This window comes from Allobosea sp. FG18 (genome assembly GCF_057809495.1).
Window position 1 is genome coordinate 111,583 of sequence record NZ_JBMDKB010000009.1, and the last position, 92,417, is coordinate 203,999.

The 92,417-nt window shown below is 67.0% G+C and carries 85 protein-coding genes, 1 tRNA gene, 1 other RNA gene and 1 pseudogene (1 of these 88 running past the window's edge); 40 read left to right on the top strand and 48 right to left on the bottom strand.

Features of this window, described 5'->3' with window-relative positions:
* The 4 genes from recR to ffs form a co-directional block, all read right to left on the bottom strand.
* Positions 1-228, bottom strand: the 5' portion of a protein-coding gene (recR, locus tag ACODTJ_RS12235) for a recombination mediator RecR (RefSeq protein WP_454654253.1). 378 nt of this gene lie to the left of the window's left edge; 228 of the gene's 606 nt are visible here — the first part of the coding sequence; its start codon is at positions 226-228; the stop codon falls past the left edge of the window.
* A 162-nt stretch (positions 229-390) separates the two neighbouring features.
* Entirely contained in the window at positions 391-711 is a 321-nt protein-coding gene (locus ACODTJ_RS12240; RefSeq protein ID WP_454654255.1) for a YbaB/EbfC family nucleoid-associated protein, read from the bottom strand.
* Between the two features lie 21 nt (positions 712-732).
* A complete protein-coding gene (locus ACODTJ_RS12245) occupies positions 733-2,607 on the bottom strand; it encodes a DNA polymerase III subunit gamma/tau (protein ID WP_488848933.1) in 1,875 nt (624 codons plus the stop codon).
* Between the two features lie 87 nt (positions 2,608-2,694).
* An RNA gene (gene ffs / locus ACODTJ_RS12250) (signal recognition particle sRNA small type) lies at positions 2,695-2,791 on the bottom strand.
* Between the two features lie 243 nt (positions 2,792-3,034).
* Here ffs and rpmH point away from each other — a divergent pair.
* The 20 genes from rpmH (at position 3,035) to ACODTJ_RS12350 (ending at position 18,656) form a co-directional block, all read left to right on the top strand.
* A complete protein-coding gene (gene rpmH, locus ACODTJ_RS12255) occupies positions 3,035-3,169 on the top strand; it encodes a 50S ribosomal protein L34 (RefSeq protein ID WP_038364779.1) in 135 nt (44 codons plus the stop codon).
* Between the two features lie 54 nt (positions 3,170-3,223).
* Positions 3,224-3,640: a ribonuclease P protein component gene (gene rnpA, locus ACODTJ_RS12260; RefSeq protein WP_454654256.1), complete on the top strand. Its 417-nt coding sequence runs from the start codon at positions 3,224-3,226 to the stop codon at positions 3,638-3,640.
* Between the two features lie 51 nt (positions 3,641-3,691).
* Complete coding sequence (yidC, locus tag ACODTJ_RS12265) at positions 3,692-5,551, top strand: membrane protein insertase YidC (protein ID WP_454658904.1); 1,860 nt, start codon at positions 3,692-3,694, stop codon at positions 5,549-5,551.
* Positions 5,552-5,603: 52 nt separating this feature from the next.
* On the top strand, positions 5,604-6,236 hold the full coding sequence (locus ACODTJ_RS12270) for a CatB-related O-acetyltransferase (RefSeq protein ID WP_454654257.1): 633 nt from the start codon (positions 5,604-5,606) through the stop codon (positions 6,234-6,236).
* A 149-nt stretch (positions 6,237-6,385) separates the two neighbouring features.
* The gene (locus ACODTJ_RS12275) at positions 6,386-7,120 is read left to right on the top strand and encodes a GTP-binding protein (RefSeq protein ID WP_454654259.1); all 735 of its coding nucleotides are present in this window, start codon (positions 6,386-6,388) and stop codon (positions 7,118-7,120) included.
* 6 nt (positions 7,121-7,126) lie between these two features.
* Positions 7,127-7,498: a DUF423 domain-containing protein gene (locus ACODTJ_RS12280; RefSeq protein ID WP_454654260.1), complete on the top strand. Its 372-nt coding sequence runs from the start codon at positions 7,127-7,129 to the stop codon at positions 7,496-7,498.
* Between the two features lie 85 nt (positions 7,499-7,583).
* A complete protein-coding gene (argB, locus tag ACODTJ_RS12285; protein ID WP_454654262.1) occupies positions 7,584-8,480 on the top strand; it encodes an acetylglutamate kinase in 897 nt (298 codons plus the stop codon).
* Positions 8,481-8,684: 204 nt separating this feature from the next.
* Positions 8,685-9,419: a pyrimidine 5'-nucleotidase gene (locus ACODTJ_RS12290; protein ID WP_454654264.1), complete on the top strand. Its 735-nt coding sequence runs from the start codon at positions 8,685-8,687 to the stop codon at positions 9,417-9,419.
* A 122-nt stretch (positions 9,420-9,541) separates the two neighbouring features.
* Positions 9,542-10,738, top strand: coding sequence for an O-succinylhomoserine sulfhydrylase (gene metZ / locus ACODTJ_RS12295; RefSeq protein ID WP_454654265.1), 1,197 nt, complete (start codon positions 9,542-9,544; stop codon positions 10,736-10,738).
* 229 nt (positions 10,739-10,967) lie between these two features.
* On the top strand, positions 10,968-11,555 hold the full coding sequence (gene hisB / locus ACODTJ_RS12300; RefSeq protein ID WP_454654266.1) for an imidazoleglycerol-phosphate dehydratase HisB: 588 nt from the start codon (positions 10,968-10,970) through the stop codon (positions 11,553-11,555).
* 9 nt (positions 11,556-11,564) lie between these two features.
* Positions 11,565-12,050: a DUF2628 domain-containing protein gene (locus ACODTJ_RS12305; RefSeq protein ID WP_454654267.1), complete on the top strand. Its 486-nt coding sequence runs from the start codon at positions 11,565-11,567 to the stop codon at positions 12,048-12,050.
* A complete protein-coding gene (hisH, locus tag ACODTJ_RS12310) occupies positions 12,047-12,703 on the top strand; it encodes an imidazole glycerol phosphate synthase subunit HisH (RefSeq protein WP_454654268.1) in 657 nt (218 codons plus the stop codon). The genes ACODTJ_RS12305 and hisH overlap by 4 nt, the downstream gene beginning before the upstream one ends.
* Positions 12,700-13,446: a 1-(5-phosphoribosyl)-5-[(5-phosphoribosylamino)methylideneamino]imidazole-4-carboxamide isomerase gene (gene hisA, locus ACODTJ_RS12315; protein ID WP_454654270.1), complete on the top strand. Its 747-nt coding sequence runs from the start codon at positions 12,700-12,702 to the stop codon at positions 13,444-13,446. The genes hisH and hisA overlap by 4 nt, the downstream gene beginning before the upstream one ends.
* The gene (hisF, locus tag ACODTJ_RS12320) at positions 13,443-14,207 is read left to right on the top strand and encodes an imidazole glycerol phosphate synthase subunit HisF (RefSeq protein ID WP_454654272.1); all 765 of its coding nucleotides are present in this window, start codon (positions 13,443-13,445) and stop codon (positions 14,205-14,207) included. Before hisA ends, hisF begins: the two co-directional genes overlap by 4 nt.
* Positions 14,208-14,371: 164 nt before the next feature.
* A complete protein-coding gene (locus tag ACODTJ_RS12325; RefSeq protein ID WP_454654274.1) occupies positions 14,372-14,689 on the top strand; it encodes a phosphoribosyl-ATP diphosphatase in 318 nt (105 codons plus the stop codon).
* Between the two features lie 69 nt (positions 14,690-14,758).
* Complete coding sequence (gene coaA / locus ACODTJ_RS12330; RefSeq protein WP_454658905.1) at positions 14,759-15,733, top strand: type I pantothenate kinase; 975 nt, start codon at positions 14,759-14,761, stop codon at positions 15,731-15,733.
* A 19-nt stretch (positions 15,734-15,752) separates the two neighbouring features.
* Positions 15,753-16,280: a DUF1697 domain-containing protein gene (locus ACODTJ_RS12335; RefSeq protein ID WP_454654275.1), complete on the top strand. Its 528-nt coding sequence runs from the start codon at positions 15,753-15,755 to the stop codon at positions 16,278-16,280.
* Complete coding sequence (locus ACODTJ_RS12340; RefSeq protein WP_454654277.1) at positions 16,280-16,726, top strand: YqaA family protein; 447 nt, start codon at positions 16,280-16,282, stop codon at positions 16,724-16,726. Before ACODTJ_RS12335 ends, ACODTJ_RS12340 begins: the two co-directional genes overlap by 1 nt.
* Before the next feature lie 117 nt (positions 16,727-16,843).
* On the top strand, positions 16,844-17,194 hold the full coding sequence (locus tag ACODTJ_RS12345; RefSeq protein ID WP_454654278.1) for a RidA family protein: 351 nt from the start codon (positions 16,844-16,846) through the stop codon (positions 17,192-17,194).
* Positions 17,195-17,333: 139 nt separating this feature from the next.
* A complete protein-coding gene (locus tag ACODTJ_RS12350) occupies positions 17,334-18,656 on the top strand; it encodes a hypothetical protein (protein ID WP_454654279.1) in 1,323 nt (440 codons plus the stop codon).
* A gap of 10 nt (positions 18,657-18,666) precedes the next feature.
* Here ACODTJ_RS12350 and ACODTJ_RS12355 read toward each other — a convergent pair whose 3' ends face one another.
* Positions 18,667-19,815, bottom strand: a complete 1,149-nt coding sequence (locus ACODTJ_RS12355; RefSeq protein WP_454654280.1) for an aminotransferase — start codon at positions 19,813-19,815, stop codon at positions 18,667-18,669.
* 350 nt (positions 19,816-20,165) lie between these two features.
* Between ACODTJ_RS12355 and ACODTJ_RS12360 the strand changes: the two genes are divergently transcribed.
* The 3 genes from ACODTJ_RS12360 to ACODTJ_RS12370 all read left to right on the top strand — a co-directional run bounded on the left by ACODTJ_RS12360 (position 20,166) and on the right by ACODTJ_RS12370 (position 24,467).
* Positions 20,166-21,650 (top strand): cobyric acid synthase, encoded by a 1,485-nt coding sequence (locus tag ACODTJ_RS12360; RefSeq protein WP_454654281.1) that lies wholly within the window; start codon positions 20,166-20,168, stop codon positions 21,648-21,650.
* 174 nt (positions 21,651-21,824) lie between these two features.
* Positions 21,825-22,421 (top strand): TetR/AcrR family transcriptional regulator, encoded by a 597-nt coding sequence (locus ACODTJ_RS12365; RefSeq protein ID WP_454654282.1) that lies wholly within the window; start codon positions 21,825-21,827, stop codon positions 22,419-22,421.
* A 90-nt stretch (positions 22,422-22,511) separates the two neighbouring features.
* Positions 22,512-24,467 carry an SDR family NAD(P)-dependent oxidoreductase gene (locus tag ACODTJ_RS12370; protein ID WP_454658906.1) on the top strand — a complete coding sequence of 652 codons (1,956 nt, stop codon included), beginning with the start codon at positions 22,512-22,514 and terminating at the stop codon, positions 24,465-24,467.
* Here the strand turns inward: ACODTJ_RS12370 and ACODTJ_RS12375 are convergent.
* The 4 genes from ACODTJ_RS12375 to ACODTJ_RS12390 all read right to left on the bottom strand — a co-directional run bounded on the left by ACODTJ_RS12375 (position 24,391) and on the right by ACODTJ_RS12390 (position 28,357).
* Complete coding sequence (locus ACODTJ_RS12375) at positions 24,391-25,320, bottom strand: NAD-dependent epimerase/dehydratase family protein (RefSeq protein WP_454654284.1); 930 nt, start codon at positions 25,318-25,320, stop codon at positions 24,391-24,393. The genes ACODTJ_RS12370 and ACODTJ_RS12375 overlap by 77 nt on opposite strands.
* Positions 25,313-26,311, bottom strand: a complete 999-nt coding sequence (locus ACODTJ_RS12380; RefSeq protein ID WP_454658907.1) for an MraY family glycosyltransferase — start codon at positions 26,309-26,311, stop codon at positions 25,313-25,315. The genes ACODTJ_RS12375 and ACODTJ_RS12380 overlap by 8 nt, the downstream gene beginning before the upstream one ends.
* 100 nt (positions 26,312-26,411) lie before the next feature.
* Positions 26,412-26,861, bottom strand: a complete 450-nt coding sequence (locus tag ACODTJ_RS12385) for a hypothetical protein (RefSeq protein ID WP_454654286.1) — start codon at positions 26,859-26,861, stop codon at positions 26,412-26,414.
* A 137-nt stretch (positions 26,862-26,998) separates the two neighbouring features.
* Positions 26,999-28,357, bottom strand: coding sequence for a GGDEF domain-containing protein (locus ACODTJ_RS12390; protein WP_488848943.1), 1,359 nt, complete (start codon positions 28,355-28,357; stop codon positions 26,999-27,001).
* Between the two features lie 322 nt (positions 28,358-28,679).
* Here ACODTJ_RS12390 and ACODTJ_RS12395 point away from each other — a divergent pair, with 322 nt between their 5' ends.
* From ACODTJ_RS12395 to ACODTJ_RS12415, 5 genes are all read left to right on the top strand, one after another.
* A complete protein-coding gene (locus ACODTJ_RS12395) occupies positions 28,680-30,494 on the top strand; it encodes a methyl-accepting chemotaxis protein (RefSeq protein ID WP_488848945.1) in 1,815 nt (604 codons plus the stop codon).
* 96 nt (positions 30,495-30,590) lie between these two features.
* Positions 30,591-30,866, top strand: coding sequence for a hypothetical protein (locus ACODTJ_RS12400; protein WP_488848947.1), 276 nt, complete (start codon positions 30,591-30,593; stop codon positions 30,864-30,866).
* Between the two features lie 371 nt (positions 30,867-31,237).
* Positions 31,238-31,396, top strand: coding sequence for a hypothetical protein (locus ACODTJ_RS12405; protein WP_488848949.1), 159 nt, complete (start codon positions 31,238-31,240; stop codon positions 31,394-31,396).
* 10 nt (positions 31,397-31,406) lie between these two features.
* The gene (locus tag ACODTJ_RS12410) at positions 31,407-31,628 is read left to right on the top strand and encodes a DUF4167 domain-containing protein (protein WP_454654292.1); all 222 of its coding nucleotides are present in this window, start codon (positions 31,407-31,409) and stop codon (positions 31,626-31,628) included.
* Positions 31,629-31,917: 289 nt separating this feature from the next.
* A complete protein-coding gene (locus ACODTJ_RS12415) occupies positions 31,918-33,120 on the top strand; it encodes a BaiN/RdsA family NAD(P)/FAD-dependent oxidoreductase (RefSeq protein ID WP_454658908.1) in 1,203 nt (400 codons plus the stop codon).
* 246 nt (positions 33,121-33,366) lie between these two features.
* Here ACODTJ_RS12415 and ACODTJ_RS12420 read toward each other — a convergent pair whose 3' ends face one another.
* Positions 33,367-36,123, bottom strand: coding sequence for an autotransporter outer membrane beta-barrel domain-containing protein (locus ACODTJ_RS12420; RefSeq protein ID WP_488848951.1), 2,757 nt, complete (start codon positions 36,121-36,123; stop codon positions 33,367-33,369).
* Positions 36,124-37,258: 1,135 nt separating this feature from the next.
* Here ACODTJ_RS12420 and ACODTJ_RS12425 point away from each other — a divergent pair.
* Positions 37,259-37,542: pseudogene (locus tag ACODTJ_RS12425) on the top strand (helix-turn-helix domain-containing protein).
* Between the two features lie 76 nt (positions 37,543-37,618).
* On the opposite strand, the gene ACODTJ_RS12430 reads toward ACODTJ_RS12425, so the two are convergent.
* Both ACODTJ_RS12430 and ACODTJ_RS12435 read right to left on the bottom strand, forming a co-directional pair.
* Positions 37,619-37,693, bottom strand: a tRNA-Gly gene (locus ACODTJ_RS12430).
* A 115-nt stretch (positions 37,694-37,808) separates the two neighbouring features.
* Positions 37,809-38,897, bottom strand: a complete 1,089-nt coding sequence (locus ACODTJ_RS12435) for a 2'-deoxycytidine 5'-triphosphate deaminase (RefSeq protein WP_454654294.1) — start codon at positions 38,895-38,897, stop codon at positions 37,809-37,811.
* 194 nt (positions 38,898-39,091) lie between these two features.
* Here ACODTJ_RS12435 and apaG point away from each other — a divergent pair, with 194 nt between their 5' ends.
* Together apaG and argE are read left to right on the top strand one after the other, a co-directional pair.
* Positions 39,092-39,484 carry a Co2+/Mg2+ efflux protein ApaG gene (apaG, locus tag ACODTJ_RS12440; RefSeq protein WP_454654295.1) on the top strand — a complete coding sequence of 131 codons (393 nt, stop codon included), beginning with the start codon at positions 39,092-39,094 and terminating at the stop codon, positions 39,482-39,484.
* A complete protein-coding gene (argE, locus tag ACODTJ_RS12445; protein ID WP_454654296.1) occupies positions 39,481-40,659 on the top strand; it encodes an acetylornithine deacetylase in 1,179 nt (392 codons plus the stop codon). Before apaG ends, argE begins: the two co-directional genes overlap by 4 nt.
* Before the next feature lie 139 nt (positions 40,660-40,798).
* Here the strand turns inward: argE and ACODTJ_RS12450 are convergent, their stop codons facing one another.
* From ACODTJ_RS12450 to ACODTJ_RS12460, 3 genes are read right to left on the bottom strand one after another with little or no spacing between them, the layout of a single operon-like run.
* Positions 40,799-41,803, bottom strand: coding sequence for an Hsp33 family molecular chaperone (locus tag ACODTJ_RS12450; RefSeq protein ID WP_454654297.1), 1,005 nt, complete (start codon positions 41,801-41,803; stop codon positions 40,799-40,801).
* On the bottom strand, positions 41,803-42,726 hold the full coding sequence (argF, locus tag ACODTJ_RS12455) for an ornithine carbamoyltransferase (RefSeq protein WP_454654298.1): 924 nt from the start codon (positions 42,724-42,726) through the stop codon (positions 41,803-41,805). Before argF ends, ACODTJ_RS12450 begins: the two co-directional genes overlap by 1 nt.
* Positions 42,727-42,770: 44 nt before the next feature.
* Complete coding sequence (locus ACODTJ_RS12460; protein ID WP_454654300.1) at positions 42,771-43,991, bottom strand: aspartate aminotransferase family protein; 1,221 nt, start codon at positions 43,989-43,991, stop codon at positions 42,771-42,773.
* Between the two features lie 545 nt (positions 43,992-44,536).
* Here ACODTJ_RS12460 and ACODTJ_RS12465 point away from each other — a divergent pair.
* Positions 44,537-45,079: a GcrA family cell cycle regulator gene (locus tag ACODTJ_RS12465; protein ID WP_454654301.1), complete on the top strand. Its 543-nt coding sequence runs from the start codon at positions 44,537-44,539 to the stop codon at positions 45,077-45,079.
* Between the two features lie 208 nt (positions 45,080-45,287).
* Here the strand turns inward: ACODTJ_RS12465 and ACODTJ_RS12470 are convergent, their stop codons facing one another.
* The 5 genes from ACODTJ_RS12470 to ACODTJ_RS12490 all read right to left on the bottom strand — a co-directional run bounded on the left by ACODTJ_RS12470 (position 45,288) and on the right by ACODTJ_RS12490 (position 51,022).
* Positions 45,288-46,331: an amino acid ABC transporter permease gene (locus ACODTJ_RS12470; protein ID WP_454654303.1), complete on the bottom strand. Its 1,044-nt coding sequence runs from the start codon at positions 46,329-46,331 to the stop codon at positions 45,288-45,290.
* Positions 46,328-47,488, bottom strand: coding sequence for an amino acid ABC transporter permease (locus tag ACODTJ_RS12475; protein ID WP_454654304.1), 1,161 nt, complete (start codon positions 47,486-47,488; stop codon positions 46,328-46,330). Before ACODTJ_RS12475 ends, ACODTJ_RS12470 begins: the two co-directional genes overlap by 4 nt.
* Before the next feature lie 167 nt (positions 47,489-47,655).
* Positions 47,656-48,687, bottom strand: a complete 1,032-nt coding sequence (locus tag ACODTJ_RS12480) for an amino acid ABC transporter substrate-binding protein (protein ID WP_454654305.1) — start codon at positions 48,685-48,687, stop codon at positions 47,656-47,658.
* A 97-nt stretch (positions 48,688-48,784) separates the two neighbouring features.
* Positions 48,785-49,828: a GMP reductase gene (locus tag ACODTJ_RS12485; RefSeq protein WP_454654306.1), complete on the bottom strand. Its 1,044-nt coding sequence runs from the start codon at positions 49,826-49,828 to the stop codon at positions 48,785-48,787.
* A 111-nt stretch (positions 49,829-49,939) separates the two neighbouring features.
* Entirely contained in the window at positions 49,940-51,022 is a 1,083-nt protein-coding gene (locus tag ACODTJ_RS12490; RefSeq protein WP_488848956.1) for a DMT family transporter, read from the bottom strand.
* A gap of 286 nt (positions 51,023-51,308) precedes the next feature.
* Between ACODTJ_RS12490 and ACODTJ_RS12495 the strand changes: the two genes are divergently transcribed.
* On the top strand, positions 51,309-52,418 hold the full coding sequence (locus ACODTJ_RS12495; RefSeq protein ID WP_454654309.1) for an AbrB family transcriptional regulator: 1,110 nt from the start codon (positions 51,309-51,311) through the stop codon (positions 52,416-52,418).
* Between the two features lie 6 nt (positions 52,419-52,424).
* Here the strand turns inward: ACODTJ_RS12495 and ACODTJ_RS12500 are convergent, their stop codons facing one another.
* A complete protein-coding gene (locus ACODTJ_RS12500; protein WP_454654310.1) occupies positions 52,425-53,594 on the bottom strand; it encodes a glycosyltransferase in 1,170 nt (389 codons plus the stop codon).
* Positions 53,595-53,762: 168 nt separating this feature from the next.
* On the opposite strand from ACODTJ_RS12500, the gene ACODTJ_RS12505 reads away from it, so the two are divergent.
* The gene (locus ACODTJ_RS12505) at positions 53,763-54,812 is read left to right on the top strand and encodes a glycosyltransferase family 2 protein (RefSeq protein ID WP_454654311.1); all 1,050 of its coding nucleotides are present in this window, start codon (positions 53,763-53,765) and stop codon (positions 54,810-54,812) included.
* A 25-nt stretch (positions 54,813-54,837) separates the two neighbouring features.
* Here the strand turns inward: ACODTJ_RS12505 and ACODTJ_RS12510 are convergent, their stop codons facing one another.
* Entirely contained in the window at positions 54,838-57,294 is a 2,457-nt protein-coding gene (locus ACODTJ_RS12510) for an exopolysaccharide transport family protein (protein WP_454654312.1), read from the bottom strand.
* 24 nt (positions 57,295-57,318) lie between these two features.
* The gene (locus ACODTJ_RS12515; protein ID WP_488848959.1) at positions 57,319-58,413 is read right to left on the bottom strand and encodes an endo-1,4-beta-xylanase; all 1,095 of its coding nucleotides are present in this window, start codon (positions 58,411-58,413) and stop codon (positions 57,319-57,321) included.
* 110 nt (positions 58,414-58,523) lie between these two features.
* Here ACODTJ_RS12515 and ACODTJ_RS12520 point away from each other — a divergent pair, with 110 nt between their 5' ends.
* A complete protein-coding gene (locus ACODTJ_RS12520; RefSeq protein WP_454654314.1) occupies positions 58,524-59,762 on the top strand; it encodes a lipopolysaccharide biosynthesis protein in 1,239 nt (412 codons plus the stop codon).
* Here the strand turns inward: ACODTJ_RS12520 and ACODTJ_RS12525 are convergent.
* Together ACODTJ_RS12525 and ACODTJ_RS12530 are read right to left on the bottom strand one after the other, a co-directional pair.
* Positions 59,754-60,671, bottom strand: a complete 918-nt coding sequence (locus tag ACODTJ_RS12525) for a DUF6492 family protein (protein WP_454654315.1) — start codon at positions 60,669-60,671, stop codon at positions 59,754-59,756. The two genes, ACODTJ_RS12520 and ACODTJ_RS12525, sit on opposite strands and share 9 nt — an antisense overlap.
* Entirely contained in the window at positions 60,668-61,471 is an 804-nt protein-coding gene (locus ACODTJ_RS12530) for a WecB/TagA/CpsF family glycosyltransferase (RefSeq protein WP_488848962.1), read from the bottom strand. Before ACODTJ_RS12530 ends, ACODTJ_RS12525 begins: the two co-directional genes overlap by 4 nt.
* A 411-nt stretch (positions 61,472-61,882) precedes the next feature.
* On the opposite strand from ACODTJ_RS12530, the gene ACODTJ_RS12535 reads away from it, so the two are divergent.
* From ACODTJ_RS12535 to hemA, 3 genes are all read left to right on the top strand, one after another.
* A complete protein-coding gene (locus ACODTJ_RS12535) occupies positions 61,883-62,629 on the top strand; it encodes an SDR family NAD(P)-dependent oxidoreductase (protein WP_454654317.1) in 747 nt (248 codons plus the stop codon).
* 96 nt (positions 62,630-62,725) lie between these two features.
* On the top strand, positions 62,726-63,985 hold the full coding sequence (locus ACODTJ_RS12540) for an allantoate amidohydrolase (RefSeq protein WP_454654318.1): 1,260 nt from the start codon (positions 62,726-62,728) through the stop codon (positions 63,983-63,985).
* An 80-nt stretch (positions 63,986-64,065) separates the two neighbouring features.
* On the top strand, positions 64,066-65,277 hold the full coding sequence (gene hemA, locus ACODTJ_RS12545; RefSeq protein WP_454654319.1) for a 5-aminolevulinate synthase: 1,212 nt from the start codon (positions 64,066-64,068) through the stop codon (positions 65,275-65,277).
* A gap of 215 nt (positions 65,278-65,492) precedes the next feature.
* On the opposite strand, the gene truB is transcribed toward hemA, so the two are convergent.
* From truB to rimP, 6 genes are all read right to left on the bottom strand, one after another.
* Positions 65,493-66,434: a tRNA pseudouridine(55) synthase TruB gene (gene truB / locus ACODTJ_RS12550; RefSeq protein ID WP_454654320.1), complete on the bottom strand. Its 942-nt coding sequence runs from the start codon at positions 66,432-66,434 to the stop codon at positions 65,493-65,495.
* Positions 66,424-66,879 (bottom strand): 30S ribosome-binding factor RbfA, encoded by a 456-nt coding sequence (rbfA, locus tag ACODTJ_RS12555; RefSeq protein WP_454654321.1) that lies wholly within the window; start codon positions 66,877-66,879, stop codon positions 66,424-66,426. Before rbfA ends, truB begins: the two co-directional genes overlap by 11 nt.
* A 151-nt stretch (positions 66,880-67,030) precedes the next feature.
* The gene (infB, locus tag ACODTJ_RS12560) at positions 67,031-69,856 is read right to left on the bottom strand and encodes a translation initiation factor IF-2 (RefSeq protein WP_454654323.1); all 2,826 of its coding nucleotides are present in this window, start codon (positions 69,854-69,856) and stop codon (positions 67,031-67,033) included.
* Positions 69,853-70,542 (bottom strand): RNA-binding protein, encoded by a 690-nt coding sequence (locus ACODTJ_RS12565; protein ID WP_454654324.1) that lies wholly within the window; start codon positions 70,540-70,542, stop codon positions 69,853-69,855. The genes infB and ACODTJ_RS12565 overlap by 4 nt, the downstream gene beginning before the upstream one ends.
* A gap of 14 nt (positions 70,543-70,556) precedes the next feature.
* Entirely contained in the window at positions 70,557-72,149 is a 1,593-nt protein-coding gene (nusA, locus tag ACODTJ_RS12570) for a transcription termination factor NusA (RefSeq protein ID WP_488848965.1), read from the bottom strand.
* Between the two features lie 5 nt (positions 72,150-72,154).
* The gene (gene rimP, locus ACODTJ_RS12575) at positions 72,155-72,847 is read right to left on the bottom strand and encodes a ribosome maturation factor RimP (protein WP_454654327.1); all 693 of its coding nucleotides are present in this window, start codon (positions 72,845-72,847) and stop codon (positions 72,155-72,157) included.
* Positions 72,848-73,066: 219 nt separating this feature from the next.
* On the opposite strand from rimP, the gene ACODTJ_RS12580 reads away from it, so the two are divergent.
* Entirely contained in the window at positions 73,067-74,155 is a 1,089-nt protein-coding gene (locus ACODTJ_RS12580; protein WP_454654328.1) for a DUF2336 domain-containing protein, read from the top strand.
* On the opposite strand, the gene trmB is transcribed toward ACODTJ_RS12580, so the two are convergent.
* The 17 genes from trmB to hslV form a co-directional block, all read right to left on the bottom strand.
* Positions 74,130-74,825, bottom strand: coding sequence for a tRNA (guanine(46)-N(7))-methyltransferase TrmB (trmB, locus tag ACODTJ_RS12585; protein WP_454654329.1), 696 nt, complete (start codon positions 74,823-74,825; stop codon positions 74,130-74,132). The genes ACODTJ_RS12580 and trmB overlap by 26 nt on opposite strands.
* A gap of 220 nt (positions 74,826-75,045) precedes the next feature.
* Complete coding sequence (metK, locus tag ACODTJ_RS12590) at positions 75,046-76,278, bottom strand: methionine adenosyltransferase (RefSeq protein ID WP_454654331.1); 1,233 nt, start codon at positions 76,276-76,278, stop codon at positions 75,046-75,048.
* A gap of 129 nt (positions 76,279-76,407) precedes the next feature.
* On the bottom strand, positions 76,408-76,821 hold the full coding sequence (locus ACODTJ_RS12595) for a helix-turn-helix domain-containing protein (protein WP_454654332.1): 414 nt from the start codon (positions 76,819-76,821) through the stop codon (positions 76,408-76,410).
* A 127-nt stretch (positions 76,822-76,948) separates the two neighbouring features.
* Complete coding sequence (gene lnt / locus ACODTJ_RS12600; RefSeq protein WP_454654334.1) at positions 76,949-78,544, bottom strand: apolipoprotein N-acyltransferase; 1,596 nt, start codon at positions 78,542-78,544, stop codon at positions 76,949-76,951.
* Positions 78,544-79,533: a hemolysin family protein gene (locus tag ACODTJ_RS12605; RefSeq protein WP_454654335.1), complete on the bottom strand. Its 990-nt coding sequence runs from the start codon at positions 79,531-79,533 to the stop codon at positions 78,544-78,546. The genes lnt and ACODTJ_RS12605 overlap by 1 nt, the downstream gene beginning before the upstream one ends.
* Positions 79,534-79,545: 12 nt before the next feature.
* A complete protein-coding gene (gene ybeY, locus ACODTJ_RS12610; protein WP_454654337.1) occupies positions 79,546-80,118 on the bottom strand; it encodes an rRNA maturation RNase YbeY in 573 nt (190 codons plus the stop codon).
* Positions 80,115-81,221: a PhoH family protein gene (locus ACODTJ_RS12615; RefSeq protein WP_454658909.1), complete on the bottom strand. Its 1,107-nt coding sequence runs from the start codon at positions 81,219-81,221 to the stop codon at positions 80,115-80,117. Before ACODTJ_RS12615 ends, ybeY begins: the two co-directional genes overlap by 4 nt.
* Positions 81,222-81,470: 249 nt before the next feature.
* Positions 81,471-82,841, bottom strand: coding sequence for a tRNA (N6-isopentenyl adenosine(37)-C2)-methylthiotransferase MiaB (gene miaB, locus ACODTJ_RS12620; protein WP_454654339.1), 1,371 nt, complete (start codon positions 82,839-82,841; stop codon positions 81,471-81,473).
* 106 nt (positions 82,842-82,947) lie between these two features.
* On the bottom strand, positions 82,948-83,748 hold the full coding sequence (locus tag ACODTJ_RS12625; RefSeq protein WP_454654341.1) for a lysophospholipid acyltransferase family protein: 801 nt from the start codon (positions 83,746-83,748) through the stop codon (positions 82,948-82,950).
* 83 nt (positions 83,749-83,831) lie between these two features.
* Positions 83,832-84,311, bottom strand: coding sequence for a GNAT family N-acetyltransferase (locus ACODTJ_RS12630; protein WP_488848970.1), 480 nt, complete (start codon positions 84,309-84,311; stop codon positions 83,832-83,834).
* A gap of 71 nt (positions 84,312-84,382) precedes the next feature.
* Complete coding sequence (gene tsaB / locus ACODTJ_RS12635; RefSeq protein WP_454654343.1) at positions 84,383-85,069, bottom strand: tRNA (adenosine(37)-N6)-threonylcarbamoyltransferase complex dimerization subunit type 1 TsaB; 687 nt, start codon at positions 85,067-85,069, stop codon at positions 84,383-84,385.
* Positions 85,070-85,124: 55 nt separating this feature from the next.
* Positions 85,125-85,685 (bottom strand): NifU family protein, encoded by a 561-nt coding sequence (locus ACODTJ_RS12640; RefSeq protein WP_454654344.1) that lies wholly within the window; start codon positions 85,683-85,685, stop codon positions 85,125-85,127.
* A gap of 102 nt (positions 85,686-85,787) precedes the next feature.
* On the bottom strand, positions 85,788-86,282 hold the full coding sequence (locus ACODTJ_RS12645) for a universal stress protein (RefSeq protein WP_454654345.1): 495 nt from the start codon (positions 86,280-86,282) through the stop codon (positions 85,788-85,790).
* Between the two features lie 74 nt (positions 86,283-86,356).
* Positions 86,357-87,406, bottom strand: a complete 1,050-nt coding sequence (gene trpS, locus ACODTJ_RS12650) for a tryptophan--tRNA ligase (protein WP_454654347.1) — start codon at positions 87,404-87,406, stop codon at positions 86,357-86,359.
* A gap of 46 nt (positions 87,407-87,452) precedes the next feature.
* Complete coding sequence (gene murJ / locus ACODTJ_RS12655) at positions 87,453-89,024, bottom strand: murein biosynthesis integral membrane protein MurJ (protein ID WP_454654348.1); 1,572 nt, start codon at positions 89,022-89,024, stop codon at positions 87,453-87,455.
* A complete protein-coding gene (gene hslU, locus ACODTJ_RS12660) occupies positions 89,024-90,334 on the bottom strand; it encodes an ATP-dependent protease ATPase subunit HslU (RefSeq protein ID WP_454654349.1) in 1,311 nt (436 codons plus the stop codon). The genes murJ and hslU overlap by 1 nt, the downstream gene beginning before the upstream one ends.
* Before the next feature lie 38 nt (positions 90,335-90,372).
* Positions 90,373-90,942 carry an ATP-dependent protease subunit HslV gene (gene hslV, locus ACODTJ_RS12665; protein WP_291656294.1) on the bottom strand — a complete coding sequence of 190 codons (570 nt, stop codon included), beginning with the start codon at positions 90,940-90,942 and terminating at the stop codon, positions 90,373-90,375.
* 361 nt (positions 90,943-91,303) lie between these two features.
* Between hslV and ACODTJ_RS12670 the strand changes: the two genes are divergently transcribed.
* Positions 91,304-92,417: HAMP domain-containing protein (locus tag ACODTJ_RS12670; RefSeq protein ID WP_488848973.1), on the top strand; the 1,114-nt coding region annotated here is incomplete at its 3' end.

Consider the following 92,417-nt stretch of genomic DNA (forward strand, 5'->3'; position numbering starts at 1 on the left):
GGTACAGAGGCCGCAGGGGTCGCTGGTATCGACATTGCCGCAACGGGAGCAGACGACGATGCGCTCGCGCGCCACCGCCATCGCCTCGGAGAGCGGGCCTAGCAATTGCTCGCGCTTCTTGACGAGATGCAAGGCGGCACGCCGGGCCGAGCGCGGCCCGAGCCCCGGCAGCTTGGCCAGGAGCTGGATCAGCCTTTCGATCTCGGGACCGGCAATGGCGCGGGACATGGTCCTACCTTGTCATTCCGGGGCGGCCGCAGGCCGAACCCGGAATCCACGACCGGGTGAGCCCGGCAGGGTGCGTCGTAACGATCGGGCCCGCCCAGTCGTGGGTTCCGGGCTCTTCGCTTCGCGAAGCCCCGGAATGACAACGGGCGGCGCCTATCGCAATCAAAACAGCTTCATGCCCGGCGGGATCGGCAGGCCCTTGGTGATCTCGGCCATGCGCTCCTGCATGACGCGCTCGCCGCGGGTGCGGGCATCGTTGGCGGCGGCGACGATCAGGTCCTCGAGGATCTCGCGCTCGTCCGGCACCATCAGGCTCGGGTCGATCTTCACGCCCTTGAGCGCCCCCTTGGCCGTCATCGTCACCGTGACCATGCCGCCGCCGGCCCCGCCCTCGACCTCGATCGCGTCGAGCTCGGCCTGCATGTCGGCCATTTTCTGCTGCATCTGCTGCGCCTGCTTCATCAGGCCCATCATGTCACGCATCGGAAATCCTCCTCGAAATCGTCAGAAATCGATGCCGTCGAAATCCGGTTCGGAATCGTCGAACAGGGGCTCGGCATCGGGCAGGTATTCGTCTTCGGTCGGCGCGGACGCCGCCATTTCGGCCGCGGCGATGGCGCGGGGATCGCGGACATCGACGATGCGCGCGCCGGGGAAGCGCTCCAGCACCGCCTTGACGGAAGGGTGAGCCGCCGCATCGCTCTCGCGCTGGTCTTTTGCCGCCGCGGCCTGCTCGCGCATGGTGGCGCCGCCCTCGTCATTGACGACGGCAACCATCCAGGTCTGGCCGGTCCATTCCTTGAGGCGGCGGGAGAGGTCCTGCGCCAGCGTCCGCGAGGCGCCTTCGGCCAGCGAGAACTCGATGCGGCCGGGCTCGAAGCGCACGGGCCGGATATCGCGCTCCAGCGCGATCTTCAGGGTGATATCGCGATGCTGCGAAGCGAGCGCGACGACATCCTCCAGCGTGGCGACGATTGCCATCGGCGCAGCGACGGCGCGCGCGACCGGGGTGGGCGCGGGATTGGCACTGGCGAGGATCGGGCGGGCGGCGAGCGCAGTGTTGCCGCCACCGGAAGGCGGGCGCGACATCCCCATCCCGTTGCCGCCACCGCCGTTGCCGGCCGGGACGGAGCCCATGCCGTCGCGCAGCATCTTCAACGCCTCGTCCGGCGTCGGCAGATCGGCCGCATGGGCAAGACGAACCAGAACCATCTCGGCCGCCATCACCGGCCGGTCGGCCTGCTTCACCTCGGCAATGCCCTTGAGCAGCATCTGCCAGGTGCGGGCGAGGATGCGGACCGAGAGGCGCTGGGCGAAATCGCCGCCGCGCACACGCTCGGCCTGGGCGAGGCTGTTATCCTTCACCGCCTCGGGCACGAGCTTGAGGCGGGTGACGAGATGGGTGAATTCGGCGAGGTCGTTCAGCACCACGACCGGATCGGCGCCGGCATCGTATTGCGCGCGCAATTCGCCGAGCGCCGCGGCGATATCGCCCTTCATCACCGCTTCGAAGAGATCGATGACGCGGGCCCTGTCGGCGAGGCCGAGCATCGAGCGGATATCGTCGAGCGTGATGCGGCCGGCCGCATGCGCGATGGCCTGGTCGAGGATCGAGAGAGAATCGCGCACCGACCCCTCGGCGGCGCGGGCGATCGCCGCGAGCGCCTCCTGCTCGGCATCGACGCTCTCGGCCCGGCAGATATTGGCGAGATGGTCGACCAACATATCGGCTTCGACGCGGCGCAGGTCGAAGCGCTGGCAGCGCGACAGCACCGTGATCGGCACCTTGCGGATTTCCGTCGTCGCGAAGATGAACTTCGCATGCGGCGGCGGCTCCTCCAGCGTCTTCAGGAAGGCGTTGAAGGCGCCGGTCGAGAGCATGTGCACCTCGTCGACGATATAGACCTTGTAGCGCGCGGAAACGGGCGCATAGCGCACGGCGTCGTTGATCTGGCGGATGTTGTCGACGCTGTTGTTCGAGGCGGCGTCGATCTCCATCACGTCGATATGGCGGCCCTCGATGATCTCGCGGCAATGGATGCCGAAATCGCGCAAGTCCGTGGTCGGGCTGCCCTGGCCGTCCGGCGTCTGGAAATTGAGCGCGCGCGCCAGGATGCGGGCGGTCGTGGTCTTTCCGACGCCGCGGACGCCGGTCAGCATCCAGGCTTGCGGGATGCGGCCGGCCGCGAAGGCGTTGGTGAGCGTGCGCACCATCGCTTCCTGGCCGATCAGGTCGCCGAAATGCGCCGGGCGGTATTTTCGCGCGAGCACGCGATAGGGCGCGGGCGCCCCATTCGCGGAGGCTTGCGGCGCAGGCACCGGATCGAACCCGGCGAATCCCGGTTCGTCAGCAGAGGCGGCGTCGATCTGGTCGGTCATGCGGACTGGTTTCGCCAATCGGGAGGCGAGGGTCAATGGCGCCGCGCCGGCTCCGTGCTTCAGTCCGGCGCTTTGATCGGCGCATGAGGTGGGAGGCTGGACGAAGACCCGTTCGGTCTCGTTAGGGCTGCTTCCTTCCGGACCTGACCCGGTTGGCGAGTGAGACGTCCCTCGCCAACCTCCCGCCCGCTATATCGGGGATGTCTCGGAGAATCGCAAGCCGGCATCGCGGAGTCCGCGAAGCTTCGTCGCACTCAGGCGCGAAGCCGCCAGTTTGGCGTTGACTTGGTGTCGTCCATCCGTCATAAGCCCGCGACCTGCGCAGCCGAAAGGCAGCGCCGACCCTTATCGCATGACAGGCTCGGTTGGCCATGCTTTCCCCGGAAAGCCGCGGCCGTCGTGCTCATAAAGGCCCCGGAGACGGACCGTGAAGAGAACCTATCAACCCAGCAAGCTGGTTCGCAAGCGCCGCCACGGCTATCGCGCCCGCATGGCGACCAAGGGTGGCCGCAAGGTCATCGCCGCTCGCCGCGCCCACGGCCGCAAGCGCCTGTCGGCCTGACGACCCCTGGCGCGTCACGATAGCGCGCCGGTTCCGGAAGACAGGCCAATCGCCATGCGCCTCGCCCGTCTGACGCAACGCAAAGAATTCCTGGCGGCGGCCGAACACGGCCGCCGTTTTCGTTCGTCCGCCTTCATGGCGCAGGTGCGCGACGCCGCGCCGGACGAAGCCCGCAAGGGCGGCGAACCCGTTGGCTTGCGGCTCGGCCTCACCGCCTCGCGCAAGACCGGCAACGCGGTGAAGCGCAACCGCATCCGCCGACGCCTGCGCGAAGCGGCCAAGCAGGCACTCGCCAGCCAGACCGAGCGCCCCTGCGACATCGTGATCGTCGCGCGCTCCGACGTGCTGACCGCGCGATTTAAGGCGCTCGTCGCCGATCTTTCGATTGCCATCGACCGGGCAAAGCCTCACAAGCCGCATGCTGATCGGCGCCGCCCGCATCCCAAGCGAAGCACGCCGGCGCAAGCCTGACCCTGCCGCGCCCGCCCCTGCCGGACCAAGCGAGATCCGTTTCCGACCATGATGAAAGAAGACAACCGCAATCTGCTTCTGGCGATCGTCATGTCCGTGGTCGTGCTGCTCGGCTGGCAGTTCTTCTACGGCGTGCCGCAGATGGAAAAGCAGAAGCAGGCCGCGCAGCAGGCCCAGAGCCAGCAGGCGCCCGCCGCTTCCGGCTCCACCCCGGTGCCGGGTACGCCCGGCCAGCCCGCAGGCTCGGCTGTGCCCGGCACCGCTGCCCTGCAGCAGATCGGCACCCGCGAGCAGGCGTTGGCCGCGAGCGCCCGCGTCAAGATCGATACGCCCAAGATCGCCGGCTCGCTCTCGCTGACCGGCGCGCGCATCGACGACGTCTCGCTCAAGGCCTATCGCGAGACCGTCGACCCGAAGAGCGCGAACATCGTCCTGCTCTCGCCGATCGGCGGGCCGAACGCCTATTATTCCGATTTCGGCTGGGTCGCGGCGCCCGGCACGACTGTCGCGCTGCCGAACGCGACGACGGTCTGGACCGCCGACAATCAGACGCTCACTCCCGCCAAGCCGGTGACGCTGAGCTGGGACAACGGCCAGGGCCTGATCTTCAAGCGCGCCATCAGCGTCGACGACAACGCGATGTTCACGATCCGCGACGAGGTCGAGAACAAGGGCGGCGCCGCCGTCACCCTGTTCCCCTATGGTCAGATCGTTCGCCAGGGCAAGCCGACTACGCTCGGCTATTACGTGCTGCACGAGGGCCTCGTCGGCAATCTCGGCGAGCAGGGTCTGCAGGAATACACCTACGACAAGCTCGACAAGGAGCCGCTGCTCTCGCCGGGCACGACCGGCAAGTCCTGGAAGGACGCGGTCGGCGGCTTCGTGGGGATCACCGACAAGTACTGGGCCGCCGCGGTCATCCCCGACCAGCAGCGCAAGTACGAGGGCCGCTATTCCGCGGTCCAGACCGCCACCGGCCACACCTACCAGGCCGATTTCCTCGGCGAGGGCGTCGCCGTCGCGCCGGGCGCCACGGCCTCCTCGAACGCCCGGCTCTTCGCCGGCGCCAAGGAAGTCGCGGCCATCGACGGCTATGAGAAGAACCTCGGCATCAAGCGCTTCGAGCTGCTGATCGACTGGGGCTGGTTCTATTTCATCACCAAGCCGCTCTTCTTCGTGCTCGACTGGATCTACAAGCATGTCGGCAATTTCGGCGTCGCGATCCTGCTGGTCACGGTGCTCCTGAAGTTCCTGTTCTTCCCGCTGGCCAACAAGTCCTACGCCTCGATGGCGAAGATGAAGGCGCTGCAGCCGGAAATGACGGCGATCCGCGAGCGCCATGCCGACGACAAGATGAAGCAGCAGCAGGCGCTGATGGAGCTGTACAAGACGCAGAAGATCAATCCGGTCGCCGGCTGCTGGCCGGTGCTGCTGCAGATCCCGGTGTTCTTCGCGCTCTACAAGATCCTGTTCATCACCATCGAGATGCGGCACGCGCCGTTCTTCGGCTGGATCCACGATCTCGCGGCGCCGGACCCGACCAACCTGTTCAACCTGTTCGGCGCGCTGCCCTTTACCCCGCCGGCCATGCTGCATCTGGGCCTGTGGCCGATCATCATGGGCGTCACGATGTTCATCCAGATGAAGATGAACCCGGAGCCGCCGGACCCGGTGCAGAAGATGATGTTCACCTGGATGCCGGTGTTCTTCACCTTCCTGCTCGGCTCGTTCCCGGCCGGCCTGGTGATCTACTGGAGCTGGAACAACCTGCTCTCGGTGATCCAGCAGGGCTACATCATGCGCAAGCATGGGGTGAAGATCGAACTCTTCGACAACCTCAAGGGCATGTTCGGCAAGAAGCCGGCAGCCGCAGGCGGCGCGCCAAACCCTGCCAACAGCAACAAGAAGTGAGTGATCGAAGGGCGGGGTTTCCCGCCCTTCGCTTTTGAAGGCCTCCGCCCCGATGCCATTGCCCGATCCCAGCACGCGCCATCCGATTCCCGGCTGGAAGGGCACGGCCTTCCTGAAGGCGGTGGTCGACCATCCGCTGATCGAGATCGGCGACTACAGCTACTACGACGACTCGCGCGGGCCGGAGCATTTCGTCGCCCGCTGCGTGCGCTATCATTTCGACTTCATCGGCGACCGCCTGATCATCGGGAAATTCGTCGCGATCGCGCAGGCGGCGCAGTTCATCATGAACGGCGCCAACCACCCGATCGGCGGCTTCTCGACCTTTCCGTTTCAGATGTTCGGCCTCGGCGATCCCTCGGATTTGAAGCGCCCCGGCCCGAACAATCGCGGCGACATGGTGATCGGCAACGATGTCTGGATCGGGCGCGAGGCGGTGATCATGCCGGGCGTCACGATCGGCGACGGCGCGATCATCGGCACGCGGGCACAGGTGACGAAGGACGTGCCGGCCTATGCGGTGGTTGCCGGCAATCCCGGCCGCGTCGTGAAGATGCGCTTTCCGCCCGAGATCGTCGCGGAACTGCTGGCGATCCGCTGGTGGGATTGGGACGCCGACAGGATCGCGCGCCATATCGACGCGATTCAGGGCGCCAATATCGACGCGCTGCGCGCAGCCGTGTAGAGCTTTGCCCCATCCTCAGCCCTCATCCTGAGGAGCAGCCTTCAGGCTGCGTCTCGAAGGATGTTCCAGTGCGCGCTGGAGCATCCTTCGAGACGCCGCTTGCGCGGCTCCTCAGGATGAGGGCTTCTGATTTCGAAAGAGCGGAAGCCATGACCACATCCACGACAAAACCCTATGACGCCGAGGAGATCGAGGCCGCCCGCAAGCTCTTCGAGGGGCCGTGGGATTTCGTCTGGGCCTCGACCACAATCGACGACCTGCCGCCAATGGTCGGGCAGGAGATCGCCTTCGCCGGGCGTTCCAATGTCGGCAAGTCGAGCCTGATCAACGCGCTGACGCGGCGCAACGCGCTGGCGCGGACCTCGCATACCCCTGGCCGGACGCAGCAACTCAACTTCTTCCGCCAGGTCGCGCACGAGGAGCCCGTCGGGGCGGGATCTCAAGGCGGCAAGCGCTCCCGCGAAAAGCCGGTTCCGGTTTATTCGCCCCATGCGCCGACCATCGTCGACATGCCCGGCTACGGCTATGCCGCCGTCGGCAAGGAGAAGGTCGCGGCCTGGACACGGCTGATCCACGACTATCTGCGCGGCCGCGCCAACCTGATGCGCGTCTATGTGCTGATCGACGCCCGCCATGGCATCAAGGATGTCGACGGTGCCGTGCTGGAGACGCTCGACAAGGCCGCCGTGTCCTACCAGGTCGTGCTGACCAAGGGCGACGCGCTGAAGCCGGCCGACCAGAAATTCATGACCGAGGCCACGTTCGACGAGATCAAGCGCCGCCCGGCGGCTTTCCCCGAGGTGCTGCTGACCTCCAGCGAGACGGGCGCCGGCATGCCGGAATTCCGCGCCGCGATCGGCCGCGTGCTGGCCGAGCACGGCTGAGCCCCAATGACCGCGACGCGCCTTCATCTGGTCCTTGCCGCGCTGATGGGCTTCGCCGGCGTCGCCCTGCTGGCGGCGGCGGCTCATGTCGCCGTCGATCCCGGTCATGTCCAGACCGCCGGCCAGATGCTGCTGTTCCATGCCTCCGTCGTCATCGGCGCCACCGCGGCGCGCAAGGGCGGGCATCTGCATGATCTCCTGGCCCGAATCGCGCTCTCCGCGATCATCGTCGGCGCGTGCCTGTTCGCGGCCGATCTCGCCCGGCGCGGTTTTGGCGGGGCGGCGCTGTTTCCGCGCGCGGCTCCGACCGGCGGCTGGTTCATGCTCGGTGGCTGGCTCGGGCTTGCGGTCGCCGCCGTGACCGCGAAGCGCAGCTGACCGCCGCGCGGCGTTCTTCCGCCGCCGCGCAAGTTCGGGTAGAAGCGCGGCCGCACCTTTCCTGCGGATGCGCGGAGCCTCCCGAATGACCGACCTGCCTCAGCTGACGCCGTCGCAATCCGCCGACCTGCTCGTTCAGGCGCTGCCGCATATGCAGCGCTACGACCAGGAGATCATCGTCATCAAGTATGGCGGCAACGCCATGGGTGACGCGGCCACCGCCGAGGATTTCGCCGAAGATATCGTGCTGCTCGAGCAGTCCGGCCTGAAGCCGGTGGTCTGCCATGGCGGCGGCCCGCAGATCGCGGCGATGCTGAAGAAGCTCGGCATCCAGTCCGAGTTCAAGCAGGGCCTGCGCGTCACCGACGAAGCCACCGTCGAGGTCGTCGAGATGGTTCTGGCCGGCTCGGTCAACAAGGAGATCGTCGGCTATATCAGCCGCGAGGGCGGGCGCGCCATCGGGCTCTGCGGCAAGGACGGCAACATGGTCACCGCCCGCAAGGTGACGCGCACCATCGTCGACCCCGATTCCAAGATCGAGGAGGTGCTCGACCTCGGCTTCGTCGGCGAGCCGGAGACGGTCAACACCACCGTGCTCGACGCCGTTCTGAAGGCCGAGCTGATCCCCGTGCTGGCGCCGGTCTGCGCCGCCGCCGACGGCCAGACCTACAATGTCAACGCCGACACCTTCGCCGGCGCCATCGCCGGGGCGCTCAACGCCAAGCGCCTGCTGCTGCTGACCGACGTGCCGGGCGTGCTGAACAAGGACAAGCAGCTCATCTCCGAGCTGACGATCGAGGAGTGCCGCCACCTGATCGCCGACGGCACGATCTCGGGCGGCATGATCCCGAAGATCGAGACCTGCATCTACGCGCTGGAAAAGGGCGTCGAGGCGGTCGTCATCCTCGACGGCAAGGTGCCGCATGCGGCGCTGATCGAGCTCTTCACCGATACCGGCGCCGGCACGATCATCCGGCGTTGAGGGAACCTCTCACGCGGTCATCCCGGGCGTAGCGAAGCGCAGACCCGGGATCCATTCCGGAACAGTTCGGGCATGGATCCCGGATCGGCGCCGCTACCGCGGCTTGTCCGGGATGACGGTGTGGAGGATTTAAAGAGCCGCCCCGATTAAGCTCCCGCCAAGGACTTGCGGCGCAGACTCCGGCTCGCCACATCACGGAGTCCAATGAAAACACTCGCAGACACCCCTGCCGCGCCCCCGCCCCTGACGGCGGAAGGCTTCGCGCATGTCGACCACTGGATCTTCGATCTCGACAACACCCTCTATTCGCATGAGAGCCGTGTCTGGCCGCAGGTCAACGAGCGCATCACGCTGTTCCTGCAGGAATTGTTCGGGCTCGACGGCCTGTCCTCGCATGCGCTGCGGCAATATTACTATCACCGCTACGGCACGACGCTGAAGGGGCTGATGGAGGAGCACCGGATCGATCCGGACCAGTTCCTCGACTTTGCCCATGATATCGACCTGACGCTGCTCGAACCGAATCCCGCGCTCGGCGCGGCGCTCGCGGCTTTGCCCGGACGCAAGCTGATCCTGACCAACGGCTCGGTCGGCCACGCCAAGAACGTCGCCGGCAAGCTCGGCATCCTCGACCAATTCGAGGATATCTTCGACATCGTCCATGCCGGCTTCCTGCCGAAGCCCGAGCGCGCGACCTACGAGAATTTCCTCGCCAAGCATTCGGTCGATCCCGGCCGCGCCGCGATGTTCGAGGATATCGAGAAGAACCTGATCGTGCCGAGCGATCTCGGCATGAAGACCGTGCTGATCATCCCACAGACGCCCGATCCCTTCCGCGAGGCCTGGGAACAGTCCGCGATCGATGCCGGCCATGTCCACCACGTCACGGCCGATCTCACCGGCTTCCTGAGGCCGCTCGGACGTTCCGGCGAACAATAGGGTTGAACGGGAGGCGTTTCCTCCCGCTCAGGTTCCTTGCAAAGGAAATTCCGTTCTTCTTTACGAACTCCTTGGGAGCTGATACTGCTCCTGTCCGTTATAAAGAACGGATCGAGAGTTCCATGCCGTCACCGGACAAAGCCGCAGCCAAGCTGCATCCCGAGACCCGCCTCGTCCATGACGGCATCCAGCGTTCGCAGTTCGGCGAGACCTCGGAAGCCCTGTATCTGACGCAGGGCCATGTCTACGACAACGCCGCGCAGGCCGAAGGCCGCTTCCTGAACACCGATCCCGGCTTCCAGTACGGCCGGCTCGGCAATCCGACGACGGCGATGCTGGAAGCCCGCATGGCCTCCTTCGAGGGCGCCGAGACCTGCCGCGCGACCGCGACCGGCATGGCGGCGGTCACCGCGGCGATGATGGCGCCGGTACGGGCGGGCGACCATGTCGTCGCCGCGAGCGCACTCTTCGGCTCCTGTCGCTACATCATCGAAGACCATCTGCCGCGCTACGGCGTCGAGACGACGCTGGTCGAGGGCACCGATCTCGACGCCTGGCGCAAGGCGGTGCGCCCCAACACCAAGCTGTTCTTCCTGGAATCGCCGTCGAACCCGACGCTGGAAGTGCTCGACATCGCCGCGATCGCCAAGGTGGCGAAGGAGGCCGGCGCCAAGCTCGTCGTCGACAATGTCTTCGCCACGCCGCTCTACCAGCGCCCGCTGGAGCTCGGCGCCGATATCGTCGTCTATTCCGCGACCAAGCATATCGACGGCCAGGGCCGTTGCCTCGGCGGGCTGATCCTCGGCTCGAAGGAGCTGATCGAGGCCGATATCCAGAACTACCTGCGCCAGACCGGCCCAATCCTCTCGCCCTTCAACGCCTGGGTGATGCTGAAAGCGCTGGAGACGCTGCCTTTGCGCGTCGCCAGGCAGGCACAGAACGCCACGGCCGTCGCCGACTGGCTGGCGGCGCAGAGCAAGCCGACCAAGGTGATCTTCCCCGGCCACAAGAACCATCCGCAGGCCGAGATCATCAAGCGCCAGATGAGCGGCCCCTCGACGATGATCGCCTTCGAGGTCCCTGGCGGCAAGGAAGGCGCCTATCGCCTGCTCGACGCCTGCAAGCTGATCCGCATCTCGAACAATCTCGGCGACGCCAAGAGCCTGATCGTCCATCCCGCGACGACGACGCATCAGCGCTTCACGCCGGAAGTGCGCGCCGCGATGGGCGTCAGCGACGGGCTCGTCCGCCTCTCGATCGGGCTCGAGCACCATGACGACCTGATCGCCGACCTGGAGCAGGCGCTGGCGAAGGTCTGAGGCTTTTCGCGCAAGAACCTCCGCCGTCATCCCGGGCGAAGCGAAGCGTAGACCCGGGATCCATGCCGGAGCGCTTCCAATAAAGGTTCCGGCATGGCTCCCGGATCGCCGCCGCTTCGCGGCTTGTCCGGGATGACGCGCAGGTTGGGAAGGCGATTGCGCCAGTGGCCATCACCGCCCACCCCTGCTAAAGCGGGGCCGTTTCCCGCTAAAGGCTTGAGAGGCCAGCATGCGTTCGGGCGAAGTGAAGCGCCGCACCAACGAGACCGATATCGCGGTCTCGCTCCTGATCGACGGCACCGGCAAGGCCGAGATCGCCACCGGCGTCGGCTTCTTCGACCATATGCTCGATCTCTTCGCCCGCCATTCGCTGATCGACCTTACGGTCAAGGTGAAAGGCGACACGCATATCGACGATCACCACTCCGTCGAGGATGCCGGCATCGCCATGGGCGAGGCTCTTAAAGCAGCGCTCGGCACCAAGAAGGGCATCCGCCGCTATGCCGACGTGCACATGCCGATGGACGAGACCCTGACTCGCGTCGCCGTTGATGTCTCCGGCCGGCCGTTCCTGGTGTTCCGCACCGAGTTCAAGGCGCAGAAGATCGGCAATTTCGACACCGAGCTCGTGCGCGAGTTCTTCCAGGCCTTCGCGATCAATGCCGGCATCACGCTGCATGTCGAAACGCTCTACGGCGACAACGCCCACCACATCGCCGAAAGCTGCTTCAAGGGGCTGGCGCGGGCGCTGCGGCAGGCGCTCGACGTCGATCCGCGCGAGGGCGACCGCATCCCCTCGACCAAGGGCGCTTTGTAGGAGGTCTCGATGGCATTCTACACCGTCATGACGCCGCCGCCGGAAGGCGACCGGCGCGAGGAGATCGAACAGGCGTGCCTCATTCCCGAGAGCTTCGCCACGGCAGCCTTCCTGCTCACGGGCCTCTGGCTGCTCGGCAAGCGGCTCTGGCTGGCGACGCTGCTCTTCGTGCTGTTCTGGGGCGTGCTGATCTGGCTGAACAGCCGCTTCGGCCTGCATGCCAGCGCGCTCTCGCTGATCTACTGGGCGGTCGCGCTGTTCCTGGGCATCGAGGGCAACAACCTCGTCATCCGCAAGCTCACCCGCCAGGGCTGGCGCGTGTCCGACGTCGTCGAGGCCCGCACGCTGGCCGAGGCGGAGCGCCGCTATTTCGAGCGGGCGCTGGCCGGCGAATCCATGCCGCCGCGCGTGGAAGCGGCGCCGGCGACTGTCGCGGCCCGGCCAAGCGGACCGCTGCCGATCATCGGCCTGTTTCCGGAGGCTCGGGGACGATGAGCCAGAACGTCGCGATCATCGATTACGGCTCGGGCAACCTGCACTCGGCCGCGAAAGCCTTCGAGCGGGCGGCGCTTGAGGCCGGCATCCCCTCGACCATCCATGTCACCAGCGACACCGACATCGTGCGCGCGGCCGATCGCATCGTGCTGCCGGGCGTCGGCGCCTTCGCCGATTGCCGGCGCGGGCTCGATGCCGTGCCGGGCATGGTCGAGACGCTGGAAGAGGTCGTGCGGGGCAAGGGTCGCCCCTTCCTCGGCATCTGCGTCGGCATGCAGCTGCTCGCCTCGCGCGGACTGGAATACACGGTCACGCAGGGCCTCGGCTGGATTCCCGGCGACGTCACGCTGATCAGGCCGAATGACGACGCCCTCAAGATCCCGCATATGGGCTGGAACATCCTGCACAAGCAGGACGAGCACCCGCTGCTCGACGGCATCGAGACCGGCCCGCAGGGGCTGCACGCCTATTTCGTGCATTCCTATGCGCTGGCGGCGCAGCGCCCGCAGGACGTGCTGGCGCTCACCGAGCATGGCGGGCCGGTGACGGCGATGGTCGCGCATGGCAACGTCGCCGGCACGCAGTTCCACCCCGAGAAGAGCCAGAAGCTGGGGCTGAAGCTCATCACGAATTTCCTGAGCTGGGCACCATGATCCTCTTTCCCGCGATCGACCTGAAGGAAGGCCGCTGCGTCCGCCTCAAGCAGGGCGACATGGCGCAGGCCACCATCTTCAACGACGATCCCGCCGCGCAGGCCGCCGATTTCGAGGGCCAAGGGTTCCAGTGGCTGCATGTCGTCGATCTCGACGGTGCCTTCGCCGGCAAGCCGATGAACGCGGCGGCGGTCGAGGCGATCCTGAAGCGCGTGGCGTTTCCGGTGCAGCTCGGCGGCGGCATCCGCGACATGAATACGGTGGCCGGCTGGCTCGAGAAGGGCATCCGACGCGTCATCATCGGCACGGCGGCGGTGCGCGATCCCGGCTTCGTGCGCGAGGCGGCGAAGGCTTTTCCGGGGCAGGTCGCGGTCGGCATCGATGCCCGCGACGGCTTCGTGGCCGTGGAAGGTTGGGCCGAGACCTCCTCGCTGGCGGCAGCCGATCTCGGCAAGCGCTTCGAGGATGCCGGCGTCGCCGCGATCATCTACACCGACATCGCCCGCGACGGCATGCTGCAGGGTATCAACTGGGAGGGCACGATCGCGCTGGCGCAGGCCGTCTCGATCCCGGTGATCGCTTCGGGGGGCCTGGCCTCGATGGCCGATATCGAGCGCCTTTGCGCCCCCGACGCCGCGATCCTCGAAGGCGCGATCACGGGCCGCGCGCTCTATGACGGGCGCATTGACCCCGCCGCAGCGCTGAAGCGCCTCGCGGCGGCCGGCACGGGAGCCGCGGCATGACGCTCAAGACCCGCATCATCCCCTGCCTCGACGTCAAGGACGGCCGCGTCGTCAAGGGCGTGAAGTTCGTCGACCTCGTCGATGCCGGCGATCCCGTCGAGGCCGCCAAGGCCTATGACGCTGCCGGCGCCGACGAGCTCTGTTTCCTCGACATCACGGCGAGCCATGAGGATCGCGGCATCCTGTTCGACGTGGTGACGCGCACGGCCGAGGCCTGCTTCATGCCGCTCACCGTCGGCGGTGGCGTGCGCAAGGTCGAGGATATCCGGGCGCTGCTGCTCGCCGGGGCCGACAAGGTCTCTATCAACACCGCGGCCGTTACCAACCGCCAGTTCGTCAGGGAAGCGGCCGAGAAATTCGGCGCGCAGTGCATCACCGTCGCGATCGACGCCAAGCAGGTCACGCCCGGCCGCTGGGAGATCTTCACCCATGGCGGTCGCAATGCCACCGGCATCGAGGCGGTCGCCTTCGCGCGCGAGGTCGTCTCGCTAGGTGCGGGCGAATTGCTGGTGACCTCGATGGACCGCGACGGCACCAAGGTCGGCTACGATCTCGGCCTGACGCGGACGATCGCCGATGCCGTCTCCGTTCCGGTCATCGCCTCGGGCGGTGTCGGCGATCTCGACGATCTCGTTGCCGGCGTCGCGCAAGGCCATGCCTCGGCCGTGCTCGCCGCCTCGATCTTCCATTTCGGCACCTACACGATCGGCCAGGCCAAGGCGCATATGGCGGAAGCTGGACTCAGGATGAGGCTGGACTGAGACGTGGCAGGGCTCCTTTCCCTTGTCATTCCGGGGCGCGCCACAGGCGCGAACCCGGAACCCACGACCGGGCTCGCCGCTCGCAACTGGGCATCGGCTGTATCACCCGGTCGTGGGTTCCGGGTTCTTCGCTCCGCGAAGCCCCGGAATGACAGAGGTTCAGCATGACCTTCACCCTCTCCGATCTCGAAGCCCGCATCGCCGAGCGCGCCGCCGCCTCGCCCGAGGAATCCTGGACGGCGAAGCTGCTGGCCGCCGGGCCGGAGCGGGCCGCCAAGAAGTTCGGCGAGGAGGCTGTCGAGGCCGTGATCGCCGCCGTGAAGGGCGACCGGGCCGAGCTGATCGCCGAGAGCGCCGACGTGCTCTATCATCTTTTGGTTGTGCTTCGGGCGCGCGATATTGCATTGCAGGACGTCTTGAGCCAGCTTGAGGCCCGCACCGCCCGCTCCGGACTGGCGGAAAAGGCGGCCAGACCCCGTTGAGTTGCGTGAGGATGGACCGGCCAGGATGACCCACCCTTGAACCTCGAAGCCTGGATTGCGGGTCGCGTCATGGACCAGCGCCTGATCACAACGCCACCGGAACGCGACCTCGTCTCGCCCTACCGTGCCTTCTCGCGGGACGAGTGGGCGCACTTGCGCGCCGATGCGCCCCTGACGCTCTCGGTCGACGACCTCACCAAGCTGCAATCGCTCAACGATCCGATCTCGCTCGACGAGATCGTCGCGATCTACCTACCGCTGTCGCGCCTGCTCTCGCTCTATGTCGCGGCAACGCAAGGGCTGTTCAAGGCGACGCAGCGCTTCCTGATGGCCGAGTCCGAGGTCAAGGTGCCCTATGTCATCGGGGTCGCGGGTTCGGTCGCGGTCGGCAAGTCGACCACGGCGCGCGTGCTCAAGGCTCTGCTCTCGCGCTGGCCGAACACGCCGAAGGTCGAGCTCGTCACCACCGACGGCTTCCTCCTGCCCAATGCCGAGCTGGAACGGCGTGGCCTGATGGGGCGCAAGGGCTTTCCGGAAAGCTACGATGGGGCGGCGATCCTGCGCTTCCTCTCCGACGTCAAGGCCGGCAAGCCGCAGGTGACGGCCCCGGTCTATTCGCATCTCGTCTACGACGTGGTGCCCGGCGAGACCGTGACCGTCGAACGGCCGGACATCCTGATCCTCGAAGGTCTCAACGTCCTGCAGCCGAGCCGGATGCCAAGGGACGGCACGGCCATCCCCTTCGTCTCCGACTATTTCGACTTCTCGGTCTATCTCGATGCCGACGAGAACGATCTGCATCGCTGGTACGTCAACCGCTTCATGACGCTGCGCCAGACGGCCTTCCGCGATCCGCGCTCATTCTTCCGCAAATATGCCGAGATCGGCGAGGAAGAGGCGCTCGCCATCGCCGAGAAGCTCTGGACCGGGATCAACCTGCCGAACCTGCAGGAAAACATCCTGCCGACCCGCCAGCGCGCGAGCCTGATCCTGACCAAGGGCGCGAGCCACCGCATCCAGCAGGTCGCGCTGCGGCGGCTGTAGCGCGGGTTCCGAGACCGCGATGACGACCTATGTCGCCCTGCTGCACTCGATCGTGCTCGGCCCCGGCAAGCGCCTGGTCATGACGGACCTGAAGGCCATGGCGTCGGAGCTCGGCTTCGCCAATCCACGGACCTGGGTCGCCACCGGCAACCTGATCTTCGAGGGCGAGGATGCGCCGCTCGCCGAGGTCGAAAGCCGGCTGGAGGCGGCGTTCCGTGATCGCTTCGGCAAGCCCGTCGACATCATCCTGCGCACTGCGCCGGGCTGGCTGCGGCTCGCCGCGCAGAATCCCTTCTCGGAGGGCAGCGGCGCCCATGTCGGTATCCGCGTCATGCGAAAGCCGCTCGGCCCGGACACCCTCACCAGGCTGGAGGCCATCGCGACGCCCGATATGCGCCTCGCACTCAGGGATGGCGATCTCTGGATCGATTTCGCGGGCGCGCCGAGCGAGGCAAAGCTGCTCTCGCATCTGACGACCAAGAAGCTCGGCATCGGCACCTTGCGCAACGCGAATACGGTCAAGGCACTGGCGGCCATGCTCGCGTGATGGCCGGCCTGTCCTCCCTCGGCGGAATGGCGCTCGCGGCCTTCGTCGCCGCGACGCTGCTGCCGGCACAGTCGGAAGCCGTCTTCGTCGGGCTGCTCGCCGCGAAGAGCGTCGATCCGCTGGCGCTGTTCCTGACCGCGAGCATCGCGAACACCGCCGGCTCGATCCTCAACTGGTGGCTCGGCCTGATGATCGCGCGTCACGGCGTCGACAGGCTGCCGGCGCGCCTGCGGCCCGACCCGAAGCGCTTCGCCCAGGCGCAAGGCTTCTTCGCCCGTTTCGGCTGGCCATCCCTGCTGCTGGCCTGGGTTCCAATCGTCGGCGATCCCCTGACTTTCGCCGCGGGCACGTTGAACTACCCGTTCTGGCGCTTCACCGTTCTCGTCCTGATCGGCAAGGCAGGGCGCTATGCGGCGCTCTGGGCGGGCTGGGCAAGTTTCGCCTGAGCCTCTGCGAATCGCGGATGATTTTCGGCGATATCTTCCCTTAGGGTAGCCGCATATCGTTTGCGAAACCGGCCGGGCCGGGCTACCAGCGAAGCGTCCGTTCAAGGAGATCAGATTATGAGCATTCAGCGTATCGGCGTCGGCCCGCGCATGTCCAAGGCCGTCGTGCACGGCAACACCGTCTATCTGGCCGGCCAGGTCGCGGACAAGGCTGCCGGCAAGAGCGTCGGCGAGCAGACTGCCGACATCCTCGGCATTATCGACGGCCTCCTGGCCGAAGCCGGCACCGACAAGTCGAAGCTGCTGATGGTCAACATCTGGCTCACCGACATCTCGACCTTCGCCGAAATGAACGCCGTCTGGGACAAGTGGGTCGTCGCCGGCGCCACCCCGGGCCGCGCCACGGTCGAGGCCAAGCTGGCCGCGCCGCAGTTCACCGTCGAGATCGCGGTCATCGCCGCGAAGTAAATCGCCCCGGATCGCCGCGTGTCCAAACGGGCGCGCGGCAATCCCTGTCACCGGACCGGAGCGGGAGGCAGCCATCAGCCAGACCGACCAGATCGCTCCGCTCCTGGCGCGCATCGCCGGACGCCGCGGCATATCGCCGATGGCGATGGCCGCGATGATGGCGGACTGGCTGCGGCGTGCGGGCTCGCCCCTGCCCAGCGAGCACCTGCTCGACCGCAAGGCCAGCGACTTCCTCGCGCTGTCTACCCGCCTCGCCACGCCTCTCGGCGATGCCGAGATCAAGCGCCTGCGCGGAGAAGCCGCCACTGCCATCGCAGAGGGCCGTTTCGCCGAAGCCGACAAGAGCCTCGCCCAGGCCGAGCTGCACGCCATCGGCGGCTCCACCGACCTTTCCGCGCTCCCGCTCGAACGCCGGCTGCTGATCGGCGAGAACCGCGCCGACCGCGCGGCCATCAGCTTCCTGCGCACGACCTCCGAGGCCTATCGCGAAGCCGCCGCCCGCTATGGCGAAGCCTCCGCCCTGATCGGCCTCGCAAATGTGGACCGCAGCCGGGAGGCCGCTCTCGAGCAGGCGAAGGTGCTGGCACGGCTCAGCGAAGATTTCGGCGGCCGCGAAGGTTATGACGGCTCGATCGCCGCCCTGCGCCGTTTGCTCGAAGGGCTCGACAGCCTCGCTGACACCATCGCCTTCGCCGGAGCGCAGGAAGCGCTGGCCTCGGCGCTCGACAAGCTGGCCGCATTGACCGGCGACGCCAAGCTGCTCGACGAGGCCCTCATCCATTGCCGGGCCGGGCTCGAAGACCTGCGCCATGACGAGGCGCCCGCGCTCTGGCGTGCCCTGAAGCTGCGGCTGGGCCGGCTTGCGGTCAATCTCGGCGTCTCGCAGAAGGACGACAATCTGCTGGAGGAAGCGGTGGCGACCTATGCCACGGCACTTGCCGTCTGGAAGCGCAGCGACGACGAGGTCCGCTGGCTCGAAGCCGAGCACATGATCTCCCGCGCGCGTGCCACGCTCGGCCGGCGCCGCAGCGACCTCTCTTTGCTCGAACGCGCCTTCAACGGTCTCAACCGCGTCTCGCAGGCGACCGACCGCAGCCGCACCCCCATGCGCTGGGCCGAGCTTCAGGACCAGATGGGCGGCGTCCTCGCGGCCATGGGCGAGCGCTACAGCGAACCGGTCGTGATCGAGGAGGCGATCGCCGCCTTCGCCGCCGCGCTGGAAGAATATCGCCAGGAGCGCGCACCGCTGCTCTGGGCGCAGACGCGGGCCAATCAGGCCGAGGCCATGCTCCAGCTCGCCCGCCGCAACAAGGACAAGGCGCTGGCGCAGCAGGCGCTCGCCCAGTTGATGGCGGCAACCGAAACCGCCAAGCAGGCGCCGAATAGTGGCGGCGTCGCCGCCGATCTGCAGAAGCGCCTCGGAGCCGCCGGCGCGACCGCCGCCAAGCTGATCGCCGGCTGAGCCCGGAGCCTCAGCGCGGGCGGCGCGCGGCCAACCGCTCCAGCGCGGCATCCAGCGTCGCATCGCGCTTGGCGAAGCAGAAGCGGACGACGTTCCTGACAGCGCCCTCGGCATAGAAGGCGCTGACCGGAATCGCGGCGACACCATTCTCGGTCACCAGCCGGCGGCAGAAATCGACATCGTCGCTCTCGCCGAGCGGCGCGATATCGACATTGAGGAAATAGGTCCCGGCGCTCGGCAGCACGGCGAAGCCGAGATCGCGCAGGCCGGCCGCGAAACGGTCGCGCGAGCGCTGGAAATCGGCGCGCATGCCCTCGTAATAGCCGTCATCCTTGCCCAGGCCATAGGCCACCGCGGCCTGCAGGTTCGGCGGCGTGGTGAAGGTGAGAAACTGGTGCGCCTTGGACAGCACGCGCATGATCGCGGGCGCGGCCATGACGAGCCCGACCTTCCAGCCCGTCAGCGAGAAGATCTTGCCGGCCGAGGAAATCTTGACGGTGCGCTCGCGCATGTCCGGGCGTCCGAGCACCGAGGCATGACGGTGCCCGTCGAACACGACATGCTCCCAAACCTCGTCGCAGATCGCGATCGCGTCGTGGCGGACGCAGAAATCCGCGAGCAGGTCGAGATCGGCCTTGCCGAAGATCGTCGCGGTCGGGTTGAGCGGATTGTTGAACAGCACGACCTTCGTCTTCGGCGAGAAGGCTTTTGCCAGCGCCGCCTCGGTCAGGCCGAAATGCGGCGGGGTCAGCGTCACGAATTTCGGGATGCCGCCAGCGCGCCGCACCAGCGGCAGATAGGCGTCGTACATCGGCTCGAACAGCACGACCTCGTCGCCGGGCGTGATCAAGGCCATCAGCGCGCCGGCAATGGCCTCGGTCGCGCCAGAGGTCACCATGATTTCCGTCGTGGGGTCGAGGTCGAGCCCCTGCCAATGCTTGTAGTGCTTGGCAGCCGCCTCGCGCAGCTCGGGCAGCCCCATCATCGGCGGATACTGGTTCCAGCCATCGACCACCGCCTCGGCCGCCTTCCGGCGGACATCGAGCGGGCCGGGATCATCCGGGAAGCCCTGCCCGAGATTCACGGCCCCGGTCTCGCGGGCAAGCTGCGACATCACCTCGAAGACGGTGGTGGGGAGGGCGGAGAGGATCGGATTCATCGCGGTCGGATCGGCTCGGCAAAGGCGGGAACCGTGGCTTTAGCATGCCGGACCGGCCGGCGCATCCGATGGGAAATGATCCGACGGAGGTGAGAGAAATAGCGAGTGATGAATGTTGACATTCGTCATCAATCAGTGTCTATTGATTCTCAGCCGGCCTTCGGCGGACGCCCGTTGCGACTTCGCCCCTTTGGCGCAGCAGGATGCCGCAGAAGGCCGGCGAACCTTGTCAGGATGGTGCAAGCGCCACCCGACGCGCGAAGTCAGCGCCGAACTCTCCCATCCTCCTTGCGTGAAGATTGCCGCTGCGGCTGGTTTCCGCGCATATCGAAACCACGCTAAGCAGGCATATGGCCCGCTCCCCCGTTCCCGCGATCATGATCCTCGGCACCGGCTCCAATGTCGGGAAGTCGCTGATCGTCGCCGGGCTGTGCCGGCTGTTCGCGAATCGCGGCCTGAAAGTACGGCCGTTCAAACCGCAGAACATGTCGAACAATGCCGCGGCGACCGCTGCCGGCGAGATCGGCCGGGCGCAGGCGTTGCAGGCCCGCGCCGCCCGTGTTGCTGCTCACCCCGACATGAACCCCGTGCTGCTGAAGCCTGAGGGCGAGCAAGGCAGCCAGATCATCCTGCAGGGCCGCGTTGCCGGCCGCCTCGCCTCGCGCGACTTCGCCCGGCGCGGGGATTTCATGCCGCAGGTCCTCGACAGCTTCACGCGCCTGAGCGAAGGCGCCGATCTCGTCATCGTCGAGGGCGCGGGGTCGCCGGCCGAGACGAACCTGCGCGCCCGCGACATCGCCAATCTCGGCTTCGCGCGGGCCGCCAACGTCCCGGCCGTGCTGATCGGCGATATCGACCGCGGCGGCGTGATCGCGAGCCTGGTTGGCACGCACGCGGTTCTCGATGCGGAAGACAGGGCGATGATCCGCGCCTTCGCGATCAACCGCTTCCGGGGCGCCGTCGAACTGTTTGCGCCCGGCGTCGCCACGATCGCGGAGGCCACGGGGTGGCCCAGTCTCGGCGTCGTGCCCTGGTTCGCCGATGCGGTCAGGCTGCCGGCCGAGGACGGGCTCGACATCCGCTCGGGGCGTAAATCCGGGGCTCGGATCAGGATCGCCGTGCCGGTCTTGCCGGGCATCGCCAATTTCGACGATCTCGACCCGCTAAAGCTGGAGCAGGATGTCGACCTCGCCATGATCGGGCCGGGGCAGCCGCTGCCGGGGGATACCGACCTCGTCATTCTGCCCGGCTCCAAGACGACGCTGCGCGACCTTGCGGCGCTGCGCCGGGAGGGCTGGGACATCGACATTCTCGCCCATCGCCGCAGGGGCGGGCGCGTCCTCGGGCTCTGCGGCGGCTACCAGATGCTCGGACGCGTGGTGCGCGACCCGCTGGGACTGGAAGGGCCGCCGGGTGAAGCGCCCGGCCTTGGCCTGCTCGATGTCGAGACGACCCTCGACGCCGACAAGACCGTCCGCGAGGTTGATTTCGTCGATATCGGCAGCACGGCGTCGGGCCGGGCCTATGAAATCCATCTCGGCCGAACGGACGGCGCCGATACGGTCCGCGCTCCGTTCCGCGTCGAAGGCCGGGCGGAAGGCGCCGCAAGTCCGGATGGCCGGGTCGCCGGCAGCTATCTGCATGGCATCTTTGCTTCAGACGCGGTGCGCGGCGCCTGGCTCACTGCGATCGACGCAGAGCACCCTACATCGTCAGACCTGCATTACGACGGTGTGATCGAGGCGACCCTAGATGGGCTCGCTGCGCATCTGGATGCTCATTTCGATATCGAAACCCTGCTTAATCTCGCCAGAACCCGCAGTTCCGTGGTCTGAGCCGGGTGGGAACCTCGGACGCCCTGAACTGTTCCTTGAACGAGGGCCTTGCCCGCAGATTGATGCACATCAAGGCAAAAGTCTTTATTCGCCATTATGTTGACGAATGATGAAATTCGTCATAAAGATCAATTCTTCACCGCTTTCGTTTGAAACAACCCAACCGGCGACGCCGTGAGTAACTCCGAACGCGATACCAGGCAGATCATCGTCGACACCGCCGAACGCTTCTTTCGCGATATCGGGTACCAGAAGACGACGGTGGCGGACATCGCCAAATCCCTGCGGATGAGCCCCGCCAACGTCTATCGCTTCTTCGACTCCAAGAAGTCGATCAACGAGGCCGTGCTGGAGCGCTACAAGCGCGAGCAGGAAGAAGCCATCGCAACGATCGCCGACGAAGACCGGCCCGCATCCGATCGGCTGCGCGACATCCTCGCCACCTCCTACAAGTTGAATGCCGCACGCTTCGCCGGCCATGCCCGGATGCAGGAAATGGTCTGCGCCGCGATGGAGGAGAGCTGGGATGCGATCATCGCCCATATCGAGCGTTTCGACATGGTGCTGCGCCGCGTCGTCGCCGACGGTATCGCGCGTGGCGAGTTCCGGCCGATGGAGCCGGCCCATGCCACCGGCTGCATCCGCACCGCGATGATCCGCTTCATGCATCCGCTGCTGATCACGCAATGCGAGTGCATTCCGGGCCCGACGCCGGACGAGATGATCGCCTTCGTGCTCAGCGCGCTGGAAGCAAAGCCCCAGGCTCGCTAGAGCACTTCGCTGGAGAACGCTCCAGGCGATCCCGAACCGACGCGTTGACAAGCCGCCGAGGGAGCGGGATACCGCCCGGACATGGCCATCCTGCCCAAACAGAATCTCAAGAAGCTCGCCGTCGTCCTGCATGACCTCACGGTCACGGCGCTGGCGATCTGGCTGGTCTTCGTCGTGCGGTTCGAGGGCGCCCTGCTCACCGAGCATCTGCGCTACCTGCCGCGCTTCCTGCCCTTCTTCGTGGCCTATGCCGGGCTGGTCTACTGGTTCTTCTCGCTCTACCGCTCGAAATGGCGCTTTGCCTCGCTGCCGGACCTCTCGAACATCGTCAAAGCGGTCTCCGTCCTGACGGTATCGCTGCTCGCCGTCGATTACGTGCTGATCTCGCCGAGCTTCTATGGCGCCTTCTATTTCGGCAAGATCTCGATCGCGCTGTACTGGCTGGTGCAGGTCGCGCTGCTCGGCGGTCCGCGCCTCGCCTATCGCTATTTCAAATATGCCCGTTCGCGGACCACAGCCGTGCGCGAGGCGAACCTGCCGACGCTGCTGCTCGGGCGCGGCGTCGAGGTCGAGATGGTGATCCGCGCCATGGAGGCCGGCACGATGCGGCGGCTGCGACCCGCCGGCATCCTGTCGCCACGTCCCGACGATCTCGGCCAGTCGATCCGCGGCGTGCCGGTGCTCGGGCTGCTCACCGATCTGGAACGGGTCGCGGGCGAAGCGATGGAGCGCGGCGAAGCCTATCGCCGCATCGTCGCCACGCCTGCCGCCCTGCTGCCGGAAGCGCAGCCGGAAAAATGGCTGGCGCGCACGCGCAAGCTCGCCCTGCCGATCTCGCGTATCGACAGCCTCGGCGAAGGCTTGCGCGACACGGAGGTGGCGCCGCTCGAGATCGAGGACCTGCTGGTCCGCTCGACCGCCACGATCGACCGCGACCGGCTGGGCGCGTTCCTGAAGGGCAAGCGCGTCATCGTCACCGGCGGCGGCGGCTCGATCGGCTCCGAGATCTGCCTGCGTTGCGCCGCCTTCGGCGCGGCCGAATTGCTCATCATCGAAAGCTCGGAACCAGCCCTGTTCCAGATCAGCGAACAGCTCTCGGTGCAGGCGCCGGGTACGGCCGTCTCCGGCGCGCTTGCCGATGTCCGCGATCGCGCGCGCATCATGCCGCTCTTCGCCGGCTTCAAGCCCGACATCGTCGTCCATGCCGCCGCGCTCAAGCACGTTCCCTATCTGGAGGCGGACTGGAGCGAGGGCATCAAGACCAATATCTTCGGCTCGGTGAACGTCATCGACTCCGCCATCGCCGCCGGTACCCGGACCTTCGTGATGATCTCGACCGACAAGGCGATCGAGCCCGTCTCGATGCTGGGCGCGACCAAGCGCTTCGCCGAAATCTATGCGCAATCGCGCGATGCCGAGCTCGTCGCCGCCGATTCCGGCATCCGCCTCGTTGCCGTGCGCTTCGGCAATGTGCTGGGCTCGGCCGGTTCGGTGGTGCCGAAGTTCAAGGCGCAGATCGCCCGGGGCGGGCCGGTCACGGTGACCAGCCCCGACATGATCCGCTATTTCATGACGATCCGCGAGGCCTGCGACCTCGTGCTGACTGCTGCCACCCACGCCCGAGCGAGCCACGCGGAGGCCGAGCGCGCTGCCGTCTACGTGCTCAAGATGGGCCAGCCGATGCGGATCATGGACATGGCCGAGCGGATGATCCGCCTCGCCGGCTTCGAGCCCGGCGAGGATATCGAGATCGTCGTCTCCGGCGTCCGGCCGGGCGAGCGCTTGAACGAGATTCTGTTCGCCCGCGACGAGCCGATGGCCGAAACCGGGCTCGACGGCGTGATGGCGGCCAAGCCGATCTTCGCCGGCCGCGACAGGATCGAAATCTGGCTGACGCGACTTGCAGCGGCGGTGAAGGCCAATGACCAGGCCGCGGCCAATGCTGTGCTCGACGAGGCGATCCCGGATTTCAGCCTGCGCGATTCGAAGCGGCCAGACGCGCCAGGGCCGGCTTCGTCTCAACCAACGGCTGCCAGCCAGCCCTGAGCAGGCGTTCCGGACGGGCGACGAGGCTTCCCGCCAGCTTGAGGAAAGTCTCCTCGCGCCCGGCAAGGCGCGCCAGCCGGCGCAGCCAAGCCTCCGGCACGGGCAGAAGACCCGGACCACGCCCCAGCCCGGCCCGCATCGCCGCCAGCATCCCGGAGACGCTGATGGGCTCCGGGTCGGACAGCGCGTAGCTCTGCCGCGCCGGACAGGCCGGCGTCAGCGCGAACAGGATGGCGCTGACCAGGTTCTCGACCGCAAGCAGCGAGCGCGGCGCCTTCAACCCACCGAAGGGCAGCGGCACGGGCAAGCGCGCCAGCTTGAGCAGCGCCGCCATGTTCGCCTTCACCCCCGGCCCGTAGATCAGGACCGGGCGCAGTGCGACCCAGTCGAGATCGATCTCGGCCAGTCCTCGTTCCGCCGCGAGCTTGGAGCAGCCGTAGGGATCATCGGGCGCGGGCTGCATCTCTTCCGTCAGTGGCGGGCCGTCAAAGGCATCGGTCAGCGCCTTGATCGAGGAGAGATAGACGAACCGCCGCACGCCGGCGCTTGCCGCGGCCCGACCGAGTTCCAGCGTCGCCTCGGTGTTGATGCGGCGATAGAGCGCCTCGTCGAGGCCCGGCCCGGCATGGGCGAGACCGGCCATGTGAACGACATGGTCGACACCCTCCAGCGCCGGACGCCAGTTGACAGCGGCCGAAAGATCGCCGGTCACCACCGCCTCGGCCCCCGCGGGGATAGGTTGCGCGCGACGCAGGGCAAGGCGCGGGAGGTAGCCTGCCTGGATCAGCGCCGCCACGACATGCGGCCCGACGAACCCGCTCGCTCCGGTGACGAGGACGCGCCGGTCAGCCATGACGGGGCCCGGTTGCGAAGCGGCGCAGCAGCAGGCCGGTCAGCAGGGCAGCGACAGCCAGACAGATCGCCTGGATCGGAAGGGCCGGCCAGATCAGCGAAATACCGGCGATCGCGGCAAGCGCGAGATTGAGCAGTGCGACGCGGCCGACCACGGCGATCACGCTGAAACCGTTCACCGTCGCCTGCTGGTAGAAATGCGAGCGATGCGCCTCCCAGACCTTCTCGCCGCGCGCGAGGCGCCGCAGCAGTGTGATCGTCGCGTCGGCGATATGGTAGAGTGGCAGGATCAGCGCGGCGGCGAAAGCGCCCGTGCCGGCGAGGCGGTAGAGCAGATAGGCGGTGACGAGCCCGATCGGCAGCGAGCCGACATCGCCGAGGAAGAGCCGCGCCACCGGCCGGTTGAAGGGCGCGAAGCCGAGGAGCCCGCCGCAGAGAGCGGCGGCGAGCCAGCCCGTCACCGGATCTATCGTGCCGGCCATGCCGGCGAAGGCCAGCGCAGCCGTCAACGGCACGATGCCGGCGACGGTGATCCAGTCGAGCCCGTCCATGAAATTGACGAGATTGACGAACCAGACCCCGGCGAGAAGCGCCAGGGCACGCTCGACAGGCAGGGGCAGGAATTCGGGAAACAAACGCAGTTCCGGCGCGGCCCGAAACAGCACGAAGCCGACGCAGACAGCTTGCAGCACCAGCCGGATGCCCGCTGGCAGTGGCCGGATATCGTCCCAGGCTCCGACGATGCCGAGCCCCGTCACGGCCAGCGCCAGCACCAGCACGGCGCGGGTCGCCTCGCCCTCGACCGGCGCAAGCCAGAGCGCCGTACCCAGCGCGATGAAAGCGCCAGCAAGCACGGCGATGCCGCCGCCCTGTGGGGTCGGGACCTTGTGGCTGGATCGGGCATTCGGCCGCGCCAGGGCGTAGCGCAGGAGAAGTGGGCGCAGGGCCACGCAGAGCACCGCCGCCAGAACGGCGGCGGCGGCACAGATCATCAGGGAGTGGAGCACGTTTTCCAAAGTGCCCGCACCATAGTCGAGGCGATGCAAAAGCCTAGAGGCCAGCCTCGTTTATCCGCGCGAAGCCGCTTCCGGCCTATTGCCGGAAGCCGATCAGCACACCATCGGCACCGAGCTGAAGCTGAAGCCCCTGGCGGCGGGTGGCGAGCCGAAGCGTCACGCCCTTGTCGTTGCGCAGCCATGTGGTGCCACGGCCAGCGCCCCCGACAGCCCAACCTTCCTTGAGCTGGACATAAGGTCCGGCGAAGTCGGAGACGCGGTGCAGACCGTAGACCGTACCGGTCGCAACCGAGCGCGAGGCGCCGATCGAGCCGATGCCGAGCCCGCCAACCGTGATCGGGTAGGAGCGGCCCTGGTAGCGCAAGGTTCCGCCGCCAGCCTCGCCGGAGGCGATGAAGCCAGCCTGGACCTGCTCGATGCGAACCGTACCCGTCGAAGGGCCAAGCGAGCGCTGCTGGGCCACGGCCGGCGAAGCCAGCATCAGAACGGCGGCGGCGGTGGTCGTGATCTGCCTGATCGTCATCATATCCTGCTCCTCGCGCCGAAGCGGCGGCGTCGCGGATCAACCCGCGAAACGCGGATTCGATCCCGCGACGGGAGCAGGATTACGGCCGGGTCAGGATCGAAGCAGCAGGATCGCGCCGTGGAGTGCGCCGGTATGCATCACTTGCCGACCTTCTCGTTACGCAGGGCATTCGCGACCTGGTCGACGAGCCGGCGCGGATCGGGATGGCCGTCATATTCGATGACGCCGATATTCAGCGTGTTCTTCCGGACCGTCTTGCCGTCGATCGAGAAATGCGTCGCCGCATAGCTTTCGACGATGCCGCGGGCGAACACCGCCGCTTCCCTGGCATCGGACCCGACGCGAATGATCAGGAAGGTCTCCCGGCCCATGCTGAAGACGGTGTCGCTCGAGCGCACGGCGTTGAGCAACATGGCGGCCGTCTGCTGGACGACGGTATCGGCGCCGGCCTCGCCAAGGCTGGCCCGCAGCGTGTCGAATTGCGAAATCTCGAGCATGATCATCGAGAAGGGCCGGTTCGTCCGGCGACGCAATGCGACCTCGCGGGAGAGCGCCGCCCGAAGATAGCGGCGATTCAGCAAGCGCGACAGCGGGTCTCTGGCACTGCCCATGTCGAAGGACTGGCTGAACTGGACGCTCAGGAGATTGTTGATCTGGCCCGCAATCTGCCTGATCTCCCGCAGGTGATCCTGACGGCAAGACGCATCCCCATCGCCGCGCAACTGCCGGACATGCGCGTCAGCCCGATCGACCAGCCCGGCGATCGACGCATATTCGGCCGTGCGACCGAACAGCAGATTTGCCCTATGGGAAAACCAGAGGCCGAATTCGGACCGGCTCAGCAACAGGACCCCGTCGGCCTCACCGGCGATGCCGGAGCCGAAGAAGACAGCCTGCGCCCATTCGGAAAGGGATGCCTTCTGCCTTTCCCGCTCCGCACGGAAATCATGATCGATCGACACCTGGCGAAGCGCTTCCTCCGCCCGCAGGTTGCGGTCGAGCCCGCTGATAAGAGCGGCTGTGATCGCCGCCGTCGCGATGTCGATAACGCCGGAAACATAAAGCGCAGCCTGGACGAATTCGTCGCGCGACAGCCGGGTGTGCTTGAGATTGTTGTAGATGCCGCGCTTGAAGGAGCGCGCCGCGAGCATGCTCAGCGATGTCGGGATCTGGATGCGGGCGTGGGTCGCCCCGATCTCGGACTGACGCATGAGAAAATGCGTCGGGTCAATCGGCTCCCGCGGAAAGATTTCGACGAGCCATTGCGACAGGGCGCCCCGGAAGCGCCTGGCACGGACCTCGTTGTCGAACAGGGCCTGGACCCGCATATGGCGTGCAAGATCTCCCCAGAGTTCGTCGACCAACTCACCGGCGAAATGCTTGACGCTGCTCGCCACCATAACGCGTACCGGCGCGGGGATACTGCCGCTCAAGGTTGCAAGTTCAACCTTCAGTTGCGCGAAATCTTCTTCATCCCAGAGCGCCGTGCTCAGCATTTCATCTTATCCAGCAGAATAGCGAATCCTGATGAGATCATTCGATAGTATCTTATAGTTATCAAACACCAACAAACCTGCTCCCCCCTCGTTAAGGACTCGTCAACACCGGTTAACGGAATCAAATAGAAATAATCACAAAAATATGCCGAAATTGCAGCAAAATTCGACCATAGAGAGCTAAATCAGGGTACGATTCATTAATTTTCTCGTGTCGTTAAACGCAGCTAACAACCCCTTAATCGCTTCTGCTAGCGGCTCCGTTCGTTATTTAACTTGGTTAGAGCTTTCTTCCCCAGGTCACATCACGCTGGGGACAACAATGGCCTTCAACCTCTTCAACCGGGACAGCAGCGCGGCGCAGATCGAGGCGATCCATCGCTCGCAGGCCGTGATCGAGTTCGACCTCGCGGGCAAGGTTCTCAACGCCAACGGCAACTTCCTCGCGGCGACCGGCTACCAATTGTCGGAGATCGTCGGCTGCCCCCACGCTATCTTCCTGCGCAAGGATGAGGCCGAAGCGCCAGCCTACAAGGCGTTCTGGACCGCGCTGCGCCAAGGAGAGCCACAGGAGGGGCAGTTCCTGCGCGTCGGCAAGGACGGCACGCCGCTCTGGCTCCAGGCGGTCTATGCGCCGGTCCTCGGACGCAACGGCAAGCCGAGCAAGATCGTGAAATTCGCGACCGACATAACCGCCCAGAAGGCGGAGATCGCCAATTCGGAAGCGCAGATCGCCGCCATCCGCAAGTCTCAGGCGGTCATCGAATTCAATCTCGACGCCACCATCCTCGATGCCAACGACAACTTCCTGAGCGCCGTCGGCTACCGGCTCGACGAGATCAAGGGTCAGCATCACCGCCTGTTCGTGACGCCGGAGCAGCATCAATCCGATGAATACAAGCGCTTCTGGGCCAAGCTCGGCCGGGGCGAGTATGACGAGAGCGAGTATCTGCGCATCGGCAAGGGCGGTCGCCGGATCTGGATCCAGGCCACCTACAACCCGATCCTCGATTCCACCGGACGGCCGTACAAGGTCGTGAAATTCGCCTCCGACATCACGGAACGGCGCCTCGCGCAGGAGGCTCTCCAGCTCACGGTCGCCGAGACCCAGCAGGTCGTCGCGGCCGCCAAGCAGAAAAACCTCAACCCGCGCATCGAGCTGGCCGGCAAGGCCGGCGAGCTGCGCGATCTCTGCGAAGGCGTGAATGCGCTGATCGAGACACTCTGCGACGTCGTAACGACGACTGCCGACATTTCCGGCACGCTCACGGCCGGCTCCTCGACGATCAACCAGGACAGCCACAACCTCGCGCAACGGACCGAGGAGCAGGCCAGCAGCCTCGAAGAGACGGCAGCGACGACCGAGGAGCTCGCGGCGTCCGTCAAGCAGAGCGCGGCGCGCGCACAGGACGCGACGGCGTTGGGCGAGAAAGCCAATACCATCGCCAATCGCGGCGGCGACATCGTCAGCGCAGCCATCGCGGCGATGGAGCGAATCGAGCGTGCTTCGGCCAATATCGCCGACATCATTAACGTCATCGACACGATCGCCTTCCAGACCAACCTGCTCGCCTTGAATGCAGCGGTCGAGGCGGCCCGCGCCGGCGAAGCGGGCCGCGGCTTCGCCGTGGTGGCCTCCGAGGTCAGGGCGCTGGCCCAGCGCTCCAGCGATTCGGCCAACGACATCAAGAAGCTCATCACGGATTCGGCCGAGGAGGTCGCCGCCGGCGTGAAGCTGGTCCAGGAAGCCGGCACCGCGCTGACCGAGATCGTTCAGTCGTCGCAGCAAGTGTCTAACGCTCTCGCCGATATCTCGATCGCCTCGCAGGAGCAGGCGAACGGAATCGAGGAGGTCGCCAAGGTCGTGGCCCATCTCGACGAGATGACGCAGCAGAACGCCACGATGGTCGAGCAGAGCCACGCGGTCGCCGGCACGCTCGAAGGTTCGGCGAAGCGGCTCCAGTCCCTCGTCACCTCCTTCCAGATTCCGCTCAGCCGGCTGAGCGGCAAGGTTGACAGCTCCGCCTTCACGCGGCCGGCGCCGAGCGAGGCCGAGCCGGCACCGACCGTCCCGGCACGGCTTCAGCGCAAGGTGCTGCGCGCGATGAACGGCCGCGACGACTGGGCGGAATTCTGAAGCCGCCCGCCTCCCCCCACGCCCATTTCGACCGACGGCATGCCGCAAAGTGACAACTGCAGCGACACCGGCGGGACCACCTTCGAGGACGACCCCATGAATCAGGATTTCAGCAACTGCCTCGCCGGGCTCGCCAGCGCGCAGATCAGCCTGTTCGGCATCCTGTTCAAGCACCTGGAAAACCGCCTGGGCGACGAGATCAGGCGCGATTTCGCCGATGAGCTCAGCCGGATCATCGCCATCTCCGAACAGAGCGGTCAGGAGATCCAGCCCTTCCAGCGCATCATCTTCGAGCATATCGCCGACTGGCTGAAATCATCCGAGCGCGGCTGGACGCCGGTCGTGATCGACGGGGCGAAGGCTGCACAGTAGAGGCCGCCGGCCGGGCGCTACGCTCCTCCAGGCCCGCGAGATGATCGCGTTGCGGCCCCCTGGAACCCAGCATCCATGTGCGCGTTATTCTTGTGCCGGGCTCGCTGGTTGAGCCGCCGCCATGCCGGCTCCTTCAGGGCGAGCGTCCGGGGTCGCGATCGTGTGGAGGCGAGGGCTGCAACGTCAAAAGGCCACAATGGGTCGTTATTGGTTCTTGATCGATCGCGTGATTCGACTGGCCCGCCGCACAGGCGCGTTGCCCCGCATCCCACTCTTCGACAATCGAACGCCGCTTTGCGGCTCGCTGCCGCCGGCATTTCGCCTGGCGGCCTTACAGGCAGCGCGGCTACGCCGCGTGCCACTGGACCGATATGAAAAGCAAAATCCACTACGACCACAACAAGACGCAGTCCCCGGGCCCATCAGCCTCGGGAACGTCGCTGCCTAAAGCCTCGCCGAACTGGAAACCCGAACCGTGCGGCCTGTCCCGCGCGGAGCTGCGCAAGATCGTCGCGCGAATCATGGGCTGAGGAGAACGCCATGAACCTCGATCATCGTAGGCGGCCGGCTCGCCCCCGGCGGCCTTCGACGGAGAAACCGGATTTCGACCTTCAGATGCGCCATGACCGCGCCCTGGCCCGGGCCCGGGCGTTCGAAGCGGCCGGCGACAAGGTCGATGCAGAACGCTTTTATCAGCAAGCCGATCACTTTCGTCGCCTGTTGAACAGCAAAGCCTCGCAGTTCATCGCTGCCGTCGCCTGAAGGGCCCGAGACGCGGGCCTCTCCCATCGCGGTGCCGGAACGAGCAATCGGGATCGAACCGACGCTATTCCGCCCGGGAAGCAGCGCCAGGCCATTCAACGTCCTTCCTCGCGTCCCAAACGGATAAACTGACGGAATCGTCGGGAGGCGATCGCACTCCCGGCCTCAGTTTCGTCGGTTGCTGGACGGCCGCGGATCATCTACCCGAAGCCGAGCGCAGCGCGCTGCCATCCGAAACGCTGCGCAACGGCCGTTTGAACCGTTCCGAGGCTAGCCGCATTCGATGTCGATTGAGCGTTACGACACTGTCATCCTGGGTGCCGGTGCCGCTGGAATGATGTGCGCGATCCACGCCGCATCGCGCGGCGGGCGCGTCCTCGTCGTCGATCATGCCAAGGCACCCGGCGAGAAAATCCGCATCTCCGGCGGGGGGCGCTGCAACTTCACGAATATCGGCACGAGCGCGCGTAATTTCCTGTCGAGCAACCCGCATTTCGCGAAGTCAGCGCTCGGCCGTTATACGCAGCACGACTTCGTCGCGTTGGTCGAAAAGCACGGCATCGCCTATCACGAGAAGACGCTCGGACAGCTCTTCTGCGATGATTCCGCCAAGGATATCATCGCCATGCTAATGGCCGAGATGGCGCGCGCAGCCTGCGAACTGCGCCTCAGAACCACGCTGGAAAGCCTCGAACGGCTGGATGATGGCTTTGCGATCGCCCTTGGTGGCGATGGAGCCGCCAGAATCCGATGCCGGCAGTTTGTCGTGGCCTGCGGAGGCAAATCCATCCCCAAGATGGGGGCATCCGGCCTTGGCTACCAGATCGCCGGCCAGTTTGGTCTGGCGGTGACGGAAACCCGCCCGGCCCTCGTGCCGCTGACCTTTGGCGAAGACGTCCTTTCCGGGTTTCGCGACATGGCCGGCGTCGCCGCGGATGCGCGGGTCTCCTGCGGCAAGGCCGCGTTCGACGAGGCGCTTCTGTTCACGCATCGCGGGCTTTCAGGCCCCTCGATTCTGCAGATTTCGTCCTATTGGCGCGAGAAGGAGCCGATCAGGATCGCATTCCTGCCGAAGCAGGATGTGTTTGCCGCCTTGCGCGCGTCCAGACAGGAAAACGGCCGCAGAAGCCTCCCGAATACGCTTGGTGAGATTTTGCCGAAGCGATTGGCGGCTTATCTTGCGGACGCCCATGGCTGGGCAGGCCCCATCGGCGACGCGAGCGACAAGAAGCTCGCCGCGATCGCGTCCACCATTCAGGGCTGGGACGTCATGCCGATCGGATCGGAGGGATACCGAACCGCCGAGGTGACGCTCGGCGGCGTCGATACGTCCGGCCTGAACTCACGGACGATGGAAGCAAGAGCGGTCGAGGGCCTGTACTTCATCGGTGAGGTTGTCGACGTGACAGGCTGGCTTGGCGGCTACAACTTCCAATGGGCGTGGTCATCGGGCTGGGCGGCAGGGACCGCCATCGCAGAACGCACCGGCTGAGATGCCCGCGCGGCTCGGGGCCAATTCTTCAACGATCCAGATGCACATTAGCGATGGCTAACAGAGAGCATCATAGCTTCTTCGGCTGTCTTCGAAGATCGCAAGCCGCACTTCGCCATGATCGGGACAAACATGGGCTTGGAGCAGCCTTCTCTCGAAGCCGTCAGACCTCCGATGCGCCATGAGCTGCCGGCCTCACGGAAGCTCTTTTGATCACCGGCAAAACACCAGACGGGCTCCTGCCCCTCACCAGCTGTAGCGGATGGCGGCCTTTCCGCCGAGGCTGCGGCTGTTCCGGCTGAATTCGCCGTCGAAGCTCGCCACCAGCGAAAGGCCGTTCCTCAGTGACAGCTCGGCGGTGGCCGTGGTGCGTAGCGCGTTGCGGTCCTGCGCCGCGCCCTGAACGAGGAAACCGGTGCCGGGCAGGGAGAGGAAGCCCGCAACGACGCTGCTGCCGGGGTTGAAGTTGTGCACCCAGGCCAGTCCGCCACGCAGGGTCAGGGGCAGGCCGCCGAGATCCAACCTCGCATCGGCCCGCAGGCCGAGTTCGCTGCGCGTCGAGGTGGCGTCCTTGTCCGCATAGGACAGCGCGAAGAGGCCGGGGCCGCCCAGCGCCGTCTCGACATAGGACGGCAGCGAGACCCGGGTGAGCTGCAGCGCCCCGTAGGGCGTCAGGCCGAAGGAGCCGAGCGCGAAGCGGTGGCCGGCATCGATCCGGCCGGCCCAGCTGTTGACGTTGAAGCGGCCCTGGAGCCGGTCGAGGCCGGCGACACTGCGGTCGGTGGTGACATCCTGCCAGCCATAGGCCAGCGCGGCGGAGACATAGCTCTGCCCGAAATGCTGACGGATGAAGGCGCCGGCCTGGAACAGGTCGGAGCTGCCCGAGCCCAGCCCGTAGGTGTTGAAGTTGGTGCCGCCGCCGCCCAGGGCGAAGCCGGCGACGGTCGAGGGCGTCAGCCTGTAATCGGCGCCGACGGCCGCGCTATAGACCCGGTCGGTGACGGCGGCGGTCCCAGCCGCGCCATCGGCGCCGGTGAAGCGCGCGGCGCCGAAGCCGCTGCCCCAGACGCTCCAGCGCCAGGCATCGGGATCGGCGGTCAAAGGCAGCTTCCGCGTCGGCAGGTCCATCGCCTTGCCGGAGGCGGAGGAATAGCCGGCAAACCCGTCCGGACCCGGCGCGAGCGGCATGCCGCGCCCATCCGGCGAGAGATCGACCATCGTGCCCATGAACAGGTTCATCGCGTCGCGGCTGACCGTCTGGACGCCGGTCGCCGGCTCGCCGGCCGCCTGCGACAGCCCGGCAGGCGTCAGGCTGCCGAACACCATCGGGATGCCGCCATGGCTGTTGAAATAGCCGGTCAGGGCATTGGCGACGCCGCTCTGGTTCGGATTGAGGCCGCTATTGGGAAAGAGCGTAGGCGTGCTGGTCGGCGGCGTGTAATCCAGCGTCAGGTCGAGATAGGCGTTGTTGGGATCGTAGCTCAGCCCGGACTTGAAGCCCGCAGGCAGGTTGGTATCGACCTTGCTGCCGAAGGTGCCGCTGACGCCGCCCGTCGCATTGAGGATCGTGTACTGCTTGGCGACATAGGCTCCCGGAGCAAAGCTCGCGGCGACGCTCGCTCCGCCGAGCGTGGCCGTGCCGCCGACATTGACCCGGTCGGCATTCGACGGCGAGACCTCGACGGCATAGGCCGAGCCGGCCGTGAAGGCGAGGTTGCCGGCGATAGCGAGCGTGCCGATCGAGTTGCCGGGGGCGAGCGTGCCGCCAGAGATCGTGGTCGGGCCGACCGTGCCGTTGCCGCCGAGCATACCACCAGCCGCGACCGTGACGGCCGAACCGGCGATCGAACCGTTCACCGATAGGGTGCCGCCCGACACGGTGGTCGGCCCGATATAGGTGTTGGTGCCCGACAGCGTCAGCATGCCCGCGCCGGTCTTCGATAGCGAGCCGGCGCCGGTGATCGCCCCGGCGACGTTGGTGTTGGTCGCCTGGTCGACAGTCAGGGCGGCGCTGCCGAGAGCGATCGTCCCGCCCAGGGCCGACAGCGAGGAAGCGGTCAGCGCGAAGTTGTTCAGGTCGAGTGTGCCGCTATTCACCCTATAGGCGCCATTGCCGACGAAGGCGCCCGCCACGCCTTGCCTCAACGTGCCACCGGTGACCACCGTCATACCCGAGTAGCTATTGGCGCCCGACAGCACCAGCGTACCAGCACCGCTCTTATACAGTGGGCCTGTGCCGGTGATCGCTCCGGCGAAACTGGTGTTGGTCGCCTGGAGGACGTTCAAGACCGCGCTGCCCAGCGCGACCGTGCCGCCCGTTCCGGAAAGGGAAGAGACGACCACTGCGAAGTTGTTCAGGTCGAGCGTGCCGCCATTCACCGTATAGGCGCCGCCGTTGAAGGCTAGCCCAGCGCCCTGTCGCAGAATGCCGGCATTGACCGTTGTGCCGCCGCTGTAGCTGTTGACGCCCGACAGCGTCAGTACGCCAGCACCGGATTTCGACAATGAGCCCGTGCCGGTGATCGCCCCTGCGAAGCTGGTGTCGGTCGCCTGGTTGACGGTCAGGGCCGCACTGCCCAGCGCGACCGTGCCGCCCGTGCCGGACAGCGAAGAGGCGGTCAGCGCGTAGTTGTTCAGGTCGAGCGTGCCGCCATTCACCGTATAGGCGCTGTTGCCAACGAAGGCGCCCGCCGCGCCCTGCATCAGTGTGCCGCCGGAGACCGTGGCACCGCCGGCGTAGCTGTTGGCGGCCGACAGCGTCAGCGTGCCCGCGCCGGTCTTCGACAGCGAGCCCGTGCCGGTGATGACGTTGGATAGCGTGAAGTTAGTCGGCTGATTGAACTCCAGCGAGCCGGTCACGCCGATATTGCCGGTGAGGCTGGCGCCGGTGTTGAGCGTCAGCGCATTGGCACCGCCCGTGAAGGTGATGGCGTCGGCCCGTGATCCTCCGCCGCCTGCCGTGCCGCCAGTGACGCTGGCGGTGCTGCCCAGGGTCAGATACAAGCCGGTTCCGACGATGCCCGCCCCGCCCGTTCCATCGGCGCCGCCTCCTGATAATGGCCCAATCCCAGCGCCACCCGCTCCGCCATTTCCGCCCTGGATCGCGCTGTCGATTGTGAAGCTCCCGCCATTCAGAATGTACAGTCCCGTTCCACCCGAACCGCCACTGCCTCCCGCGAAACCAGTGCCGCCAGCTCCTCCCGCTCCGCCAATCACGTTGACGGAAAATGTGCCCGTCGCTGCTCCCAGCACAGCGCCGTAGCCGCCCGCACCACCACCGCCACCGGTGAAGGCGCCGCCGGGATTGCCACCACCTGTACCGCCCATCCCGCCACTGACTGCGGTCATGGGCAAGGTCGAGCCAGTGTCGACAAAGCCATGGGCACCACCACCACCGCCGCCTCCGCTTCCATTGGAATAGCCAGCGCCGCCTACTGTCCCGCTAGCGCCAGCGGTTGCCCCGCCCGTCCCGCCCGCGCCCGCGCCCGCGCCACCATTTCCTCCAGCGCCGCCAGTTTCACCAGCGCCGCCGCCGCCTCCACCGAATAAAGCGCTGTTAATGCCGCTCGCGCTGCCCCCACTGCCGCCGACGCCGGTCGTGCTGTCCGTGCCGCCGGAGCCGCCCCTTGTAGCGCCGCCCTTGCCGCCATCAGCCCAGGCCGGTGCGGCGGCCAGCAGAAGCGCCAGCGCAGAGGTGCCGGCCAGAATCCGTTGCCGGAGCGTTCCGTTGCAGTCCCGGTTCGTCATCGTCAGCCCCAGTCCAATCGTGGCAGGCGGGCAGACACACAGCCCCCAGGTCGTCAAGAGTCCGGCGCGGCCATTACGGCTCGTCAGCCGGCGGATTCATTCCATGATCCGGTCCGGGAATGCGAAGCATCCGAACCGAAATCGCGCGAGGCGGCAGGCATCGACATCGACAGAATGCCGCCCGCCATTACGGCATGCCCTTACGGTATTCGGCAACTCTTGACTGGGATGCGCTTCGTCAAGCCTCGGCATCGTTGCCATGAGGCCACATTGACGAAAACCGAAGGGCGTCTCGGATGGATCGCCAAAGCCTCTCCTTCAGCGCTGAGGTTCCGGCTGCTCGACGAGAGGCAACCTCGAACGTCGCCACGAATTTGCCAGCTCTGAGCACATGGATAGGCGCAAGCTGGTCGGAGAAAATTTGCGCGTTTGCGGAAGGCACGCGGCCTGACTCAGGAGCAGGCCGGAGCGCGCTCGGGCTTCAGCTGATGGTATATCAGCGGCCTCGAACGCGGGCGCCGAAATCCGACGATCATCTCGCTCTACGATCTGGCCAATGCCATCGGTGTGAGGGCCGCTGATCTCATCGCAAATGAGGTTGCTGAAGCGAACGAGTCGAAGCCTTCCGACGTGGCTCAACCGGCGCAAGCAGGTCCGAAGCCCAAGAGCGATTGAATCGCTCGGCTCGTAGCTGCTACGTAGCTTCTGACATTCAGGGCTTCGAGGATATGGGTTTAACCCATTGAAATATTGGAGCGGGCGATCGGGATCGAACCGACGACATTCAGCTTGGGAAGCTGACGTTCTACCACTGAACTACGCCCGCATGCCCTTCACGCAGACGAAGCAACGCGCGGCAGGCCCGCGTTCATAGCGGCTCCGTGCCCAAGTGTCATCCGGGAATCGCCGGTGATCGCGGGAAGACGCGAGCTGGTGACCACTCAGCTCTTGAAGTGCTTGGACAGCTTCAGAGCCTGGCCCTGGTAATTCGACTTGAGGTCGGCGCCGTAGAGCGCTTCCGGCCGGGCCGCCATGCTCTCGTAGACAAGGCGCCCGACGATCTGGCCGTCCTCGATGATGAAGGGCACATCGCGGGAACGGACTTCGAGCACGGCCCGGGCGCCCTGGCCGCCGGCCGCGCGATGACCGAAGCCGGGATCGAAGAAACCGGCATAGTGGACACGGAACTCGCCGACGAGCGCGTCGAAGGGCGTCATTTCGGCGGCATAGTCCGGCGGGACATGCACCGCTTCCTTGGAGGCGAGGATGTAGAACTGGCCGGGGTCGAGGATCATGCTGCCAGAGCCATCGTCGTGGATCGGCTCCCAGAAATCGGCGGGGCGATAGGCGCCGACGCGGTCGACATCGATCAGCGCCGTGTGATGCTTGCCGCGATAGCCGAGCAGGCCGTCGAAGCCCGAGAGGTCGACGCTGACGGCGACGCCACCCTGAAAGGAGGGCTCGGCCGCGCTGACCAGCGTCTCGCGGACGTGGATTTCGCCGAGCGCGCGGTCGTCGAGACGGGTCTCGCCGGCGCGGAAGCGGATCTGCGAGAGCCGTGAGCCGGAGCGGACCAGCACCGGGAAGGTGCGCGGCGAAATCTCGATGAAGAGCGGGCCGTCATAGCCGTCCTCGACCAGATCGAACTCGCGGGCGCGGTCGGTGATGACGCGGGTGAAGACATCGAGCCGGCCGGTCGAGCTTTTCGGATTGGCAGCGGCGCGCAGGCCCTTGGGCAGGTGCAAGCCTTCCATCAGTTCGGCGATATAGACGCAGTCGGTCTCCAGCACCGCGCCCTGCGTCAGGTCGATCTCGTGCAGCGAGAGATCGTCGATCCGGCTGCGCACCGTGCGCTCCGGGCCGGGAAGAAACGAGGCGCGGACGCGATAGGCGCGCGCACCCAGGCGCAGGTCGAGGCTCGCGGGCTGGATCTGCCCCTCGGCCGGCGGTTTGGCGAGCCTGATCGCACCCGCCTCGATGAAGGCGCGGATGGAGCTGTCGGGCTGGATGCCGGGCTTGAAGGTCAGCATGCGCGTTCCGCTGAGAATAATCGGTCATAGCTAGCGAAGCGGGCCGTCAAGGCCAAGCATGGTGGATGCGAGGCATGCGCGGCCCGGCAGGTTGTCCACGCCAGAATCGCAGCCCCACCACATTGACGCTGGCGCCGGCTGGCCGATAACACATCACGGCGGGAAAGCCGCGACCGGCCGAAGCGGAGCCTTCGATGTATCAGGCCCAGACGCATGGCGTGCGCGTGACGGCGTCGCCGAGTTTCATGGATGGCGAATCCTCGCATGCGCAGGGCCGTTATTTCTGGGCCTATGCGATCGAGATCGTGAATCTCTCGACGCAAACCGTGCAGTTGATGACCCGGCACTGGTTCATCACCGACGGGCGCGGCGAGGTCCATGAAGTCCGCGGCGAGGGTGTCGTCGGCAAGCAGCCGGTGCTGCGGCCGGGCGAGAGCTTCAACTACACTTCGGGCTGCCCGCTGACGACGCCCGACGGCTCGATGCACGGCTTCTACGCCATGCAGGATGAGAACGGCACGGTCTTCGATGTCGAGGTGCCGCTCTTCCCGCTCGATTCCCCCTATGTGAAGAAGGTTCTGCATTGACCGCCTCCGCTCCAGCCGGGCAGCGCTATACGCCGCTCGAGATGCTCGCCCGCCTCGTCGCCTTCGACACGGTGAGCGACAAGTCCAACCTGGCCCTGCTCGATTTCGTCGAGGACTACCTCACCGGCTGGGGCGTCTCCTCCGTGCGCTTCCCGAACGCGGCCGGCGACAAGGCGGCGCTGTTCGCGACCGTCGGCCCGCAGGATCGCGGCGGCATCGTGCTCTCCGGCCATACCGATGTCGTGCCGGTCGCCGGCCAGGCCTGGAGCCGCGACCCGTTCACGCTGCATGTCGCGGACGGCAAGGCCTATGGCCGCGGCGCCGTCGACATGAAGGCATTTCTGGCGCTCGGGCTGGCACTCGTGCCGGATTTCCTGGCGGCCAATCTCAAGACGCCGATCCACCTCTTCCTGTCCTATGACGAGGAGGTGACCTGCCTCGGCGTGGTCGATGGCATCAATGCCATGGGCAAGACCCTGCCGCGGCCGCGCGCCGTCGTCGTCGGCGAGCCGACCATGCTCGACATCTGCGATGCCCATAAGGGCGTGCGGACCTTCCAGACCGTGGTGAAGGGGTTTGCAGCGCATTCCTCCAAGCCGCAGCTCGGCGCCAGCGCCGTCCATGCCGGCGCGCTGCTCGCGGCCGAACTCGACCATATGGCGGAAGACGCCAAACAGCGGCCGGACACAAGCGGCCGCTTCGACCCGCCCTATGACACCGTCCATATCGGCACGTTCCATGGCGGCATCGCCCGCAACATCCTGGCCGATCGCAGCGAGATCCTCTGGGAGATCAGGACGGTCCCGAGCTCCGATCCCGAAGCCGGTCCGGCGCGCTTCGCGAAGACCGCCGACAAGGTGCTGGCGCGGATGCGCTCGACCGCGCCGAGCGCGGCGATCGAGACGCAGATGACCTCGGATGTGCCGGGGCTGGCGCCCGATCCGGGCTCGGAGGCCGAGCGGCTCGCCATGCGGCTCTCCGGCCGCAACCACACCATCGCCGTCGCCTATGCGACCGAAGCCGGGCATTTCCAGCAGGCCGGACTTCCGACCGTGGTCTGTGGCCCCGGCTCGATCGACCAGGCGCATCAGCCGGACGAATACATCACGCTGGAGCAACTCGCGGCCGGCGAGACCTTCATGCGCAAGCTGATGGCGGAGTGTCAGGCCGGGTAGTTACCCGCCGAGCCGAAATCTCGCGCTCGTCATGCTCGCCCCTGTGGCGAGCATCCACGTCTTGAACACGGACTTCGACCAGCTGAGACGTGGATGGTCGGGACAAGCCCGACCATGACGGAAACGTCGTGCTCGGGAACTACTGCCCAGCCGCCTGCCCCTCTTCGACCTCGGCCGGGTCGAAGGAATAGCGCCGCGAGCAGAATTCGCAGGTAACGCCGAGCTTGCCGTCATCGGCGATCATCGCCTGACGATCAGCGGGCGCGAAGCCGCGCAGCATCGAGAGCACGCGCTCGCGCGAGCAGCGGCAGGCCTCATACACCGTGACCGGCTCGAAGACGCGGGCGCCGCGCTCGTGGAACAGGCGATAGAGCAGGCGCTCGCTTTCCAGCGTCGGGTCGAGCAGTTCGTGGTCCTCGACCGTCTCGACCAGCGAACGCGCCTCCATCCAGGCATCGTCGGCGATGCCGTCCGAGTCGTTGCCCGCGAGGATATCGTGGCCCTCGGGCGCGTCGCCGGGATGGATGTCGGCCGCGCGCAGGCGGTCCGGCGAATGCGGCATGAACTGCACGAGGATGCCACCGGCGCGCCATTGCGGGCGTCCACCCGTCGTGACCGTGCCGACGCCGAGGCGGACCCGCGTCGGGATCTGCTCGGACTGGCGGAAATACTGGTGGGCGGCTTCCTCAAGGCTCTGGCCCTTCAGCGCGACGATGCCCTGGTAGCGCGTGGTGGCCGTGCCCTGGTCGACGGTCATGGCAAGATGGCCCTCGCCCAGTAATTCGCCTGTCGAGACCTTGCCGAGTGCGATCGCCTCGACGAGCTTGGCCTCGTCGATATGGGCGACGGCGCGGAAATTATCGGGCGCATTGAAATCGACGACCATCATCGGGATGGCGCCATCGCTCTTGGTCTGGAGCTGGAAGCGGCCCTCGAACTTGAGCGCGGTGCCGAGCAGGACGGTGAGCGCCGCCGCCTCGCCGAGCACGCGCGAGACGGGCTCGGGATAGCCATGGCGATCGAGGATCGTATCGATCGACGCGCCCAGCCGCACGATGCGGCCGCGCACATCGAGATCGGGCACGGCGAAGGGGATGACCCGGTCGTCGAGCCCGACGGTGTCCATGGTGTCGTCCACGGCCATCAAGCCGCCACTCCGCCGAAGCACCAGGCCAGGATGCCCTTCTGCGCGTGGAGGCGGTTCTCGGCCTCGTCGAAGACAGCCGATTGCGGGCCGTCCATGATCGCGTCCGTGACCTCCTCGCCGCGCGAGGCCGGCAGGCAATGCATGAAGATCGCGTCCTTCTCGGCGCGCTGCATCAGCCTGTCATCGACCTGATAGGGTCGCAGCAGATTGTGGCGGGTGCCCTCGTCGTCGTCGCCCATCGAGACCCAGCAATCGGTGATGACACAATCGGCGCCCTCGACCGCTTCCTCGGGACGATGAGTCAGCTTGATCTTGGCGCCCTGCTTCTTGGCCCAGGCGATCAGGGCCGGCGGCGGCGCCAGTTCCTCAGGCGTCGCGACGGACAACTCGAAATCGAGCCGGCCGGCGGCGTGGACCCAGGAGGTCAGCACGTTGTTGGTGTCGCCGGTCCAGGCGATGCGCTTGCCCTCGATCGCGCCCTTGCGCTGCTCGAAGGTCATGACGTCGGCCATGACCTGGCAGGGATGCTGGCGCTTGGTCAGGCCGTTGATCACCGGGACGGTGGCGTATCTCGCCATCTCGACCAGCGAATCGTGGTCGAGGATGCGGATCATGATCGCGTCGACATAACGCGAGAGCACGCGGGCGGTATCCGCGATGGTCTCGCGCTCGCCGAGTTCGATCTCATGGCCGGCGACCATCATCGGCGAACCGCCGAGCTCGCGGATGCCGACATCGAAGGAGACGCGGGTACGCAGGCTCGGCTGCTCGAAGATGGTCGCGACGACCTTGCCTTCAAGCAGGCGGTCACCGACGGCTGCGGGGGTACGGCGTCGCGACTTGATCTCCTCGCCGGTGCGCAGGATCGCACGCAGCTCGCTGCCGGAGAAATCGGAGAGATCGAGGAAATGGCGCGTCACGGGCGCTTCCTTACGCTTCGCTGGTGTGGGGCTTGCGGATGAACTTATTCGGCGGCCGGCCGCTTCAGCGCGGCTTCGATCGCGCCCGCCGTCTTGTCGAGACGCGACACGGCTTCCGCGACATCGGCCTCGGTGATGATCAGCGGCGGCAGCAGGCGCACGACATTGTCGCCAGCGCCGACGACGAGCAGGCCATGGGCGCGGGCTTCGTTGACGAACTCGGTGTTCAGCGTGTGCAGCTTGAGGCCGAGCATCAGGCCCTCGCCGCGGATCTCGGCGATGACGTCCGGGTGCTTGTCCTTGAGCTCTGCCAGCGACTGCTTCAAGCGAAGAGCGATCTGGCCGACATTCTCGATGAAGCCGGGCGCCAGCACCACGTCGAGCACGGCATTGCCGACAGCCATCGCGAGCGGATTGCCGCCGAAGGTCGTGCCATGGGTGCCGAGCGTCATGCCGGAGGCGGCCTCCTCGGTCGCGAGGCAGGCGCCCATCGGGAAGCCGCCGCCGATACCCTTGGCGATCGACATGATGTCGGGCGCAACGCCATACATCTCATGCGCGAAGAACTTGCCGGTGCGGCCGACGCCGGTCTGGATCTCGTCGAAGATCAGCATCAGGCCCTGCTCGTCGCAGAGCTCGCGCAGCAGCTTGAGGAAGCGGGCCGGCACGGAGCGCAGGCCGCCCTCGCCCTGGATCGGCTCGATCATCAGCGCGGCCGTCTCGGGCGTGATCGCGGCGCGCAGCGCCTTCTCGTCGTCGAAGGGCACCTGGTCGAAGCCGTCGACCTTGGGACCGAAGCCGTCGATGTATTTCTGCTGGCCGCCAGCGGCGATGGTCGCCAGCGTCCGGCCGTGGAAGGCGCCTTCGAAGGTGATGATGCGGTAGCGCTCGGGATGGCCCTTCGCGGCATGGTATTTCCGCGCCATCTTGATGGCGCACTCGTTCGCCTCGGCGCCGGAATTGGTGAAGAAGACGCGCTCGGCGAAAGTCGCCTCGCAAAGCCGGCGGGCCAGCCGCTCGCCATCCGGCGCGCCATAGAGGTTCGAGGTGTGCCAGATCTTGCCGGCCTGCTCGGTCAGCGTCTTGACGAGATGCGGATGGGCGTGGCCGAGCGCGTTGACCGCGATGCCGGCGCCGAAATCGAGATAGCGCGTGCCATCGGCCGTGATCGCCCAGGGACCTTCGCCGCGCTCGAAAGCGACGGGGGCACGGGCATAGGTCGGAACAAGCACGGACTGGCTGGCGGAAGCAGGGGCGGGAGCCATGAGACGAAGATCCTCGCGAAGGGGACGGGGTGAGAAACGGATTGGCGCTGAACGGAGAACGACGATCCGGGATGGATGCTGCAGGCATGCAGCCACGATAAGACCCGGTGACGACGTTATCGTCGCACCCAGCTCCCGATCTCTCGTCGCGCCGTCATCCGCATCGTCGGAACCTTGATCCGCCAAACATAAGCGCCGCCCGATCGGGGGCGGCGTCACCTTGTGGATAAATATGCTTAAGGCGGCCGCGACTGTCAATTCAATGCCGCAGGGACAGTGTTGCCGAAAGGATTCGCTTGACCGCCCGATGGCGAATCGTCTGGGGAAAAGCCCAAATCGGATTCGCCGACTCTTGTTCGCGAGTCACCGCAGCTTGTATGGTCGGCTTCGTCAGATACGACATTTCGTGCGGCGCCTCCTGTACCGTCTGTTGCGGCAGTAACGGCCTTGTCCTTGCGACAGCGCCGCCGGTCCCGGATTCCGTCACGAAGCGCCCTTAAAGGCAGGACCCGCGAGGGGCCGGCCGGACAAGACAGGTGATGCGGATGAACGAAGCCGGAGCATGGACGGACGAGCGCGTCGAGCAGCTCAAGAAGCTCTGGAGCGACGGGCTGAGCGCCAGCCAGATCGCCGCCGAGCTGGGAAATGTCACGCGCAATGCGGTGATCGGAAAGGTCCACCGCCTCGGCCTCTCGGGCCGGGCCAAGAGCGCGGCACAGCCCGCCGCGCCACGCAACAGCGCCCCGCGCAAGGCACCGGCCCGCACGCCGAGCCACCCGATGGCGGCGCCTGCCCCGACGCGCGGCGCCCATGCGCTGGCCCCGGCCTTCGCCCCCGAGGCGGAGATCGAGGTGGAAGCCGTGCCGCTGCCGTCCGAGGACGTGGTGATCCCGTTCTCGGAGCGCGTCACCATCATGGACCTGCGCGAGTACATGTGCCGCTGGCCGATGGGCGACCCGACAACCCCTGAATTCCGCTTCTGCGGCGCCCGCTCGCAGACCGGCCTGCCCTATTGCAGCCACCATGCCCGCATCGCCTACCAGCCCGCCGCCGATCGCCGGCGCGACCGGAGCAAGGTCCGGGCCTGATCGGCTTCGGAGCAGCGAATAAAGAAAACCGGCCGAAAGGCCGGTTTTTTTGTTGCCCCTTTCACCGCCGTCATCCCGGACAAGCCGCGAAGCGGCGCTGATCCGGGATCCATTCCGGAACCTTTGCCGGAAGCGCTCCGGAATGGATCCCGGGTCTCCCTTTGGTCGCCCGGGATGACAGCGTTTTTTTGAGAGGTGTCCCGCTCCGTCACAACCTCCGCTTCTTCTCGAGCGAACGGCTCCAGCGCGAGAGCGCGAAGCAGATCAGCCAGTAGATCGCACCCGAGAAGGCATAGGCCTCCATGTTCATGCCGACCCAGTTGGGATCGGCCAGCGAGGCCTGCGCGATGCCGAGCAGGTCGAGGATCGAGACGACCAGCACCAGCGTCGTGTTCTTGATCAGCGCGATGAACTCGTTGGTCATTGCCGGCAGCGAGATGCGCAGGGCCTGCGGCAGGACGATCAGCCCCGTCGCCTTCCAGTAGTTGAGGCCGAGCGCCGTCGCCGCCTCGCGCTGGCCCTTGGGCAGGGCCTGCAGGCCGCCGCGCACCGCTTCCGCCATATAGGCGGCGATGACGAAGCCGAGCCCGATGACGGCGCGCGCCAGCCGGTCGATGCCGATGCCGCCGGGCAGGATCAGCGGCAACAGGAGCGAGGCGAGGAAGATCACCGCGATGATCGGCACGCCGCGCCAGAACTCGATGAAGATCACGCTGATCAGGCGGATGATCCTGAGTTCCGATTGCCGGCCGAGCGCGAAGATAATGCCGAGCGGGATCGCGATCAGGCTCGAATAGACCGAGATGAACAGGGTCAGCGTCAGCCCACCCCATTCGCGCGTCTCGACATGGCGCAGGCCGAAGCTTCCGGAGAGCAGCCAGATGCCGAGCGGCGGCAGGATGACCAGCAGCGCCAGCGCGAGCTTCAGGCGGAGGCGCTGTGGCGCGAAGACGACCGCCAGCACGCTCGCCAGGACGAGAATGCCAGCGATATCGACGCGCCAGCGCTGGTCGACGGGATAAAGCCCGTACATGAACTGGCCGAAACGGGCGCGGATGAAGACCCAGCAGGCGCCACCGGGCGCGCAGTCGGCCCGCGTCGAGCCAATCCAGGTCGCGTCGATCACGGCCCAGCGGATCAGCGGGATGGCGATCCAGGCCATAAGGACGATCAGCACCACGCTGGTGAAGCCGGTGAAGGGCGTGCCGAACAGGCGCTCGCGCCAGATCGAGAGGGAGGGGGCGCGGGTCATCGCGTCACCAGGGCGATGCGGGCGTTGTACCAGTTCATCAGGGCCGAAACGGTGAGCCCGATGACGAGGTAGACCGCCAGCGTCATGGCGATGATCTCGATCGCCTGGCCGGTATTGTTGAGCGCCGAGCCCATGAACAGGCTGACCACGTCGGGATAGGCGATCGCGGCGCCAAAGGACGAATTCTTGAGCACGTTGAGATACTGGTTGGTCAGCGGCGGGGTCATCACCCTCAACGCCTGCGGAATGACCACGAGGCTGAGGATGCGGCCGGGACGCAGGCCGAGCGCCGAGGCGGCCTCGCTTTGCCCCTTCGCCACGGATTCGATGCCGCCGCGCACGATCTCGGCGATGAAGCCGGCGGTATAGGTGACGAGCGCCGCAAGCAGCGCGACGAATTCAGGGATGACGACGAAGCCGCCGCGATAGTTGAAGCCGCGCAGCACCGGAATGTCCCAGCGCGTGGCGAGACTGGCCCAGGCGATGGCCAGCGCCGGGACGACCACGATCAGGCCGATGCCGATGGCGAGCAACGGCGCATCCTGCCCGGTGCGCTCCTTGCGCTTGCGCGCCCAGACGCTGGCCAGCCAGTAGCAGAGCCAGGAGGCGAGCACCGCCAGCGCCGCCCAGCGGAAATTGCTGGGCGCATCCGGCAGCGGGATGGTGAGCCCGCGATTGTTGAGGAAGGCGACGCCGAACAGGCCGATGCTCTGGCGCGGCTGCGGCAGGGCGGCGATGACGCCGAAATACCAGAACAGCACGAAGAACAGCAGCGGGATGTTGCGGACGAACTCGATATAGGCGCCGGCAATGGTCGAGAGCAGCCAGTGCGAGGACAGCCTGGCAATGCCGAGCGCGAAGCCAAGCAGCGTCGCCAGCACGATGGCGATCACCGTGACCAGCATGGTGTTGGCGACGCCGACCCAGAACAGGGCGAAGATATCGTCCGACTGGGTATAGCCGGTCAGGACGAAGGGCACCTCGATGCCCGAGGTCCGCCAGAGGAAGTCGAAGCCCGAGGCGATGCCGGCCTTGACCATGTTCTCCGAGGCGTTGCGCACGAAGAACACGGTGAGGCCGACGAGCAGCAGGATCAGGGCGATCTGGTAGAACCAGTCGCGGACGCGCTTGTCGTTGAGGAGGGACAGGACATTCATGCCGCGAGGCCTTCGCAACTTGCGTCGGAAACGCGCGGTCATCCCGGATGGAACGAAGTGGAGACCCGGGATCCATGCCGGAACGGTTCAGGCATGGATCCCGGATCGGCGCCGCTCACGCGGCTTGTCCGGGATGACGCGCTGGCGGGGTCGCTAGGCGTCCGCTCTCACTGGAAGGGCGGAGTGAAGAGCAGGCCGCCCTTGATCCAGAGCTGGTTCTGGCCGCGCTCCATCTTCAGGTTCGAACCCATGCCGACGGTGCGCTCGAAGCTCTCGCCGTAGTTCCCGACCTGCTTGATGGCGTTGTACATCCAGTCGTTCGAGAGCCCCATCATCGCGCCGAAGCCACCCTCGGCACCGAGCAGGCGACGCACTTCCGAGTTCTTGGAGTTCGCCTTCATGTCGTCGACGTTCTTGGAGGTGACGCCGAGCGCCTCGGCGGCGATCATGCCGTTCAGCACCCAGCGCACGACGAGCTGCCAGCGCTCGTCGCCCCAGCGCGTCACCGGGCCCTGCGGATCGTTCGAGATCGGCTGGGTCAGGATGACGTGATCCTCGGGGGTCTTGAGCTTGGCGCGCTGGCCGGCAAGCGCGCCGACGCCGGCGGTATAGGCGTCGCAGCGGCCGGCGTCATAAGCGGCGATGGCGTCGTCGTTCTTCTGGAAATTGGTGATGGTGGTCTTGAGGTTGCGCTCGCGGAACCAGTCGGCGGCGTTCTTCTCCTCGGTCGAGCCGGCGGCGACGCAGACCGAGGCGCCGTCGAGATCGGCCGCCGTCTTGGCATTGGCCGACTTGCGGACGATGAAGGTCTGGCCCTCGTAGAAATTGATGCCCTGGAAATTGAGGCCGAGCGTCGCGTTGCGCGAGAAGGTGATGGTCGAGTTGCGCGAGAGCACGTCGACCTGGCCCGATTGCAGGATCGGCCAGCGCTGCTGCACCGAGGTCGGCGTGTACTTGACCTTGTTGGCATCGCCGAGCACGGCGGCGGCGAGCGCCTTGCAGTAATCGACGTCGAGCCCGCTCCATTCGCCCTTGTCATTGGCGAAGGAGAAGCCGGGCAGACCGAGATGCACGCCGCATTCGAGATTGCCGCGCGCCTTGATGGCGTCCAGCGTCGGGCTCGGCGCGAGCTGCTGCGCCTGCGCCACCGAAGCTCCCGCGGCGAGCATGACCGCCGCACTCAAGATCCTGATCGTCATATCCGTCTCCCCGAAGCCGTCGGGCGGCTCTCTATGTTGCAGGGCGACTATGCAACAGGCGCAAGGAAAGCGGTAGCGGCGGAAATGCCAATCCGCGTCAGTTACCGAAGATGGTGTTGAGCTGGCTGCCGACCATGATGAAAGTGGTGCGCTTCGACATCTCCTTCAGACGGACCGCGCCGATATAGGTCATGGCCGAGCGCACGCCGCCCATCAATTCCTGCATCGTGCCCTCGACCGGGCCGCGATACGGCACCTCCACGGTCTTGCCCTCCGAGGCCCGGTATTTGGCGACGCCGCCGGAATACTTGTTCATCGCCGTATCCGAGGACATCCCGTAGAAGATCATCGCCACCGGCACCTTCTCGCCGTCGCGCTCCTCGTAGCGGATCTCGCCCTCGCACTCGTCATGGCCGGCGAGCATGCCGCCCATCATCACGAAATCGGAGCCGCCGCCATAGGCCTTGGCGACATCGCCCGGCACGGTCAGACCGCCATCGCCGCAGACGAGGCCCTTCAGGCCATGGGCCGCATCCGAGCATTCGATGATGGCGGAGAGCTGCGGATAGCCGACGCCGGTCATCTTACGGGTGGTGCAGACCGAGCCCGGCCCGATGCCGACCTTGACGATATCGGCGCCGGCGAGGATCAGCGCCTCGGTCATGTCGCCGGTGACGACATTGCCGGCCATGATCGCCGCGTCCGGGAAGGCGGCGCGCGTCGCCTTGACCGTGTCGACGAATTTCTCGGTATAGCCGTTGGCGACGTCGAGACAGATCTTGGTGATCGGCGACTGGGCGTGGACGGCCTTCAGCTTGTCATGGTCGGAATCGGTCGTGCCCAGCGAATAGAAGGCATTGGCGGAGCCGGGCTCGCGGAAGAAGGCGATCAGTTGCGCGGCGCTGTAGTGCTTGTGCAGGGCGACCATGGCGCCGTGCTTCAAGAGCGCCCTGGCCATCGCCATGGTGCCGACCACGTCCATGTTGGCGGCGATCAGCGGGAAGCCCTTCCACTCCTTGCCGGTATGGGCAAAGTGGAAGCTGCGCTCGACATCGACCTCGGCGCGGCTGCCCAGCGTCGAGCGCTTCGGACGAATCAGCACGTCGCGGAAGTCGAGCTTCGGGTCGTTTTCGATGCGCATGATCCGGCCTCTGGATGTCGTGCCGCGCGGGGCGAAGCCGGGCGGCCGCACGCGGGAGAGGCGTGCGCCGATTCATAGCGCCCGGGACGGGGACGGCGCAATCCCGGCCGCTCAGACCGGGGCTGGCGGCGGCGCGACCCTGCGGGCGTTCTTGCGGATCGTGTAGAGCGTCGCGCCGATGACGACGGCCGCGCCGAGCCAGGTGGTGAGCTCGGGAATCTCGGCGAAGAAGACGAAGCCGGTAAAGCTCGCCAGCAGCAGGCGGCTGAAATCGAGCGGCGCCAGCGCCGCCGCCTCGCCGACCTGATAGGCGCGGGTGATCAGCCATTGCCCGGCGGTACCGAACAGGCTGAGCGTGATCAGCCAGAACCATTGATTGGGCGTCGGCGGCTGCCACCAGAGCAGGGTCGGCACGGACAGGAGCACGATCAGCACGATGCCCTGATAGAGCAGGATCGTATCGGTGCGCTCGCTCGCGGCGAGCTTGCGCACGCTGACCGTGATGGCGGCGCCGCATATCGCGCCGGCGACCGCGAGCAGGGCATAGATATCCAGCCCCTCCGAGCTCGGGCGCAGCATGATCAGCACGCCGATGAAGCCGATCACGGTCGCAGCCCAGCGCCGACCGTCGACCACCTCCTTGAGGAAGAGCACCGCCGCGATGGTGACGAACAGCACCTGGCTGAAGCCGATCGCGGTCGCCTGGGCAAGCGGGATCTTGATCACCGCGGTGAAGCCGCAGAGCATCGAAAGCAACGTGACCACGCTGCGGAAGATCTGCAGGCCGAGCCTGTCGGTATGCAAGGCCCGCCGCAGGCTGCCGGCCGCGAAGAGCAGCAGGATCGCGGTCATGATCACCTGCCGGATCAGCAGAATCTGCACGAGCGGAATGCCCTGTCCGACATGCTTGATGCCGGCGACCATTACCGCATAAACCAGCATCGCCGCGAACATGAGGACCGAGCCGCGCAGATTGGGGCTCGCGCCGCGCCACCAATAGCGCAGACGCTGCCTGCGGCTTTCGAACCAGCCCACCCCGCCTGCTTTCGCACCAACGGGCGGTTCAGGCTCGACGATCGGGCCAAGACGAGAAACACCCGGCTCGGGAGGCGCAGAAGCGGCTGGCTCGTGCCAGGGGGCATTGCCCTCGAACCCCGGCCGACCCTGCCGGCCGGACTGCCGCTCCTCGCTCATCACCCTCAACCAGTGGTCGGCGGCCGATGACCGGCCCAGCATTTCATCCCTGCCGCAAATCATTGAGGAAACGCGGCAATTCGGCCAATGACAATGCGACATGGCCGCGTTGTCCCGGCCGCGCGACGCGCAGGGGCGACATACCCGGCGCGGGCTGTGCAACGGCGCGAACAGTCTCTAGGAGGAACCCGAAAGGGACCTGCCGCTTGACGCTTCGAGACCGCCCCTCTTCCCGCTTTCGGGCCATGGCAACCGACCGGTTGAGCCGGCACGGCGGACCAGGCCGATGAAGGCCCTGCTCGACGATTTCCTGGGCGGGATCAAGGCTCTGGCTCCCAGCCGCTTCCCCTATCGCCGCTTTGCGCTGGCGCTCGCGCTCGGCGGGCTCGGCGGCTGGCTCTTCGTGCAGGCCAAATTACCCCTGCCCTGGATGCTGGGCTCGATGGTGTTCTGCACCTTCGCGGCCCTGATCAGCCTGCCTGTGGCTGCGCCGTCCGTAATCCGTCCGCCGATGACGGCGGTGATCGGCGTGATGCTCGGCGCCTCGTTCAAGCCCGAGGTGATCGCGCAACTGCCGAACTGGCTGCCGACGCTGGCCGGGCTCGTGCTGTTCATGGTCGCCTGCGGGCTGTGCTGCGTCAGCTATTTCCGCCGCGTCGCCGGGTTCGATCCCGTCACGGCCTTCTTCTCGGGCATGCCGGGCGGGCTGATCGAGATGGTCACCGTCGGCGAGGAGAAAGGTGGCGATGCCCGCATCATCGCCTTGATCCACTCGGCTCGTATCCTGCTGGTGGTGATGACGCTGCCCTTCATCGTGCAGTGGATCGGCGGGGTCACGCTGAGCGGTGGGCGCGTCGCCGGCCCGTCGCTGGCACAGACGCCCATCAGCTCCGAGCTCTGGCTGATCGGCTGCGGCATCGTCGGCGTGATCGTCGGGCACTGGCTCAGGATGCCGGCGAAATATCTGCTCGGCCCGATGCTGGTCAGCGCGATCGTGCATGTCGCCGGCCTGAGCGCCGCGATGCCGCCGTCGGAAATCGTCAATGCAGCGCAGCTCGTGCTCGGCGTGACGATCGGCTGCCGCTTCGTCGGCACGCCGCCGCGCATCATCCTGCGCGTGCTCCTGCTCTCGGTCGGCTCGACCGCGATCCTGCTGGCCCTGACACTGGGCTTCGCCTGGCTCGTCGCGCTGGTCTCCGTGCACGGCCATATCCCGCTGATCCTGGCCTATTCGCCCGGCGGCCTCGCCGAGATGAGCCTGATCGCGCTGGCGCTCCATACCGAGGTCGCCTTCGTGGCGGCCCACCACATCATCCGCGTCTTCCTGGTGATGGTCTCGGCCGGCCCGATCTTCGGCCTGATCGGCCGCCGCGCCGGCAAGGCCGCGGCGGAATAGCCGCTCTTAGCCCCTGGCGGCGGCAAGCCCGCGTGCGAGGCCATCCGCCAGCGCCTTGCGCTGGCTCGCCATGAAGGCCGCGCCGTCGATGCGTTGCCGATCCCCTGAGCGGATCGCCGCGACGCGCTCCGTCAGCGCCCGGGCGAAATCCTCGGCCGTATCGGCGAGGGTGAAATTGGCAGGCATTTCCGTGAAACCGCGGCAGGACAGGGTCGTGGCGACGGCCGGCAGGCCGAGCTGCATCGCCTCGATCGTCTTGAGCTGCACGCCGGTTCCGGCCCGGCTCGATAGCGCGACGAGCCGGCAGGAGCGCAGGAAGCCTTCGGCCGAGGGCACCCGGCCGACAAGCGTCACATTCGGCGGCGCGCGCAGCTCGGGCGGGACGCGCCCGGCAACCGCAACGCGGATTCCCTCCGGGAGCAGCGGACAGACCTCGCGCAGGAACCAGTCGAGCCCGATCAGATTGGGGCCCCAGGTCCAGGTGCCGATCAGGCCGATATCGAAGGCCGGGGCCTCGCCGAGATCATCCGGCGGGGCTGCGGCCGCGCTCCCGGACACCAGCGGCAGGGCACAGGACTTCGCCTGATGGGCGGGGCCGAGCGCCCGTCGATCCTCCTCGGCCAGCGTCCAGATGAAGCGCGCCTCGTCCCAGAGCCGCCGCTCCAGCCGCTCGAGCAATTGCGCCTCGCGCCCGTAGAGCCGGCGCAACAGCGGATTTCCGGCATGCTCGGCATTCTGCCGGGCCGAGACATGCTCGATATTATGTTCGACCAGGATGCAGGGCGCGATCCGCAGCAGCTCGGGAAAGGCACCGGGCAGCATGACCGAATTCAGGACCAGCGCATCGAAGGGTCCCTGCGCCCGGACGGCCTCGACGAGGCGGCCTGCTCCGGCGAGCCTGAGTTTCGCGCAGGCCACCGGCAGCCCGAGCCGCACGGCGTCGACGAGCCAGCGCAGCTTCTGCACGGCCGGAACCACCGCGTTCTCGATATCGGCCTCAGTGACCACGATCGCCTGCTCCGGCTCCGCCGGGATCTCGCCGGGACGGAGGAAGCCGATCGCGGTGACCGTGTGCCCGGCCTCGCGCAATGCCGAAAGGATCGCCGCATTGGCGATCTCGAAGCCGGTATCCGGCCGGGCGACGGGGATGAGCGAAGTCAGGAAAGCAAGGCGCAAGGCGAAAGAGCTCGTCGGCAGGAGGTCATTCCACTCCTCCCATTGGCCGGGCAGGTCAAGCCATGCCGCCGGCTATGATCAACGGGAGTTGCAGGGATCCGCCGCTCTTTCGAGAGAGGCGGACACCGAACCTTAAGTTGCCGCAGCCTAGTTTGCAGGTCGATGACCATGGCCAGCCAGACAAACGAAAGCATGACGAGAGGCGAGCGAGACCGCTCCGCCGGGCCGGTTTTCGGCACGCCCGAAAGCTTCGAGGTGGTGGCATGCTCGGCGCCGGAGGCGCTGGCCGGGGTTACGAGCGTCGTCTGCGTCCCGACCTTCCGGCGCCCGGAGATGCTGGAGGCGACCTTGCGCTCGCTCGCCGGCCAGAAAGGCGGGCATGATTTCGCGGTGATCGTCGTCGAGAACGAAGGCGTCGAGCGGGCCGGAGCCGCCCGCGCCAGCGCGCTGCTTGCCGCTGGACTGTTCAAGGGCTTCGTCATCGTCGAGCCGCGCCAGGGCAACTGCAAGGCCTATAACGCGGCCTGGCGCTGCGCATTGACGCGCTTTCCCGCGCTGGAACAGGTTCTCGGCATCGACGACGACGAGGAAGCCGAGCCCGGATGGCTCGATGCCTTCGTCACGGCGGCCCGCACGGCGCCTGCCGAGCTGTTCGGCGGTTCGGTGACAGCCGCCTTTGCCGATGCGTCGCGTACCTGGCTCTCGGCGCATCCGGTATTCCGTTCGCATTACAGTGTCTCCGGGCCGGTGCCGATGCTCTATTCCAGCGCCAATTACCTGATCCGGCGCGGCGTGCTCGACCGGCTCGGTTTCCCTTTCCTCGACGAGAGCTTCGACTTCACCGGCGGCGGCGACACGGATTTCTTCACCCGCGCCAAGGCCGCCGGCTTCCGCTTCTGGTGGGTGCAGGAGGCCGCGCAGCGCGAGACCATGCCGGAACGGCGCAGCGAATTCAGCTGGATCAACGCACGCGGCCTGCGCAACGGCGCGATCTCGGCCGCGATCGAACGGCGGCAAAATCCTGGAACCGCCGGAAGGCTTCGGGTGCTGGCGAAATCGCTGGCCCTGCTGGCCGCGTCGGTCCCGCGCGGGCTTGCTCTGGGCCTCCGCACGCGCTCCGGGGTGATCGGGCTCTACCACGCCCAGGTCGCGATCGGCCGATTGATGTCCGAATTCGGCGTCGCCAACGAGCAATATCGCAAGCCCGAGAACAACTGACCGGCGCAGGGCCCGGTCGTGACGCTCACACCACGTTGATCACGACGCCGCGCAGCTTGCCCGCATGCGTTCCGAGCTGCGCCTTCAGGTGTTCGGCCCCGGCCTGGGCAGATTTGCCGTCGCGCGCGACCAGCACGATATCGTCCACCACCTCGGCGAAGCGCCCGATCAGGCTGTCCGCCGCCAGATGGCCGCCATCTACGATGATCGGCCCGAAGCGATGCGTCGCCGCGAAGGCACCCGTCCGCAGCGAACCCGCGCCGGCCGATGGGACCGCCCCCGCATAGGGCATGAAGGTCAGGCCGGTGCCCTCGTCCTTCATGATCGCGCGACCCAGTGCCACCTGGCCGGACATGACATCGCCAAGCCCGATCAATGCGTCCGCCGCGAAGACCGGGGTGAGGCCATGGGCACCGCCCGCGGCATCGACCAACAGCGCCGGCAGGCCGGACCGGGCGGCATCGAGCGCCAGATTGAGGGCGAGCGTCGTCGCGCCCACCTGCGGCTCCAGGCCGACGACCAAGATGCGGCGGCGATGCTCGCCGCCTGCGGCCCCGGCCAACTCGCGACGGGTCGCAGCAATGGCGGCAGCGAAACCTGACTGCGGCTTGTCTATGACATCGACGAGATGGCTCTGGCCCTGGAAGACCGAGCGCGCCTCGGCCACGTCACGCCGCCAGCGGCGGTTGCGCACCTGCGGGATGGTGCCGAGCATCGGCAGGGGCGCCGGTTCGGATACAGGTTCGGAGGTGCTCTCGGAAACGGGCGCGGCCTCGGGAGCGTTTCCAGCGCGCTTCGCGGAGCCGCCCGGGATCGCCATCAGGCGCCGCCAGTTCGCCGGTCTTGCGCTCGTTTGAGCGGGCTGCTGCTGCGGTGGCGGCTCGGTGGGCGCGGGAGCTGACGCCACCGGTTTGGGGGGTGGCGGTGTGACCGCAACGGCCGGCGCGGAAGCTGGAGCTGGGCTCTCGGTCTCGACCGGCTCGGGCGCAACCGGGCGCGGGGCACGGCGCCAGAACGGTTCGCGCTTCGGAGCCGGCGGGGGCTCCGGCGGGCGCGGCACGGCGAAGACGGCAAGTCCCAGCGCCAGAAGGACGCCCGCCCCGCCGCCACCAAAGGCCCCCAGCAATGCCAGCGTCCGGCGGCTCATGCCGCTCTTCTCCAAAGGGGGCATGGCCGGGCTGATGATGCGGGCATTGGTGGTGTCGATGCCGCCGAGCTCGCCGGTCTCGCGGGCACGCCTCAGGAAGGCGTCATAGATGGCACGGGAGGATTCGACCTCGCGTTCGAGCTCGCGCAATTGCACGGAGGCCCGGCCAGCGGCGTATTGCCCCGCCGTGAGCTGCTCGACGCGACGGGCGAGCTGACGCTCGGCCTCGACCGCGCGGTCATACTCGACCTTGGCGGCACGCCCGATACGGGCGAGTTCCTCACTGATCTGGCGCCTGGCGTCGCGCACCTGCGACTGCGCCGAGGTCAGCGCCGGATGCCGCGCACCGAGGGAGGAGACGAGATCGGCCTCGCGGGCCAGCGCCGCGCCGAGCTGGGCGCGCAAGGCGGTCATCGTATTGGAGGCGACCGCTTCCGGGATGGCCCCGGCCTCGATGCTGGAGGCGCGCGTACCGGCGATCTGGTCGTATTTCGCCTTGGCTTCGGTCGCACGGGTGCGAGCCGCGACGAGCTGCGCGCTGTTGAGCGACAGCTGCTGCTCGCCGAGCGAACGGTCGCCGACGCCGACGATATTGTTGGCTTCCTTGTATTTCTCGGCCTTTTCCTCAGCGATGCGCAGGCGGTTGCGCAGTTCCTCGAGTCGGCTGGTCAGCGCGGCCGTCGCCTTCTGCGCGGCTTCGGCGCGCACCGCGGCCTGGTCCTCGAGATAGGCCTCGGCCAGCGCATTCGCGATCTTGGCGGCCTTGTCCGGATCCTGCGCCGTCGCCGAGATGTCGATGACGAAGGTGCGTTCGCCGCGGCGCACCGCGACCGTGCGGTCGAGCGCCGCGAGTGCGTAGAGCGTCGCCTTGGGCGAGGGACCGGTACCGGTCCCCAGCAGACGGGAGAGGAAGCTGCTCGAAGGGCCGCCGAAATCCGGATCGCGATCAAGGTCGAGACGCTCGACGACCCGCGACTTGATGCTGTCGGAGGCGATCACGCGCGCCTGGCTTTCGAGATAGCCGGTGATCGAGGTCGGGTCGCTGCCGACATTGTTGGGGGAGACGTCGTTCTGGAGCACGCGCAGGTCGCGCGGATCGATGAAAAGCTGCGCGGTCGAGACGTATTTCGGCGTCATCAGCAGGCCGGCGAGGATCGCCAAGGCCAGGCCGAGCACAGCCATGAGCACGATCAGCCAGCGCCGCGCCCAGAGCGCCCCGAGGATCCAGAGGGGATCGGCCAGCCGCGCAAGCTGGACAGGCATCGCCGCGGCCGGCCGCTCCGGGCGGTTCGGCTTGTCCTGCGCTTCGCTCGTGGCGGGCCCGGTGGTGAACATGACGCTACGCTTCACTGTTCTGCATCACGCGACTCCACGCCGGTAGCGTTCGAGCACGGCCATCATCGGCTTGGGCCGGTAATCGGCATCAAGCGGCAGGGGCCGGGCACGGGCGCTGTCCTTGCGCGGGAAGGTTTCGTGGACCCAGGAATAGCGATCGGTCAGTCCCCAGGTGACGATCGCCTTCGGTCGTTTGACCGAGACGACGGCCTCGAGGAAGGTCGAGACCAGGGCTGCGGCGGTCTTGTCGCGTTGGGCGGCATCGGCCGGCAGCTTCCAGTCGATGACGTCGAGCTCGGTGATCTCGACATCGAGGCCGAGCTCATCGAGATCGCGCATGAAGCGCTGCACGCCGTCCACGTCGATGCCCTTGTCGGCATAGAGATGGGCCTGCATGCCGACACCATGGATCGGAATGCCCTTGTTTTTCAGGCGCCGGCAGATATCGAGCACGACCTTGCGGCGCGCGGCGGCACCGGGGACCGGCTCCTCCAGATGGAAATCGTTGAGCACGAGCCTGGCCTTGGGATCGATCCGCGCCGCCGTGCGGAAGGCGATATCGACATGCTCCGGCCCGAGCAGGCGCTGCCAGATGGTGTCGCGCCAGGGTCCGCCATCCGTGGGATCGTATTTGATGACCTCGTTGACGACGTCCCAGGTCGCGATCCTACCCTTGTAGCGGTCGACGACGACCTCGATGTGGTTGACGAGTTCGCGCTCGGCCTCAGCCCGCGTCGTCATCTCCCTGGTCCAGTTGGGCAGCGCTTCGCCCCAGAGGAGGGTATGGCCGCGCAGCGCCTTCTTGTTCGCCTGAGCGAAAGCGACGAGTTCGTCGGCACCCGAAAAATCGAAGCGCGGCTGGTCATGCCGCAGCGCCTCCCATTTCAGGTCGTTCATGGGGACGATGACATCGCAATAGCGCTTCAGCGCGTCGCGATAGCGCACATCCCCGCGGAAGGCGCCGATCTCCGCGGCGGAGCCAAACGGGATCGGCCGCACGGCGGCGGCACCGGTCCCCGTCATGGCGCCGGCCATCAGGCAAGCCGACGCGCCGCGCAGCACGCCGCGCCGCGTCGGCGACGCTTCATTTCGGTCCGTTTCGGCTTTCCGTATGGTCAATCGGGACGCTTCCGTGTCGTTTAGGGTCGTTCAACGCCTCTGGTCTAAGAGGTGGGCGTCATGCTGCAACGCAAAGGCACGCGCCGGGCCAGCCGCCGCGGAAACGGGTCATGCTACCGGATCGCACCACCATCTTCGCCTACCTCACCATCCTGAGCGGCTCCGCCGGCCGGCTCGTGATCTCCCTTGTCTACTTCCTCATCGTTGCGAATACGTTGACCCTCGGCGAATTTGGTTTGTTCGCCACGGCCTCCTCGACCGGGCTCATCCTGTCGCGCCTGCTGGCCTTCGGTTTCATCTCGCCGCTCTACCGGGTCGCCACGGTCAAGCCGCGGTTGCTCGGCGCCTATCTCTCCGGCTTTGCCGGCCTGTCCGCGCTGTCGTTGCCGCTGATCGTCGCGGTCGCCGGGGCCGCCTATCTGCTGCTCTTCGCGGAGCGCCTGGCGCTCCTGCCTTTCGCGGTGATCATCGTCGCGGAGGTGCTGGGCTGGCGGCTCGTCGAGGTCGTCGCCATCGTCAATAACGGCTTGAGGCGCTTCCGGCAGGCGGCGCTGCTCGTCATCATCGGCTCGGGCCTGCGAACAGTGGCGGCCTTGCTCTTCGCCGCCTTCGGCCGGGCAAATCTGGAGATCTGGGCCTTCGCCTATTGCGGAGCCACCATGGCGAGCGCGCTGATCGCGCTCCTCGCCTTCCTGCCGAGGACGCGCTGGCGCTTCGTGCGCAACCTCTATCCGCGCCGGATGGCGGATGCCGTCTTCGCCGGCGCGGCCGATATCGTGTTCTATGTCCAGTCCGAACTCGACAAGCTCCTGGTGCTGGGGCTCGCCGGGGAACGTACCGCCGGGCTCTACGCCATCGCGCTCCGGGTGATCGACCTCACCGCCATGCCGGTGCGCAGCTTCAACCAGATGCTCGTCCAGAAGATCATGAAGGATCGCGGCATCGGTCGCTTCAGGCGCCTTGCGGCCTATGAGGCCGGCATCGCGCTGGTCTCGGTCGGCGGGCTGGTCTGCGTCATCGTCGCGCTGATGCCCTTCCCGAACCTGCTCGGGCGCAACGTCTCGGAGGCGGCCTATCTGTTCGCGCCGATGCTGCTGGTCCCGGCCTTCCGCAACCTCGTCGAGTATCACGCCGAATTGCTCTATGCCCGCGAGCGCACGGGCTCGCGCATCGCGCTCCTGTGCCTGCTCACGGCGATCAAGGCCGGGCTGATCTCGCTGGTGATGACACGCTTCCCGGAGGCCGGAAGCTGGGCCGCCTGGATGAACCTCGTCTTCGGCGTGGTCTATCTCGCCTCGGCCGGCTTCACCTACAGGCTGCTGGCGCAGGGACGCAGGCCGTTACGCTGAGGCCTGCCGCTCGAACAGCGCGCGGATGCGGTCGAGCGGCTGCCCGATGAAGGACTGGATGCCGACGGCGACCTGCCAGGGCTCCAGCACCTCCTCGAAGGAGGCGAGATCCTCCATGCCGGCGACATCCTCGCTGAACCAGTAGACCTTGCAGAGCTCGCGCGCATCCGGCCAGTGGCCGGATGCCTCGAGCCCGAGCACGCGTTCGACGAAATAGCCGTAGATCATGTATTCCGAGAACTGCCGCTCGCGCGCAATGGCCGAGACCCAGTCGCGCCCGCTGACACTTTCGACATGGTCGAGCAGGGCCAGCACATGGTCGCGGCGCCAGCTCACCAGGTTGTTGATGTAGTCGGGGCTCGGGAAGGTCGGGGCGTCGAGGCCGAGCAGGGTCGAGGCATGCGTGCACCACGGGATATGCCGCGCCATGTCGGCCGTGATGGCGTCCGGCTTGCGATAGAGCCTGATGGCTCCGTCATCCGATAGGCTGGTCAGGTCGAAGGGGCGCAGGAACAGCATGTCGGAATCGGCGAAGAGGATGACATCCTCTTCGCAGGCCGTCGCTACCGCGAATTTCCTGAGCTGCTGGGCATGCCAGCCGCGCAAGGGCGGGATGCCGCGCGCCAGCGCCTGCACTCCGGTCCAGAGACGGCGCCTGCCGAGGCTCAGCGGATCGGGCCGTGATTTCAGCCAGCCCGGCAGCAATTGCGATTCCGGCAGGATGCGCCGGCGTGGCCCTTCGAGCTCGCGGAAGAGCGGGACATCACGATCCTCGACCAGAAGATAATGGACGGCGTGGCCGCTGACGAAGCGATCGATGCTGGCGCAGAGCAGCCGGCAACGCTCGATATCGCCCCTGTAGCTCGGCGTCGCCAGGGCAAAGGTCGCTCTCAATGTCAGGGAACTCACCCGCTGCGTCGGCCGCCCATGGCATATTGCCGGGCCATGCGCATCAGGAAAGCGGGATTTCCGAGCACATAGCGCCGCCACAGACGGCGCGGTTCGAGCCAGAGACGGAAGATCCACTCGAGCCGCGCCTTGCGCACCAACTCGGGCGCACGCGGCACTTCGTCGGCGAAGAAATCGAACAGCGCCCCGACGCCGGCCGCGACCGAGCCATGCTGCGGGCCGAGCTTGTCGGCGATGAAGCGCTCCTGCAGCGGGTTGCCCATCGCCACCAGCAGCAGGTACGGGCGCTGGGCCTTCAGGCCCTCGAGAAGGAGGGGCTCCTCTTCGGCCGTGAAATAGCCGTGCGAGACCACGCTGAAACGATGGGCAGGGTAGCGCTTCGTCAGGTTGGCGACCGCGCGATCCGCGACGCCCGGCCGGCCACCGAGCAGGGCGACCCGCATCGGCCGCCCGGAACGGGCGAAGAGGGTGGGAAAGAAATCCGTACCGTTGAGGTTTGCCGGGAAGGCCTTGCCATAGAGGATCCAGCTGCCGAGATCGACGCCGATGCCGTCGGCCAGGACGAGGAAGGTCGAGAGGCTGCGCAGCAGGGCGGCGTTGCCGGCGGCGACGTTCACCAGGTTGGCGTTGCAGAAAGCCATCTTCATATGGCTTCCCGTCGACACCGCATCGACCACCTCCGCGATCGCCGCCTCACGCTCCATCACGGCGATGCCGATGCCGCCGATATCGCGCTTGGCATAACCCGGCCGCTTGCGGCTCCTGGCTTCGCTGACAATCGTGATGGCGGTTGCGGGCACGGTGCTCTCGATCAGGGGCACGGCGGCCCATTGCGAATGTCGTGATTGTCTTTGCCGTTTCAGGGCTCGGGTCAAGGCAAAGCCCGCTGAAAGGTGAATGGCTTATTCCCGCGATCCGCGAGCCCGCGTTAATGGCAATCCTCTTGCAGCGACAAGGCCTTGTACCGAACCGGAACGATCGCCCGAATGGTGGCGCCACCCTGTCCCGGACACCGTCTCACCGCGACACAGACCCGCTTCGAACCGCCCCGATCCGGCACGCAGCGAAGGCCCTCGGCCCCCGGTCTTTTTGCGATCATCCTTAACAAAATGCATGACGGCCCTGCGCATTTCACCGAAACGGCCATGTCCTCTTGGCCGGCGCCGATCCACCCGGCTAGGGTGACCCGCACAAAGTTCGGGAGGTCTGGCATGAACCAAATCGATTTAAAGAAGCGCGTCGCCATCGTCACCGGCGGGGCGCAGGGCATCGGCCGCGCCGTCGCCGAGCGCTTCGCCAAGAGCGGTGCGACCGTCGCGATCTGGGATGTCGACGCGGCTCTCGCAGCCAAGGCCGCCAGCGAGATCGGCCATGGCGCGATCGGCGTCGGCGTCGACGTGACCGATGCGGCGGCCGTGCAGAAGGCGAGCGACGCGCTGGAGGCCCAGCATGGCAGCATCGACATCCTCGTCACCAGCGCCGGCATCGCCGGGCCCAACCACAAGACCTGGGAGTACCCGCTCGAGGATTGGGCCAAGGTCATGAAGCTCAATGTCGACGGCACGCTGCATTGCTGCCGCTCGGTGATCCCCGGCATGGTCAAGCGCAATTACGGCCGCATCGTCCTCGTCGCCTCGATCGCGGGCAAGGAGGGCAATCCCAACGCCTCCGCCTATTCCGCCTCGAAGGCGGCGGTGATCGCGCTGACCAAGTCGCTCGGCAAGGAGCTCGCCGACAAGGACATCGCGGTGAACTGCATCACGCCGGCGGCGGCGCGCACCCGCATCTTCGACCAGATGAGCGAGGAGCATATCGGCTACATGCTGGCGAAGATCCCGCGCGGGCGCTTCCTGCTGCCCGACGAGGTCGCCTCGATGGTCGCCTTCCTCGCCTCGGCCGAGAACAGCTTCACCACGGCCGGCGTGTTCGACCTCTCCGGCGGTCGCGCGACCTACTGAGACGAGGGTGGCGGAGGCCGGATCATGCCACCGGAGAGAAGCTGCTTGGCGAAATTGGCCGTCGCAGTTTTGAAAGCCCTGCTCTAGCTTGGCGGCATGACGCAGACGCTTCCCTCCGCCGCCGTCCTCGGCGCCCGTGCCTTCGCGGCGCTTGCCGGCCTCAATCGCTTCAGCGACGAGCCCGGCAAGCTGACGCGCCTCTATCTCTCGCCCGCACACAAGCAAGCGGCGGAATGGGTCAAGGGCGCGATGGAGGTCGCGGGGCTCACCGCCTTCATCGACGCTGCCGGCTCGGTGCAGGGCCGGCGCGAAGGCACCGTGCCGGGGGCGCCTGCCGTGCTGATCGGCTCGCATATCGACACGGTGAAGGATGGCGGACGCTTCGACGGCAATCTCGGCGTCGTCGCCGGCATCCTTGCCGCACAGGCCTTGCGCGATGCCGGGATCAGCCTGCCCTTCCCGCTGGAGGTGATCGGCTTCGGCGACGAGGAGAATGTCCGGTTCCCGACGCATCTCTCGACCTCGGAGGCGCTGGCCGGCGCCTATGACCCGGCCTGGCTGGAGGCGCGCGACAGCGATGGCGTGAAGCTCGGCGAAGCGCTCGTCGCCTTCGGCGGCAATCCGGCGGGGATCGCGGCGCTGGCCCGCAAGCCAGGCTCGATCCAGGCCTATCTCGAAGTCCATATCGAGCAGGGGCCGGTGCTGGAGGCGGAGAACGAGGCCGTCGGCATCGTCACCGCCATCAACGCGCAGAGCCGCGCACAGGTGCGCGTCACCGGCGAGGCCGGCCATGCCGGCACCGTGCCGATGGCCCTGCGCAAGGACGCCTTGACCGCCGCAGCCGAAATGGCGCTGGCACTGGAGCAGATCGCCGGCGCGCATGAGCTCGCCGTCGGCACGGTCGGGGTGCTGCGCCCCGAGCCCGGCGCGACCAATGTCGTCCCCGGCGCGGCCGAGTTCACCATCGATTTCCGCGCCCCGAAGGACGAGACTCTGGCGGCGATGGATACCGAGATCCGCAAACGCTTCGCCGAGATCGCAGAGCGTCGCGGCGTCGGGCTGGAGATCATCCCCTATGCCCGGGCCACGGCCGTGCCGATGGAGCCGAAGCTGCAGGATGCACTGGCGACCGGCATCGCCCGCTCCGGCAGCAACCTCGCCGGCCGGCGGCTGCCCTCCGGCGCCGGGCATGACGCCATGGCGATCGCCGCGGTGGCACCCGTCGCCATGCTCTTCGTGCGCAACGAGAAGGGCATCAGCCATTCGCCATTGGAGAACATGACCGAGGCCGATGCCGGCATCGCCATCCGCGTCCTCATCGAAACGATTCTGGAACTGGCCGGGCGCTCACAGTAGAACAAATCCAGCCGCGACACCGCGCACCATTCCGCGAACGGCCCGAAAGGCCTAGGAGAGGCGCGCCGCAGGAGGCTGGAATGGATTTCGAGAACTTCTTCCGTCGGGAGCTCGACGGATTGCGCAGCGAGGGCCGCTATCGCGTCTTCGCCGACCTGGAGCGCCAGGCCGGCCGCTTCCCGATCGCGACCTATCATGGCGAGAGCGGCCCGCGCGACGTCACCGTCTGGTGCTCGAACGACTATCTCGGCATGGGCCAGCATCCCAAGGTGCTGGCCGCGATGCATCAGGCGCTCGATGGCAGCGGTGCCGGCGCCGGCGGCACCCGCAATATCGGCGGCACCAACCACTACCACGTCCTGCTGGAGCGCGAGCTCGCCGATCTGCACGGCAAGGAAGCCGCGCTGATCTTCAATTCCGGCTATGTCTCGAACTGGGCCTCGCTCTCGACGCTGGCCGCGCGCATCCCCGGCTGCATCGTGCTCACCGACGGGCTGAACCATGCCTCGATGATCGAGGGCATCCGGCATTCACGCGCCGAGAAGCATATCTTCGCCCATAACGACCCGGCCGACCTGCGCCGCAAGCTCGCGGCGCTCGATCCTAACAGGCCGAAGCTGATCGCCTTCGAGTCGGTCTATTCGATGGATGGCGACATCGCGCCGGTCCGGGAATTCTGCGACATCGCCGACGAGTTCGGCGCAATGACCTATATCGACGAGGTCCATGCCGTCGGCCTCTACGGCGCGCGTGGCGGCGGCATCTCAGAGCGCGAGGGCCTGACCGACCGGCTGACCCTGATCCAGGGCACGCTGGCGAAGTCCTATGGCGTGATCGGCGGCTACATCACCGGCTCGGCGGCGCTGTGCGACTTCATCCGCAGCTTTGCGTCGGGCTTCATCTTTTCGAGCTCCCTGCCGCCGGCCGTGGCTGCGGGCGCGATCGCCGCGATCCGGCACCTCAAGGAGAGCTCCGCCGAGCGCGAGCGTCAGCAGGACCGCGTCGCGGCCTTGCGGGCCAAGCTCGACGCCGCCGGCATTCCGCATCTCGCAAATCCCAGCCATATCGTGCCGGTGATGGTGGGTGAGGCGAAGGCCTGCAAGGCGATCAGCGACGAGTTGCTGGCGCGCTTCGACATCTATGTCCAGCCGATCAACTACCCGACCGTGCCGCGTGGCACGGAGCGGCTGCGGATCACGCCCTCGCCCTTCCATTCCGATGCCGATATCGACACGCTGGTGGCGGCGCTCAGTGCGATCTGGGCGCGGGACGGGCTGAAGCGGGCGGCCTGAGGGGCGTCGAAGGCGTCATCCCCCCGATCAGAGGCGCGGGCTTTGCCCTTCTCCCCTTGCGGGAGAAGGTGGCTCGGCGAAGCCGAGACGGATGAGGGGTCTCTCAGGTCGCAATTGTAAGCGGGCCGTGAAACGCCGACGATCCAGGCCGGCGCGCGCCCTCACCCCAACCCTCTCCCGCAAGGGGAGAGGGGGCAGGCCGCGGCTTCCTTGCCTCAGAGATTGAAGACGCGGTGGGGAACGAACTCGCCGTTCTGGACCGAGCCCGTCGAGACCAACGTGCCGGCGCAGGTCGCGTAGGCGGCCTCCAACTCGATCGGGGCGCCGGCTCCGCGCAGCAGGGCGCTCTGGCCGCGCTTGAGGCGGGCGGCGGCGTCGCGATGGAGCACAATCTCCGGGATCAGCGTCAGCGCCGCCTTGACCGGCTGCAGCGCCGTCAGCGCGCTTTCCGGGCTCTCGCGCAGGGTCTCGACACTGGCGGCGTCTGCGACCGTGAACGGCCCGACGCGGGTGCGGCGCAGATGCGCGACATGGCCGAGGCAGCCCAGGGCCAGACCCAGATCGCGGGCGATGGCGCGGACATAGGTGCCCTTGCCGCATTCGGCCTCGAAGGTCGTGGTGGCGCCGTCATGGCTGACGATGTGGAGCGCGTCGATCTCGACGGGCCGCGCCTCCAGCTCGACCTCCTCGCCGTCGCGGGCGAGGTCGTAGGCGCGCTCGCCGGCGATCTTGATCGCCGAGAACTTGGGCGGCGTCTGCATGATGGTGCCGGTGAAGCGCGGCAGGAGCGCAGCGATCGCCGCCTCGTCCGGACGCTTGTCCGAGGTCGCGATGACGCTGCCCTCGGTGTCGTCGGTATTGGTCTGCGTGCCCCAGGCGACAGTGAACTGATAAGCCTTGCGGCCGTCCATGACGAAGGGAACGGTCTTGGTCGCCTCGCCCAGCGCGATCGGCAGCAGGCCCGACGCCAGCGGGTCGAGTGTGCCGGCATGGCCGGCCTTCTTGGCGCCGAAGGCGCGCTTCACGACGCTGACCGCATGGGTCGAGGTCATGCCGATCGGCTTGTCGAGGATGACCCAGCCATGGACGTCGCGCTTCTTCGGACGCTGCGCCGGCGCAGCGTCTTGGGCGATTTCGGGAGCGTTCTCAGCGGTCATCGTTACGGTCGTCTTCGGGGGCTTCGTCTTGGTGGTCCTGGTCGATCCTGAGGCGCTGGACCTGCGTGTCGCGGCGCACGGCCTCGGTATCGAGCAGCGCATCGATGCGCTCGGCCTCGGCGAAGCTCTCATCGGCGCGGAAGCGCAGGTCCGGCGCGTATTTCAGGTTCACGCGATGGGCGATCTCGCCGCGCAGGTAGCGCTTGTTGGCTTCGAGAGCCTTGAGGACCGGAGCGATGTCCAGCCCGCCGAGCGGCATGATGTAGCAGGTCGCGAGCTTGAGATCCGGCGAGAGGCGCACCTCCGGCACGGTCACGACATGCTTCGCCAGCACGTCATCATGAATGTCGCCCCGTGCGAGCATCTCGGCCAGCGCGTGGCGGATCAGTTCGCCGACGCGCAATTGCCGCTGGGATGGGCCGGAAGGTTTTGCAGGTTTAGCCATGGTTCTCGTTTCTCCGGGATCGGACCGGACCAAACGTCCCGGCGGGCCAGGCCCGCCGTCTCAGGATGATCAGGCGCTGGACGCGCTCTTCTCGTCACGAGATGGCCGGGCTTTGCCCGGCCATGACGCGCTGTTTCAGGAAGCGCAGCCCTCAGAGGCTGCGCTTGATCTCTTCGACGCGATAGCACTCGATGACGTCGCCGGCGCGCATGTCCTGGTAGTTCTCGAAGGACATGCCGCATTCCTGGCCGGCCACGACTTCCTTGGCATCGTCCTTGAAGCGCTTGAGCTGGCCGAGCTTGCCCTCGTGAACCACGACGTTGTCGCGGATCAGGCGGACATTGGCGCCACGCTCGATCGTGCCGTCGGTGACGCGGCAGCCGGCGATCTTGCCGACCTTCGAGACGTTGAAGATCTCGAGAATCGTCGCGTTGCCGAGCATGGTCTCGCGCAGAGTCGGCGCCAGCAGGCCCGACATCGCGTCCTTCACGTCATCCATGAGGTTATAGATGATGTTGTAGTAGCGGATCTCGACGCCGGCCCGGTCGGCCGCCTCGCGCGCTTCCTTGTGGGCGCGCACGTTGAAGCCGACGACCACCGCGCCCGAAGCCTGGGCGAGCGTGACATCCGACTCGGTGATGGCACCGACGCCCGAGGACAGCACGCGGGCACGAACTTCTTCGTTGCCGACCTTCTCAAGCGCTCCGACGATGGCTTCGACCGAGCCCTGCACGTCACCCTTGACGACGAGCGGGAACTCCTTGCGGCCGGCGCCTTCCTTGAGCTCGCGCATCATCTCGGCGAGCGAACGGCCGGCGCCCGAAGCCGCGCCACGGGCGGCGAGGCGGTCGCGACGCTGACGCTCGCGGTAATCGGTGATCTCGCGGGCGCGGGCCTCGGACTCGACCACCGCAACGCGGTCGCCGGCCTCGGGCGTGCCGTTGAAGCCGAGAACCTCGACCGGCATGGAGGGCGGAGCCTCCTTCACCTGCGCGCCGGTATCGGCGATGAGCGCGCGGACGCGGCCCCATTCGGCACCCGCCACGACGATGTCGCCGGTGCGCAGCGTGCCGCGCTGGACGAGAACGGTCGCGACCGGTCCGCGGCCCCGATCGAGCTTGGCCTCGATGACCGTGCCTTCGGCGGCGCGATCCGGGTTGGCCTTGAGATCGAGCAGCTCGGCCTGGAGCGAGATCGCCTCGAGCAGCTTGTCGAGGTTGTGGCCGGTCTTGGCGGAAACCTCGACTTCGAGCGTCTCGCCGCCGAGCGTTTCGACCTGAATCTCGTACTGCAGCAGCTCGGCGCGGACGCGATCGGGGTTGGAGTCGGACTTGTCGACCTTGTTGATGGCCACGATCAGCGGCACGCCGGCAGCCTTGGCGTGATGGATCGCCTCGGCCGTCTGCGGCATGACGCCGTCATCGGCCGCCACGACCAGCACGACGACGTCCGTCACTTTGGCGCCGCGGGCGCGCATCGCCGTGAAGGCGGCGTGGCCGGGGGTGTCGATGAACGTCACCTGGGTGCCCAGCGGGGTCGTCACCTGATAGGCGCCGATATGCTGGGTGATGCCGCCGGCCTCGCCGGTGACGACCTTGGTCTTGCGGATCGCGTCGAGCAGCGAGGTCTTGCCGTGGTCGACATGGCCCATGATGGTCACGACGGCCGGCCGCGACTCCAGGGTCTCGTCGGTATCCGGCGTGTCGAACAGGCCTTCCTCGACGTCGGATTCGGCGACGCGCTTGACGGTATGGCCCATTTCCTCGGCGATGAGCTGGGCGGTGTCGGCGTCGATCACGTCGGTGATCTTGTGCATCGCGCCCTGCTTCATCAGCAGGCGGATGACGTCGACGCCGCGTTCCGTCATGCGGTTCGCGAGTTCCTGGATGGTGATCGTCTCGGGGATGATCACCTCGCGCATCACGCGCTCTTTCGCGACGTCAGAGGCGCGGTGGCCGGTCATGCGCTGCACGCGCCGGCGGAACGAGGCGACGGAACGCGTGCGCTCGTCCTCGCTCCCGGTCGCGGTCGACAGCGTCAGGCGACCGCGCGGCTTGTCGTTGGTGGTCTTCGGCGTCTTGGGCGCGGCGGGAGCCGGGCCACGACCGGGGCCGGCACTCAAGCCGGGACGGCGGAACGCGGCCTTGACGTCGACATCATCCGAGCGATTGCGCGTGGTGTTGGCCGAAGGCGCCTGGCGCGCCGGACGGGCGACCGCCGGCTCGGACGGAGCCGTCGTGTCGATGCGGGGCGTGCGCGGCGCATCGGAACGCGGCGGGCGGCTGTCGAGCCGGGGCGGGCGCGCACCGGTGTCGCGCATCGGCGGGCGCGAGGTGAACTCGCGCGGGCCGGACGGGGCCGGACGGCCATAATACTGGGTCGGCTGGGGCGCAGGAGCCTGGGGCGCAGGCGCGGCCTCGCGAGCCTGCGGCGGCGGGGCCGCCGGGCGGGCGGGAGGCTGTTCGTCGCGCTGGCGCGCGGCCATTTCGACGCGGCGCTTCTGGTCGTCTTCCTGACGGCGGCGCTCTTCCTCCTGCCGCTGACGGGCGGCAGCGGCTTCGCGCTCCTGGCGCTCGCGCTCGACGGCGGCAGCGCGCTGGCGCGCCTCGTCCTCGGCGATACGGCGCGCCTCAGCCTCGCTGCTGCGGGCTTCCGACAGGGCGCGCTGACGGGCGTCCTTCTCCTCATCGGAGAGGGTGCGCAGCAGCATGCTGCTGGCCGGACGCTGAGGCGGCTGCGGAGCGGCGGGGCGCGGCGCGGTCGCCTGCGGAGCCGGGGCCTGCGGCGGACGCGGCGCGACGGGCTCCTTGACCTCATGCCCGGCGGCGCGGCGCTTCACCTCGACGACGACCTGCTTCGTACGCCCATGCGAGAAGCTCTGGCGAACAGTGCTCTGCTCGACAGGCCGCTTCAGCGACAGGGTCTTGGGCGGGTTGACGGAGAGTGTCTTGTCGCCCGGGTTCTTGGTATCGGTCATTCCGCGTTCGGTCCTGCCGGTTCGGTCGTGTCTTCGGTGTCGTTCTGGTCGGATGCGGCGGTATCGTCCGTCCGATACCGGACGAGCCGACGCCAGCGGGAGAGGACGCCCTCCGCCGCCGGACCCGGAGCAAGCGCGGCATGTATCACATGTGCCCGCCCCAACGCCAATTCCAAATCCGCCGCCGTGAAAATAGCGACGACGGGCAGTTCACGGGCCTTGAGCCCTTCGGCTTCGCGGGCTGCCCCGATCCGCCGGATGGCCTGGCCGATCTTGCGCTTGCCATCCTCGGCCCCATCGCTGGCAGCAATGACGCCGACGCAACGGCCCGAGCCGATCAGGGCCTCGACCTTGGCGAAGCCCGCGATCACGAGACCCGCCTTGTTGGCCATCGACAGCGCCTGCACCGCATCGCGCAGCATCAGCGCATCGATCATCTCCGGAAGGTCGGCGGGAACCGCGACCTTCGCCTTGAGCGAACGCTCGAAGGCCTTGCGCTTGATCGCCTCGGCCACCGTCCTGCGGCTGAGGCTCGCCCAGACGCCGCGTCCGGGCAGCTTGCGCCTGAGATCCGGGACCAGCGTACCGTCCGGCCCCGCGACGAAGCGGATCAAATCCTCAGGCGCCTTCACGGTCCGCGTCACAACGCAGCTTCGCTCCGGTCCTTCCTTTTGAGCCGCCTTCACCGCGAAGGTTCCTATCAGGCCTCGGCCGCCTCGTCGGCTTCCGCCTCAGGCTCCTCGGCCGGCGCCTCGACCCAGCCCGCATGGATACGGGCCGCCATGATGATCGCTTCCGCGTCCTGGCGCGACAGGTCGAACCCGTCGAGATAGCCGGAATGACGGGTCGACTCGCCGTCCTTGCGCTCGGTCCAACCAACGAGATCGTCCGTGGCGCAGCCCGCGAGATCCTCGACGGTCTTCACATCGTTCTCGCCGAGCGCAACCATTATGGAAGTGGTGACGCCATCGACCTCGCGCAAGGCGTCCTCGACACCGAGCGCACGGCGCTTTTCGTCCAGCTCCGCCTCGACGGCGGCGAGATGCTCCTGCGCGCGGCTCTGGATCTCGCCGGCGGTGTCCTCGTCGAAGCCCTCGATCGAGGCGAGCTCGGAGAGATCGACATAGGCGAGCTCCTCGACATTGCGGAAGCCTTCCGAGGCGAGAAGCTGGCCAACCGTCTCGTCGACGTTCAGCGCGTTCATGAACAGGTCGGTGCGCTGCACGAATTCCTTCTGGCGGCGCTCCGACTCCTCGGCTTCGGTCAGGATGTCGATATCCCAGCCGGTGAGCTGCGAGGCGAGGCGGACGTTCTGACCGCGGCGGCCGATGGCGAGCGAGAGCTGCTCGTCGGGAACCACGACCTCGATCTTGTCGGCTTCCTCGTCGAGAACGACCTTGGCGACCTCGGCCGGCTGCAGCGCGTTGACGACGAAGGTCGCGACATCCGGCGACCACGGGATGATGTCGATCTTCTCGCCCTGAAGCTCGCCGACGACGGCCTGCACGCGCGAGCCGCGCATACCGACGCAGGCGCCGACCGGGTCGATCGAGGAATCGCGCGAGATCACGGCGATCTTGGCGCGCGAACCGGGGTCGCGGGCGACAGCCTTCACCTCGACGATACCGTCATAGATCTCGGGCACTTCCTGGCCGAAGAGCTTGGCCATGAACTGCGGATGGGTACGCGACAGGAAGATCTGCGGGCCGCGCGGCTCGCGGCGCACGTCGTAGACATAGGCGCGGGCCCGGTCGCCGACCTTGAAGGTCTCGCGCGGGATCATCTCGTCGCGGCGGATGATGGCTTCGCCACGGCCGAGATCGACGAAGACATTGCCGTACTCGACGCGCTTGACCGCGCCGTTGACGATCTCGCCGATGCGATCCTTGTACTCGTCGTACTGGCGGTCGCGCTCGGCCTCGCGCACCTTCTGGACGATGACCTGCTTGGCCGACTGGGCGGCGATGCGGCCGAAATCGAAGGGCGGCAGCGGATCGGCGATGACGTCGCCGGCCTGGGCGGCCGGGTTATGGCGCTTGGCCTCGTCGACCGTGATCTCGATCGCCGGGTTCTCGACGGTGTCGACGACCTGGAGATGGCGGGCGAGACGCAGTTCGCCGGTCTTGGTGTTGATCTCGGCATGGACATCCGTCTCGGCGCCGTAGCGCGAGCGGGCGGCCTTGGCGATGGCGTCCTGCATGGCATCGACGACGATCTGGCGGTCGATCGACTTCTCGCGGGCGACCGCGTCGGCGATCTGCAGCAGTTCGAGCCGGTTGGCGCTGACGACCATGACGCTCACTCCTCTTCGTTATTGTCTTGCGGGGTCTTGCCGGCCTTGGTCGGCCGCGGTCCCAGCGATTTTCCTCGGCCCTTCCTAGGGCTGGCGATCTCTTCGGCGGAGGGCATTTCCGGCGGCAGGCCGGACTTGCCGCGGCGCAGCGACTCGGTCACGAGCGCGTCGGTCAGAACGAGCCGGGCCTCGGCGATCGCGCGCATCGGAATGGCGACGTCGCGCTCTTCCTCGCTCTTGGCGTCGTCGCGCGTCAGCAGCGCGTCCTGGCCGGCGACGCCGCGCAGGATACCCCGGAAGCGCTTGCGGCCGGCGACCGGCTCGCTCGTATCGATCTTGGCGAGATGGCCGGCCCAGCGCTCGAAATCGCTGGCGCGCACCAGCGGCCGGTCGATGCCCGGCGACGAAATCTCAAGGTGATAGGCCGCCTGGATGGGGTCGTCGACGTCGAGCGCCGGCGAGACTGCCTGGCTGACCTCCTCGCAACCCTCGACATTCATCGTGCCGTCCGGCCGCTCGGCCATGATCTGCAGGGTGCAACCGTTCTGGGCGCTGATGCGCACGCGCACCAGCCGGTAGCCGAGATCGACGATCGCCGGCTCGATGATCGCGGCAACACGCAACGCCACGCCGCTTTCGACGACGAGGCGGGGTTCCTGATCAGGTGCCGTTTTCGGCTCGTGGGTGAGTTCGCTCATGGCCCGGACCGTTCCGTCTGCCTCCGGCGGGTCGCGGCCAATAAAAAAGAGCGGGCCGGTGGGCCCGCTCTTGATCATCGGCGTTAACCGATACCAGAGCTGTTGCCCGCTATTTAGTCCGCATCGCCCCGATATGCAAGCTCGGTTGCGGCGGCGCTAACCCAATGGTCATCCTTCGCGTGCAAGATGACGCAACGGTATACCGGTTGAGGATCAGGTATGAGTGCGGTCGGCTCGCTGCTGCGAGATCTCGAATCCACGATGCTGCGCGGCTCGAACGACGTGCGCGCCGACATCCTGTCGCGGCTGACGGACCTGTTCCTGGCCACAGCCGTCCATATGGACGAAGAGCAGGTCGGCGTCTTCGACGTGGTGATCGGGCGGCTGTCGCGCGCCATCGAGCTGCGCGCCCGCGTCGAATTGTCGGAGCGGATCGCGCCGGTGCCGAACGCGCCGAGCGGCGTCGTCCGCCAGCTCGCCCTCGACGAGATCGCCGTGGCGCGTGCCGTCCTGGTGCAGTCGCCGCGCCTCACCGATCAGGACCTCGTCGCGATCTCGGCCGCCAAGGGGCGCGATCATATGCTCGCCATCACCGAGCGGCCCGGGCTCGGCGAACCCGTCACCGATTTCCTGATCCTGCGCGGCGGGCGCGTCGTGACCCATGCCGTCGCGGCCAACCAGACAGCCCAGTTCTCGCGCCACGGCATGGGCGTTCTGGTGATGCGAGCGGCACAGGACGATGCTCTCCAGGCCACGCTCGGCCTGCGCCGTGACATTCCGGCCGAACTCGTCGACCAGCTCATGACCGCCGCCAAGAATTCCGCCCGACGCCGGTTGAGCGAGAGTCTCGAACCGACGCTTGCCAACGATGTCGACAGCGCGGTCGAGCGCGGAGCGGACGCCATCGCGGCCGGCGGCCAGATGCCGGGCGAGCTCGGCGCGATCAGCGCGGCCCTCGTCGAAATCCGCGAGCTGAACGAAGCCGGTCTGCTCGACGAGGCCAAGGTCCGTACCTATGCCCGCGACGGCGCGACCGAGCACGCGATCTGCGGTGTCGCGGTGCTGGCGCAGCTCGGCCTGCCGGCGAGCGAGCAGATCATCCTCGGCAGCGACCGCGAGGCCGTGCTGCTGGTCGCACGCGCGCTCGGCTGGTCGTGGGAGACCACGGCGGCGCTGATCTCGCTGCGCAAGGATTTCGGCAAGTCGCAGGCCGCCGTCGACCGCGCCCGCGAAAGCTTCCGCACTCTCGCGCAGGGCACCGCCCAGCGCGTGCTTGGCTTCCTCAGGATGCGCGACGCAAAGCCGTGAGATAACTGGAGATGCGCCCCTCGCGGACCGCCTTCGCCTCGTAGCGGGTGCGAATCCAGCCGGGATAGGGCGTGCGCCAGTCGCCCGGCCGCTCGTCTGTCCAGTCGAAATCGGGCGAGGCCATCAGGCGCGACAGCGTCCAGCCGATATAATCGTCGATATCGCTGGCGAAGCGGAAACATCCGCCTGCCCTCAGCGCGCGGGCGAACAGGCCCAGCGTATGCTCCGAGACGAAGCGGCGCTTGCGCTGGCGGCGCTTCGGCCAGGGATCGGGATAGAGCAGGTCGATCGCGTCGAGGCTGCCTGCGGGCAAGCGCGGCAGCAGGAGCGCGGCGTCGTCGTCCCAGACCCGGATATTGGTCAGCCCCTCGCGCTCGACCACGGCCAGGAACTTGGCCATGCCGTTGATGAAGGGCTCGACGCCGATGAAGCCGATCTGCGGGCTCTCGCGCATTCGCATCAGCAGATGCTCGCCGCCGCCGAAGCCGATCTCCAGCCGGACGGCCTCGACGGGTTGCGGGAACAGCGCCTTGAGGTCCGCGATCTCGCCTTCCGGCAGGCGCAGACGCGGCAGCGTGTGCTCCATCAGATGGCTCTGGCCGTCGCGCAGGGCCTTGCCCTTGCGGCGGCCATAGAAGGCGCGTTCGTCATGATCGGGGTCGTAGGTCATTCGGAATCGTCTCGCAGGAACCGAAGTCATCCCGGACAAGCGGCTTCAGCCGCGCCGATCCGGGATCCATGCCAGAGCCTATCCGATCGAGGCTCAGGCATGGATCCCGGGTCTACGCTTCGCTCCGCCCGGGATGACGGCGCGGATAGGATGCCTGTAGCAAAATGAAAAGGCCGGAGCGAACAGCTCCGGCCTCGTCAATTCAAGCGAACGCGCTGTCTCAGGCGACGGCCTTCTTCAGCGCGTCGACGAGATCGGTCTTCTCCCAGGAGAAGGAGCCGTCACGCCCGGCCTTGCGGCCGAAATGGCCGTAGGCCGAGGTCTTGGCATAGATCGGCTTGTTGAGGCCGAGATGGTTGCGGATGCCGTTCGGCGAGAGATCGACCAGCTTGCCGAGCACGTCCTCGAGCTTGGCCTCGTCGACCTTGCCGGTGCCGTGCAGGTCGACATAGATCGACAGCGGCTTGGCGACGCCGATGGCGTAGGAGAGCTGGATCGTGGCGCGGTCGGCAAGCTTGGCCGCGACGACGTTCTTGGCGAGGTAGCGCGCCGCATAGGCGGCCGAGCGGTCGACCTTGGTCGGGTCCTTGCCCGAGAAGGCGCCGCCGCCATGGGGAGCCGCACCGCCATAGGTGTCGACGATGATCTTGCGGCCGGTGAGGCCGGCGTCGCCGTCCGGGCCGCCGATCACGAACTTGCCGGTCGGGTTGATGTGCCAGACCGTGTCCTTGGAGATCCAGCCATCCGGCAGCGCCTGGCGGATATAGGGCTCGACGATCTTGCGGACATCGGCCGAGGTCAGCGTCTCGTCGAGATGCTGGGTCGAGAGCACGATCTGGGTGACGCCGACCGGCTTGCCGTTCTCGTACTTGACGGTGACCTGGCTCTTGGCGTCCGGGCCGAGCTTGGCCGCATCGCCCTCGCCCTTCTTGCGGGCGAGCGTCAGGATCTCGAGGATCTTGTGGGCGTAGTAGATCGGGGCAGGCAGCAGCTCGGGCGTCTCGCGGCTGGCATAGCCGAACATGATGCCCTGGTCGCCGGCGCCGACATCCTTGTTGCCGGCCTCATCGACGCCCACGGCGATATCCGCGGATTGCGGATGCAGAAGAACGTCGATCTTGCACTTCTTCCAGTGGAAACCGTCCTGCTCGTAGCCGATCGCCTTGATCGCCTTGCGCGCGGCCGACTTGACCTTGCTCTTCATCGCCTTCTCGTCGAGCGAGGTGCGGACCTCGCCGGCGATGACGACGCGATTGGTCGTCGCGAGCGTCTCGCAGGCGACGCGGACCTTGCTCGCATCCATGCCCGCCTTGGCGGCTTCCTTGAAGAACAGATCGACGATCTCGTCGGAGATGCGGTCGCAGACCTTGTCGGGGTGCCCCTCCGAGACGGACTCGCTGGTGAACAGGTAATTCTGGCGTGACACGGTCGGGGCTTCCCTGAATCGGCACATGGAAAAGGCCGGCGCAGCGACGCCAGCCCAATGAACAGCTCGTCTTCGCAGCGGACGCGTTCGCCGTCAAGCAGGAAAATCCGCTTATCGGGAGGATCGTTCGTCACACCGAACGAAAAGAAGGCGATATCACGCCGTTCCGGCGTCTTCCTCCGCCAGCGCCTCGACGAGATCGATGATCCGCCGACGTACCCGGCCGCTCTTGATCCGCGTGAAGGCCTTGGTGAGCTGTACGCCTTCACTGGTGGTGAGGAATTCGGAAATGAAGGTCGTCGCGGCGGAATCCGCGAAGCCGGATTCCGGCATATCCCCGGTCGGCGCGCCGTCGAAGAAGAAGGCCACCGGCACATCCAGCATCTTGGCGATCTGCTGCAGGCGGCTCGCGCTGATGCGGTTCGAGCCCTTCTCGTATTTCTGCACCTGCTGGAAGGTCAGCCCGAGTGCTTCGCCGAGCTTTTCCTGGCTGACCCCAGCGAGCATTCGACGCATGCGGACGCGGCTGCCGACATGCTTGTCGATGGGGTTGGGGACTTTCTTGATCATGATTCACCCTGCTTAGGCATCAGTGTCATGACCAGGAGCCGCCATCCTGGTCGGCGCGCGGTAGCCGTCCTTTATTATAGGCTTCACGGCTAATCCACCCTTCGCCGTGAAAAAGTTCCAATCGGGATCATTCTCGAACGCGCAACCGTGACAATGCCAGAAAAAGCAGCAAGAGCCCGGCGAAGACGAAGTCCCCTGCCCTTGCATAGAGCGTGATCGAGCCGGCGCGCGGCAGGCCTGAATCCAGCACGCCCTCAACGCCGAGGGGCAAGCTCGCCACTGTGCGGCCGTAAGGATCGACCACCGCCGAAATTCCGGTATTGGCGACGCGCACCAGCGGCAGGCCTTCCTCGATGCTGCGCAGCCGCGCCTGCGCAAAATGCTGGTAGGGGCCGCTGGTCTGGCCGAACCAGCCGTCATTGGTCAGGTTCAGGAAGAAGCCGGCGCGCGGACCGCGCGCGGCGACCGCGCCCGGGAACACCGCCTCGTAGCAGATCAGCGGTGCCGCTGTCGGAAGCCCCTTGATCGCAAGCGGCGTCCGGGCGCTTCCGGCCGCGAAACCGCCGGGAATCGAGACGAACTGGGACAGACCGACCCCGCGGATCAGCGTGTCGAGGATCGGCGGCAGGTACTCGCCAAAGGGAACGAGATGAACCTTGTCATAGCCGGCGACGATGACGCCCTCGTCATTGACCACCTGGATCGCATTGTAGATCGGCGGCCGGCTTTCGCCCGGCAGCGTCTCGCCGGCACGAGCCGCGCCGGTGACCAGCGTCACGTCGGGCGGGAGCACGGCCCCGATGCGGGACAAGGCGCCGGGCGTGCGGCCGAGCAGGAAGGGAAAGGCCGATTCCGGCCAGACCAGATGCGTGATGCCCTGAAGGCCGGGCGAGGTCGGGCTGGTCGCGCGGTCGCTCAAGGCCAGGTAGCTGTTGAGGATCGCCTCGCCGTTGCGGCCGTTGAACTTGGCATCCTGCGGCAGATTGGGCTGCATCAGCCGCAACTTCACCCCCGCCACGAGCGGGGAGGAGGCGGCGGGCACGCGCCAGTATCCGAAAGCAAACAGACCGGCCAACGCGGCGAGAGCCAGAAGCGGCGGCAGGCGACGCCCGGCCGGCGTCTGCGCGGTTCCCAGAACGGCCGGAGCCGCGCCGATCGCCACGGCGAACAGGGTCAGGCCGTAGAGCCCGACCAGCGAGGCGGCCTGCGCGAGATGGATCTCGCCCGCCAGCATCATGCCGTAGACGTTCCAGGGAAAGCCGGTCAGGACATGGCCACGCAGCCATTCACTGAGCGCCAGCATCACGGCGAGCACGAGGATGCGCCCGGCGCCCTTGGGCCAGGCCAGGCGGGCGAAGCCAAAGGCGAAGGCCGGGAAGATGGCGAGGAAGGCCGGCAGGGCGACGACGCCGAGCGGCATCGCCCAGGCGAACTTGTCGGCCTCGACCAGGAAGGCGGCGCCGAGCCACCACAACCCGGCGAGGAAGAAACCGAAGCCCCACCACCAGCCGACTGCAAAGGCGGCCCGGAACCGGCGCCAGGCACTGGTGCCGACGGCACCGTCGATCAGCCAGACCGCGACGGCCATCGGCACGACGATGAGCGGCCAGAGATCGAGCGGCGGCAGGGCAAGCGCACCGCTCGCACCAGCGAAAAGCGCGATCAGGCGCTTCCGCCAACCCCACCCCAGGATGACGGCTTCGGCGATGCCGGAGAGCCCCATCAGCCCGGCTCCATCGCCGGTTCTTCGGCCGCGGGTTCGCTGCGGCAATGGATGGTCAGGCGCTTCACGCGGCGCTGATCGGAATCGAGGATCTCGAAGCTGAGCCCGTCCGGGCCCTTCACCATCTCTCCCAGCGCCGGGACGCGGCCGGCGAGCGTGACGATCAAGCCACCCAGCGTATCGATGTCGTCGGCGACCTCATTGCCGGACAGATCGACGCCGGTGGCAGCCTTCAGCTCGGCCAGCGTCGCGCGGGCGTCCGCGGTGAAGCGGTTCTCGCCGGCCGGGACGATCGGCGTCTCCTCGAGATCATGCTCGTCCTCGATATCGCCGACGACGATCTCGATCAGGTCCTCGATCGAGACGAGCCCGTCGGTCCCGCCATATTCGTCGATGACCAGCGCGATATGGGTGCGGGTCGACTGCATGCGGACGAGCAGATCGACGGCCGGCATCGAGGGCGGCACGTAGAGGACGGGGCGCAGAAGCTTGGTCTCGGCGAGCCGCGTCGAGAGATCGACGGCGGACAGCGTGTGCGGAATCGCGAGCTTGCCGTTCTCGTCCGGCGGCCCGCTTTCCCCCGGCCGCGCCTTCTCGGCGATGTATTCAAGGAAGTCGCGGATATGGACCATGCCGCGGGGATCGTCGAGCGTGTCGTCGAAGACCGGCAGGCGCGAATGGCCGGCGGTGCGGAAATGCGCGAGCAATTCGTCCAGCGTCGCCTCGGCCGGGACGGCGACGATATCGGCGCGCGGGATCATGACATCGCCGACGCGGCGTTCCCGCAGGCTCAGCACATTGGTGAGCATCGCGCGTTCCTGGGCAGAGAGATCGGCAAGTTCGCCATTCTCCTCGGCCAGGGCCTCGACGATTTCCTCGCGGGCGGTGCCGCCACCACGCAGTCCAAGCCGGTCAAGGAACTGGCCCAGCCAATGGCCGAGACCACGGCCGGCGGTTTCGTTCTGGGATTGTCGACTGTCGTCGCTCATGATCGTGGGGGCTTACGCGGAAGAGGGAACGGGTGCCGTGACGAGTTCGGCACCGGCATAGGGATCGGCCACGCCGAGACGGGCGAGGGCGGCGACTTCGAGCGCTTCCATGCGGCGCGCCTCGGCCTCGGTCTCGTGATCCTCGCCGAGGAGATGGAGCAGGCCGTGGATCGCGAGATGACGCAGATGGTCCGTCACGCTCTTGGATTCGGCCTCAGCCTCGCGCAGCACCGTCTCATAGGCGATGACGATATCGCCGAGCAGCGGGCTCTGCGCGATGCGCTCCGGCGGCGCGGCCGGGAAGGAGAGCACGTTCGTCGCCTTGTCGAAGCCGCGCCAGTCGCGGTTGACGATGCGGATGCGCTTGTCGTCGGTCAGCAGCAGGCTGAGCTCGGCGCCGGGCATCGGCTTGCGCGGGGCCACCGCGATCCCCGCTTCCAGCGCCTCGTTCAGCAAGGCGCGCAGGGCCGGCAGCTTGCCGAGCTCATGCCAGCGGCGCGACTGCGCCCTGACGTCGAGGTGTATCTCCGAAGACGTCTTCTCGGGTGGCGGCGCCGTGCGCCGCCCACGAGGTCGATCGTTCATCGCGGCCGCTCCCGCGCCAACATCCGCTTCAGCCCTTCGCTGTCGCCTTCCCGGTTGAGATCCGGGGGCGTTTCGGGATTGCGCAAGCGCTCTTCCCGTTCCTCGCGCTCATGGCGCGCTGCGCTCTCATAGGCCATGACGATGCGTCGCACCAGATCATGCCGGACGACATCGCCTTCCTCGAAGCGGGCATAGCCGACGCCCTCGACATCCTTGAGCAGCTTGACCGCCTCTATCAGGCCCGAGCGCTGGCCGGGCGGCAGGTCGATCTGCGAGGGATCGCCGGTGATGATCATGCGCGAGCCCTCGCCCAGGCGGGTGAGGAACATCTTCATCTGCATCGAGGTGGCATTCTGGGCCTCGTCGAGCAGCACGACGGCATTGGTCAGGGTGCGCCCGCGCATGAAGGCGAGCGGCGCGATCTCGATCATGCCGGTCTGCAGGCCGCGCTCGACATGGCGCGCCTCCATGAAGTCGTTCAGCGCGTCGTAGATCGGACGCAGATAGGGATCGACCTTCTCGCGCATGTCGCCGGGCAGGAAGCCGAGGCGCTCGCCCGCCTCCACAGCCGGGCGCGACAGGATCATGCGCTCAACCACGCCCTGCTCGATCAGCGAGACGGCATGGCCGACCGCGAGCCAGGTCTTGCCGGTGCCGGCCGGACCTTCGGCGAGCACCAATTCGTGGCGCTTGAGCTGACGCAGGTAGGCGTCCTGTGCGGCGTTGCGGGCGCGGACAGGCCCGCGCTTGCGGGTCACGACCGCATCAAAGGAGGTCTTGCCGGCATCGGCGGTCGGGAAAAGCGAGCGCTGCACGTTGCTTTCCTCGATCGCGCCGTCGACCTCGCCCAGCGTGACCGGCGCGCCGGCCTTGGCGCGGGCATAGAGCGTCTTCAGCACGCGCCCGGCCTGCTCGGCCGTCTCGCGGGCGCCCTTAACGGTGACGTGATTGCCATTGGGGCTGACCACGACGCCGAGCCGGCGCTCGAGATGGGCGAGGTTCTGGTCGTACTGACCGAAAACCAGGCTGGCGAGCCGGTTGTCGTCGAAGGAGAGCACGACCTCGGTCGCCGCAAGCCCGTCACGGCCCGCGCTCTCGCGCACACCGCCCTCGGGGCGGGCTGGCGCCAGATCGCGCCGCGGGTTCCGGTCGGGTCTTTGCGTCGAATCAGCCTGTGCCAAATGCGTCGCCTCGCTTCAGGCCGGGGTGGCGGTTGGCCTGTCCCCGGCGCCTGTTCCAACCGGGCAGGAGCGCCCGGCCGGGTCGTCTCGCAGCATAACCGGACGCAACAATCTCAGCCTGATGACAGGCCGGCGCCCGTCCCTCGCAAATGGTGACGAGCCCCGACGCGCTCAAGCGGCCAGCCCCTTTCCATCCGTCTCGCCCGGCTCAGCCAGCCGGCCGAACAGAGAATTCGTGCTCGTCTTCTCGATCACCACCCGCACGATGTCGCCGATCTGATTCGCGTCGCTCTCGATCTGCACAGCCTGCAGATAGGGCGACTTGCCGGCAAGCTGTCCGGGATAGCGTCCCGCCCTTTCCAGGAGGACATCCACCGTTCGTCCGACCATGGCCCGGTTGAAGGCCTGCCGGTGATGCTCGATGCGCTCCTGCAGGCGATAGAGCCGCTCGTTCATCAACTCGCGCGGCACCTGCGCTTCGAGATCGGCCGCCGGTGTGCCGGGGCGGGGCGAATAGTTGAAGGAATAGCTGGAGGCGAAGCCGATCTCGTCGACGAGACGGATCGTGTCCTCGAAATCGGCATCGGTCTCGCCGGGGAAGCCGACGATGAAATCCGAGGACAGCGCGATATCGGGCCGGGCCTCGCGGATGCGTTCGATCAGGCGGCGATATTCGTCGCCGGTGTGCTTGCGGTTCATCGCGGCGAGGATGCGGTCCGAGCCCGCCTGCACCGGCAGATGCAGGAAAGGCATGACCTGCGGCAGATCGCGATGGGCCGCGATCAGGTCGTCGTCCATGTCTCTGGGGTGGCTGGTCGTATAACGGATGCGGACGATGCCCGGCACCTCGGCAACGCGATGCATCAGGCGCGCCAGACTCCAGACGGCACCGTCCGGCCCCTCGCCATGATAGGCGTTGACGTTCTGGCCGATCAGGGTGACGTCGCGCACGCCGGCCTCGGCGAGGCGCTCGACCTCGGCCATGATCTGCGCGACCGGCCGCGAGAATTCGGCGCCGCGCGTATAGGGCACGACGCAGAAGGCACAGAACTTGTCGCAGCCTTCCTGCACGGTGACGAAGGCCGAGACGCCGCGCGCCAGAATGGCCTGGCGCTTCGGCGCCGGGAGGAAGCCGAACTTGTCCTCGACCGGCAGGTCGGTATCGACGACACGGCGCTTGCCGGCCTCGGCCAGAAGCTCCGGCAGACGGTGATAGGCCTGCGGCCCGACCACGAGATCGACGGCGGGCTGGCGGCGCTGGATTTCGCTGCCCTCAGCCTGCGCGACGCAGCCGGCGACGACGATCTTCGTCTCCTGGCCTTCGGCGCCTTGCGCCTTCTTGATGTCGCGCAGCTTGCCGAGCTCGGTATAGACCTTCTGCACCGCCCGGTCGCGGATATGGCAGGTGTTCAGCAGGATGAGGTCCGCGCCCTCCGGCGTCGCCGTCTCCTCATAGCCCTGATGGCTCAGGATGTCGGCCATGCGCTGCCCGTCATAGACGTTCATCTGGCAGCCGAAAGACTTGATATGGACTTTCTTCATCGGTGCGGATCGGGTCTCCAAAGCGCATTCTTTACTGCGGATCGGACGCCTTGGGAACGGCCGCAAGACGCAGGGGCAGGATAAGCAAGTGGCGGACCAGCCGGGGTCACGCCTCCGCGCGGCCGGTGACGGCCCGCTGGCGGGCCTTGCGAACGGATGCTTCGGCCAGCCGCGTCGCTTCCTTGCGCGAGGTCGCCCGGCCCATCACGATCGGTTCACCCCAGACCAGCTCGACATCGATCGCGCCGCATTCCAGCACATGCTTCAGATGCGGCCAGAGCTCGGTATCGCCGTACCAGGCGAGCGCCGCCCGCCCGTTGCGTCCGCCCGGCAGGTTCTGCCAGCCGGTATAGGTGATGGTCAGCGGATAGACCGTCACATCCGCCGTGGCGTCGCCCATCGCCTGATGCGCGGCGCCGAGCAGGGAGGAGCGGAAGGGCAGGATGCGCGTGCCGTCGCCGGTCGTCCCCTCGGCGAAGAGCACGACCTCCTCGCCATTGGCGATGCGCGCGCCCATGGTGGCGGCCATGCCCGCGGTCGCGCTGCGGCGCTGGCGGTCGAGATAGAGCGTGCGCTGGAGATTGGCGAGGAAGCCGACCACCGGCCATTCGCCGACCTCGCTCTTGGCGACGAAGGCCAATTCGCGCTCGGCACCGATCACGCCGATATCGAGCCAGGAGACGTGGTTGGCGACGATCAGCGCCCCGGTTCCGGCCGGCGGCGGAGCCCCTCGCACCTGCCGCCGGACGCCGAGGCACCAGCAGGTCAGGCGATGGAAGCGCAGCGGCAAGGCCCCCCGCCGCGAGGGCATGACCCGCATCACGACGAGCTGGGCGAGGACGAGCCCGAGCGTGCCCGTGCACAGCATCGCCAGGCGGGCGAGCGCACCGAAGCGGAGTCCGTTCATGCTGAGGCGGGTCCGATCATCGGTGGAGCGGCGGTCTCATTGGGGATTCAGAATGTCGTCAATGGCGCGATTGCGCCGGCTTGTCACGCGAGATCGAGCCGCATCGCGATCGCGGTCGCACGGGTGCCGTCGGGCTTGGGGTAGTAGCCCTTGCGCCGCCCGACCTCGCGAAAGCCGAAATGGCGGTAGAGTCGCTCCGCCGGCAGGTTGCCGTCCTCGACCTCGAGGAAGACATGGATCGCGCCCGCCTCGGCCAGCCGGGCGAGATGCGCCGCCAGAAGCGCGCGGCCAAAGCCGCCGTTGCGGCGGGTGGGCGCGACCACGATGCTGAGAATCTCCGCCTCGTCGGCAGCCTTGCGGGAGATGACGAAGCCTTCGGGGTGGTGGCCGTCGCCACTGAAGACGCCATCGGCGACAACCGCTGCATCGGCAATCAGCGCCGCGCATTCGGCCGGCTCCCAGCCGCGGGCGAAGCCGCCGCGATGATGCAGCGTCGCGACATCAAGGGCGTGGCCCGCATCGAGCCGCATCGTGCGCGGCGGTGCCGAATCAGGGTGAAGCAATTTGCGTAGCCAATCCATGCCGCCTGTTCGCACAGGCCGACGAAGCGGCAACCACCATTTGGGGGATGCGCTCACCGGCGCGGCAGGCGGGCTTTGTCCTGCGGCGTCGTCTCGGGCGCCTTCAGGTAGAGCGGGCGGGGCGGCGCGCTTTCGGGATCGGCGATGAAGCCGAGCCGGGCGACCCAGGCGATATCGGGCGCCTTGGCATCGTCGATCACCAACGCGTCGAGACCGATCGCCCAGGCTTCGTTGGCGACGGCGAGCGCCGAGGACCCGACGAGGCTGACCGGTCCTGCGCCGATGGCACGGGCCGCGTCGCGATAGCTGACCTGCCGGAGCGAGGCCAGCGGCTTACCCTCGGCCGTAAGAGCCTGGAACCAGACCTGGCCGTGTTTGGCATCGAGCGCGGCGGCGATAACCCGGCCCGATTCGCGCCCGATCAGGGGCGCGGCACAGGCCGCGACCGTGGTGACCCCGACCGCCGGGATGCCGGCGGCGAAGGCAATAGCGCGGGCCGCGCTGACGCCGACGCGCAAGCCGGTATAGCTGCCGGGGCCGACGGTCACGGCGACGCGCGAGAGCGAGCCGAAGCCGCCCTCGACATCCTTCATGACACGCTCGACCAGCGGCATCAGCGCCTCGGCATGGCCGCGATCCATGGCGATCTGCTCGATCGCCAGTGGCTTCGCCATGTCGGCGGTATCCAACACGCAGGCCGAGCAGGCGCCGAGCGCGGTATCGATCGCGAGAATGCGCATCAGGATGTCATTCCGCGAAAGGCCCGGCTCATCGTCACCAACAGTTCCGCTTTGCTCAGATGGCTTCGACTTCGCGCACATCCGGCAGGAAGTGGCGCAGCAGGTTCTGAATGCCGTGCTTCAGCGTCGCAGTCGAGGAGGGGCAGCCCGAGCAGGAGCCCTTCATTGCGAGATAGACCGTGCCGTCGCGATAGCCGCGGAAGGTGATGTCGCCGCCATCGCCGGCCACCGCCGGGCGGATGCGGGTTTCGAGCAGGTCCTTGATCGTCTCGACGGTCTGCGCATCGGCGGGGTCGAAGAACTCGCCCTCCTCGATCACATCGGCGGCCGAGCCGGCAGCGAGGACCGGGGCGCCCGACATGAAATGCTCCATGATCGCGCCGAGGATCGCGGGCTTGAGATGCGGCCATTCGCCGTCCGACTTGGTGACGGTGATGAAATCGGAGCCGAGGAAGACGCCGGACACGCCGGACACGCCGAACAGGCGCTGAGCCAGCGGCGAACGCTCGGCATCCGTGACATCGCGCAGGTCGAGCGTGCCATCGGGCATGACGGCGCGGCCGGGAAGAAACTTGAGTGTCGCCGGATTCGGCGTGGCTTCGGTCTGGATGAACATGGACTTGCCTCCGGTACCGGCGATTCAAGGTCGCCGTTCCTGGCTCCGATATAAGCCGCCGGCTGGAATCATTCCAGCGGCATGGAATCGCAGGTCGTCGCCTCAGGCGAGGGCGTCGATCTCCTCGTCTTCCAGATGGCCGGGCACGATGGCAACGGGGATCGGGAAGCTCGCCGAGGATTTGCCCGCGAGCGCCGAGACGAGCGGGCCGGGCCCCTTGCTGCTCGTCCCGGCTGCGAGCACGAGCAGCGAGATATCCTCGTCCTCTTCGATCAGCTTGACGAGCTCGTCGGCCTTGTTGCCGACACGCACGACCTTCTCCGGTTCGAGCCCGGCCAGCGTCCGCACCGCTGCGGCCGCGGTTTCAAGGCGCTTCTCGGCCTCGGCCTGGGCTTCGGCCAGCATCACCTCGCCGACGCCGAGCCAGGTCTCATGCTCGGGCGGGGTGGCGACGCCGAGCAGGACGATCGAGGCGCCGACGCGGGCGCAACGGCGCGCGGCGAAGCGAATCGCCTTGGCGCATTCCTCGCTGCCGTCGACCACGGCGAGGAATTTCGGGCGATGGCCCGTCTCGTAGGACCGCCGTCTCTTGACCATGAACTGTCCTGCCGCCGCTTCAGGGACGGGCATGGTGGCCTGCGCCGGCACCCCGGCGCAAGTGCACCCTTACGTCACCGGCTCCGCACGAAGCCGACGATGTCCTTGACCTCGCGCATTATCGGGGCGGCGATCGCATCGGCCCGATCGGCGCCCGCGCCGAGAATGTCGTCGATGTGCTTCGGGTCCGCCAGCAGGCGGCGCATCTCGCCGGCGATGGGCGCAAGCTTCTCGACCGCGAGATCGACCAGCGCCGCCTTGAAGCCGGAGAACTGGCCGCCGCCGAACTGCTTGAGCACAGCGTCCTTCGAGATGCCGGAGAGGCCGGCATAGATGCCGACGAGGTTCTCCGCCTCAGGCCGGCCTTCCAGCCCCTTCTCCTCGGAGGGCAGCGCCTCCGGATCGGTCTTGGCCTTGCGAATCTTCTGGGCGATGCCCTCGGCATCATCGGTCAGGTTGATGCGCGAATAATCGGAAGCGTCCGATTTCGACATCTTCTTGGTGCCGTCGCGCAGGCTCATGACGCGCGGCGCCGGGCCCTGGATCATCGGCTCTGGCAGCGGAAAGAAACCGAGTTCGCCCGTGCCGAGGCCGCGTTCGGCGATCTGCGGGCCGAAGTCGTTGTTGAATTTCTGGGCGATGTCGCGGGTCAGCTCCAGATGCTGCTTCTGGTCTTCGCCGACAGGCACATGCGTCGCCTTGTAGAGCAGAATGTCGGCCGCCATCAGGTTCGGATAGGCATACAAGCCGACCGAGGCGTTCTCGCGGTCCTTGCCGGCCTTCTCCTTGAACTGGGTCATGCGGTTCAACCAGCCGAGGCGGGCGACGCAGTTGAACACCCAGGCAAGCTCGGCATGGCCCGGCACCTGGCTCTGGTTGAAGATGACGCTGCGCTTGGGATCGACGCCCGCCGCGATATAGGCGGCCGTGACCTCGCGGATGGCGCGCTTCAGATCGGCCGGGTCCTGCCACATCGTGATCGCGTGCATGTCGACGACGCAGTAAATGCACTCATGCGTATCCTGCATCGCGACCCAGTTGGTCAGCGCGCCCAGATAATTGCCGAGATGCAGCGTCGAGGTCGGCTGCATGCCTGAGAATACGCGCTGATGAAAACCCGACATGGGGCACTCCGCCGTCACGATGGAGAAGGGAAGCGGCGCTTCTGGCTCAACCCCGCCGCTTGCGCAAGGGGAGAGCACCGAAGGCACCCAGCGTCCAGCCCGCGGCGCCATAGGTCGCGAGCCCCGCAAGGCAGAGCAGGCTGAGCGCTCCGACCCGGTGCAAGGCCGGCTGATCGAAGGCCAGAGGTCCGGCCAGCAGCCTGAGCAGCAGTTCGAGCACGGCGAGCATGATCGCGCTGGCCGCGAGGCTGGCGGCGATCGGCCGCAAGCTGCTCACGCTCGGACGCCAGATGCCGTCGCACAGCAGCGCCCCGCCAAGCAGGGCAGCCTGCGCCACGAAGGCGAATGTCGCGGCGAGCGCCGCCATCCCCGCAGCATTACCCTCATGAGCGAAGCAGAAGCCGATCAGCGCAGCAACCAGCACCGCGAGGCCGCCGGAGATCAGAGGGAGGCGCGGGGCGCGACGGGCGAAATAGACCTGGCCGAAGACCTTTGCGGCGATCGCAAAGGGCAGGCCGTAGCCGAAGGCGGCGAGCGCCGCAGCCGTGCGACCGCGATCAGCGGCATCGAAGCGGCCATATTCGAACAGCGCCGAGACGATCGGCTCGGCCAGGGCGACGAGCGCCGTCGCAGCCGGCAGGGCAAGCGCGAGGCCCAGCGCCAGAGCTTGCCCCAACATGGCGTCAGGACCTTCCCGGTTCGCAGTCAGCGCCATGTCGGACAATACGACGGTGCCCATCGCGACGCCGACGAAGCCGAGCGGGAGCTGGAAGACGCGGTCGGCATAGTAGAGCGCGGCAACGGCGCCCGGACCGATCGATGCGATCTGCGTCGCGACCAGCAGGACGAGCTGTGCGGCGGAAGCGGCAAGCAAGGTCGCGCCGCCCGTGCGGACGAACCGCGTCATGTCCGGCGACCAGCGCAGGCTCGGACGCGGCAGGCCGGGACCGCGCAGCGCCAGCAGGATCATCCCGAGATGGGCGAGGCCGGTCAGGCTGGTGCAGAGCGCGAGCCAGCGCGCGCCGGTTTCCGGCGGCGCACCCTTCGCGTGCAGCAGCAGGAGCACGACAAGCAGGATCGCGTTCATCAGGGCCGGAGCCAAGGCCGCGACGGCGAAGCGCTTCTCCGCATTGAGAAGCGCCGCCAGCATGGCTGCCAGCGTCGTCAGGAACAGGAAGGGCAGCATCAGCCGCGTGTAGGACGCCGCCAGCGCCAGGGTTTCCGGCGCGTCGGCGAAGCCGCCGGCGAGGCCGAGCACCAGCCAGGGCGCAAACAATTCGCCCAGGCCGACGAGCACCAGCAGCAGCAGGCCGACCTGCCCGGCCGCCTCGCCTGCAAAGCCGCGCGCCGCCACCTCGCCGCGCTCGCCCTTGATGGCGAGATAGAGCGGCACGAAGGGCGCATTCAGCCCGCCCTCGCCAAGGACGCGCCGGACGAGATTGGGCAATCGCAAAGCCGCCAGGAAGGCATCGGCAACCGGCCCGCCACCGAGCAGGCGCGCGATCAGCACGTCGCGGGCGAAGCCGAGCAGGCGTGAGGCGATCGTGGCCGCGCCAACGACAGCGGAATCGCGTGCGAGACGGGACGATTCCGGCGCCGATGCCGCCGGCTTCTCCATCAGAGAATGAACCGGCTCAGGTCGGCATTCTTGGCGAGGTCGCCGATGCGGGCCTCGACATAGGCGGCGTCGATCGTCACGGCCTCTCCGGAACGATCCGGCGCCGTGAAGGAGATCTCGTCGAGAATGCGCTCGATCACGGTCTGAAGCCGGCGGGCGCCGATATTCTCGACCGTGGAATTCACCTCGACGGCGATCCGGGCGATGGCGTCGATCGCGTCGGGCGTGAAGGTCACGCTGACCTCCTCGGTCGCCATCAGCGCCACCGACTGCTTGATCAGGCTCGCCTCGGTCTCGGTCAGGATGCGCTTGAAATCCTCGATGTCGAGCGGGTTGAGCTCGACGCGGATCGGCAGACGGCCCTGCAATTCCGGCAGCAGATCGGAAGGCCGCGAGACGTGAAAAGCGCCGGACGCGATGAAGAGGATGTGGTCGCTCTTCACGGCGCCATGCTTGGTCGCGACCGTCGTGCCCTCGATCAGCGGCAGCAGGTCGCGCTGCACGCCTTCGCGCGAGACGTCGGCGCCGCCCTTGCCCTCGCGGGCGCAGATCTTGTCGATCTCGTCGAGGAAGACGATGCCGTTCTCCTCGACCTCGCGGATCGCGGCCTGGATGATCGCATCCTGATCGATCAGCTTGTCGCTCTCCTCCGCCAGCAGCGGCTGGTAGGCATCCTTGACCAGCACGCGCTTGGGCTTGCCCTTCTGGCCGAAGGCCTTGCCGAGCATGTCGGAGAGGTTGATCGCGCCGATCGAGGCGCCGGGCATGCCGGGAACCTCGAACATCGGCGCAGACGCGCTGCTACCTGCCGTCATCTCGACCTCGATCTCCTTGTCGTCGAGCTCGTTGGCGCGCAGCTTGCGACGGAAGGAATCGCGCGTCGCCTGGCTGGAATTGGCGCCGACGAGGGCATCGAGCACGCGCTCCTCGGCCGCGACATGGGCCTTGGCCTGAACATCCTTGCGCCGGCTCTCGCGCACGAGGGCGATCGCGACTTCAAGGAGATCGCGCACGATCGATTCGACGTCGCGGCCGACATAGCCGACCTCGGTGAACTTGGTCGCCTCGACCTTCAGGAAGGGCGCGTTGGCGAGCTTGGCGAGCCGGCGGGCGATCTCGGTCTTGCCGCAGCCGGTCGGCCCGATCATCAGGATGTTCTTCGGCGAAACCTCCTCGCGAAGCGGCCCTTCGAGCTGCTGGCGGCGCCAGCGGTTGCGCAGGGCGATGGCGACGGCGCGCTTGGCGTCCCTCTGGCCGACGATGAAGCGGTCGAGTTCCGAGACGATCTCGCGAGGGGAAAAGCTGGTCATTGCGGTGCTGTATCCGGTGAACGGGCCTGGTGGGAACGTCAGGCCGCTTCGAGCGTCTCGATGACGAGCGAATGGTTGGTGTAGACGCAGATATCGCCGGCGATCTTCATCGCCTTGCGCACGATCGCTTCGGCATCGGGCTCGACATCGATCAGCGCGCGCGCCGCCGAGAGCGCATAATTACCGCCGGAACCGATCGCCATCACCGCGCCGTGCTCGCTCGCTTCAGGCTCCAGCACGTCGCCGGTGCCGGAGATCAGGAGCGAAACCTCCTTGTCGGCGACAAGCAGCATCGCCTCCAGCCGGCGCAGATAGCGGTCGGTGCGCCAGTCCTTGGCGAGCTCGACGCAGGCGCGCAGCAACTGGGTCGGATATTGCTCGAGCTTCTTCTCGAGGCGCTCGAACAGCGTGAAGGCATCGGCGGTGGCGCCGGCGAAGCCCGCGATCACATCGCCCTTGGCGAGGCGGCGGACCTTGCGGGCATTGCCCTTCATGATGGTCTGGCCGAGCGAGACCTGGCCGTCGCCGCCAATGACGACGCGCCCACCCTTGCGCACCATCAGGATGGTCGTGGCGTGCATCACGGGGGCATTGCTGTTTTCGGACATGGGATGGCTAACCGGAGATCGGGACGGGGCGGCGGATGACGTCAAACATGTTCAGGCGAGGCGGCTCTATCAAGGGGCAGGCCGGCAGGCCACCCCAGCAGGCCAGGGGCCGAACGTGAATCATAAGCCGAGTCATCATGGATTATCGGAGGCGAATGTCAGCTTTCGTGATGCAGCGGCAACTGTAGTGATGATGAGCGAGCTCTTGCTACGAGAAAGTCGTTCGCATTCGGCAACGCAGCGGCAGCAGAAGCGGAACTTGCCAAAGTGCTAAACTTTTAAGCAGTTTTTTATGATTGTTGCGCAAGGGTCGGGTTTAGAACGGCTTCCGTTGTGGGGGGCCCGCCTCGGGACGCCATTCATGAAATCCATCCGCCTGAAAATCCTCGCCATGCTGGCCATTGTCGCCGCCGGCGCCATCCTGTCGGCGATCATCAGCATCTATGGCCTGCACAAGGCCGACGATCTGAACAACCGTTCCGATATCCAGGCCAGTGTCGCGCTGCAGACCCAGCGCATCAACGGCATCGTCACGGCCGTCGTCATGGAATCGCGTGGCGTCTACATGGCGAAGAATCCGCAGGAAGCCGCGACCTACGCCAAGGGCATCGAGGATCGCTTCCCGGCGCTGCGCAAGTTCACCGCCGATCTGAAGAAGGTTGCTCCGGCGGAAGAGCGCGCAGTCGTCGATCAGATCGCCAAGGCGGTCGATGAATTCATCGTCTTCCGGACCGAGACCGCTCGGCTCGGGCGCGAATTTTCGCCCGCGGCGGCAAATGAGCAGGGCAACAACGAGGCCAACCGCGCCAACCGCAAAGCCCTGAACGATCTGCTGATCAGCTTCAGCCAGCGCGTGGAGAAGGCCAGCATCATGGTTGGCGACGAGGCGACCGCCTTCACCCGGCAGGTGCAGTGGCTGATGCCGATCATCCTGCTGACGACGCTTCTGGTTTCGGTCGGTGTCGCGCTCGTCTTCGCGCAGCGCTCGATCACCCGCCCGATCCTCGACCTCAGCCAGGTCATGGATAAGCTGACCGCTGGCGATACCAGCGTCAATGTCCCCCATTCCGAGCGTCCGGACGAGATCGGCGCCATGGCGCGTGCCGTCTCCGTTCTGCGCCAGAGCACCGAGCAGGTCGCCTTGCTGCAGGAGCAGGAGCGCGCCGCCGCGGCCGCGCGCCTCGCCCGGGCGCAGTCGATGGAAGCGGTGGTCTCGGATGTCGGCGAGGTCGTCGCCGCGGCCGCGGCCGGTGATTTCTCGGCGCGCCTGCAGATCGACGATGCCGACGAGCAGATGCAGCGGCTGGTCGCCGGCATCAACGAGATCAACGCGGTCGTTGACGGCGCGACGACGGAATTCGCCGGGGCCCTGTCGGCGATCGCGGGCGGCGACCTGACCAACCGGATCGAGACGGGCTATCGCGGCCGCTTCGCCGACCTGAAGGGCGCGATCAACGAGACGGTGGACCGCCTCT

Excerpts from the sequence above, each read along its gene's own strand:
- hisH (WP_454654268.1), top strand. The coding sequence starts at position 12,047 with ATGAGCCAGAACGTCGCGATCATCGATTACGGCTCGGGCAACCTGCAC.
- murJ (WP_454654348.1), bottom strand. The coding sequence starts at position 89,024 with ATGGAGAAGCCGGCGGCATCGGCGCCGGAATCGTCCCGTCTCGCACGC.
- hisB (WP_454654266.1), top strand. The coding sequence starts at position 10,968 with ATGCGTTCGGGCGAAGTGAAGCGCCGCACCAACGAGACCGATATCGCG.
- ACODTJ_RS12495 (WP_454654309.1), top strand. The coding sequence starts at position 51,309 with ATGAAGGCCCTGCTCGACGATTTCCTGGGCGGGATCAAGGCTCTGGCT.
- ACODTJ_RS12540 (WP_454654318.1), top strand. The coding sequence starts at position 62,726 with ATGACGCAGACGCTTCCCTCCGCCGCCGTCCTCGGCGCCCGTGCCTTC.
- coaA (WP_454658905.1), top strand. The coding sequence starts at position 14,759 with ATGGACCAGCGCCTGATCACAACGCCACCGGAACGCGACCTCGTCTCG.
- metZ (WP_454654265.1), top strand. The coding sequence starts at position 9,542 with ATGCCGTCACCGGACAAAGCCGCAGCCAAGCTGCATCCCGAGACCCGC.
- metK (WP_454654331.1), bottom strand. The coding sequence starts at position 76,278 with ATGTGCCGATTCAGGGAAGCCCCGACCGTGTCACGCCAGAATTACCTG.
- infB (WP_454654323.1), bottom strand. The coding sequence starts at position 69,856 with ATGACCGATACCAAGAACCCGGGCGACAAGACACTCTCCGTCAACCCG.
- ACODTJ_RS12395 (WP_488848945.1), top strand. The coding sequence starts at position 28,680 with ATGGCCTTCAACCTCTTCAACCGGGACAGCAGCGCGGCGCAGATCGAG.
- ACODTJ_RS12470 (WP_454654303.1), bottom strand. The coding sequence starts at position 46,331 with ATGACCCGCGCCCCCTCCCTCTCGATCTGGCGCGAGCGCCTGTTCGGC.
- trpS (WP_454654347.1), bottom strand. The coding sequence starts at position 87,406 with ATGTCGGGTTTTCATCAGCGCGTATTCTCAGGCATGCAGCCGACCTCG.
- ACODTJ_RS12345 (WP_454654278.1), top strand. The coding sequence starts at position 16,844 with ATGAGCATTCAGCGTATCGGCGTCGGCCCGCGCATGTCCAAGGCCGTC.
- ACODTJ_RS12485 (WP_454654306.1), bottom strand. The coding sequence starts at position 49,828 with ATGCGCATCGAAAACGACCCGAAGCTCGACTTCCGCGACGTGCTGATT.
- ACODTJ_RS12535 (WP_454654317.1), top strand. The coding sequence starts at position 61,883 with ATGAACCAAATCGATTTAAAGAAGCGCGTCGCCATCGTCACCGGCGGG.
- ACODTJ_RS12435 (WP_454654294.1), bottom strand. The coding sequence starts at position 38,897 with ATGCTGACCTTCAAGCCCGGCATCCAGCCCGACAGCTCCATCCGCGCC.
- ACODTJ_RS12375 (WP_454654284.1), bottom strand. The coding sequence starts at position 25,320 with ATGGCTGACCGGCGCGTCCTCGTCACCGGAGCGAGCGGGTTCGTCGGG.
- rimP (WP_454654327.1), bottom strand. The coding sequence starts at position 72,847 with ATGAGCGAACTCACCCACGAGCCGAAAACGGCACCTGATCAGGAACCC.
- rbfA (WP_454654321.1), bottom strand. The coding sequence starts at position 66,879 with ATGGCTAAACCTGCAAAACCTTCCGGCCCATCCCAGCGGCAATTGCGC.
- trmB (WP_454654329.1), bottom strand. The coding sequence starts at position 74,825 with ATGACCTACGACCCCGATCATGACGAACGCGCCTTCTATGGCCGCCGC.
- ACODTJ_RS12340 (WP_454654277.1), top strand. The coding sequence starts at position 16,280 with ATGGCCGGCCTGTCCTCCCTCGGCGGAATGGCGCTCGCGGCCTTCGTC.
- ACODTJ_RS12390 (WP_488848943.1), bottom strand. The coding sequence starts at position 28,357 with ATGCTGAGCACGGCGCTCTGGGATGAAGAAGATTTCGCGCAACTGAAG.
- ACODTJ_RS12405 (WP_488848949.1), top strand. The coding sequence starts at position 31,238 with ATGAAAAGCAAAATCCACTACGACCACAACAAGACGCAGTCCCCGGGC.
- ACODTJ_RS12580 (WP_454654328.1), top strand. The coding sequence starts at position 73,067 with ATGAGTGCGGTCGGCTCGCTGCTGCGAGATCTCGAATCCACGATGCTG.
- yidC (WP_454658904.1), top strand. The coding sequence starts at position 3,692 with ATGAAAGAAGACAACCGCAATCTGCTTCTGGCGATCGTCATGTCCGTG.
- nusA (WP_488848965.1), bottom strand. The coding sequence starts at position 72,149 with ATGGTCGTCAGCGCCAACCGGCTCGAACTGCTGCAGATCGCCGACGCG.
- argB (WP_454654262.1), top strand. The coding sequence starts at position 7,584 with ATGACCGACCTGCCTCAGCTGACGCCGTCGCAATCCGCCGACCTGCTC.
- ACODTJ_RS12400 (WP_488848947.1), top strand. The coding sequence starts at position 30,591 with ATGAATCAGGATTTCAGCAACTGCCTCGCCGGGCTCGCCAGCGCGCAG.
- ACODTJ_RS12465 (WP_454654301.1), top strand. The coding sequence starts at position 44,537 with ATGAACGAAGCCGGAGCATGGACGGACGAGCGCGTCGAGCAGCTCAAG.
- ACODTJ_RS12625 (WP_454654341.1), bottom strand. The coding sequence starts at position 83,748 with ATGAACGGACTCCGCTTCGGTGCGCTCGCCCGCCTGGCGATGCTGTGC.
- hisF (WP_454654272.1), top strand. The coding sequence starts at position 13,443 with ATGACGCTCAAGACCCGCATCATCCCCTGCCTCGACGTCAAGGACGGC.
- ACODTJ_RS12520 (WP_454654314.1), top strand. The coding sequence starts at position 58,524 with ATGCTACCGGATCGCACCACCATCTTCGCCTACCTCACCATCCTGAGC.
- ybeY (WP_454654337.1), bottom strand. The coding sequence starts at position 80,118 with ATGAACGATCGACCTCGTGGGCGGCGCACGGCGCCGCCACCCGAGAAG.
- tsaB (WP_454654343.1), bottom strand. The coding sequence starts at position 85,069 with ATGCGCATTCTCGCGATCGATACCGCGCTCGGCGCCTGCTCGGCCTGC.
- hslU (WP_454654349.1), bottom strand. The coding sequence starts at position 90,334 with ATGACCAGCTTTTCCCCTCGCGAGATCGTCTCGGAACTCGACCGCTTC.
- ACODTJ_RS12240 (WP_454654255.1), bottom strand. The coding sequence starts at position 711 with ATGCGTGACATGATGGGCCTGATGAAGCAGGCGCAGCAGATGCAGCAG.
- ACODTJ_RS12325 (WP_454654274.1), top strand. The coding sequence starts at position 14,372 with ATGACCTTCACCCTCTCCGATCTCGAAGCCCGCATCGCCGAGCGCGCC.
- truB (WP_454654320.1), bottom strand. The coding sequence starts at position 66,434 with ATGACCGCTGAGAACGCTCCCGAAATCGCCCAAGACGCTGCGCCGGCG.
- apaG (WP_454654295.1), top strand. The coding sequence starts at position 39,092 with ATGTATCAGGCCCAGACGCATGGCGTGCGCGTGACGGCGTCGCCGAGT.
- ACODTJ_RS12385 (WP_454654286.1), bottom strand. The coding sequence starts at position 26,861 with ATGATGACGATCAGGCAGATCACGACCACCGCCGCCGCCGTTCTGATG.
- ACODTJ_RS12595 (WP_454654332.1), bottom strand. The coding sequence starts at position 76,821 with ATGATCAAGAAAGTCCCCAACCCCATCGACAAGCATGTCGGCAGCCGC.
- ACODTJ_RS12475 (WP_454654304.1), bottom strand. The coding sequence starts at position 47,488 with ATGAATGTCCTGTCCCTCCTCAACGACAAGCGCGTCCGCGACTGGTTC.
- ACODTJ_RS12640 (WP_454654344.1), bottom strand. The coding sequence starts at position 85,685 with ATGTTCATCCAGACCGAAGCCACGCCGAATCCGGCGACACTCAAGTTT.
- ACODTJ_RS12605 (WP_454654335.1), bottom strand. The coding sequence starts at position 79,533 with ATGAGCGACGACAGTCGACAATCCCAGAACGAAACCGCCGGCCGTGGT.
- ACODTJ_RS12380 (WP_454658907.1), bottom strand. The coding sequence starts at position 26,311 with ATGATCTGTGCCGCCGCCGCCGTTCTGGCGGCGGTGCTCTGCGTGGCC.
- ACODTJ_RS12490 (WP_488848956.1), bottom strand. The coding sequence starts at position 51,022 with ATGAGCGAGGAGCGGCAGTCCGGCCGGCAGGGTCGGCCGGGGTTCGAG.
- ACODTJ_RS12350 (WP_454654279.1), top strand. The coding sequence starts at position 17,334 with ATGGCGATGGCCGCGATGATGGCGGACTGGCTGCGGCGTGCGGGCTCG.
- ACODTJ_RS12280 (WP_454654260.1), top strand. The coding sequence starts at position 7,127 with ATGACCGCGACGCGCCTTCATCTGGTCCTTGCCGCGCTGATGGGCTTC.
- ACODTJ_RS12305 (WP_454654267.1), top strand. The coding sequence starts at position 11,565 with ATGGCATTCTACACCGTCATGACGCCGCCGCCGGAAGGCGACCGGCGC.
- ACODTJ_RS12460 (WP_454654300.1), bottom strand. The coding sequence starts at position 43,991 with ATGGCTCCCGCCCCTGCTTCCGCCAGCCAGTCCGTGCTTGTTCCGACC.
- lnt (WP_454654334.1), bottom strand. The coding sequence starts at position 78,544 with ATGGGGCTCTCCGGCATCGCCGAAGCCGTCATCCTGGGGTGGGGTTGG.
- hslV (WP_291656294.1), bottom strand. The coding sequence starts at position 90,942 with ATGTCCGAAAACAGCAATGCCCCCGTGATGCACGCCACGACCATCCTG.
- ACODTJ_RS12480 (WP_454654305.1), bottom strand. The coding sequence starts at position 48,687 with ATGACGATCAGGATCTTGAGTGCGGCGGTCATGCTCGCCGCGGGAGCT.
- ACODTJ_RS12245 (WP_488848933.1), bottom strand. The coding sequence starts at position 2,607 with ATGACCGACCAGATCGACGCCGCCTCTGCTGACGAACCGGGATTCGCC.
- ACODTJ_RS12275 (WP_454654259.1), top strand. The coding sequence starts at position 6,386 with ATGACCACATCCACGACAAAACCCTATGACGCCGAGGAGATCGAGGCC.
- rnpA (WP_454654256.1), top strand. The coding sequence starts at position 3,224 with ATGCGCCTCGCCCGTCTGACGCAACGCAAAGAATTCCTGGCGGCGGCC.
- ACODTJ_RS12290 (WP_454654264.1), top strand. The coding sequence starts at position 8,685 with ATGAAAACACTCGCAGACACCCCTGCCGCGCCCCCGCCCCTGACGGCG.
- ACODTJ_RS12450 (WP_454654297.1), bottom strand. The coding sequence starts at position 41,803 with ATGGCCGTGGACGACACCATGGACACCGTCGGGCTCGACGACCGGGTC.
- hisA (WP_454654270.1), top strand. The coding sequence starts at position 12,700 with ATGATCCTCTTTCCCGCGATCGACCTGAAGGAAGGCCGCTGCGTCCGC.
- ACODTJ_RS12270 (WP_454654257.1), top strand. The coding sequence starts at position 5,604 with ATGCCATTGCCCGATCCCAGCACGCGCCATCCGATTCCCGGCTGGAAG.
- ACODTJ_RS12360 (WP_454654281.1), top strand. The coding sequence starts at position 20,166 with ATGGCCCGCTCCCCCGTTCCCGCGATCATGATCCTCGGCACCGGCTCC.
- ACODTJ_RS12410 (WP_454654292.1), top strand. The coding sequence starts at position 31,407 with ATGAACCTCGATCATCGTAGGCGGCCGGCTCGCCCCCGGCGGCCTTCG.
- ACODTJ_RS12505 (WP_454654311.1), top strand. The coding sequence starts at position 53,763 with ATGGCCAGCCAGACAAACGAAAGCATGACGAGAGGCGAGCGAGACCGC.
- miaB (WP_454654339.1), bottom strand. The coding sequence starts at position 82,841 with ATGAAGAAAGTCCATATCAAGTCTTTCGGCTGCCAGATGAACGTCTAT.
- ACODTJ_RS12645 (WP_454654345.1), bottom strand. The coding sequence starts at position 86,282 with ATGGTCAAGAGACGGCGGTCCTACGAGACGGGCCATCGCCCGAAATTC.
- ACODTJ_RS12335 (WP_454654275.1), top strand. The coding sequence starts at position 15,753 with ATGACGACCTATGTCGCCCTGCTGCACTCGATCGTGCTCGGCCCCGGC.
- ACODTJ_RS12510 (WP_454654312.1), bottom strand. The coding sequence starts at position 57,294 with ATGTTCACCACCGGGCCCGCCACGAGCGAAGCGCAGGACAAGCCGAAC.
- ACODTJ_RS12355 (WP_454654280.1), bottom strand. The coding sequence starts at position 19,815 with ATGAATCCGATCCTCTCCGCCCTCCCCACCACCGTCTTCGAGGTGATG.
- hemA (WP_454654319.1), top strand. The coding sequence starts at position 64,066 with ATGGATTTCGAGAACTTCTTCCGTCGGGAGCTCGACGGATTGCGCAGC.